Source organism: Rossellomorea marisflavi, from assembly GCF_022170785.1.
In the GTDB taxonomy this organism is placed as follows: domain Bacteria; phylum Bacillota; class Bacilli; order Bacillales; family Bacillaceae_B; genus Rossellomorea; species Rossellomorea marisflavi_B.
The window spans coordinates 589967-704248 of sequence record NZ_CP081870.1 but is presented as its reverse complement, the minus strand read 5'-3'; the positions used below and the strand labels follow the sequence as shown (position 1 = coordinate 704248).

122 protein-coding genes, 1 pseudogene and 1 other annotated feature (2 of these 124 only partly in view) are annotated in these 114282 nt (G+C 48.8%); of the genes and pseudogenes, 41 read left to right on the top strand and 82 right to left on the bottom strand.

Going from position 1 to position 114282, the window contains the following annotated elements; all coding sequences use genetic code 11:
• A protein-coding gene (locus tag K6T23_RS03620) for a branched-chain amino acid transporter BcaP (RefSeq protein WP_048012283.1) crosses the window boundary here: on the top strand, positions 1 to 1302 show its 3' portion. Its footprint begins 69 nt before the window's first position; 1302 of the gene's 1371 nt are visible here — the last part of the coding sequence; the start codon falls outside the window, past its left edge; the stop codon is at positions 1300 to 1302.
• A gap of 38 nt (positions 1303 to 1340) precedes the next feature.
• On the opposite strand, the gene K6T23_RS03615 is transcribed toward K6T23_RS03620, so the two are convergent.
• The 3 genes from K6T23_RS03615 to K6T23_RS03605 form a co-directional block, all read right to left on the bottom strand.
• On the bottom strand, positions 1341 to 1820 hold the full coding sequence (locus K6T23_RS03615; RefSeq protein ID WP_048012401.1) for a MepB family protein: 480 nt from the start codon (positions 1818 to 1820) through the stop codon (positions 1341 to 1343).
• Between the two features lie 61 nt (positions 1821 to 1881).
• Positions 1882 to 2733, bottom strand: a complete 852-nt coding sequence (locus tag K6T23_RS03610; RefSeq protein ID WP_048012282.1) for a phosphotransferase family protein — start codon at positions 2731 to 2733, stop codon at positions 1882 to 1884.
• A gap of 31 nt (positions 2734 to 2764) precedes the next feature.
• Positions 2765 to 3562 carry a Cof-type HAD-IIB family hydrolase gene (locus K6T23_RS03605; protein ID WP_238283595.1) on the bottom strand — a complete coding sequence of 266 codons (798 nt, stop codon included), beginning with the start codon at positions 3560 to 3562 and terminating at the stop codon, positions 2765 to 2767.
• 196 nt (positions 3563 to 3758) lie between these two features.
• Between K6T23_RS03605 and K6T23_RS03600 the strand changes: the two genes are divergently transcribed.
• Positions 3759 to 4022 (top strand): DUF4190 domain-containing protein, encoded by a 264-nt coding sequence (locus K6T23_RS03600; protein WP_053072204.1) that lies wholly within the window; start codon positions 3759 to 3761, stop codon positions 4020 to 4022.
• 31 nt (positions 4023 to 4053) lie between these two features.
• On the opposite strand, the gene K6T23_RS03595 is transcribed toward K6T23_RS03600, so the two are convergent.
• The 15 genes from K6T23_RS03595 to K6T23_RS03525 all read right to left on the bottom strand — a co-directional run bounded on the left by K6T23_RS03595 (position 4054) and on the right by K6T23_RS03525 (position 14636).
• Positions 4054 to 4755: an ABC transporter permease gene (locus K6T23_RS03595; RefSeq protein ID WP_048006901.1), complete on the bottom strand. Its 702-nt coding sequence runs from the start codon at positions 4753 to 4755 to the stop codon at positions 4054 to 4056.
• On the bottom strand, positions 4748 to 5656 hold the full coding sequence (locus K6T23_RS03590; RefSeq protein ID WP_238283594.1) for an ABC transporter ATP-binding protein: 909 nt from the start codon (positions 5654 to 5656) through the stop codon (positions 4748 to 4750). Before K6T23_RS03590 ends, K6T23_RS03595 begins: the two co-directional genes overlap by 8 nt.
• Positions 5657 to 5790: 134 nt before the next feature.
• Positions 5791 to 6522 carry a response regulator transcription factor gene (locus K6T23_RS03585; RefSeq protein WP_148797028.1) on the bottom strand — a complete coding sequence of 244 codons (732 nt, stop codon included), beginning with the start codon at positions 6520 to 6522 and terminating at the stop codon, positions 5791 to 5793.
• A 5-nt stretch (positions 6523 to 6527) separates the two neighbouring features.
• The gene (locus tag K6T23_RS03580) at positions 6528 to 7841 is read right to left on the bottom strand and encodes a sensor histidine kinase (protein ID WP_238283593.1); all 1314 of its coding nucleotides are present in this window, start codon (positions 7839 to 7841) and stop codon (positions 6528 to 6530) included.
• A 124-nt stretch (positions 7842 to 7965) separates the two neighbouring features.
• A complete protein-coding gene (locus tag K6T23_RS03575) occupies positions 7966 to 8160 on the bottom strand; it encodes a hypothetical protein (protein ID WP_148797031.1) in 195 nt (64 codons plus the stop codon).
• Entirely contained in the window at positions 8157 to 8684 is a 528-nt protein-coding gene (locus tag K6T23_RS03570; RefSeq protein ID WP_238283592.1) for a DNA topology modulation protein, read from the bottom strand. The genes K6T23_RS03575 and K6T23_RS03570 overlap by 4 nt, the downstream gene beginning before the upstream one ends.
• 12 nt (positions 8685 to 8696) lie before the next feature.
• Positions 8697 to 8975 carry a hypothetical protein gene (locus K6T23_RS03565; protein WP_048006896.1) on the bottom strand — a complete coding sequence of 93 codons (279 nt, stop codon included), beginning with the start codon at positions 8973 to 8975 and terminating at the stop codon, positions 8697 to 8699.
• Between the two features lie 66 nt (positions 8976 to 9041).
• Positions 9042 to 9848 (bottom strand): PP2C family serine/threonine-protein phosphatase, encoded by an 807-nt coding sequence (locus K6T23_RS03560; RefSeq protein WP_238283591.1) that lies wholly within the window; start codon positions 9846 to 9848, stop codon positions 9042 to 9044.
• Positions 9841 to 10284: an HIT family protein gene (locus tag K6T23_RS03555; protein ID WP_238283590.1), complete on the bottom strand. Its 444-nt coding sequence runs from the start codon at positions 10282 to 10284 to the stop codon at positions 9841 to 9843. The genes K6T23_RS03560 and K6T23_RS03555 overlap by 8 nt, the downstream gene beginning before the upstream one ends.
• Before the next feature lie 532 nt (positions 10285 to 10816).
• Complete coding sequence (locus K6T23_RS03550) at positions 10817 to 11044, bottom strand: sulfurtransferase TusA family protein (RefSeq protein WP_048006893.1); 228 nt, start codon at positions 11042 to 11044, stop codon at positions 10817 to 10819.
• A gap of 18 nt (positions 11045 to 11062) precedes the next feature.
• Positions 11063 to 12190, bottom strand: a complete 1128-nt coding sequence (locus tag K6T23_RS03545) for an MBL fold metallo-hydrolase (RefSeq protein ID WP_238283589.1) — start codon at positions 12188 to 12190, stop codon at positions 11063 to 11065.
• A 45-nt stretch (positions 12191 to 12235) separates the two neighbouring features.
• Positions 12236 to 12799 carry a sulfurtransferase TusA family protein gene (locus K6T23_RS03540; protein ID WP_238283588.1) on the bottom strand — a complete coding sequence of 188 codons (564 nt, stop codon included), beginning with the start codon at positions 12797 to 12799 and terminating at the stop codon, positions 12236 to 12238.
• A gap of 48 nt (positions 12800 to 12847) precedes the next feature.
• On the bottom strand, positions 12848 to 13138 hold the full coding sequence (locus tag K6T23_RS03535; RefSeq protein WP_238283587.1) for a rhodanese-like domain-containing protein: 291 nt from the start codon (positions 13136 to 13138) through the stop codon (positions 12848 to 12850).
• A 17-nt stretch (positions 13139 to 13155) separates the two neighbouring features.
• Positions 13156 to 13635: a DsrE/DsrF/DrsH-like family protein gene (locus K6T23_RS03530; protein ID WP_063191479.1), complete on the bottom strand. Its 480-nt coding sequence runs from the start codon at positions 13633 to 13635 to the stop codon at positions 13156 to 13158.
• 218 nt (positions 13636 to 13853) lie between these two features.
• Positions 13854 to 14636 (bottom strand): class I SAM-dependent methyltransferase, encoded by a 783-nt coding sequence (locus tag K6T23_RS03525; RefSeq protein ID WP_048012276.1) that lies wholly within the window; start codon positions 14634 to 14636, stop codon positions 13854 to 13856.
• 81 nt (positions 14637 to 14717) lie between these two features.
• Here K6T23_RS03525 and K6T23_RS03520 point away from each other — a divergent pair, with 81 nt between their 5' ends.
• On the top strand, positions 14718 to 14936 hold the full coding sequence (locus K6T23_RS03520; RefSeq protein WP_048006887.1) for a hypothetical protein: 219 nt from the start codon (positions 14718 to 14720) through the stop codon (positions 14934 to 14936).
• A gap of 90 nt (positions 14937 to 15026) precedes the next feature.
• Here K6T23_RS03520 and pdaA read toward each other — a convergent pair whose 3' ends face one another.
• From pdaA to K6T23_RS03500, 4 genes are all read right to left on the bottom strand, one after another.
• A complete protein-coding gene (pdaA, locus tag K6T23_RS03515) occupies positions 15027 to 15806 on the bottom strand; it encodes a delta-lactam-biosynthetic de-N-acetylase (protein WP_420493491.1) in 780 nt (259 codons plus the stop codon).
• Positions 15807 to 15910: 104 nt separating this feature from the next.
• A complete protein-coding gene (locus tag K6T23_RS03510) occupies positions 15911 to 16474 on the bottom strand; it encodes a DUF4825 domain-containing protein (protein ID WP_048012274.1) in 564 nt (187 codons plus the stop codon).
• A 23-nt stretch (positions 16475 to 16497) separates the two neighbouring features.
• Positions 16498 to 18051 (bottom strand): fumarate hydratase, encoded by a 1554-nt coding sequence (locus tag K6T23_RS03505; RefSeq protein ID WP_048012399.1) that lies wholly within the window; start codon positions 18049 to 18051, stop codon positions 16498 to 16500.
• A 154-nt stretch (positions 18052 to 18205) separates the two neighbouring features.
• Entirely contained in the window at positions 18206 to 18469 is a 264-nt protein-coding gene (locus K6T23_RS03500) for a hypothetical protein (RefSeq protein ID WP_056533171.1), read from the bottom strand.
• Between the two features lie 169 nt (positions 18470 to 18638).
• Between K6T23_RS03500 and K6T23_RS03495 the strand changes: the two genes are divergently transcribed.
• Entirely contained in the window at positions 18639 to 19343 is a 705-nt protein-coding gene (locus K6T23_RS03495; protein ID WP_056533168.1) for a DUF421 domain-containing protein, read from the top strand.
• A gap of 43 nt (positions 19344 to 19386) precedes the next feature.
• Positions 19387 to 19935 (top strand): hypothetical protein, encoded by a 549-nt coding sequence (locus K6T23_RS03490; protein WP_056533166.1) that lies wholly within the window; start codon positions 19387 to 19389, stop codon positions 19933 to 19935.
• Here the strand turns inward: K6T23_RS03490 and K6T23_RS03485 are convergent.
• A complete protein-coding gene (locus K6T23_RS03485) occupies positions 19898 to 20371 on the bottom strand; it encodes a GNAT family N-acetyltransferase (RefSeq protein ID WP_148984818.1) in 474 nt (157 codons plus the stop codon). The two genes, K6T23_RS03490 and K6T23_RS03485, sit on opposite strands and share 38 nt — an antisense overlap.
• 72 nt (positions 20372 to 20443) lie before the next feature.
• Positions 20444 to 20626, bottom strand: coding sequence for an SE1561 family protein (locus K6T23_RS03480; protein ID WP_056533160.1), 183 nt, complete (start codon positions 20624 to 20626; stop codon positions 20444 to 20446).
• 114 nt (positions 20627 to 20740) lie between these two features.
• Between K6T23_RS03480 and yfkAB the strand changes: the two genes are divergently transcribed.
• On the top strand, positions 20741 to 21868 hold the full coding sequence (gene yfkAB / locus K6T23_RS03475) for a radical SAM/CxCxxxxC motif protein YfkAB (RefSeq protein WP_056533158.1): 1128 nt from the start codon (positions 20741 to 20743) through the stop codon (positions 21866 to 21868).
• Positions 21869 to 21902: 34 nt separating this feature from the next.
• Here yfkAB and K6T23_RS03470 read toward each other — a convergent pair whose 3' ends face one another.
• Positions 21903 to 22382, bottom strand: a complete 480-nt coding sequence (locus K6T23_RS03470; protein ID WP_238283586.1) for a GNAT family N-acetyltransferase — start codon at positions 22380 to 22382, stop codon at positions 21903 to 21905.
• A 107-nt stretch (positions 22383 to 22489) separates the two neighbouring features.
• On the opposite strand from K6T23_RS03470, the gene K6T23_RS03465 reads away from it, so the two are divergent.
• Positions 22490 to 23071: a cupin domain-containing protein gene (locus tag K6T23_RS03465; protein WP_056533152.1), complete on the top strand. Its 582-nt coding sequence runs from the start codon at positions 22490 to 22492 to the stop codon at positions 23069 to 23071.
• Between the two features lie 41 nt (positions 23072 to 23112).
• Here the strand turns inward: K6T23_RS03465 and K6T23_RS03460 are convergent, their stop codons facing one another.
• The 16 genes from K6T23_RS03460 to K6T23_RS03390 form a co-directional block, all read right to left on the bottom strand.
• Positions 23113 to 23277, bottom strand: a complete 165-nt coding sequence (locus tag K6T23_RS03460) for a hypothetical protein (protein WP_156450570.1) — start codon at positions 23275 to 23277, stop codon at positions 23113 to 23115.
• Positions 23278 to 23382: 105 nt separating this feature from the next.
• Positions 23383 to 24207, bottom strand: a complete 825-nt coding sequence (locus K6T23_RS03455) for a YfkD famly protein (protein WP_056534652.1) — start codon at positions 24205 to 24207, stop codon at positions 23383 to 23385.
• A gap of 129 nt (positions 24208 to 24336) precedes the next feature.
• The gene (cax, locus tag K6T23_RS03450; protein ID WP_056533149.1) at positions 24337 to 25392 is read right to left on the bottom strand and encodes a calcium/proton exchanger; all 1056 of its coding nucleotides are present in this window, start codon (positions 25390 to 25392) and stop codon (positions 24337 to 24339) included.
• A 243-nt stretch (positions 25393 to 25635) separates the two neighbouring features.
• Positions 25636 to 25761, bottom strand: a complete 126-nt coding sequence (locus K6T23_RS22145) for a hypothetical protein (protein WP_258523311.1) — start codon at positions 25759 to 25761, stop codon at positions 25636 to 25638.
• A 999-nt stretch (positions 25762 to 26760) separates the two neighbouring features.
• Complete coding sequence (locus tag K6T23_RS03445) at positions 26761 to 27495, bottom strand: ABC transporter permease (protein WP_048006874.1); 735 nt, start codon at positions 27493 to 27495, stop codon at positions 26761 to 26763.
• Positions 27488 to 28219 (bottom strand): ABC transporter ATP-binding protein, encoded by a 732-nt coding sequence (locus tag K6T23_RS03440; protein WP_053072233.1) that lies wholly within the window; start codon positions 28217 to 28219, stop codon positions 27488 to 27490. Before K6T23_RS03440 ends, K6T23_RS03445 begins: the two co-directional genes overlap by 8 nt.
• A 2-nt stretch (positions 28220 to 28221) precedes the next feature.
• The gene (locus tag K6T23_RS03435) at positions 28222 to 29172 is read right to left on the bottom strand and encodes a hypothetical protein (protein ID WP_238283585.1); all 951 of its coding nucleotides are present in this window, start codon (positions 29170 to 29172) and stop codon (positions 28222 to 28224) included.
• A gap of 2 nt (positions 29173 to 29174) precedes the next feature.
• Complete coding sequence (locus K6T23_RS03430; RefSeq protein ID WP_148797073.1) at positions 29175 to 29942, bottom strand: SagB/ThcOx family dehydrogenase; 768 nt, start codon at positions 29940 to 29942, stop codon at positions 29175 to 29177.
• Positions 29939 to 30784, bottom strand: a complete 846-nt coding sequence (locus K6T23_RS03425) for a thiopeptide-type bacteriocin biosynthesis protein (RefSeq protein ID WP_238283584.1) — start codon at positions 30782 to 30784, stop codon at positions 29939 to 29941. The genes K6T23_RS03430 and K6T23_RS03425 overlap by 4 nt, the downstream gene beginning before the upstream one ends.
• A gap of 5 nt (positions 30785 to 30789) precedes the next feature.
• The gene (locus K6T23_RS03420; protein ID WP_238283583.1) at positions 30790 to 32004 is read right to left on the bottom strand and encodes a nitroreductase family protein; all 1215 of its coding nucleotides are present in this window, start codon (positions 32002 to 32004) and stop codon (positions 30790 to 30792) included.
• Positions 31980 to 33605, bottom strand: a complete 1626-nt coding sequence (locus K6T23_RS03415) for a YcaO-like family protein (RefSeq protein WP_056533131.1) — start codon at positions 33603 to 33605, stop codon at positions 31980 to 31982. Before K6T23_RS03415 ends, K6T23_RS03420 begins: the two co-directional genes overlap by 25 nt.
• A complete protein-coding gene (locus tag K6T23_RS03410) occupies positions 33602 to 35095 on the bottom strand; it encodes a hypothetical protein (RefSeq protein ID WP_238283582.1) in 1494 nt (497 codons plus the stop codon). Before K6T23_RS03410 ends, K6T23_RS03415 begins: the two co-directional genes overlap by 4 nt.
• Positions 35085 to 36176 (bottom strand): hypothetical protein, encoded by a 1092-nt coding sequence (locus K6T23_RS03405; protein ID WP_238283581.1) that lies wholly within the window; start codon positions 36174 to 36176, stop codon positions 35085 to 35087. The genes K6T23_RS03410 and K6T23_RS03405 overlap by 11 nt, the downstream gene beginning before the upstream one ends.
• On the bottom strand, positions 36160 to 38604 hold the full coding sequence (locus K6T23_RS03400) for a lantibiotic dehydratase (protein WP_238283580.1): 2445 nt from the start codon (positions 38602 to 38604) through the stop codon (positions 36160 to 36162). Before K6T23_RS03400 ends, K6T23_RS03405 begins: the two co-directional genes overlap by 17 nt.
• Positions 38605 to 39017: 413 nt before the next feature.
• Positions 39018 to 39125 carry a hypothetical protein gene (locus tag K6T23_RS22345; RefSeq protein ID WP_367024395.1) on the bottom strand — a complete coding sequence of 36 codons (108 nt, stop codon included), beginning with the start codon at positions 39123 to 39125 and terminating at the stop codon, positions 39018 to 39020.
• A gap of 107 nt (positions 39126 to 39232) precedes the next feature.
• Positions 39233 to 39427: a thiazolylpeptide-type bacteriocin gene (locus tag K6T23_RS03390; RefSeq protein WP_079514794.1), complete on the bottom strand. Its 195-nt coding sequence runs from the start codon at positions 39425 to 39427 to the stop codon at positions 39233 to 39235.
• Between the two features lie 608 nt (positions 39428 to 40035).
• Between K6T23_RS03390 and K6T23_RS03385 the strand changes: the two genes are divergently transcribed.
• Together K6T23_RS03385 and K6T23_RS03380 are read left to right on the top strand one after the other, a co-directional pair.
• Positions 40036 to 41220 (top strand): MFS transporter, encoded by a 1185-nt coding sequence (locus K6T23_RS03385; RefSeq protein ID WP_079514793.1) that lies wholly within the window; start codon positions 40036 to 40038, stop codon positions 41218 to 41220.
• A gap of 212 nt (positions 41221 to 41432) precedes the next feature.
• Positions 41433 to 43340 (top strand): heavy metal translocating P-type ATPase, encoded by a 1908-nt coding sequence (locus tag K6T23_RS03380; protein ID WP_079514792.1) that lies wholly within the window; start codon positions 41433 to 41435, stop codon positions 43338 to 43340.
• Between the two features lie 67 nt (positions 43341 to 43407).
• Here the strand turns inward: K6T23_RS03380 and K6T23_RS03375 are convergent, their stop codons facing one another.
• Positions 43408 to 44379 (bottom strand): hypothetical protein, encoded by a 972-nt coding sequence (locus tag K6T23_RS03375; RefSeq protein ID WP_238283579.1) that lies wholly within the window; start codon positions 44377 to 44379, stop codon positions 43408 to 43410.
• A 378-nt stretch (positions 44380 to 44757) separates the two neighbouring features.
• On the opposite strand from K6T23_RS03375, the gene K6T23_RS03370 reads away from it, so the two are divergent.
• From K6T23_RS03370 to K6T23_RS03355, 4 genes are read left to right on the top strand one after another with little or no spacing between them, the layout of a single operon-like run.
• Entirely contained in the window at positions 44758 to 45795 is a 1038-nt protein-coding gene (locus K6T23_RS03370) for a sulfate ABC transporter substrate-binding protein (RefSeq protein ID WP_079514790.1), read from the top strand.
• A gap of 23 nt (positions 45796 to 45818) precedes the next feature.
• A complete protein-coding gene (gene cysT / locus K6T23_RS03365; protein ID WP_238283578.1) occupies positions 45819 to 46658 on the top strand; it encodes a sulfate ABC transporter permease subunit CysT in 840 nt (279 codons plus the stop codon).
• 15 nt (positions 46659 to 46673) lie between these two features.
• Positions 46674 to 47555, top strand: coding sequence for a sulfate ABC transporter permease subunit CysW (gene cysW, locus K6T23_RS03360; RefSeq protein WP_420493490.1), 882 nt, complete (start codon positions 46674 to 46676; stop codon positions 47553 to 47555).
• Between the two features lie 15 nt (positions 47556 to 47570).
• Positions 47571 to 48644 (top strand): sulfate/molybdate ABC transporter ATP-binding protein, encoded by a 1074-nt coding sequence (locus K6T23_RS03355; RefSeq protein ID WP_079514787.1) that lies wholly within the window; start codon positions 47571 to 47573, stop codon positions 48642 to 48644.
• Positions 48645 to 48760: 116 nt separating this feature from the next.
• On the opposite strand, the gene K6T23_RS03350 is transcribed toward K6T23_RS03355, so the two are convergent.
• Positions 48761 to 49561, bottom strand: coding sequence for a class I SAM-dependent methyltransferase (locus tag K6T23_RS03350; protein ID WP_079515377.1), 801 nt, complete (start codon positions 49559 to 49561; stop codon positions 48761 to 48763).
• Between the two features lie 226 nt (positions 49562 to 49787).
• Between K6T23_RS03350 and K6T23_RS03345 the strand changes: the two genes are divergently transcribed.
• A complete protein-coding gene (locus K6T23_RS03345; protein WP_079514786.1) occupies positions 49788 to 51422 on the top strand; it encodes a PTS transporter subunit IIBC in 1635 nt (544 codons plus the stop codon).
• Positions 51423 to 51424: 2 nt separating this feature from the next.
• On the top strand, positions 51425 to 52204 hold the full coding sequence (locus K6T23_RS03340; protein ID WP_238283577.1) for an endonuclease/exonuclease/phosphatase family protein: 780 nt from the start codon (positions 51425 to 51427) through the stop codon (positions 52202 to 52204).
• A gap of 43 nt (positions 52205 to 52247) precedes the next feature.
• Here K6T23_RS03340 and K6T23_RS03335 read toward each other — a convergent pair whose 3' ends face one another.
• A complete protein-coding gene (locus tag K6T23_RS03335) occupies positions 52248 to 52400 on the bottom strand; it encodes a hypothetical protein (protein ID WP_187443037.1) in 153 nt (50 codons plus the stop codon).
• A gap of 876 nt (positions 52401 to 53276) precedes the next feature.
• On the opposite strand from K6T23_RS03335, the gene K6T23_RS03330 reads away from it, so the two are divergent.
• Entirely contained in the window at positions 53277 to 54953 is a 1677-nt protein-coding gene (locus tag K6T23_RS03330; RefSeq protein WP_079514784.1) for a hypothetical protein, read from the top strand.
• A 38-nt stretch (positions 54954 to 54991) separates the two neighbouring features.
• Here K6T23_RS03330 and K6T23_RS03325 read toward each other — a convergent pair whose 3' ends face one another.
• The 6 genes and pseudogenes from K6T23_RS03325 to K6T23_RS03300 all read right to left on the bottom strand — a co-directional run.
• Positions 54992 to 55546, bottom strand: coding sequence for a GNAT family N-acetyltransferase (locus K6T23_RS03325; RefSeq protein ID WP_238283576.1), 555 nt, complete (start codon positions 55544 to 55546; stop codon positions 54992 to 54994).
• A 150-nt stretch (positions 55547 to 55696) separates the two neighbouring features.
• The gene (locus K6T23_RS03320) at positions 55697 to 55855 is read right to left on the bottom strand and encodes a hypothetical protein (RefSeq protein ID WP_156450568.1); all 159 of its coding nucleotides are present in this window, start codon (positions 55853 to 55855) and stop codon (positions 55697 to 55699) included.
• Positions 55856 to 55950: 95 nt separating this feature from the next.
• On the bottom strand, positions 55951 to 57378 hold the full coding sequence (gene proS, locus K6T23_RS03315; protein ID WP_238283575.1) for a proline--tRNA ligase: 1428 nt from the start codon (positions 57376 to 57378) through the stop codon (positions 55951 to 55953).
• Positions 57379 to 57694: 316 nt separating this feature from the next.
• Positions 57695 to 58924, bottom strand: a complete 1230-nt coding sequence (locus K6T23_RS03310; RefSeq protein WP_238283574.1) for an MFS transporter — start codon at positions 58922 to 58924, stop codon at positions 57695 to 57697.
• Between the two features lie 57 nt (positions 58925 to 58981).
• Positions 58982 to 59222: a binding site (T-box leader), on the bottom strand.
• Positions 59223 to 59325: 103 nt separating this feature from the next.
• On the bottom strand, positions 59326 to 59517 hold the full coding sequence (locus tag K6T23_RS03305) for a hypothetical protein (protein WP_053428721.1): 192 nt from the start codon (positions 59515 to 59517) through the stop codon (positions 59326 to 59328).
• A gap of 389 nt (positions 59518 to 59906) precedes the next feature.
• Positions 59907 to 60071: pseudogene (locus K6T23_RS03300) on the bottom strand (KGG domain-containing protein); the annotation flags it as partial.
• A gap of 15 nt (positions 60072 to 60086) precedes the next feature.
• On the opposite strand from K6T23_RS03300, the gene K6T23_RS03295 reads away from it, so the two are divergent.
• Positions 60087 to 60497, top strand: a complete 411-nt coding sequence (locus K6T23_RS03295) for a hypothetical protein (protein WP_238284498.1) — start codon at positions 60087 to 60089, stop codon at positions 60495 to 60497.
• Between the two features lie 436 nt (positions 60498 to 60933).
• Here the strand turns inward: K6T23_RS03295 and K6T23_RS03290 are convergent, their stop codons facing one another.
• The 3 genes from K6T23_RS03290 to K6T23_RS03280 form a co-directional block, all read right to left on the bottom strand.
• Positions 60934 to 62379, bottom strand: coding sequence for a carbon starvation CstA family protein (locus tag K6T23_RS03290; RefSeq protein WP_238283573.1), 1446 nt, complete (start codon positions 62377 to 62379; stop codon positions 60934 to 60936).
• Positions 62380 to 62521: 142 nt separating this feature from the next.
• Positions 62522 to 63355, bottom strand: coding sequence for a YihY/virulence factor BrkB family protein (locus tag K6T23_RS03285; RefSeq protein WP_056533054.1), 834 nt, complete (start codon positions 63353 to 63355; stop codon positions 62522 to 62524).
• Between the two features lie 21 nt (positions 63356 to 63376).
• A complete protein-coding gene (locus K6T23_RS03280) occupies positions 63377 to 63781 on the bottom strand; it encodes a hypothetical protein (RefSeq protein WP_056533051.1) in 405 nt (134 codons plus the stop codon).
• Positions 63782 to 63972: 191 nt separating this feature from the next.
• Between K6T23_RS03280 and K6T23_RS03275 the strand changes: the two genes are divergently transcribed.
• Positions 63973 to 64194 (top strand): DUF1128 domain-containing protein, encoded by a 222-nt coding sequence (locus K6T23_RS03275; RefSeq protein WP_048006826.1) that lies wholly within the window; start codon positions 63973 to 63975, stop codon positions 64192 to 64194.
• A 57-nt stretch (positions 64195 to 64251) separates the two neighbouring features.
• On the opposite strand, the gene K6T23_RS03270 is transcribed toward K6T23_RS03275, so the two are convergent.
• From K6T23_RS03270 to motA, 15 genes are all read right to left on the bottom strand, one after another.
• The gene (locus tag K6T23_RS03270) at positions 64252 to 64764 is read right to left on the bottom strand and encodes a type 1 glutamine amidotransferase domain-containing protein (protein ID WP_056533048.1); all 513 of its coding nucleotides are present in this window, start codon (positions 64762 to 64764) and stop codon (positions 64252 to 64254) included.
• A gap of 79 nt (positions 64765 to 64843) precedes the next feature.
• Positions 64844 to 66145 (bottom strand): lysine N(6)-hydroxylase/L-ornithine N(5)-oxygenase family protein, encoded by a 1302-nt coding sequence (locus K6T23_RS03265; protein ID WP_238283572.1) that lies wholly within the window; start codon positions 66143 to 66145, stop codon positions 64844 to 64846.
• A 99-nt stretch (positions 66146 to 66244) separates the two neighbouring features.
• On the bottom strand, positions 66245 to 67234 hold the full coding sequence (locus tag K6T23_RS03260; RefSeq protein ID WP_056533042.1) for a class I SAM-dependent methyltransferase: 990 nt from the start codon (positions 67232 to 67234) through the stop codon (positions 66245 to 66247).
• On the bottom strand, positions 67231 to 68541 hold the full coding sequence (locus K6T23_RS03255) for an FAD-dependent oxidoreductase (RefSeq protein ID WP_079514777.1): 1311 nt from the start codon (positions 68539 to 68541) through the stop codon (positions 67231 to 67233). The genes K6T23_RS03260 and K6T23_RS03255 overlap by 4 nt, the downstream gene beginning before the upstream one ends.
• 157 nt (positions 68542 to 68698) lie before the next feature.
• On the bottom strand, positions 68699 to 71107 hold the full coding sequence (locus K6T23_RS03250) for a PAS domain-containing protein (RefSeq protein ID WP_179125699.1): 2409 nt from the start codon (positions 71105 to 71107) through the stop codon (positions 68699 to 68701).
• A gap of 160 nt (positions 71108 to 71267) precedes the next feature.
• Positions 71268 to 72203, bottom strand: a complete 936-nt coding sequence (locus tag K6T23_RS03245) for a pseudouridine-5'-phosphate glycosidase (RefSeq protein ID WP_079514775.1) — start codon at positions 72201 to 72203, stop codon at positions 71268 to 71270.
• An 18-nt stretch (positions 72204 to 72221) separates the two neighbouring features.
• Positions 72222 to 73316: a carbohydrate kinase gene (locus tag K6T23_RS03240; RefSeq protein WP_079514774.1), complete on the bottom strand. Its 1095-nt coding sequence runs from the start codon at positions 73314 to 73316 to the stop codon at positions 72222 to 72224.
• A gap of 396 nt (positions 73317 to 73712) precedes the next feature.
• Positions 73713 to 74648 (bottom strand): siderophore ABC transporter substrate-binding protein, encoded by a 936-nt coding sequence (locus tag K6T23_RS03235; protein ID WP_056533026.1) that lies wholly within the window; start codon positions 74646 to 74648, stop codon positions 73713 to 73715.
• A gap of 28 nt (positions 74649 to 74676) precedes the next feature.
• Entirely contained in the window at positions 74677 to 75438 is a 762-nt protein-coding gene (locus K6T23_RS03230) for an iron ABC transporter ATP-binding protein (RefSeq protein WP_056533024.1), read from the bottom strand.
• Positions 75435 to 76385, bottom strand: a complete 951-nt coding sequence (locus K6T23_RS03225; RefSeq protein WP_056533021.1) for an iron chelate uptake ABC transporter family permease subunit — start codon at positions 76383 to 76385, stop codon at positions 75435 to 75437. Before K6T23_RS03225 ends, K6T23_RS03230 begins: the two co-directional genes overlap by 4 nt.
• Positions 76378 to 77328, bottom strand: a complete 951-nt coding sequence (locus tag K6T23_RS03220) for an ABC transporter permease (protein ID WP_079515375.1) — start codon at positions 77326 to 77328, stop codon at positions 76378 to 76380. The genes K6T23_RS03225 and K6T23_RS03220 overlap by 8 nt, the downstream gene beginning before the upstream one ends.
• Positions 77329 to 78719: 1391 nt before the next feature.
• Entirely contained in the window at positions 78720 to 80111 is a 1392-nt protein-coding gene (locus tag K6T23_RS03215; protein WP_056533018.1) for an alanine/glycine:cation symporter family protein, read from the bottom strand.
• Between the two features lie 129 nt (positions 80112 to 80240).
• Positions 80241 to 80417 (bottom strand): hypothetical protein, encoded by a 177-nt coding sequence (locus K6T23_RS03210; protein ID WP_159645440.1) that lies wholly within the window; start codon positions 80415 to 80417, stop codon positions 80241 to 80243.
• Positions 80418 to 80591: 174 nt separating this feature from the next.
• Positions 80592 to 81383 (bottom strand): flagellar motor protein MotB, encoded by a 792-nt coding sequence (gene motB, locus K6T23_RS03205; RefSeq protein WP_056533015.1) that lies wholly within the window; start codon positions 81381 to 81383, stop codon positions 80592 to 80594.
• Positions 81370 to 82161 (bottom strand): flagellar motor stator protein MotA, encoded by a 792-nt coding sequence (gene motA / locus K6T23_RS03200; protein ID WP_056533013.1) that lies wholly within the window; start codon positions 82159 to 82161, stop codon positions 81370 to 81372. Before motA ends, motB begins: the two co-directional genes overlap by 14 nt.
• A 152-nt stretch (positions 82162 to 82313) precedes the next feature.
• On the opposite strand from motA, the gene K6T23_RS03195 reads away from it, so the two are divergent.
• Positions 82314 to 82499 carry a hypothetical protein gene (locus K6T23_RS03195; RefSeq protein ID WP_048012239.1) on the top strand — a complete coding sequence of 62 codons (186 nt, stop codon included), beginning with the start codon at positions 82314 to 82316 and terminating at the stop codon, positions 82497 to 82499.
• A gap of 51 nt (positions 82500 to 82550) precedes the next feature.
• Here the strand turns inward: K6T23_RS03195 and K6T23_RS03190 are convergent, their stop codons facing one another.
• Positions 82551 to 82928: a DnaJ family domain-containing protein gene (locus K6T23_RS03190; protein WP_056533010.1), complete on the bottom strand. Its 378-nt coding sequence runs from the start codon at positions 82926 to 82928 to the stop codon at positions 82551 to 82553.
• Between the two features lie 130 nt (positions 82929 to 83058).
• Between K6T23_RS03190 and K6T23_RS03185 the strand changes: the two genes are divergently transcribed.
• Positions 83059 to 83226, top strand: a complete 168-nt coding sequence (locus K6T23_RS03185) for a hypothetical protein (RefSeq protein WP_164468445.1) — start codon at positions 83059 to 83061, stop codon at positions 83224 to 83226.
• Positions 83227 to 83264: 38 nt separating this feature from the next.
• On the opposite strand, the gene hmpA is transcribed toward K6T23_RS03185, so the two are convergent.
• Entirely contained in the window at positions 83265 to 84437 is a 1173-nt protein-coding gene (gene hmpA / locus K6T23_RS03180; RefSeq protein WP_238283571.1) for an NO-inducible flavohemoprotein, read from the bottom strand.
• Between the two features lie 162 nt (positions 84438 to 84599).
• Here hmpA and K6T23_RS03175 point away from each other — a divergent pair, with 162 nt between their 5' ends.
• The 3 genes from K6T23_RS03175 (at position 84600) to K6T23_RS03165 (ending at position 86977) form a co-directional block, all read left to right on the top strand.
• A complete protein-coding gene (locus tag K6T23_RS03175; RefSeq protein ID WP_079514771.1) occupies positions 84600 to 85058 on the top strand; it encodes an RrF2 family transcriptional regulator in 459 nt (152 codons plus the stop codon).
• A 188-nt stretch (positions 85059 to 85246) separates the two neighbouring features.
• Entirely contained in the window at positions 85247 to 86479 is a 1233-nt protein-coding gene (locus tag K6T23_RS03170) for an aminopeptidase (RefSeq protein ID WP_238283570.1), read from the top strand.
• 120 nt (positions 86480 to 86599) lie between these two features.
• A complete protein-coding gene (locus tag K6T23_RS03165) occupies positions 86600 to 86977 on the top strand; it encodes a hypothetical protein (protein WP_238283569.1) in 378 nt (125 codons plus the stop codon).
• Position 86978: 1 nt separating this feature from the next.
• Here the strand turns inward: K6T23_RS03165 and K6T23_RS03160 are convergent, their stop codons facing one another.
• Both K6T23_RS03160 and K6T23_RS03155 read right to left on the bottom strand, forming a co-directional pair.
• A complete protein-coding gene (locus K6T23_RS03160) occupies positions 86979 to 87836 on the bottom strand; it encodes an alpha/beta fold hydrolase (RefSeq protein ID WP_056532996.1) in 858 nt (285 codons plus the stop codon).
• A complete protein-coding gene (locus K6T23_RS03155) occupies positions 87829 to 88518 on the bottom strand; it encodes a DUF6944 family repetitive protein (RefSeq protein WP_238283568.1) in 690 nt (229 codons plus the stop codon). Before K6T23_RS03155 ends, K6T23_RS03160 begins: the two co-directional genes overlap by 8 nt.
• A 217-nt stretch (positions 88519 to 88735) precedes the next feature.
• On the opposite strand from K6T23_RS03155, the gene K6T23_RS03150 reads away from it, so the two are divergent.
• From K6T23_RS03150 to K6T23_RS03110, 9 genes are all read left to right on the top strand, one after another.
• Positions 88736 to 90025 carry an MDR family MFS transporter gene (locus K6T23_RS03150; RefSeq protein ID WP_079514767.1) on the top strand — a complete coding sequence of 430 codons (1290 nt, stop codon included), beginning with the start codon at positions 88736 to 88738 and terminating at the stop codon, positions 90023 to 90025.
• Between the two features lie 208 nt (positions 90026 to 90233).
• Positions 90234 to 90362, top strand: coding sequence for a DUF2639 domain-containing protein (locus K6T23_RS03145; protein ID WP_079514766.1), 129 nt, complete (start codon positions 90234 to 90236; stop codon positions 90360 to 90362).
• Positions 90363 to 90542: 180 nt separating this feature from the next.
• Positions 90543 to 91046 (top strand): acyl-CoA thioesterase, encoded by a 504-nt coding sequence (locus K6T23_RS03140; RefSeq protein ID WP_079514765.1) that lies wholly within the window; start codon positions 90543 to 90545, stop codon positions 91044 to 91046.
• Between the two features lie 132 nt (positions 91047 to 91178).
• Positions 91179 to 92150, top strand: a complete 972-nt coding sequence (locus K6T23_RS03135; RefSeq protein ID WP_079514764.1) for a BMP family lipoprotein — start codon at positions 91179 to 91181, stop codon at positions 92148 to 92150.
• 26 nt (positions 92151 to 92176) lie between these two features.
• A complete protein-coding gene (locus K6T23_RS03130) occupies positions 92177 to 93835 on the top strand; it encodes a methyl-accepting chemotaxis protein (RefSeq protein ID WP_148986223.1) in 1659 nt (552 codons plus the stop codon).
• Positions 93836 to 94210: 375 nt separating this feature from the next.
• Positions 94211 to 95215 (top strand): rod-share determining protein MreBH, encoded by a 1005-nt coding sequence (mreBH, locus tag K6T23_RS03125; protein ID WP_056532981.1) that lies wholly within the window; start codon positions 94211 to 94213, stop codon positions 95213 to 95215.
• An 828-nt stretch (positions 95216 to 96043) separates the two neighbouring features.
• Entirely contained in the window at positions 96044 to 96610 is a 567-nt protein-coding gene (locus tag K6T23_RS03120) for an RNA polymerase sigma factor (RefSeq protein ID WP_079514762.1), read from the top strand.
• Positions 96607 to 97326, top strand: a complete 720-nt coding sequence (locus K6T23_RS03115; RefSeq protein WP_056532974.1) for an anti-sigma factor — start codon at positions 96607 to 96609, stop codon at positions 97324 to 97326. The genes K6T23_RS03120 and K6T23_RS03115 overlap by 4 nt, the downstream gene beginning before the upstream one ends.
• A gap of 213 nt (positions 97327 to 97539) precedes the next feature.
• On the top strand, positions 97540 to 97767 hold the full coding sequence (locus K6T23_RS03110; RefSeq protein ID WP_056532971.1) for a hypothetical protein: 228 nt from the start codon (positions 97540 to 97542) through the stop codon (positions 97765 to 97767).
• A 38-nt stretch (positions 97768 to 97805) separates the two neighbouring features.
• Here the strand turns inward: K6T23_RS03110 and K6T23_RS03105 are convergent, their stop codons facing one another.
• From K6T23_RS03105 to K6T23_RS03085, 6 genes are all read right to left on the bottom strand, one after another.
• The gene (locus K6T23_RS03105) at positions 97806 to 98873 is read right to left on the bottom strand and encodes a nitric oxide synthase oxygenase (RefSeq protein WP_238283567.1); all 1068 of its coding nucleotides are present in this window, start codon (positions 98871 to 98873) and stop codon (positions 97806 to 97808) included.
• Between the two features lie 82 nt (positions 98874 to 98955).
• Positions 98956 to 99465, bottom strand: a complete 510-nt coding sequence (locus K6T23_RS03100) for a GNAT family N-acetyltransferase (protein ID WP_056532967.1) — start codon at positions 99463 to 99465, stop codon at positions 98956 to 98958.
• Between the two features lie 52 nt (positions 99466 to 99517).
• Positions 99518 to 100465: an NAD(P)/FAD-dependent oxidoreductase gene (locus K6T23_RS03095; RefSeq protein ID WP_142245820.1), complete on the bottom strand. Its 948-nt coding sequence runs from the start codon at positions 100463 to 100465 to the stop codon at positions 99518 to 99520.
• Positions 100466 to 100481: 16 nt separating this feature from the next.
• Positions 100482 to 102350: a ribosomal protection-like ABC-F family protein gene (gene abc-f / locus K6T23_RS03090; RefSeq protein ID WP_148986225.1), complete on the bottom strand. Its 1869-nt coding sequence runs from the start codon at positions 102348 to 102350 to the stop codon at positions 100482 to 100484.
• 189 nt (positions 102351 to 102539) lie between these two features.
• Positions 102540 to 102653 (bottom strand): RAxF-45 family protein, encoded by a 114-nt coding sequence (locus K6T23_RS22245; protein ID WP_283957840.1) that lies wholly within the window; start codon positions 102651 to 102653, stop codon positions 102540 to 102542.
• A 249-nt stretch (positions 102654 to 102902) separates the two neighbouring features.
• Positions 102903 to 104264, bottom strand: a complete 1362-nt coding sequence (locus tag K6T23_RS03085; protein ID WP_148986226.1) for an aminotransferase-like domain-containing protein — start codon at positions 104262 to 104264, stop codon at positions 102903 to 102905.
• A gap of 130 nt (positions 104265 to 104394) precedes the next feature.
• On the opposite strand from K6T23_RS03085, the gene blaOXA reads away from it, so the two are divergent.
• The 3 genes from blaOXA (at position 104395) to K6T23_RS03070 (ending at position 106452) form a co-directional block, all read left to right on the top strand.
• Positions 104395 to 105207: a class D beta-lactamase gene (gene blaOXA, locus K6T23_RS03080; RefSeq protein WP_238283565.1), complete on the top strand. Its 813-nt coding sequence runs from the start codon at positions 104395 to 104397 to the stop codon at positions 105205 to 105207.
• A gap of 67 nt (positions 105208 to 105274) precedes the next feature.
• Complete coding sequence (locus K6T23_RS03075) at positions 105275 to 105667, top strand: hypothetical protein (protein WP_148986227.1); 393 nt, start codon at positions 105275 to 105277, stop codon at positions 105665 to 105667.
• Positions 105668 to 105900: 233 nt separating this feature from the next.
• Positions 105901 to 106452: a DUF6241 domain-containing protein gene (locus K6T23_RS03070; protein WP_079514754.1), complete on the top strand. Its 552-nt coding sequence runs from the start codon at positions 105901 to 105903 to the stop codon at positions 106450 to 106452.
• Positions 106453 to 106493: 41 nt separating this feature from the next.
• Here the strand turns inward: K6T23_RS03070 and K6T23_RS03065 are convergent, their stop codons facing one another.
• The 3 genes from K6T23_RS03065 to queF all read right to left on the bottom strand — a co-directional run bounded on the left by K6T23_RS03065 (position 106494) and on the right by queF (position 109023).
• Entirely contained in the window at positions 106494 to 107342 is an 849-nt protein-coding gene (locus K6T23_RS03065) for a YitT family protein (protein WP_056532949.1), read from the bottom strand.
• A 174-nt stretch (positions 107343 to 107516) separates the two neighbouring features.
• Entirely contained in the window at positions 107517 to 108407 is an 891-nt protein-coding gene (locus tag K6T23_RS03060) for an EamA family transporter (protein ID WP_079514753.1), read from the bottom strand.
• 118 nt (positions 108408 to 108525) lie between these two features.
• A complete protein-coding gene (gene queF, locus K6T23_RS03055) occupies positions 108526 to 109023 on the bottom strand; it encodes a preQ(1) synthase (RefSeq protein ID WP_048006792.1) in 498 nt (165 codons plus the stop codon).
• A gap of 260 nt (positions 109024 to 109283) precedes the next feature.
• Here queF and K6T23_RS03050 point away from each other — a divergent pair, with 260 nt between their 5' ends.
• The 4 genes from K6T23_RS03050 to K6T23_RS03035 all read left to right on the top strand — a co-directional run bounded on the left by K6T23_RS03050 (position 109284) and on the right by K6T23_RS03035 (position 111810).
• Positions 109284 to 109934 carry a cobalamin B12-binding domain-containing protein gene (locus tag K6T23_RS03050; RefSeq protein ID WP_056532943.1) on the top strand — a complete coding sequence of 217 codons (651 nt, stop codon included), beginning with the start codon at positions 109284 to 109286 and terminating at the stop codon, positions 109932 to 109934.
• 129 nt (positions 109935 to 110063) lie between these two features.
• Entirely contained in the window at positions 110064 to 110564 is a 501-nt protein-coding gene (locus K6T23_RS03045) for a hypothetical protein (RefSeq protein ID WP_056532940.1), read from the top strand.
• 18 nt (positions 110565 to 110582) lie between these two features.
• A complete protein-coding gene (locus K6T23_RS03040) occupies positions 110583 to 111140 on the top strand; it encodes a beta-class carbonic anhydrase (protein WP_048006790.1) in 558 nt (185 codons plus the stop codon).
• A gap of 103 nt (positions 111141 to 111243) precedes the next feature.
• On the top strand, positions 111244 to 111810 hold the full coding sequence (locus K6T23_RS03035) for a DUF6434 domain-containing protein (protein ID WP_238283564.1): 567 nt from the start codon (positions 111244 to 111246) through the stop codon (positions 111808 to 111810).
• Here the strand turns inward: K6T23_RS03035 and K6T23_RS03030 are convergent.
• A complete protein-coding gene (locus tag K6T23_RS03030; protein WP_079514750.1) occupies positions 111789 to 112508 on the bottom strand; it encodes a 5-formyltetrahydrofolate cyclo-ligase in 720 nt (239 codons plus the stop codon). The two genes, K6T23_RS03035 and K6T23_RS03030, sit on opposite strands and share 22 nt — an antisense overlap.
• A gap of 188 nt (positions 112509 to 112696) precedes the next feature.
• Here K6T23_RS03030 and K6T23_RS03025 point away from each other — a divergent pair, with 188 nt between their 5' ends.
• Positions 112697 to 113203, top strand: a complete 507-nt coding sequence (locus tag K6T23_RS03025) for a peroxiredoxin family protein (protein WP_048006787.1) — start codon at positions 112697 to 112699, stop codon at positions 113201 to 113203.
• A gap of 169 nt (positions 113204 to 113372) precedes the next feature.
• On the top strand, positions 113373 to 114282 hold the 5' portion of the coding sequence (locus tag K6T23_RS03020) for an NADP-dependent oxidoreductase (RefSeq protein ID WP_373921159.1). 110 nt of this gene lie beyond the right edge of the window; the window shows 910 of its 1020 coding nt (coding positions 1-910); its start codon is at positions 113373 to 113375; the stop codon falls past the right edge of the window.

Here is a 114282-nt window from a genome sequence, read left to right as displayed (position 1 = left end):
GTCGATCTGACCATGCTCGGAGTCGGGGCCATCATCGGGACCGGAGTCTTCGTCCTCACGGGCGTGGCATCAGCGAAATACGCAGGTCCAGCACTCATCCTATCGTTTATCATTGCAGGCCTTGCCTGTGTATTCGCCGCCCTCTGCTATTCAGAGTTTGCCTCCATGATCCCGCAATCAGGGAGCGCCTATACGTACAGCTATGTCGCCTTCGGGGAAATCTTCGCTTGGATTCTCGGCTGGGACCTCGTCCTTGAATACGGCCTTGCTTCCTCCGCTGTGGCAAGCGGCTGGTCGGGCTACTTCCAGAGCCTCCTGTCCGGTTTCGGGATCCATCTCCCTCACGCCCTGACGTCGGCATTCGATCCCGGCAACGGTACGTATCTTGATCTATCGGCCGTCATCATCGTCCTTCTCGTCACCCTTCTACTATCACGGGGTGTAAAGGAGTCGGCCAAGTTCAATGCCATCATGGTCATCGTGAAGGTGGCCGTCGTCCTGCTATTCATCGCCGTTGGCGTGTGGTACGTGGAGCCTTCCAACTGGCAGCCGTTCATGCCATTCGGCTTCTCGGGTGTCGTTTCGGGCGCTGCGGTCGTCGTCTTCGCCTACTTCGGTTTCGATGCGGTATCCACTGCCGCCGAGGAAGTGAAGAACCCCCAGCGGAACCTGCCGATCGGCATCATCTCGGCCCTTGTCATCTGCACCGTCATCTATATCGTTGTATCGCTCATCCTGACAGGGATCGTGCCTTACAGCATGCTGAATGTGAAAGACCCCGTCGCCTTCGCCCTGCAGTTCATCCACCAGGACTGGGCAGCCGGATTCATTTCCCTTGGCGCCATCGTCGGGATCACCACCGTCCTCATCGTCATGATGTTCGGACAGACCCGACTGTTCTATGCCATGAGCCGTGACGGTCTGCTTCCCCAGAAGCTTTCGAGCGTCAGCCCGAAAACGAAGGTTCCCCTTCCGAGTACATGGACGACCGGGATCCTCGTTGCCCTGTTCGCCGGTCTTGTCCCTCTGGATAAGCTTGCGGAACTGACGAGCATCGGGACCCTGTTCGCGTTTGCCACGGTGTCACTAGGTGTCGCCGTCCTCAGGAAGACGCGTCCGGAGATCAAGCGTGGCTTCAAAACACCATGGGTACCGGTCATCCCGGCGCTCGCGGTCATCTTCTGCGTGTACCTCATGCTCCAGCTGTCGGCATTCACGTGGAAGGGCTTCGCCGTCTGGCTCGTACTGGGGCTGATCTTCTACTTCAGCTACGGTTACCGCCACAGTAAATTGAATCGATGAGCATAAGAAAAGGGAGCCGTCACAACCGGCTCCCTTTTCTATGTATAATCTTTCCCTAGGTAATGGGAGCGAATCAGGCTCCCATCGACCTCTCCGGACAAATCAATGAAGTACTCCGATTGCCACGCCTGGGTCTTCCTCGCCGTCGGGTTCAATCCGGTCACCCAATCGGGGTAGACACGCATGGCCATTTTCCCTTTTGAGCTGCCGGTCGTAACGATCCCTTTCGACGCCATCACCTCTTTCGGGAAAACGAACTGCCCTTTCTTTCCTTGGTCCAGGACGGTGATGATGAGACGATCCGTACATTCCTCCAACGTATATGGACGGTTCCGGTCATCGTCTCCCTTTCTCCAAAAGACAGTGAAATAACCCTTTTTGTTGGGTGTTTTCCTGGCGCGCCTGCTCCTGTAGGTCCGATCATCCAGAGTCAAAACGAAGCCTTCATATTCCAGGTTCTGATCTTCCATCTCGAACCCATTCCTATGTGGAAGATCGGCCACTTCTAGCGCAGCCATGATCACATCCTTTGATGCCGATACGTCCTTCATTTCCATCCACATCCCTTTTCTGCAGTCCTCACGCAAGACCCTCCTTCAGGATCTTCACGTTCCGTTCAAAAAAGTCCCTATTCTTCTCTAGACCCATCCGCTGACACCAGCCGGTAGAATTGAAGGCGTCGGTCATCCGGTAAAAAGGGAGCACCCGGTCAAGGTCGATGAGGGGCCTCACCGAGCGGTATCCGTCTTCAAATGCTTCCCGTGTCCCAGGGAACCGCTGACATACATCCCGCTCGATCTTCGTAAAATCCAGCTCCGTCGAACCGATCCGTACGCTCTCAAAATCAATTAGACCCGTCACGTGATCATCACGTACGAGGATGTTCCCGGGGCGGAAATCCATATGGATGAACGACGGACCGTCGGGAGGCGGCAGCTCCTTCCTCATCTCCTCGAATCGAACAAGGGCCAGGTCGAACAATTCAGGGTCTAGCACCTTTTTCGCATCTTCGGCAAACGAGTAGAACTGCGCAGGAAGGAACTCTGTCCACCGGCTGAATTCATCCCGCACGGCACCTCCGTAGTCTTCGGGACCTACCCGGATGGTATGCAGCCTGGCGAGCAGCTCCCCGATCTCCCACGCCAGTTTCTCACTCACCATGCCAGTCGCCGGGACACCATCCAGTGCCTCGAGCACCAGGAACCCGTCCTCATGGAAGGCGACGACTTCCGGTACGGGTAAGTGTCCCTTGAACCGCTCCAGCATCTCCCTCTCCAAACTCAGCTTCTGGACGGAACGGGGTATTTTCAAGAACACCTTTTCCCCCGTCACGAGCTTCACATTATACACCGTTGAACTGAATGACTCCGGTACTTCCTTCACGGAAGCAGCTTTAAGATTGACTTTATCCAACCACTGATGAGCGTTCATGCTCTTCCACCTGCCGTTTCTTCATTGTCTATCAGCAATAGCCGAGACCAATCAACCCAAGCTCCCGAAGGGCAAAAGCGACACCATCTTCCCCGGAAGGCTTGGTGACAAAGTCGGCCACACTCTTCAACTCGGCCCCTGCATTCCCCATGGCGACACCCATTCCGGCCAGCTGAAGCATGTCGATGTCGTTGCCTCCATCTCCAAATGCCATGGCCTCCGAAGGATGGAGTCCAAAATGATGGAGCACCTTCTTCATGGCAATGGATTTCGATACGTCCGTTTCCAACACATTCAAGATGAAGGGATGCCAGCGCCTGAAGGTCAATTCGGGAAATCTGTTATGATAGCGGCCGATAGATTCATCATCCGCAAACAAGCACATGAGATACACCTCTTCTTCCATTTTCTCCACAACCGGCGGATAGTCCTTCAACCCCAATGTTTCAAAGAGTGCAGGCATGGTCCTCCGTTCCTCGATTCCGTTCATACTGAGTGAATCTGTATAGAAGGACAGACCGTGCCCAATCTCCATGGCGAACGAAGAGACAGCCTCTACCGTCGCAGGTGAAAGGACGGATTGAAAGATCACCTCTTCGCCATGGATACCATACCCTCCGTTTGCCGTAATGAACGTCTCGATCCCCAGATCCCGGATCTCCCCGCACATGGAAAGGGGTCTGCCCGTAGCCGCCACCACCCTGATGCCACGGTCCAAAAGCTCCCCTATCGCATCCCTCGTGCTCGAAGGAATACTTCCATCCTCATGATGGGTCAACGTCCCGTCAATATCGAAGAAAATTATTTTGATATCTGTTACTCTCATCATCTCCCGGTCTACCATTTTACCACATTTATACAGTAATTATTTGTATCTTAGTCTCCCACTATTTTATACTGAAAGAAGCAGTGCAGGAGGGTTGGATCTTTTCGTTTTGTTGCCTTCAAATGCAGGATGCGGGCATTATACAAGCCAAAAAAACGTCCCTAACCTGCAAAATATTCAACTGTTTTCGGAGGTTATCATGGAGTCAAACAAAACCAACGCATTGGCCATCACCAGCCTGGTCCTTGGCATCATTGCCATCATCATCCCGCTCATCGGGATTCTCATCGGGATTGCAGCCCTGATCATTGGGATAAAGTCCCTGAACCAGCTCAAGGTCCGCAGTGAAAAAGGCAAGGGAATTGCCATTGCTGGAATCGTCTGTGGAGCAGGCAGTCCTTTCTTTCAGATGATTCTTTTTCTGTTTATCGGAGTCATCAGCTTTTTCAATTCACCACAGTGAAGAAGGACCCGGATCCCCGGGCCCTTCTTTTCTATAGATCTGCTTTTTCAATCCGACGGTACGAAAGAAAGGCGATGCCAAAACCGATGAGGCACATGCCGACAGGAACACCGATGAATTGGAACAAGCTCGTCTGGTTGCTTCCATCAGACACGGTGGCATTGATCAGGAAGCCGATCAGAACCGCACTCGTGATGGTGGTGGCAGTCGACTTTTTCCTCATTCCGAAGAATAAAGGAATAAGAGAAACCCCTCCCATCATGAACGCCATGAGGAGCATGCCGGGGATATCACCCGCTATGTCTCGTAACGTCACTTCATCTGGGAAGATCTCCAACATCGGATTCAGTCCGACTGTCAGGAGGGCAATGACGATGCTGGCGGTCGCCGTGGTGACAAAGCAGAACCCAAATACGACGAGGAGCTTGGCCCTCAGGATTTTCTTTCGCTCGGTGGGATACGTAAAGAGGAGCTGAATCGTCTTATTCCTGAATTCTTCAATCATCACTCTGGACAGGACAACGCTCGTATAGATCATGAACACAATCCGGACGAAGATGCCTGCTAAGGATTCATATGCCTCATAATCGGGGAACATCGCCTCTTTTTCCCCGTTTGACCCGATTCCCATGAGGGCCATCGCGGCAAAGATGAGGATGATGCTGACGAGCACCCCTTTCCAGTACTGAGAAAGCCGGTTCTTCGTCCATTCCAGTTTCATCAGGTTAAGCATGGCGTTTTCCCTCCTTAAGCAGGTTGATGAAGTAGTCTTCGAGATTGCTTTCCTTCCTCTCGATCCTCTCTACCTCAACCCCGCCAACTACGAGAAGTCGGTTCAGCTCATGACGGGACAGGACACTGTTGAACACGATGATGGTCCGATCGTCCACTCGCTCGACCCTTCCCACTTCACTCAGGATCTGACTGCCAGTGCCGGCATCCTTTACTCCTATGATGTAGCCGCTCCTACTTCCCTCCTTCAATTCCTCCATTCTCACCTCACTGATCAGGCGCCCCTCTTGAATGACTCCTATTGTATCGGCAATGGATTCAATTTCCGATACAATATGACTTGAGATAAGGATCGTCATACCCTGTTCCTTAAGCATAAGGAGCAGTTCTCGTACCTCCCTTATGCCGATGGGATCCAATCCATTGATCGGCTCATCAAGGATCAGGATCCGCGGTTGATGGATGATGGCCCTGGCAATGCCAAGGCGTTGCTTCATCCCCAGGGACAGCTCGGAAATGAGCTGATCTTTTGCTCCTTTCAATCCGACCTTTTCCAACATCCGATCCACGCCGTCCTTCATTTCGATTCCCATGTACCGGCAGTGCAGCACCAGGTTCTCCTCCACAGTCAAACGCTCATAGAATACAGGGTATTCTATGATACTCCCGATTTCCTTTAAGTACGCAGATTTACCGTCCACCACTTCCCCGTTCATGCTGATCGTACCTGCCGTAGGCTTCACAAGATTGAGCATCATCCTCATGATCGTTGTTTTCCCTGCCCCGTTCGGTCCCAAGAACCCGTAAATCTCTCCTGCACGGACTTTCATGCTGACATTTGAGATGATCTCTCTTTTTTTGATCGTCTTTGATACAGCGTTCACTTCAATTGCTAGTGTCATGCCATTCCCTCCAAGCCTCATCTATACTTCTACCTTAAGGGCTGAAAGAGGAATTGACAGCTTCCTTTCATGAATGGTTCTCTGGAGTGCACGAACGGTCAAAAAAAGCATCAGACCGGTCCGATGCTTTCCATTTACTCTTTCCACTTTTCTAGCAATGTCTTTAATAACCTTCGCGATACAAGACACTCAGAGCCGTCAGCTAGGATCACCTTTTTTTCTTTCCGGTCAATCTCTTGAATGGCTTTTACATTCACCACATACGCACGGTGAGTCCGGATCAGACGATGATCCAGGGACTCTATCTCTTTCAAGTCGCCATAGAATTCCATCACCCGCGTGGTCGAAACTAGACGGAGTTTATGTGGTGTGCCCGTAGTTTCAATGTAAAGAAGTTCTCTGAAAGGCACCTGAAAGTTGCTTTGCCCACTTTCATAGCGGAAAGTATCGGTTGGGAGGGCTACCCCTGCCCTCGATGAAGCAAGAAGCAAACAATCCTGCACACGTTGACGGAACGCTTCATGTCCCAGACTTTTATCGATGAAGTCCACTGCACCGATATGGTACTCGAATGTTTTCATCGCAAGTTCTGAATGGGTCGTAACAAACACAATGGTTCCTAGGGGATCCGATTTGCGGATTTCTTTGGCGACCGCAAACCCCTTCTGCTCCTCATCATCAATCTCAAGATCAAGGAAATAGAGGTTATGAAGCGACGCATTCTTTAGGCTTGATAATACATCCACCGGTCTGGAAGTCGCATGAAAATTAAGATAGGTAATGCCTTCTATCTCGCAGATATCCTTGATCATCCCCGACAACCGCTGTTGCTGAATGATATCATCTTCCAGTAAATAAATATTCATCTACATTACCCCTCTTCTCTTATGGACAGGGACTGAACAAAGGTAGAGCCGTTAACCCTAGTATCCAACGTCGCATATGTGATGTCTTGTAGAATCTGTCGCACGGTGTAAAGCCCCGTGCCCCTACCTGACCCTTTTGATGATACGTCCTTATTGAAGATGGATGAAAGATCGACGTCCCCTTCTAGTGAATTTTCTATCACCCATACCTGATCCCGCTCCCCTTGAATGATTGCCACAGTCAGTGATTGTTCATGAGTCTCCATTGCTGCCTCCACAGCATTGTCAATCAGGATAGAAAGAATCCTGGTGAACGGAATGAGGTCCATTCTTAAACATCTGATCGGTAACAGAATCTCAAGCCTGACATCGATTCCTTGACGCTGAGCAATCAGTAGTTTTGATGCGAGGATACTCTTAATTTCAGGAACATGAAGGTTCTTCAACTTAACAAGGCTGTGCTCGTTTCCTTGCATCCGGTCCCCGGTCGGCTTAACCGTTTGATCGAAAACCAGCCGGACCTGATCCATATCACCCGCTCGTATACCGGATTCAAGTGTCAGGAGAATATTCACGTAGTCATGACGGAATCCTCTGATTTCGTCGTAGAGCAACTCAAGCTGCGAGGTATAATCCTGAAGTTGATTCAGCTGTTCTTCCTTTGCCTTCTTCAACTGCTTTCGCTGGATATGCCGGTATTGAAAGACGAAATAGCCGAAAGCCACGAGTATCAGCATGCCCATTCCATAAAGAAGCTTTTCCAATAGGAGATTGCCACTGCTTTCGCCTTGTACCAGAGTTAGGATTACATAGATCACCACGACCACTAGAAGCAATAATACCGTCACAGGAAGCAGCATCACTGAGCTGAAACGTTCCACTTCCTCCTTTCTTACTTTATCCATGTATCCACCCATAAGAAGTAAGATCCCTGCATTTAGAAGCGGAGGCGAAAGCGCAGTCAACAGATACACCAGATAATCCAGATTCGCCGTCGACACCTGGAAGCCGAACCCAATTATCCACTCTATGAGATCTGCGAATAAAAAGCCTAGGAAGGAGTTCATCACGAGGGCATATGCCGCATAAAAAATGCCTAATGCAGTCAATCTGTCTTCTTTACGGAAGGATATCCAAATCAGCAGCCCGAATACCGACAGAGCTCCCCATACCCCAACAAAATAGGAAAAAAGCTGTCCCATCACGACGACAGCTAAAGAGTAGCCTGTGTACTCCCATTTACTGAACGAATAACGGGACACAGCAGTAAAGATTACAAAGAAACTAATAAGCTGGATGGTACTAACAAGAATATACATGATGTCTCCTACTCTTTGCGTTTGTTAATCCAGTAATGATTCGATCGAAAGAAACACTAAACGCACCCCACAAACCTAGGGAAATGTTATGTATGATGAGACCCTTAAAATACAAGAACAAGTTCTAAGATCGAGCGACTCTTGCTGAACCGATCACACTGATCAGCAGGTAATAAATCCCTAAGATGGCAAGACCATCGGTAAGCACTACCCCGATATCTGTGCGTTTGATTCCCCATCTCCACAGAAGCGCACTGACAAAAAAGATGAGGGGGATGACCAGGAAGTAACCGACGAACGTCAGTTTTTGATTTTTCATGCTGATGCCCCCCTTATACGATTTGCATTCTTCAGGAAGTTCCGGACTTCCCGTGGGTTCTTCAGATGAATGATGGTTTTCTCCTCACTGTAGGCTGCAAGCTTTTGAAGGATGCCCGGCCGCTTCTCCTTCGGGTACTGCCAGATCCACTTGAGGAAGGTCAGGTCCAATCGCTCCTCGCAGCCTTCCCGCATATCGGGCCGGGACTTCCCGTGATAGCGGAACATGCGCTTCATGGCTCGGTAGCTGCAACGCCATCTCGATAGATCCAGGAAGATAATCGTATCCGCCGCATCCATGCGGAACTCCATCGTTGAGCCGTAGTTTCCGTCGATGATCCATTTCTCCTTGGTCACAAGCTTCCGTTGGATTTCCCTGACTTCTTCCCGTTCGACCGGAACCCAGCCCGGCTTCCACAGGAGCTGGTCCAAATGCCAGACAGGTAAATCAATTGCTTCCCCAAGACGGGTCGCCAGCGTCGATTTTCCCGACCCACCCGAACCGATCAACACTACCTTCTTCATACCGTGCACCTCCTAAAAAAACAGCCAAGCTCCTAGTACAAAGTAAGCAATCGCCAGTAAAAACGCCGGCACCGAAAGGAAAAACTTCGTTCGGTAACGGACGCCTTTAAAAGGACGATACAGCTTCACCACCACCGTCATGACAACGAACAGAACCAAGAGAGAAACCAAGATGGCGGTCGCATCCACCATCGTGAACGGTGGGGTCAAGTAAGGATCAAGATAATAGTTCATGATGACGATGACGGTAAACAGCAGACTCTGATAAAACACATACCGTAAATAAAGCATGACTTCCTCTTTCTTATCTGTTGTAAATTCCCATATTATTGTATCATAGGGGCGAATTGGGGGACATCATGGCTTTCTCAAATTCCCCGGCCACGTGGCTTCACAACGGTTATCAATCCTCCATGCCACAATCGTCGTGCTATCCCGCACGCCGTTTTCTTCGATTTTGTGGAGAAGATCCGCCACTCCTTCCTCCACCGACTTTTCATCCAACGCAGCAAAGATCTCTTTACCTCCGGGGTACGGATCTCCCGGACATTCCAACAGTCCATCCGTCGTCATGAAGATGGTATTCGTCCCTTCCCTGAGCTCCCTCACGCCTGTGCCGTAGCATGGGATTTCCCCATGGAACGAGCTTGCCTTGCCGATCCATTCGTAAAAATGGCGCTGATTCAGATTGTACTGCCCGTGGGCGGCGAGTTCGGGATGATAGAGCATGGCCACACAGTCCCCGATCGAGAACCACCATAGGACGTTTTCTTTCCTGCATACCAATAAGATAGCGGTCTCCCCCTGCACTTCCTGACAGCGGGCAAGGAATCCAGGTTCCCTGAATATATCCAGAATGCAGGCCTGCAACGGATTGAACACCTCGCCAAACGGCCGCTTCAGGATGGATTGAATCCGCTCTTTCTCCCCTTCAAGCGTCTCGACGACCAGGGATGCGCTCTCAGCCGTCTGATGGGCATCAAGGATAGCGGCAAATTCCCACTCCCCCTCTTCGACCCATAAGAGAGCGGCGTCCTCATTCTTGTTTGCACCTGCCCCGGAATTCCCTCCGAAGCGTCCCACCACTATCCCATTTGGAAAAGTGAGGACATCCTTCTCATCTACCTTTGTATCATCGCTTCCAACCCAGTTCCATTCACTCATAGGATTCCATCCTTTCTTTCAACCTCATGCACAGGGCCACGATTTCTTCTTCCCCGACCATGGGCGCCTTCTCCCAATCGTATACGTCCATGGCGCCCCAATGTTCCTCCGGGGTCCCTGGGTATCTGGCCACAAGATGCATATGAAGATGGGGGACCGAATTCCCGGACACAAGAGCATAGACATGCTCCGCTCCTTCACTCTCCGTCAGCGCCCGGCTCACCCGGGACATGGCGATGCCGAATGCAGCGGCTTCCTCGCCCGTCATATCCGCCATGCCCGGCACATGCCGTTTCAAGTCAATCATCACATGTCCCGCATAGTTCGGTTTTCCCTTGCGATCGATGTGACCGACATACACCCATTCATTCTCATAAATCGTCGTTCCGGCGGTCTTGATGATGCTTCTATGTTTATCACAGATGAAACACGACACGGCCTTCTCCCCCTTTTTGGATAGCAAAAAGCCCCGTCCTCTCGGAAAGAGACGACGGGGCCGTGGTACCACTCTTATTGGTCTCCCGAACAGGAAACCGCTCTGGACCAGATGACGGTGGTCGGCCGGATAGACATTCCCTTCCATCCGCTCCCAGGCGAGTTGGGGACGGGAATGGCTGTCTTGCAGCGGACGACAGCTCTCTTGGCAGACCCTGATCCTTATTACTCCTGTTCATGGCGTTTACAAATGTTAAAGTTTTCTAATAGTGTAAGGATATTGTCTGGTGGCGTCAATCTTTTTTTGAATGTGTGGATTAAAATGATAAAGAGAGTGAAGTGCAGCGGAGGCTGACCGACTCCTTCGGGAATAGCGGGCAGGTGAGACCCTGGAGGCGTAGCCGAAGCGGCTCACCGCACGCCCCGAGGAAAGCGGTCAGCCGCAGCGGAACGGAACGCCCCTGTACAAAATTTGGCTTCACGGTTTTACATAATAAGAAAAGGAAGGGATATTCCCCTTCCTTCAGCATTCATTATCCTTTTTTGATCCAGAACTTCAATACGTCTCCGTCTTCTTCATGCTTCACAAGTTCATGACCGCCAGATTTGGCCCATGCGGTGAGGTCACTTTTAGCTCCTTTATCCGTTGCATGGATTTCAAGGACTTCTCCTGACTCGATCGTGTTCATTTCTTTTTTTGTCCTGACGATCGGCATCGGGCATGCCAATCCTTTTGCATCCAATACTTTTACTGATTCCATTCTCTATTCCTCCTTGGTTTAGCGGACCGCACAGCGGTTTGGTCCGATTTCCATTTCTCGTTGGGTTTCTTCATCGGGGGAGATTTTCCCCATATTGGTTTCACGGATTTCCTGATACGCATTCGGTTGCGGAGGCAGATTCTCGGTCACGAGCTTTCTGAATTCCCCCTCGTCTTCAATGTTGAGACCGTGGTTTTCTTTCAACAGATCTCCGAGGCTGCGTGCAACGGTTCCATCTGCGTTCAGCTCCTCGATCACCATGAAGTGAGCCGGAAGCACAATCAGATCATCCTGCAGTCCACGGTAGCGTGTGTAGAGGCTTTCCCTCAGATCCCCGACCCAGTCTTCGGCCATCCCGGCAAGATCCGGGCGTCCGATGGAGTCGATGAACAGGATATCCCCGGATAGGAGATAGTGACCATCGACGATGAACGAGGTGGAGCCGATCGTGTGACCTGGTGTGTATAGGGCCTGGATATCGATGGTGGACGTTCCGATCGTCACCGAGTTTCCGTCTTCGAGTTTGTTGTAGTCGAAGTTGACCTCCGTTGCGTCCTTGGGTGGCAGCCAGTAAGAACCTCCAGCTCGTTCGGCTAGGAGCCTTCCTCCTGAAATATGGTCTGCATGAAGATGCGTATCGAAGACATGCTTGATCTCCACTCCTTTTTCCCCGGCAAATGCCGTGTAGGCGGAGGTCATGCGCGTGGCATCGATGACCGCAGCTTCACCTCCGGACAGAACCATGTAGGACAGGCAGCCTTTGCCGAGACGGACGAATTGATAAAGCTCTCCTCCGTCTGCAAGGTCACCGACTTTCACCGGTTCGAGATGCTCACTCCATGCCTTCATGCCCCCGCTGAGATACGACACGTCAAGACCTTCTTCTGAGAGCATCTCAGCCACCATGATCGAGGATCCTTCCTTGGCGCAGACGACAAGGATGTCCTGATCCTTCGGAAGCTGGTCCATGATATCTCCCACACCGTCCAGCAGGTCAAAATAAGGGACGTTCAGATAGGTGAAATTCTTCCCTTCCACTTTCCAGTCCTGAAAGGCGTCTTCGTTCCGGACGTCGAGGATGAAAAGTGTTTCCTGATCCATGACTTTCTGTGCGACTTCTTTGCTGCTCATTGCATTGACTGACACGTTGATTCCCTCCTGTTTGGTATCCTTCTTAGACTTCCTGCTATCTTAGTGGTTCGATTCCGTATTTCCCTTCCACTCACTCATGCCCGGTACGATATTGGTGACGTTGGTGAAGCCATTGGCCACAAGTGTTTGGGCGGCCATGTCGCTGCGGTTCCCTGTGCGGCATACCACGTATATGGCTGATTCTTTCTGTAGTTCCTGAAGGCGCGATTCAAGTTCCCCCATCGGGATGGATACGGCACCCTGGATATGATTGAAGGCATACTCTGCCGCTTCACGCACATCAAGGATGGTCATATTTTCTGAGGCATCGATCTTAGCCTGAAGATCCTCGTTGCTCGCAACGGTCTCGTATGAGCGCTCCACTGCATCCTGGTCGGATGATTTTCGCAGATAATGCTTCAGTACATCGCCTTCTTCAATCAGACCAAGATATTGATGCCCTGTACTTTTTGCCCACGCTTCAAGGTCAGCCTTCGATCCTTTGTCCGTAGCCTGGACCTCCAGCACTTCACCGGCGCTCATATCCTTCATGACCTTTTTCGTTTTGACGATCGGCATCGGACACGCGAGGCCCTTTGCATCAAGCAATTGATCGGTTTTCATGATGAATCCTCCTTTTACCTGTATGGGTATAGTACATTTCAAAAAAATTTATTCTGTCTTTCCTTCCCAGGCCATCATACCGCCTGTCATGTTCACCACGCTGTATCCGTGACTATCAAGGAGCTGACATGCGCGGCCGCTTCGTCCGCCTGAGCGGCACACCATGTAGTACTCTTTTGAACGGTCGAGCTCATGCATGCGGAACTCCAATAATCCAAGGGGAATGTGGATCGCTCCCGGGATCTTCCCTTCCTTCACTTCGTCGACTTCCCTGACGTCGATGATATGGACATCTTCGTTCAGTTTCGCTTCAAGTTCTTTCGGTATGATCTCTTTCATGTTGGTTCCCTCCCAGTTTAAATGAATAGATTGACGTTTCCTTCTTCAGCATCTCCGAGATACGCGGCCACACCGGCATATTCGATGTGATCCATCAATTCTTCTTTTTGCAGCCCCAAGAGGTCCATGGTCATCGTGCAGGCGACCAATTTCACATCCTGCTCCTGAGCCATATCGATCAGATCAGGCAGCGGCATGGCATTATGCTTTTTGATGACATGTTGGATCATCTTCTTACCTGCCCCACCGAAATTCATCTTGGATAGTCCCATGCGGTCGGCACCCTTCGGCATCATCTTCCCGAACATCTTCTCAAGGAATCCTTTTTTCACATGGATATCTGAATCCTTCCGAAGGGCGTTCAATCCCCAGAACGTATGGAAGATCGTCACCTCATGGTCGTATGCTGCTGCTCCATTGGCAATGATATAAGCCGCCATGGCTTTATCGTAATCACCGCTGAAAAGCACAATTGTTGTCTTTTTTCTCTCTGACATTCAAATTCCTCCTCTAAAATACTTATGGGGGTATATTTAAAGGCGTAAAAAGACGATGACAGCTCATCTCTTTCGCCGCTGTTTTAACCTTACTAGTTACATCTTATACCCAATAGGGTATGTATGTCAACGAAAAATGTCCAAAGAAAATGGGGGGGCGCATGGGGACGGTTCTCATGCGTCAAAAAAGTGGCGCACCGGAACCGTCCTCACACGCGTCACTTCCTTGCTATTTTCATGCTGAGGGTCGCGGGTTCCGTGAAGGGAGCGAGACCTTCGAGGGCGAGTTTGACTTCTTGCTCGAATGGGATGATGTTGTCGCCGAGGAAGCGTTTCGCTCCGTAGGAAGTGGAGTACAGGTTCCCGAGGATCGACTCGATCGTCCAGTGGATCGTATAGGGTGGGAGGGTGATTTCTTCATAGGTGAAGCGGGAACGCCGGATGATGGTTTCATGACGCTCGACGGGATGGGTGTACGTTGAATCTCCTGCTCTCCGCTCCTGTCCGTACCATTTCCGGATGATTGCGTCCAGCACCTCCTGCCACGGCTCGAGCTTCCGATCAGGTTCATAGTTGTCGATGATGGCGATACCCCCTTCCGCTTCTACACGGTCATACAGGTCCTCCAAAATTGAATCACGGTCCATCCAGTGGAAGGCTTTTGCGATGGTGACCAGTTTGAATCGATGAGGGTTTGTCATCTTATACTCGGCAAAAGTGCCCGCGAACCATTCCACTTGCCCATTCCGGATCATTGAATGGATGCGCTCCGCTTCCTGTATCATCTCAGGCTCTGTATCAATCCCAACGGTCCTCTCCGCCCAGTCGGCGAGTCTCACGGTCATCGTCCCTGGTCCGCAGCCAAGGTCAAGGATGTTCCCTTCCCCGTCAAGTGAAAATTCGTCGACGAGGGTGCGGATCAGCGTCGACGGGTACACCGGGCGGTATGCTGCATAATAGCCCGCTGCTCCCTTAAATAAATTGTTTCCGTATGTCGGCATGCTTTTTCTCCTTTTCATCTTGTGTGTCCATAAAGAATATTTTACCATATACGTAACATACAACGTCAGGAGGAGCATCTTATGCGCAAGTGGGTGGAGCGACTGATCTACCTTGTCTTCACATTTTTTATTTTCCGTGTGCTCTTGTACATCTTTCAATATACATATGATGTTTGGGTTCCATTGACACCAGAGTGGGATGTTATCACCTTTTTTATTGTACTTCCCTTTATGATCATCGCATCCTTCATCATCTCGGCATTCGCGTTCCGCTATGCCTTTGATCGACGTGGTGCATAGGGACGGTTCCTGGGCACCAAAAAATTGACGTATCGGAACCGTCACCATGCGCCGAAAAGCGAAGGACCCGTCTGGTCCTTCGCTTTTTTCTTATTGCTTCTTCATCATGGGGTGCTCGTCGAGACTTTTGAAGGTATATCCCCGCTTTTTCAAGTCCTGAATGGATTTCTCCATGGCATCCGCATTGTCCTGTGATACGGAATGAAGGAGGATGATGGCTCCGGGATGGGCCTGGTTCATCAGGTTGTTGTAGGAGTACTGCCATCCTTTTTGCTGATCGGTCTTCCAGTCGACGAAGGCCACTGACCAGAATACGTGGGTGTACCCTTCCTTCCTGGCGATATCCAGGGTGCGGGCACTGAATACGCCGCGAGGAGGACGGATATACTTCATTTCCTTCTGTCCCGTTAGCTCGGCGGTTTTCTCCATCACTTTTTTCATTTCTTCCCTGATCTTTTCATCGCTCGTTTGAGTGAAGTCAGGGTGGTGCCAGGAGTGGTTTCCGATGATATGGCCTTCTTTGACCATCCGTTTGACGAGGTCTTCTGCGCTGAGGAGATAATGCCCGGTGACGAAGAATGTCGCTGGTACTTTCTCGCGTTTCAGCACGTCGAGGATCTTTTTCGTATGGCCGTTTTCGTAGCCGTTGTCAAAGGTCAGGTACAGGACCTTCTCGTCCGGATTGCCTTTATAGAAGGCACCGTAGTCGGTGAGGAGTTTGTCATACTGTGCCCCTGCCTCGGCAGGCACTTCATTCTTGCTCTTCTGGAAGCCCCAACCGATTGATTGGTTGGAGACGGCTGTTGCACCGGACGGGAACACGAGGGTCAGCATCACGGCAAACATCAATACTTTTATGAAATGGATCATGTGGAATCCCTTCTTTCAGCAATATCTATCCCTATTAGTGTTTGAGAATGAAGGGCCTTTATGAGTACTAAAACTATCCAAAAAGGGAGCCCCTTGAGGCTCCCTTACTCTTCAAAGTATGTGTGGTAATTCGTCGCCATCTCCGTCAGTTTCCCTTTATGATCGTCGATAAAAGTAGAAACCGTTTTTTCATCCCATTGTGCGTCACCCTGGGGGAAGCGTTTGAATTCCTTGGAAAGGGCAGCGGTGAGCTGTTCCCTCGGAATGGCCAATTCCTCATCAGCGACCGTGAATCGGTATTCCTTTGCATTCGGGACGAGGAGGGCGAGGTAGAGGGCATTAAAATATAACTTTTTGCGATCCAGCCTGTTTCCATTGAACCAGAACGTTTGGAAGGCAGATTCAGAAATCGATTTTGCCCTGTCATCATAGGTGACATGGAGATTTTCTCCGGTCAGATCAAGCTCCCCCATCGTTTCACCGCCGGGGAGCAGCCTGATGATGGCCCCTACGTCGGAATTATCCCCCACGTAGGTTCCACTGTATGCTTTTAGCTCCTTCAGATTGGTATGCTCGATCGTCGTGATCTTCTCTTCCGGCTTCACCTGTGAACAGGCGCCCAGGAGAAGGACCGCGATGAAAACGATGAGAGTAATCTTGCTTTTCATGATCATGACCCCTTTGGTGCGGTTTATTTAAATACCGGCTCCTTGAATTTCGCCAGTTTTTCCAGTGAGGATTTGTCGACTTCTTCGTGCAGGCTGTTTCCATGGGAGTCCATGGTCACAACGGCCGTGAAGCCTTCGACATTCAGATGCCACATCGCTTCTGGGATTCCGAACTGCATGAGGTCCACTCCATCCACGCCTTTGATACAGTCAGCATAATACTGTGCTGCACCGCCGATGGCATTCAGATAGACACCGCCGTGATCTTTAAGGGCCGCAAGCGTTTTTGGCCCCATGCCGCCTTTTCCGATGACGGCGCGGATGCCGAACCGCTTCATGATATCCCCTTGGTACGGCTCTTCGCGGATCGAAGTCGTCGGCCCCGCTGCCTTCACGTGCCAGTTGCCTTCTTCATCCTTCAGCATGACCGGTCCGCAGTGATAGATGATCTGTCCATTGAGATCAACCGGTGCATCGTTGTCGCTTAAATGCTTGTGGATCGCATCGCGGCCCGTGTACATGCGCCCGTTGATCTGCACGACATCCCCGACCTTCAATCCACGGATCTTTTCTTCTGTGATCGGCGCTTCGAGTACGACGACACTCTGTCCGTCTTCCTTCGCTGCGGCGGTTTCAAGCTCCGCTTCCGTGCCCTGCGTCAGGTCCAGTTTTTCACCTTCCTGATAGAACCACTCGTCAATGCTTCCAGTCTGAGGATCGAGCCTCACGCCGAGACGGCGGAATGCCCAGCAGTTATAGGCTACTGAAACGAAGAAGCTTGCAGGGATCCGGTTCATGACGCCCGCTTTGCATCCAAGCAAGGTCGTTTCACCGCCGAAGCCCATCGTTCCGATCCCTAGTTCGTTTGCGTGCTCCATCACATAGTCTTCCAATTTGCGCAGATCTTCATTCGGATTCACATCATCCACAGCGCGGAAAAGCTGTTCTTTGGCAAGATCGTATCCAGACGAACGGTCTCCTCCGATACCGACACCGATGAACCCGGCGCTGCAGCCTTGTCCCTGAGCCTGGTACACGGAGTGCATCACGCATTTACGGATGCCGTCAAGATCACGTCCTGCACGGCCGAGTCCGTCCAATTCACATGGCAGGCTGTACTGGATGTTCTTATTCTCACAGCCACCGCCCTTCAGGATGAGGCGCGCATCGATATAATCCTTTTCCCACTGATCGAATTTGATGACAGGCGTTCCTAGACCAAGATTATCCCCGCTGTTATCGCCTGTAAGGGAGTCCACTGAATTAGGACGGAGCTTCCCATCTTTCGTCGCCTGCACCATGGCGGCATAGATGGCTTCTTTGATTTCCAGTTGATTGACCCCGACAGGCGTCTTGATCTTGAATGTCGGCAGACCGGTATCCTGACAGATCGGAGATATATTGTCATCAGCCATCTTCACGTTATTGGAAATCGTATCAAGACTCATCGCTGCCCGCGTGCCCGCATTTTCACGCTCTTTGGCAGAGGCGATTGCCCTCCGTACATCCTTTGGCAGGTTCGTTGAAGTCTCTACGATCAAATCATACATGCTTTGTTGCAGTGTCTCTTTATTCATCGTGTTCCCTTCCCCCTCATGATACAGAATTTTCACCATTATTATACTCCTATAAGGAAGTGATTGAAAGGGATTTCACAAAGGAACTCGGGGACCGGGAAAAAGATCCCCTTCCACCCGATAACGGATGAACGCGGATCTTTTTCAGTAGTGATCAATAGTAATATGGGCCATATCCGTAATACGGTGGTGGATACCCGTAGCCATAACCATATCCATAACCCGGAGCTAATAAGGATGCACCGAGCAATCCTCCTGCCAGGCCTCCAATGAACGGTCCACCCCAGAATGGGCGTCCGAATCCAAATCCTGGACGACCAAAGCCGAATCCCGGTCTTCCAAACCCACCGCCGAAACCTGGCCGATAGCGCTCATCAAATCCGTGTTGTATATAGGTTGGTTGTTGTTCGTATTGCATAGAAGCATTCCTCCTCTGTTTCTCACAGTGGCATCTTATGCTTCACGATTGAAATGTGTTTGGGCGCTTATCACCCTTTTCATGATGAAGGCCCATGCCGGCTATCGTACTCCAGAATGAAACCGGTCATTATTGGTCATAAAGAGTAATGACCAGAGGAGGAAAAAAGATGGAAGGCATATTGATTACATTGTTAAGGACCGTCATCAGTTTCATGATTCTTGCTGTTGTGACATTTATCATCGGCAAGCACATCAATTCTCATAAAAATCACTATAGTTTTGCCCTTTCTGTTACCATCGGTGCCTCAATCGCCAATATGGGCTTCGATACGAACCTTCGCTTTATTGAGATGTTCATTTCATTTTGGGCTCTGATCGGTCTTTATTATATGTTGATGGTGCTTTCTTCGAACAGCAGAAAGCTGAGGAGATGGATATCAGGACGGCCGACGGTGTTCATCGAGAACGGAAAAATCCTGGATCACAATATGCAGAAAACCAAGTTCTCCCTGGATGACCTGAACCAGCTCCTACGGGAAAAGGAGGTTTTCGATATCACACAGGTGGAATATGCCGTTCTTGAAGTGAGCGGTCAACTGTCCATCCTCAAAAAGGAAGCCTTCCAGCCGACAACGAAGAGCGACCTCTCCCTATCCTCCACCCCGAGTGCCCTTCCTGTCGAGGTTATCATGGAGGGCGAAATCATTCTGAAGGATACGGACCCCACGTATACGAAAGATTGGATCCTGCAGCAGTGCAGGAACCGCGGTCTTGAGGTAAGAGACGTCTATTTCGCTGTAATCAACAGCAAGGGGAACCTGTTTATCGACGCATACGATGATCACATTGTCAGTCCCACCGATATTGAATAATCCTCCCCCGATTCGTCCACAATGCCTATAAGAGGTGAACCAAATGAACTCAACCATCGAAAATACGGTGCGATCAACTCACGAAGCAGAATACAGCCAGTGGCTCCATCACGATCTTTTCAGTGCCCATTGGTGGGCGATCCTCATCATCAGCCTGCTATTTCTAGCGGTTTTTTCCATTCTGATTGACAGGCAGCGATTCCTGTTCATCCTGCTGGTCTTCTTCATCAGTTTCTTCGTGATCGGGAGTTTGGATGAGATCGGCAAATTCTTTGGATTGTGGGCCTATCCCCATCAGCTCCTCGTCTTCACCCATCGATTCAATACTGTCGATTTCGCGATCCTACCTGTCATGGTGACGCTTATTTACCAATACTTCAGCAAATGGACCTATTACCTGTACGCCCATACGATCCACTCGGCCATCGTTGCCTTCATCGGCATTCCGCTCTTCATCAAGTTTCACCTGTACCACATGATCCACTGGAATATGTTTTATGGGTTCCTGACGTTATACGCAGCCGGTCTCCTCATCAAATATGTGTGCGATGCGATCAGGAAGAAACAGAAGAAGTCCGGGATGGACCTGTAAGGATTTTTTCGAAATAGAACCGGCTTTCGTTCTCCCCGGTGATGATAAACCCGCTCCTCTTATAAAATCCGACTGCATCCTCCCATGCCCGGTTCGTCTCAAGGACCAGTTTGACCGCCTTGAGGCTTTTTGCCGTGTCTTCGAGATGACGCAGCATGGTGCGTCCCAATCCCTTACTACGCATATCGGCACGGACCGACATACGGACGATTTCGTACGTTGAAGCCCCATGCTTTTTCACCGCTCCTGTGCATACGATTCCCTTTTCATCCGTACCAACAAAGAAATGGTTTTCCACTCCATCGTAGTGTCTCGTAATGTCCTTTATATCGGGATTCAAGGTATCATCGATCCATCCGAACCGTTCCCTGAAGCCTTCTAATACTAGCGTCTTTGCTTCTTCACATTCTGCCGGTGTAATACGGGAAATGTCCATGGCGGTACCTCCAGGGTTTTATGAATATTTTACCATGCATGGCATATAAAAAAAGAGCCCTCACCAGGACTCTCACTCACTTTTCTTGAATTGCTCGACCTTCGTTTCGATATCATCGATCATTTCGATGAGACGGTCGATATCGTCTATGTCAGCCTGCTCGGGATCGATGGAGTCCAGGACGTCCACGAAAAGGTTCAGGCGCTGTTTCAGATACGTTACTTGTGATTCATTGTCTTGAATGGCTTTTCCCAAAGGTATTCTCTCCTTTCAGTACCTTCCTATGGTAACGAATATCTTTCGGATTGACAAGGGCCGAACGTTTCTCAATAATGAATGAGTACCCATTTATTAAAGGAGCTTTTAATCATGAAGACAGAAACCGCTTCAAAGGGCATGACGATTGATCATGATCCTTGGGAAGCCTACCTTGACGTCGATGAACACGGGGATATGACCCTGTCAAACATTGAATTCACGACGACGACCCTCTGCAATATGAGATGCGCACACTGCGCCGTCGGTTATACCCTTTCGCCAAAAGACCCGAGCGCCCTTCCAATCGAGATGATCCTGGGAAGACTCGACGAAATCAAGACACTCCGTTCCCTTAGTATTACCGGCGGGGAGCCGATGATGTCCAAGAAATCCGTGGAGAATTATGTTCTGCCACTCTTGAAATACGCCCACGAGCGAGGCGTGAAGACGCAAATCAACTCGAACCTTACCCTCGACCTGGATCGATACTTGATGATCGCCCCGTATCTAGATGTGCTCCATATTTCCCACAACTGGGGAACGACTGATGAATTCATCGATGTCGGGTTTGCCAATATGGAACGGAAACCTACCAGAGAGCAGCGCCAAAAGCTGTTCGACCGTATGATCGAGAACAGCCGCGCCCTTTCAGAACGTGGAGTTCTCGTCTCTGCGGAAACGATGCTTAACAAAAGCACCCTGCCGTATCTTGAGAAAATCCACCGTCAAGTAGTGGATGAAATGAAGTGCGGGAGGCACGAGATTCATCCTATGTACCCATCAGACTATGCCTCCAGCCTTGAATCATTGACCCTGAAAGAAACCGCCGATGCCATCCGCGATATCCTCTCATTCCGTGACGAGAATGTATGGATGCTCTTCGGGACACTGCCGTTTTATCCGTGCAGTTCTTCAGATGAAGACCTTGAACTTCTCCAGACACTGTACAAAAGCAAAAATGTGAGCGTGCGTAATGATCCGGACGGCCGTTCACGCCTGAATGTGAATATTTTCACTGGTGATGTGATCGTCACCGACTTCGGTGATACGCCACCTCTTGGGAATATCAAGACCGATACCCTTCCCGAGGTTTACGACCGCTGGAAAGGGCAGCCGCTTGCTAAAGAGCTGAACTGCCATTGTCCTGCAGCACGCTGCCTGGGACCGAATGTTCTTGTGAAATCTATGTACTACAAAGACGTGGACTTCTCGACGAGGGAAGCAAGAATCACACGTTAATGAGAAAGGGGCTTCTGGCTCCTTTCTCTTTTTTTCATCTGATGGACAGTGCAAAAATGAACTGCTCTCCGATTTTCCCTACCTTCCTCCGCCCCGTATCATGGTAGCCTGTCTGCCTGTATAAAGTTTGAGCCGGGATATTTTTATGATTCACGGCCAACACGATTTCATTGCAGGATTCAAACTCCAGTCTGACCCATTCCTTCACGATCTGCATGGCTTTTTTTGCATATCCTTTACCCTGCTGTCTGTGATCGATCGACAGCGCGGTCAGGAGCATGGCATGTGGATTGTCCGTGTACTCCTTCACCCTGTCTGTGGAATGCAGCAGAAAGAATCCCACCGGCGTTCCTTCCGCAAGAATCACCACCCGATACTGCCCTTCCGCTTCTTCCCACACCTGTTCAGGCAGAGCGGTAAACTTCGCCTGCTCAGGCGGCAATTGAAATCCTTTCAAATACTCGGCGTGCTTTTCCTCAAATAAACTCAGCGCTACTTCCTCTATCTGTGTCATATCCATCCCTCCTCCTCTTCATCGTACCAAACCTGCCTACCATGTGCACAAGCACCAAATCACGCCCCGCCCATATCCTATATCATCATGAAAAGAAGGTGATGCGTATGACGAAATATATGGATTATACTGCTGACTCCGCTCAGTTCAGCTTCGATCTGAACAAAAGCCCGCTTTTCAAACTCAATAGCCAAAACCTGATCAATGTACTGGGAGTTCAGCACCTGAACACCCTTGAAAACTCGTCCCTACTTGATATCTTTCTCAGCAAGGGCTTCTATGTGGAGCCCCACTATCATCAGAATGCATCCGAGCTTGTGTACTGCATATCCGGTGAAGCCAGGGTCACCATCCTGAATCCGTTCACCCGGCAGTTGATCAATGAGGTCATCACCCCGGGTATGGTAGCCAATGTCCCTCAAGGCTGGTGGCATTATGAGGAGGCTCTTACGGACGACACGCATCTTCTGGCCATCTTTGATGCCCCGACCCCTGAAGTCATCCTTGGCTCCGATATCCTCGCCCTTACTCCTGCGAATGTGATGGCGGAAACATATTGTATCGACGAGAAGATGTGGAAAGATGTCACGGCTCCGATCCATCCGGGTACATACATCGGCCCGGCCTGCAAGGCGGAAAGACCGGTGTCCCCGTCCTATTACCAGCCTGCCCCGATCCGCTACGTGTAAAAAAAACAAAAAGCACTGCGGAATCGGATTCCGTAGTGCTTTCATTGTCGTCGATCCCTTGGAACAAGTTCTTCCAGTTGTGGATCGATCTGATGATAGTCTTTGCTTTTAACGTGCGCTGCATAGTTCCTCGCCTTGCGTGCTTCATACCAGAAACGGGCGCTGACGATCACAACGAGTGCCAGGCTGAAGATCATGAGATACATCGGGCTCACCTCCATCATTTCAGAATATTCTAATTATTGTATCATACTGGACAAAAGAAAAAAAGGGGGAATCTCTTTAATACCCGATTCCCCCTTCCTATAAACTTATCTTGGTGTTTCAGTAGCCATGAAGCCGAAATGGACATGATCCTGAATCGGAATCCAAGCCCCGACTCCCTGTGAGGTTACATTTTTGACGATTATAGAACGCTTCGTACCTTTCATGACAAGATAAACTTCCCCATAAGTGACCTTTCCTTTTTCATTGATGGCCGGGGCATACGCATATAGATACCCCATGCGCCTCGGGGAGATGTTATACACCTGATCTTTCTTCGTACCTGCTCCGACAATCGTCTGGAAAGCAAGAGGCAGATTGGATTTTTCCGTTGCTTTGATAAGCATCATCTTCTGGACGTCTTCCGCATGGGGAACCTTTGCAGTCAAACCACCCTTGACGGCTTTCTGGGACTCCTGAACATAATGGATCTGATGATTCGCCGTTCCCCCGCGATTATCGAAATAGTTCGTATTGATCTTCTGGAACTCCCAGTTCGGCGATGTTTCAGTTGAAGAATAGTTAAGTGGCCATTCCCCAAGATAAATCGTTGCGCGGAGACCGATCGTCGGCGCCGAGTTGACCGTCGACTCATTCAGGATCTTGATGAGGTTCGGATTCTCGATATCCACATTGGATGTCTCAATCAGCTTCTGTGCCCACTCACTCGGCTGAAGATAGGGCTGATCCTGAGTGGAATTGGGATACGTATTCTCTTTCGTGATGGTCAGGACGGAATTGGGCACCTTGACCTCGGAGCGGGAAGGCGCTGCCGGGGCCGGCTGCTTCTTCGGCTCCTTTTCTGCATGAAGGACGGCCGTCCCGGTTATGAAGAAAAGAAGGATGATGGTAATGATGCGAATGGCTTTCATATAGTGGTGACTCCTTTCAACTCTCTGTTTGCCATTAGCTTTTCCTCCCCTTGGCACCTTATCCACCTTCCCATCTTGAAAGAATCTGGAAACAACAAAACCGGCCGTGAACGCCACGACCGGTCTTCCCTATAGCAGATAAAACCCGATGCCCATGATGACATAGGCTGCCAGGAGCGTCGCCCCCTCGAACCAGTTCGTCTCCCCGTCATTGGAGATGACGATGGTCACAAGGACCGCCGACACCATGGCCACGAGCTCTGGTATCGTGAATACAAGAGGCATGTTCGTCTGGAAGAACAGTGAAACCAGCACCAGGACCGGTGCCACGAACATCGCCACCTGTAGCGTGGAACCGACGGCGATCTCAACCGCCACATCCATCTTGTTCTTGAACGCCATGATGATAGCGGATGCATGCTCGGCGGCATTCCCTACAATGGCCACGATGATGACCCCGATGAACAGCTCACTCCAACCGAAGGTACGTCCCACTTCCTCGAAAGTATGAACGAGGCGCTCCGACACATACGCGACTGCCACCGTGGATAAGAGAAGGATCAGGATCGCCTTCCCCTTGGTCCACTCCGCCTCTTCCTCCTCATGAGCCTTGGCACTTTCATTCTGCTGATACACACCGCGATGGGTCACCAGCTTGAAGAACAGGGCACACAGATAAAGGGCGATGAGGATGATGGAGATCCCGATGCTGAGCGTCATGGTCTTGGACTCGTTCATCTCCATGGAGAAGATCTCTGGAATCACAAACGCCACGATCACGGCAAACATCAAAAGCCCTGAATTATGCCGGGCATCAAACACATTGAACTTCTGACGCTTATACTTCACGCCCCCGATAAAGAACGATAGCCCTGCGACAAGAAGCAGGTTCCCAAGCACCGACCCCGTCAAAGACGCCAGCACCACCCCGATCAAACCTGCTTTCAAGGCAAAGATCGAAATGATCAATTCTACGGCATTCCCGAAGGTCGCGTTCAATAGCCCACCGATCCGTGGACCGGACACCACGGCCAAACTCTCTGTCGCCCTTCCCATGAATGCAGCCAGGGAAATGATCGTCAAACAATAGATCACAAACATCAGAACACTCGACCAGTGCAACAGCGACCCCGCCACCGAAACGGGAACCCCGATAAACACCAGGCCCGCAAATACCTTATTCATACCTGTTTCCTTCTTTCCGAATAAAAATATGATTTCACTTGATTCTATTAAAGATTATCTTGTTCAAACAACGGCTAATTATCCCACTCCCCTTCCTTACAAGCAATGCCCTTTGTGAAGGTTTTATTCCCTACTGGTATGAAAATCAATCCTCTTGTGTCCACGCGCTCATGAAATTAAACTGGGCATGTGGTCGTTTGGTTGAAATGGAGATAGAAAAAATACGTGGACCGTTCCTTTCCGCTACAGGCGCTTGCTTTCCGCAGGGAGGAAGTCGAGCCTCCTCAGCTGCGCTTCCGGGGTCTCGAGCTTTCCTCTATTCCTGTCGGAGTCGAGCCCCTTTCGCTTCAATGCACTGTTTGCTTTCACAAGAGTGAACGTTGGTCGGTCATTGCGTGCATCCTAACTAACAATAAAGCACAAATCTCTTTTGAATATGATTTTCTAAAGTGTATACGATGTGTGTTGATTCAGGAGGAAATCCCCTGGTATTGAGATGGAGAAAACACGTAGACCGTTTCTTTTCGCTGCACTCTTTGGTATTCACAAGCGTGAGTGTTCATCAAGATCACCATTCCCCTTCTTGTAAAGCATGGATTCTTCATTGAAATGGAGATAGAGAAAATACGTGGACCGTTCCTTTCCGCTGCAGGCGCTTGCTTTCCGCGGGGAGGAAGTCGAGCCTCCTCAGCTGCGCTTCCGGGGTCTCGACCTTTCCTCTATTCCCGTCGGAGTCAAGCGCCTTCCGCTTCAATGCACTCTTTGGTGGTATGAAGCATGCAAATTGGATAGTGGGCAGGGTACCTTCATTAAATAAGGAAATCTAAGTAGAGAATCCATGAAAACCGTCAGTCCTCGATGACTATTTCCATCAGGGGTATGTGCTGTCTCTCGTGCCAAATACGTTGCGATGTGAATCTTCCATCCCACCCTCCTAATCATCCAAGAGTGCCTTGCAGCGAAGGCGGGTCGACTCCTGCGGTTAGGCGGGCGGGGGAGACCCCGCAGGCATGAGGGGGCTCCACCGATCGCCCCGCGGAAAGCGACCCGCCGCAGCGGAAAGGCACGGTCTTCATTCTCCCTTAAACCTTCATAAAAAAAGATCGAGATGCGGATCCACCTACCTATGACGAGTTAATCGGAACCGAATTGAACCGAATTCCCTTCATCATCCCATAGTGCCCTACAGCGAAGGCAGGTCGACTCCTGCGGTTAGGCGGGCGGGGGAGACCCCGCAGGCATGAGGAGGCTCCACCGATCGCCCCGCGGAAAGCGACCTGCCGCAGCGGAAAGGCACGGACCCATCACCAATAAACCCCGGTGAACAATATAAAAAAGCCGCCACCCATCAGGAATGACGACCACACCTCAATACTCCTTCGACCTCGACTTCACGAAAATCAATCCCAAACACAAGAACACAATAAACACCAGATACAACACATTCACCATCTCCACACCCGACCAGTGCCATACCCCGAGCAAAATCTCCTTCATATGATAAAACGGATTAATATCTACAAAAAACTTCAAATACCCAGGAAGCTGATCCGTCGGGAACATCAACCCCGAGCCGAACAGCACATACTGGAACATGATGATCGTATACGGAAGCACCTGACGCGAGTTCTTGAACAGATTATGCGTCGACAAACTGAACAACAGCGTAATCCCGATCACGATCACAAACGTCAACAGGAACACGATCATATGATCCGTGATGGTCGTCTTGAACACGAATACCCCGATGGCGAGAATTTGGGCAAACCCGAGAAGCGAAAGCAGCACACCGCGTATGACGTACGTGAAAATGATCTGATAGATGCTGATGGACGACAGTACGAGCCGCTTATGAATCCCCCGCTCCTTCTCCGTTACATACTGCAGACCGATATTGAAGAATAGGACGAGGAATGAAATGAGTAATCCATAGATCGGGATATACGGTCCGAAGTTCTCAGCCCCGCCGATCGTATTACTGAAGATCTTCATGAAGACGAAAAAGAAGATGCCCGGCAATATCATGATGGGAAGGGCGAAGAAAGGCTCCCGGAAGAAGACAAGGAAATCATACTTACTAAGTTTGATCAGCGATTTATTCATTGGCCGCCTTCCTTTCTTTGATCACGTTGAAATAGGCTTCTTTGAAGTATAGGGTGCCGTGCTTATGCTTCAGCTCCCTCGGATTTCCCCGTTCTGCAATCATGCCCTTGTTCAGGATGATGACTTCATCGGCGTACATATCCACTTCTTCAAGGGAATGGGTGGACAAGATGATGGTGGCTCCCTGCTCTTTGGCAACGGAGATATTCGTCCACAAATCGTTCGTTGCTTCCGGATCGAGACCCGTCGTCGGTTCGTCCAGGAAAAGGATCTTCGGTGAGTTCAGGAACGCACACGCGAGGAGGATCCGTTTTTTCCACCCGCCAGACAGCTTCTCGAACTTCACGTTCAGATGGGATTCGAGTGAGAAGATCTCGATGACGTGGCGGACACGCTCTTCACTGATGTTATGGAAGGAAGCAAACAGGTCGAGGATCTCGGCAATTTTGAGATATGCGTACATCCCGCCTTCCTGGAAGACCACTCCGATATTCGAGCGGATCTTGGACAGATTCGCTGCTTTGGACAGGTCCATGCCGATGAGCTCTACTTCTCCTGAGTTCCACGGCTTCAAGGTCATGAGGATCTCGAGGAGGGTCGTCTTTCCCACCCCGTTCGGTCCCATCACGGCCAGGATTTTATTTTCCTCCACCTTGAAGGAGATATTGTTCAAGATCGTTTTCGAACCATAGGCTTTATTGAGGTTATTCACATTGAGGATCATGGTTACCAACCACCTTCTATGTCGATTAATTTGGAATTGAAGCTATCGTTATCAAATGCAAAGGCACCGTTGATGGGAAGCTGGACATCTTCTGCCAAGTGTTTGAGCGTTTCTTCATGAATGAAATAAAGGATCCGCTGGATGAGACCCGCTTGGATCATGGACTGGGGAACGGTAGGAAGGGCAGGCGTCCCACCATGGATCTTCCTGAAATCCGTGTATCCATAGCTTTCTTCTTTTAGCACCAATGGTCCGACGGTGAATTCATCGGTGTAGCATCCGTAGTGCACGGCGATCGATGAAGCGATCTGGCCCAGCGCCCTCTCTGCATCGATCAGATTCAATTCAAGAAGCCGGTTATCGATGATCCAGACACCCTCCTGGTCCTCCGGGATGACCCATTGGACCCTCTCACCGTAAAGCTCTTCAACCGAACTGGACCCGTGCATGGTCAGGAGCTTTTGAAGCTGGATATCCTCCCGTTCCCTCGACGAGGGCTCCACGATCGAGACACTCATCCCCAATGATGACAGGGTCCGGCTGAGGGTAAGGCTGGTTTCACTGATTCCCCAGAGGATGAAGGTTTTCTTCCCTTCGGATCCCCGATAGGTTTCATAAAGCGATTCCGGACGGATTGACCTTCCGAACTCATACTGTATGTAATCCTCTTTCAAAGCGGGATTTGTGAACCCCGCTAGGTCGAACAATCGCGGATGTGTCTGCAGCAGCTTCATGGCAAGCTTTCCTTCAATGCTTCCACTCAAGCTTTGAAAGGAGACGAAATGCCTCAGGACCGCTTCAAAATCCAGTTGGACCTTTTCGAATTGAGGACCGAGATTGAATTTGAGGATGATCTTTTCTTCCTTTTTATCAAGAACGATGACCTCACGCCGGTCCCTCGGATTGGATAGGATCATATAGTCGTCTTTCAACCTGATCACTTGATTCTCCATCGTCATCCTCCTAGTAGCGTATACAGCACCATCTTGTCGTCCGTGAGCTGCAGCATATTTTTGATTTCCCCTTCATGGAACCCTCCCAGCGGCACGGACGAGAGACCGAGGCTGGTACAGGTGAGAAGGAAATTTTGTGCCATGTGGCCGGCTTCGAGAAGCATGATCCTGTATGAAAGATCCATGTACTTTACCGATAGATCACGATCATTGCCCACCAGTACGACGACGCACTGGGCTTCCTTCAATGAGAAGAATCCGACGTCCGTGGAAGCGCTCAGCAGGGGAAGCTTCGCCAGATCGAGATCCTCCATTTCCACGAGCGTCCCTTCATTCACATTGAGCTTGTACACTTTTTCCTCGAGAAGACCTGATGCCACGGAACGGATGGTCGGAAGCAGGTAGATTTCCAGGGAATAGAACTGGCCGCCGGAAGGGTAGGTACGCTTTTTTTCCAAAGGCTCGCTGATACCGAAGCTGAATAGCAGGAGCTCCTTCAGTTCTTCTTCTGTTACATCCCTTTCGCCGAAATTCCATGATGTCCTCCTGTTTTTCATCACATCGGCAAAGGTTTTTCCTCCTGCCTGATCAAATCGTCCCGGGTCCATATGCCATTTGACACACTTTCCCTTCGAATCAAGGTCCCGGACCTCGTATTCCCGCCTTGGCGCCTTCCTCATCTGCATGAGCGGAGCATGACTTGACGACCGATGGTAATTCCGGTATCGCTGTGTTGTATCCCCTGCACTGAATGTAAAATCCCACTTCACTTCGCAACCGCTCCTTCTTTCTTACTTCCCGCGATCATCGCCACGGTGCTCTCCAGATTCGGCGGCAGGCCGATCCGATTGTTATACATGTGGATGTGTGAGAAGATCAAATACGAGAGAAGATTCCGCTTTCCCTTTCCGTTGATCCCCTCCACGATCTGGCTGATCCTATCCAGCTCCAGAGAACCACTCTGCCCGCCCATGGCCCGCTGCTTCCAGTACAGGGTGCGGAACCGCTCCCTCTGTACTGGATCGATGCTTCCTTGATCGAATCGGGACCAGAAGGCATTGTACCGACGGATGAGCTCATGTCCCTCTTCCTCTGTCAAAGCCCTGAGCATGTCGATGAAAAAGTCGCATGCCAGGAGCAGCCGCTTAGGTATCGCAGGACCCGCAATGCCTTCCAAATGCTTGAGGGCCAGCAGGCTGCTTTGATGAAAGATGGCCTCCGATTCTGCCATCACGTCTTCCCCACCATACCGCTCAAGCTCGGGTTCGTAGGGGATTTCCTTTATTGCCCCGTCTTCCATCCAATAGAGCTCCGCATCATCCGGCACCGTGCCATCAAAGAGTTGACGGCTGTAGAAGGCTTCCCTTTCCAGTGTGAAAGGGGGCTGGTAGTCCCGGAAAAATGCACGGCACCGCTGCTTCATCTCGCTGATCACATCGTTTGCATGCTCCGATTGGAAACGGAAACGGATATGGGGACCACCTTGCCAGTAACGGATGAAAAAGAAGGAAGAGACGTGCGTATCATCCACGATTCCACGCACCACCTGCTGAAGGAATCGATCATGCTCACTCATGTCATGGATGAAGATATGATAAGAATGCCAGTTCACTAGATTCACCTCCATGATTGCCGGGTAGCGGAAGTTCCGGATCCGAATAGGCATCCATATAGCTTCGACTCCCCTGTTTGCTTCAAGTATGCGTCATTGATATTTTTGAACGGGCGGGTGAAGCGCCCTTCTCCGGAAAAGGCAGCAGACATCTCCTGCACGCACATACCGGCGAGGACATGGGCGTGGATGAATGAAGCCAACTCACCGTTTCGGACGGATAAGATGATGGCAAGGGGCAGACCATCCAGGTTCATCGACCGTTTCCCTTCATAGAAAAGATCATTCAGACTCTCGAACCCTCCCATCCTCTTCGGTCCGCCAGATTCCATTCGATAGACCCCTTTCTCCATACCATCAACCGACTGCACAAAGAATGTCATCGACAGCGCCTCATAGCGTCCGGCTATCTCGAGCAGCCTGGCAAACGTCATCCCTTCCATGACAGAGGGGCGGGCAAACAGACCCAGCCTTCCGTTGAAGGATGTCCGGGCGCCCCTTGCCCTCCCTTCCATGGTTCCGGGAAGTGTCGGGATGGAGGGGGTGACCGACGCCGCTCGGGACATCCATCGCTCCATTCCAAGAAAATGAAGCTCTTGAACGAAGTCATCTTGGATGCCGACCCCGTCTTCACCGATATCGTCCCATCCGGATTCGATGGAAACCGGCAACTCCCCTTCATAGAATTCGATGAGGTCTCCTTTACGGAACGGGGCGAGGGGATGCATTTCATTATGGTTCCTGAAGGTAAATCGCCCCCTTTTCACTGATGGATATAGGTCGGCAAGTATGTGGCCGCACTCCATCAGGGCCAGTGGGAATCCAAACTCACCATATACCCCGCATACCCTGAACAGGTCGATGCAAAGGGAGAACCGATTCTCCCTTCCGCCACGTCCAACGAAGGCGAAACGGTCCCGGCCTGCATCGTAGACGTAACGGTTTCCACCAGCAGAGAAAACCGGGACGAACGGATGGATACCCCTTGGAGAAGGAACGGATTTACTAAAAGGATATGGACTTAGGGGGTCGTAAGAAGCATAAGCAAACGTCCTCCTGATCCACTCCGCGACTTCTGCCGGTACGTTCACCCCGTCCCGATATTCCAAGACTGTGGTTGGCGGCATCCTTCTCATCGAATAGGCATACCGGTTGCGTTCGTATCGCTCCTCCGTAAAATAAGGAAAAGGATCGACTACGGGAAGGGGTGGGGTTCGCATCCTACCTCCACCTCTCCTTCACTCCATGCTTCCAATCGTTCCATATTCAGCCTCTCGTTCTGCTTCCCGAATGTCATGGGCTGCAGAGTCGGGATGAACACTTTCACCACCGAAAGCCCCATCTCATCGATGAGTTCATTCCCCATGTCGGTGAAATACACCCGGGGATGGTGCTCCATTACCTTCTCGACGATTCCTTTAAATGAGAACGGGAAACGCGGAGCCATCTCCTCCACACGGATGCGCTCAAGATCGGCCATCCGATCGAAGAGATAGTCGAATGCACCGCTGTTCTCCCTGAAGGCATAGTAGTTCACGTGATCCTCCATGTGGGTGACGTTTTCCGGGCTGCCGATCAGGTGGGAGAGGCCCGGCTTTTCAGCTCGGAGCTTCTCTTCATACACGATGACCGAGGTACCCGCTTCCACAAGGGCCGCGAAAATCGCTGCTTCGGGATCGAAGTGTGAGCCTGCGGCATTGTAGAGATGAAGCTGCCCATCTGCATCGGTGTTACGGAGCAGGACCCATACGGCTGGGACCTCTGTCTCGAGGGTGATGTCGAATAAGTATGTCTCGTATCCGAGCTGATCAAGCGTACGGAGGATCCCTTTCACATGGGGATTCGCCAGGCTTTCCTGATCAATGATTCGTGGAAGGCGCTTCGTATACCAGTGGACGAGGAAGCAATCCCGCTCCACCGCCTCGAGGATCGCATACACCAACGCCTCTTCCACACTCCCGCCAAGGGCAGTCCCATTGGACGTCTCGTATAGGAAGCGGGTTTCACCCCTCAGAAGCTGATTATCAAAGTACATCATCTGCTCCGGTATCAAGAATGCCTCTCCCGTCCCTACTTCCCGGCAGCTCGTCCAGTGGAGCTTGCGGTCGGGATCTAGGGGGCTCCGCAGAATGTAACGCCCGGGCGGCACCACCTTTTTATTATTTGCAACAAGCTCTTCATAAGAGGCAACGATGGGTGCCTTGAATCTCGGGACCATGCTTGAATAGCGTTCAAGGAGCTCAAGGATGGCCGCATTCCTTGATTCCGCGATCCCCGTCGTTCGCCCATATGAATAGAACGTCCGATCATGGATGACCGCTTCGATGGCGTACATGGGGATGATATTCGATTCTGCATCGCGGAAGAGTGCTCTTCCGACTCCTGTGTCGGCATCAATCAGTTCATCTTCATACCGTTTCAGAAGCTGGGAGATCTCTTTTCCTGATTTCACCCTAAAATGGGGTTCGTCTGTCAGATGAAGCTCCGTTTTCCGCTCTTCTTCCCATTCCACCCCACACTCTGGACAGAACGGATTCTTGCGGAATTTCTTCCAAGTCACCGACCACGACCGCTTATCGATGACGAGGACGCGATTGATGAATGAATGAACATCCAATCCATGGAGATCGTTCCCACAATCCCTTTCACCAGGTCCTCTCAGTTCTTGGTCAAGGATCGAAGCAAGGTTACTTCCATTTGAGGTAAGGTATGAGGTGAAGCAGGTAAAGCAGGCGTGTCCGCGCTCCTTTTTCCACGGCCCTACGAAAAGATGGCTGTTTCGGTCCATGATGGGAAGCCCGGTTTCAGTCATGACCGTCATCCTGCGTCACCCCTTTCAAACTTTCCTACATATAGCCCTGCATCTTCCACATCACCCTGGTAGATCCATGCCGATTCCGTGATCGGGATGTCCGAAAGCTCACGGGTCAGCTCTGCGTGGATATCGGATGGAGTCTTCTGTTCAAGGGGGAAAGGGATGGCCCTAAATGAACCTTCCAGCGTCCCTTCACAAACTTCAAGACCATTGAGCAGATGACCGGTCACCCATGCAAGCGCCCGGCTCAGTTCCCTGCCAAGCTCGATTTCCGCCGTACCTTTGTAGAGCACCCGGCGGTCTTGGTCGACCAGGTATAAGACGAATACATCTTCTCGGAACAGTGTCTCGAGGATGACCGCAATCTCATTGATCGAGTCCGTCTGTGCCAAGATTGAACCGATGCGCTCTTCATATCGTGCCGGCAACGCAGCAAGTTCGACGAATTCCCCTGTCTTACCGAGGAAAGGGATCATCCCCCTGATATAAAATCGCTCCTTTGAGTAGTCTGCTACCCACCCACTGTCATCGATGCTGCCCAGATACCCTTCGATTCCCCTTGTCAGGGCGTGAATGGCCGCATCTTTATACTCATAGTCGATGCTTCGATGCGTAAAGTCCTGGAACCGGATTTCATACGGAGCCACATGGAGGTGAACGGGGAATTCCGGGTCTCCCTCATTGATGGACACATCCAGGGAATGAAAGCTCGTCCACCGCCCTTCAAGCTTCTGGATGAAGGAAAGGTCGGGATCCGCGTCCAGGAACTTCCTCTCATACAGCGGGAGGGTCGAGGTGACATCTTCTTTCCCCATAACGGCAGACTCACCGGTGTCATACAGCACGGTCACGAGCTTCTTGCGACGGGGATCCACGATATGCTTGACCCATTCCGCCAGTGCCCTTACACCTGCAACCCGTTTTCCCAGTTCCAAGGGACCCCCGCTCCGCTCTCTCTGTACGAGACCCTTAGCTAGTTGAAGATCACGTTCATTCTCATGGATGAAGAAAGCATGATGACCATTGTCATGAAGAATGACAAAATCCCCGGGGTCTGCAAGACCGATTCCATCGATCCAGCGTATGGTCCGTTTTTCCCCTTCGCCTGTCTGCAGATCGTTTTCGTTGAGTAGCCCCAAAATGGATGGTGGCGCATCGATCACATCGACCGGGGTCGAGACGATCTTATCCCACACCGTCCTGTAGTCATCATAGGCGTTCTCCACGTAACGAAGAAGGAAAGGCTCATTGTCGTGCAAGGGTTGATCAAGGAGCCCCTGGTGGAGACAGAACTTGAGCACCCTTTTATAGTCTGTGGACTTCCCGTCCAGATCTGCGGAGGAACCACCGTTGAACTCCCCCAGGATCCCAAGGAACTCTTCATACAGCCCCTTTTCCATCCTCACCTTCTGAAGCGTGTCATTCTTCTGGATATGAAGCACATCTGAACTCTCATCAAATGACGGGAAGAAATTCGTTCTCGTTTTAAGGAACAAAGGACTCTCCCCTTTCTTTGAGGATCTCGTCCCATGTGGTCCCGTTTTCCTCAAGGATTAACCGGCTCACGATATAGCAGGCCACGTTTTTCTCATTGAAGGAGACGCCGATCATATGGATGAACTTATAGACCACGTTGATCAAATACTTGAAGCGGGCATGCTCCTCGTGGTCGAGGAGCCCCTCGATATTCCTCGCCATCAGTTCATCATGGAATCCACTCCCGATCTCTCGGATGTTTTGATAAAGGAGCTCCCGCTGCTCCCGATGGGAATAATAGCCTTCCTCTTCGCCTGCCAGACCTTCAAGATTGGCCGTGATCAAGGAGTCGATGCTTCCGATCGTCACTCTCCAATCCATGCCGAATGCTTCTTCGTAGTCCTTTCCTGCAAAAAGCTCACGGGGGTTCAATACGTCGTACACCCGCTCGTAGGTGTTTATGTATGCCTGCTTTTTCTTCATGGATTCAGCAATGGCGAGGACCCCCTCGATATTGGATACATATACGAGAACCGCGTATTTTTCCTCGAAGCGCGAGTAAGGGAGCACATCCCTGAAGAAGCGTGCGGTATGGCTGATCTTCGCCGTCTGATCCATCCCTCTCCACTGTGACAGGTGGTGATTGATGAAGGATTGCATCTTGAATAGGGCTTCGGTATGGACCTTCAAGTGAAGGAATGAGTGGAACCTCTTCTTCACATAGGACTCCGGGATGGTGCCGGCTTCTACCTCTAGATGATTCAGATGGCTCACGTCGCGATGCTCGCGTCTCTCCATCCCTGCAACCACTGCCGTGTTCTTTTGATAGGCTGCCAGATTGCGAAGGATCTCCCCTTCGTCGATTTCTCCATGTTCCCTCATGCAGTGGGAACGGAAACGGGACTTTACGTCTTCCAGGTTCACATCCCCCTCCAGCACGATCCTATAGTTCGGCCCCCCGAACCAGTCACGCTCGGCATGGAAAGGGACACCGAGTTCCATGAAGTAAGGGATCACCCAGTCGACATACACCTTCGCCTTCTGCTCCTCACTCCCGAAGAAGAACAAGCGGATTTCCGTCAAATCATTCAGGCTTTTCATCCATGCTCACCTCCACCTGGTATTCTATGTTATGATTTTCGCCCCCGCCTGCCGGATAAAGCTCCTCCACAACCAATCTTGATTCTTCCTTCAGAAGCTTGACCCACTCTTTGAAAAACAAGGGGGATAATAGATTCATATACTGAGGTTTCATATCCGATCGATTCGATTTATCAAAGTCGTAGGTCTCTGCGTCCACAATGCGGCTCACGAAGAATTCAAGGGGCAACCCGAGCTCCTTGAAGCGGGTGACCGTCTTCCGGTAAAGATCGTACACCTCTTCCTCCTGCAGGAAGTGTGACGTATCAAGTAGCCATTTCTCCCTCATGATCACCAGATGTCCAAGATGGAGCCTTGGGATGTGATCGATCACAGGCCGGGTTTCCTCATGGATTTCCCAAAGTTTCACCAGACCGGGATCGAACCTCGGCGTCAGCCCCGTCGAAAGCATCCGGATGCTCGGGGGCATCATATAGTCGACAAGACTTCCGATATAGTCAATCTCAAGCGGGCCATCCTCTCCGACAATCTCTATGAGCCCACTCTCTTCGTTGTAACGATAGTGAAGATCATTACTCCAGTGGGCCGTTTCATCGGCTGGATTCGTCTTGCTTCCCGGAATGAGGAGACGTTGGTTCAGGAACGTCTCATGCCGATTCGCGTTGAATCCGAATCCCTCGCGTATCTCAAGGACATCCGGGCACATCTGTGCGACATATTCCTTGAAACGGGAATCTCCATAGATCGACGGGCTGTATTGGAAATAGCGGGTGAACAGCTTCATATGACCCGCATACAGCTTGTTCAGAATATAGCCGTCCTCTGTTTTCTGGAAGAGTGCTGTAGATGAGAGATGTTCTTTGCTAAATCCGGTCCGCTCCATGAATGAATCGTACAGAGCTAGGATTTCATCTCCGATGAGTCGGCCGTCCCCATGCTTTGCTTTTTGGAAAAGGTCCCGGATCTCCCCCTTGATCTCCTCCATCACCTGTCCGCCAGGTGATTTCAAATCGGGTACACCCGCCAAAATATCGGTCCAATTCGTGAATTTCATCACTTCTTCCATATACAAGTCGCGCACTTCTTTTTTCCTGACGGCCATGGACTTACCTTTGTAGCGTTGGTGGAACCTATGGGCGAACTCATACTTGAACTGAAGCGGGATACTCGTCAGAATGGCAAGCTTCTGAATGATGCCGATCTCACGGATGAAGGATTCAGACAGTTCAAGATCGGTGCTAGCGGGTGCCAGATAGTCCTCATAGAATAGATTTTCTTTCGTGAACGTATAACCAAAGGATTCCTCGATCCTTGCAAGACGGCCCATGATCTTGGAATAGATCCCGAAGCGTTCCTTCCACCCTGATCGCCTATATTCATCCACCAGGCCGTCGATCGCTTCCATCGTCTCGACGACAAGCTTGATCTTATGGTGTTCAGGTAGGGAGCCGAGCTTCTTGTAAAAATCCCCGCGTACATCCTTTGCGTACTCATCGAGTTCAAAATCGGCATACAGAATCCCTTTCTTCAGAAGGCCATCAACAAAGAAGCGTTCCGCCTTCTCCTCTGAAGTGAAAGGCTCAAGGAGGGAGAGGACTTCTTTGTAAGCGATGGGACGATTGAAGTTGGAGAGGGCCGAGAAGATCGGATTGTCCTTCGCGATAAAATGGTTTTCGATGTTGTTAAAGATTTTCCCCCGGTTCAAGTCGATCCGGGAAGTGAAATCCACGATTCCATCTTCATGCCTACCGGAGTAGAGGTACGTAAGATAAGGGATGAAGGCGGGATCGTTGGCAATGAGCTGAAGGATTTTTTGCCATATGTAATAATTCAATTCAATCTGATATTGGGGTGCAGGAGCTTCTGGTTGGGGTGTGAATGATTTCAGGTCGATACTGGTGAATGAGCTGAACGGACTGGTTTTGAAGGTGGAACGGGAGGCGATCCGAAGCAGTGTGCTATCGATTTTTTTCACCTTTGATTTGTGCGTATCCGGCGGGGTGGACAGGAACTTATCGAGCTTGTGATGCATCTGATGATTCACCAAGGGCAGCGGATTCGTCACGACCGGCTTTTCTTTGAAGAGGGTCCACAGATGTTGACGGTGACTGGCCTCGGTTGCATGGAAAAGCGCTTCACCGGCAGCACGATCTTCTTCGATGAAGTCGCGTACCAGACGGTATTCCTCCAAGGCGTCCGTCACGGCTTCTTCCTCCTTGAGGCCTTTCCGATTGAAGACCTTCCGCTTCACATTCAGGAGGGAGGGATCTTTTGTTTCGTGAAAGTCGACTTCAAGTGCCGCCACCACTTCATCCTTCATGCGCTGGAACGACTCCAGGTGCAAATGGGATTCAGTGACAAAATCAACGAGTTCAGTGGAACGGAGTGGTGCGAAATCGCTGTAGGATAACGTGTTTTCTCTGATCAAGTACCACGGGAAGAGCATTTTGTATACCACACTCCATATGTATTTTCTGTAAATTCAAACTACTTGAATCGTAACAAACTATTGGGTGCCCTTCTATCGTTTCGGAATAAATTCCAACATTCAGGAGGTAAGTCCCGGTTTCAAACGACTTGATTTGGGGTAAAAGGAGACCGGAAAACCGGTCCCCCTTCATTGCATCAACCGCCGCAGCTTACGCAAGCGCCACAGCTGACACATGAACATGATCCGCAGCATGACGTACTTCCTGATGAACTGGACCCACTAGTAGCCCCTGTTTCTGATAACATCATCGATTCTGATACTTCCATCACTTCGATGGACTCTATTTCTTCTAATAAGGATTCGATTTTAAGATTAGTAGTCATCATTAGTCCCCGATTCTTCAGAATTCGTTATCCGCAGCTTGTACAACCGCCACAGCTCACGCAAGAACATGATCCGCAGCATGATGTACTTCCTGATGAACTGGATCCACTAGTCGCACCAGTTTCTGATAGCATCATGGATTCTGACACTTCCATGACCTCGATAGATTCGATCTCTTGAAGCAAGTCTGCTACTTCGTTATTTGCCGCCTTTATCATTTCATTTCCTCCCCCGATCGATTTTAGCCTCCACAGCTGGTGCAGGCACCACAGCTTACACATGAACATGATCCGCAGCATGACGTACTTCCCGATGAGCTCGACCCACTCGTCGCCCCGGTTTCAGACAGCATCATGGACTCTGATACTTCCATCACTTCAATCGATTCGATTTCCTGAAGCAAGGACTCCACACTGTTCAATGTCCCATTACTCATGACCTTTTCCCTCCCTTCCCTTGGAATCATGAAAATATTACCACACTGTTAATAAAGGATTCTAGTTGAATTTTATTAACCTTTCTGAATTGTTTAACAATAACTATACCTGCATAGCACCCATTTTTCTTCCCTTCACCTCTCATCCAAAATGAGAAAGATATATTGAAAATACCGCTATCTAGTCCGAATGAATCAACACATCCAAATGACTAGAAATAGATCTGCAACTCCTTTGTTGTGTGATGGAACAACCTTTGAACATGAGAACATTTTTGCAGTGATCCGTACCCCCTCCTAATACTAGTTCCCCTGACCCACTTATATATAATGAAAAATATTCTTTCAGGAATAATATTAATTTCATCATTAAATTCTATCCCCCACTATTTACAGGGTTCGATTACCTCATGATCTATTATTTAACTTTTCTACTATAATGATATTTTTTTATGTAAGTCACCGCTTTTTTTCTTACCTTCTTCCTTTTCCAATCCTTTTTCGATCATATGTCCTAAACCCTGACAAATGGTTCATCCTCATATTGCCAAAATGAAGGGAACCCGTTACCATCTAAGAATAACCAACATAGACTGGAGTCCGTGCATATGAATAAACAATTATCATTTCGCTTCTGGGTCCTTGTGGCCATCGTGTCGATTTCGGGATTCTCGCAGGGGATGCTCCTGCCCTTGATCGCCATCATATTTGAACAGGACGGCGTGTCTTCTTCCTTGAATGGATTGAATGCCACTGCGTTGTATATCGGGATCCTTATTGCTTCCCCTCTCATGGAAAAGCCCCTTCAGAAGATCGGGTATCGTCCCATGATCATCATCGGCGGCATCACTGTGGCCGCCGCCATGCTTCTTTTCCCTATATGGAAGACCTTCTGGTTCTGGTTCTTCCTCCGACTCTGCATCGGGGTGGGGGATCATATGCTTCACTTTGCGACACAAACCTGGATCACGTCGTTTTCACCAAAGGAACACAGGGGTCGCAATATCTCCATCTACGGGCTGTCCTTCGGGATCGGCTTCACCGTCGGGCCGCTCATGACCCAGCTTCTCGCCGTTCATGAGGCGCTTCCGTTCATCATCTCTTCCGTCATGACGCTTATCGTCTGGGGCTTCGTCTTCAAGCTGAAGAATGAATTCCCCGAAACAGAGAATATGGGGGACGCCACCTTCGTCGGATCATTCCGCCGGTTCGGGAAAGTCCTTCGATACGCATGGGTAGCCCTATTGCCTCCCCTCGGATATGGGTTCCTTGAAGCATCATTGAATGGGAACTTCCCCATTTTCGCCCTAAGGAACGGGATATCCGTGGATGCCGTGGCGGTCCTTCTTCCTGCTTTTGCGGCGGGGAGCATCTTATCACAGCTCCCCCTCGGGATCCTGAGTGACAGGATCGGAAGGCAGAGTGTTTTGATTGTCGTGATGATCATCGGGACCGGCTGTTTCACGGCGGCGGGATTCGTTTCCCATTCCACCATCGGCCTCTTCACCTGCTTCGCCCTTGCCGGGATGGCCGTCGGATCGACCTTCTCCCTCGGGATCAGCTATATGACCGACCTCCTGCCGAAAGAGCTTCTGCCAGCGGGCAATATCATGTGCGGGATCTTCTTCAGCTTCGGGAGCATGATCGGTCCGTTCATAGGTGGAGTGACGATCGAGAAGCTTGAAGGATCTAGTTTCTTCTATATGATTGCCACCATGCTGCTTGTCATCTTCATCAGTCTTGTGACTTTTTCCCTTCAAACGAGGCGAAGGGAAATAGCAGAAAAATACTAGCACATAATCCTTTCCTTCTCCATATAGATGTGATAGTATAAATTATAATAATTATAAATTACTGATTTGAAAGTTTGGATCTCAATAGATTTGCTGTCATCCTATCCGGTGGCAGCTTTCGTCGTTTTATAAGGGTACTGATGTTGATTATTATTCTCATTGAGAACCATTCTTTATCAATTAGTTCCATCACATTGGAGGAGGAATCCACTATGAGTTCACAGTCCAAAGCGCTAAGTCTCGGGAGTCCCGGTAGCAAGCTCCCACTTCTTGAAAAAATCAAACCCCACGCCGAACTGATTGCCGCCCTTGTCAGCGGGGTCTTCATTCTCCTCGGCTGGCTCTTCTCGAAGGATGAGTCCTCCTTGAGCATCATCTTTTATCTTCTTGCATTCTTCATCGGTGGTTTCGCTAAAGCGAAGGAAGGCATCGAGGAGACGATCGAAAACAAAGAATTGAATGTGGAGATGCTCATGATTTTCGCTGCCGTCGGCTCGGCCATCATCGGCTACTGGACTGAAGGCGCGATCCTGATCTTCATCTTCGCCGTGAGCGGAGCCCTGGAAACGTACACGATGAACAAGAGCCAAAAGGAAATCTCAGCCCTCATGGAGCTTCAGCCTGAAGAGGCATGGCTCATAACGGAGACCGGTGAGAAGAAAGTGCAGGTCAGCTCCCTTGATATCGGTGACCTGATCCTCATCAAACCAGGCGAGCGTGTACCGACGGACGGGATGGTCGTAAAAGGCAGCACCTCTATCGATGAAGCAGCCATTTCTGGAGAAGCGGTCCCTGTCACCAAGTCAGCGGATGATGAAGTATATGCCGGAACCGTGAACATCAACGGGGCCATCACGGTCAAAATGACAAAACCGAGCAGCGAGACCCTGTTCCAAAAGATCATCGATCTCGTCCAATCGGCCCAGTCGGAAAAGTCCCCTTCCCAATTGTTCATTGAACGGTTTGAAGGGACCTATGTCAAGATTGTCCTTGCCGTCGTAGTGCTGATGATGTTCCTTCCCCACTTCGCATTGGGGTGGAGCTGGAATGAAACCTTCTACCGTGCCATGGTGCTCCTTGTCGTCGCTTCACCGTGTGCCCTAGTGGCGTCGATCATGCCGGCGAGCCTCTCTGCCATCTCCAACGGGGCACGCCACGGAATCCTTTTCAAAGGCGGAGCACATCTGGAAAACCTGAGTAACTTGAAAGCCATCGCTTTCGACAAGACTGGGACATTGACAAGAGGCAAACCGGTTGTCACAGACTTCCTGACTTCTGAAGATGAAGCAAAGACCCTTCAAGTGGTTGCTTCTATCGAGAATCAGTCGAATCACCCCCTCGCCCAGGCCATCGTCAAGCACGCCCGCAGCGAAGGGATCCAACTTGCCCAACCCGATTCTCTTGAAGACATCTCGGGGTGGGGAGTCAAGGCCGTCATGGACGGCTCTGATTGGAAGATCGGAAAGGCCGATTTCATGGGCACCGCTGCATCAGCTTTCATGGATGGCAGGTATGAAATCTTGGCTTCTGAAGGAAAGACGACGGTATTCGTCGAGCGTGACGGTGTCATCATCGCCCTCATCGCGTTGAAGGACGTTGTACGAAAGGAAACCGTTGACGCCCTGAAGCTCCTTGCCGATGAAGGCGTTGAAACGATCATGCTCACCGGGGATAATGAGAAGACCGCCCGTGCCATTGCACAGGAATCAGGCGTCTCATCTTTCATTGCTGAATGCCTTCCTGAAACCAAGGTGGATGAACTCAAGCTTCTGAAACAGGACTTCGGGACCGTCGCCATGGTCGGTGACGGAATCAACGACGCGCCTGCCCTTGCCACAGCCAACGTCGGAATCGCAATGGGTGAAGGAACAGATGTCGCCTTGGAGACAGCCGATGTCGTCCTGATGAAAAACGATCTGACCCGGATCGCAGAAGCCATCAAGCTGTCAAAGCGCATGAAGCGTATCGTCCAGCAGAACGTCGTCTTCTCGATTTCTGTCATCATGCTCCTCATCGCGTCCAATTTCCTTCAAGTCCTCGATCTCCCATATGGAGTCATCGGGCATGAAGGTAGCACCATCCTGGTGATCCTGAACGGGTTGCGATTGCTTCGTTCATGATCCCGCCCAAAAGACCTCAGCCGGAGAATGCACTCACCGGCTGAGGTCTTTTATGTTAATAGGATTATTAGAATGGAAATGTTTTGTTCTGACGCTTCGTCTCGTTCACCATTTGAAGTTCTGTCGCATCGAAGTCAAGGGCTACAAGCTGCATGGCATTCTCAAAGACGATGCGGTCAGATGTTGATACTTCCTCTTCGTCCATCGTATAGTGGACAATCGCAAGACCGTCTTTAAGAGAAACCTCCTTTACTTCCAGCCCTTCTGTTATGGCTGATGCGTAAAACGCGTCCTCTTGATCAACGGTCTGCATCATCTCGATGGTTTCTTGAAAAGACAAATCCTCTCCACCAGCCCCTTCATCCAACTCACCTGCTGGAAGGAACCATGTTTGCTTCCCTTCTTTATCATAGAGGGTATAGTACCCCTTCGACCTTCCCCTTTCGTCAGCCACCACGATCGGGGCATCCACCTTCCGTTCGGCTACCGTGATGTTCTCTTCGCCTTCCGGATTCACAAACGTGATCTCCTCGATGCCATAAAGATGACTGATCCCCAACAGAGAATCATAAAACATCGAATGCTGCGCAGAAGTGGCGGAAAGAAGGTTTCCATCCTCTTGGAAATCCACCCTAAGATTCTGCCCCTCGACTGTCAGCTTGGTGTAAGATTCAAGGATCTTTTGTTCCGAAGGATCATTCTCCATGAGAGAAGCCGCCAGGCGCTCTTCCCTATTCTGATCCTTCCCGTCATCCCGTTTGATTGTGAACATCGTCAAAAATTCCCGCCCTGTATCATAGGTGTCGGTTTCAATGAAGTAATCTGATGTCACATTGACTGTTTCATAAGAGGCAGCTTCGTCTTTTGTTTTTCCCTCATCGGTCTCTGTATCCATCTGTTCAGTTGTTTCCACTTCTTCCTTGGCTGTCTCATCCACATGCTTGACATCTGTGTCCACCGCATCCTTTTCAGTGCTTTGACAACCTGCAAGAAGGAATGCCATGAAAACCACTCCTGCGATGCTCACCATTTTATTCACCTGAAAAGCCTCCTTTTTTTACATATATCCCCTCTTCTTATCTTTATTAACATCAAAATCTTATTACTCAATAAATCTCTCATCCTCTATATTTCTCTCAAAAAACCAATTGACTTTATCGGAATAGTAAGATATCTTATATCTAATCAGAATACTGCCGATTGGACAACCAAAGGCCCTAGTCGAAACACATGACTGGGGCTTTCTTGTTTTTCATCTGCTGTAATGAAAAAATCATGGAACTAATTCCGATTAAGTGAATATGATTAGTTTAAATTAGAATATCCCAGTGCTGATCAGACAAACTGAAGGCCGCCGCTTATTACACATAGCGCGGTCTTTTTTTGATAAATAAACAATTAACGAGGGGGAACTCACATGGTTAAAAATGCATTGATTGGGATCATCGTAGCTCTGGTCTTTTATGCTTCAGGCTGCAGTCAGGGCGAAACCGCCGGTAAAAAAGGAAGCGATTCAAAAGAAGCTGTGGAATTATTGAACGTGTCGTATGATCCGACAAGGGAACTTTATCAGGAATTCAATAAAGAATTCGCCAAGCACTGGGAAGGAGAGACCGGACAGAAGGTCACCATCCAGCAGTCCCATGGAGGTTCAGGAAAACAGGCACGATCTGTCATTGATGGATTGGAAGCGGATGTTGTCACCCTCGCCCTCGCCTATGATATTGATGAAATCGCGGCAAAACGCGGAATCATTTCAGAAGACTGGCAGTCAAAACTTGAAGACAATTCCACGCCTTATACGTCCACCATCGTCTTCCTGGTACGGAAAGGAAATCCGAAGAATATACAGGACTGGGACGATCTGATCCGTGACGACGTATCCGTCATTACACCGAATCCTAAGACATCAGGCGGAGCGAGATGGAATTACCTTGCAGCCTGGTCCTATGCAGATAAGACATACAACGGTGATGAGAAGAAAATCAAAGGATATATGAGGGATCTGTTTAAAAACGTTGAGGTCCTGGATTCAGGCGCACGTGACGCGACAAACTCCTTCGTTCAACGGGGACTGGGTGACGTGCTGATTGCCTGGGAGAATGAAGCGTATCTCTCCATCAACGAGCTTGGAAAAGATGAGTTCGAAATCGTGAATCCAACACTCAGCATCCTTGCCGAACCACCTGTAGCCGTCGTGGATAAGATTGCCGAGAAGAAAGGCACAACCAAAGTTGCCAAGGCCTATCTTGAGTATCTCTATACAGAGACCGGACAAAGAATTGCCGCTGAAAATTACTACAGACCGCGTGATCCTGAGGTGTTGAAGGAGTACGGCGACAAATTTGCCGATATTGAGCTCGTGACCGTGGATGATGCATTCGGTGGCTGGCAAAAAGCACAGGAAACCCACTTTAATGATGGGGGAACATTCGACGAAATCTACGCTGAATAGCACGAAAGGTAACAGGTGATCACATGACCAGAGGAAAAATCCGCTCAACGAAACGCCACAATGTATTACCTGGATTCGGTTTGACAATGGGGTACACGACGCTCTACCTGAGCATCCTTGTACTCCTGCCCCTTTCCATGATCTTCTTCTACACCGCCAGGATGGGATGGACCGAGTTCATTGATACCGTGTTGGATCCCAGGGTGATCGCATCCTATAAGCTGAGTTTTGGGGCCTCTTTGGCCGCCGCCCTCATCAATGTGGCGTTCGGCGTCCTTCTTGCATGGGTCCTTGTCCGCTACCGGTTCCCCGGCAAGAAAATCATCGATGGACTCGTCGATTTGCCATTTGCACTCCCTACAGCCGTAGCTGGAATCGCACTGACGACGGTCTACGCTCCAAATGGTTGGATCGGCAGCCTACTCGGGTTCAAAGTCGCCTTTACCCCAATCGGTGTCGTCATCGCATTGATCTTCATCGGACTTCCATTCGTGGTGAGGATGGTTCAGCCCGTCCTTCAAAATCTAGAAAAGGAAGTGGAAGAGGCCTCCTCTTCCCTGGGGGCCAGCCGCCTCCAGACGTTCAGGAAGGTCATCTTCCCTGAGCTTCTCCCTGCGGCCCTGGCAGGGTTCACCCTTGCCTTTGCCCGGTCCCTTGGGGAATATGGTTCCGTCGTATTCATCGCTGGCAATATGCCATTCAAGACGGAGATCACGCCCCTGATCATCCTGACGAAGCTGGAACAGTTTGATTATTCCGGGGCCACTGCCATCGCCACGGTGATGCTGGTGACGTCTTTTCTTTTACTACTGGTCATCAACTTGATTCAATGGTGGACCAATCGCAAATTCATTCACAGGTAGGAAGGAGGAAATGCTTTGTCGGGTCATCCGCCAATCGAACGCTCAACCGCACCGGTTATACAGGCAAGGGGGACGACTGATCCACAATGGGTGAAGTGGTTGCTTATCACCATTGCCCTCTTGTTCCTGGGTCTGTTTCTGATCCTGCCTCTCATTACAGTCTTCCTTCAGGCATTCGATAAAGGATTGGACGTCTACATGGCAGCCATCACACAGCCCGAAGCCCTTTCAGCCATCAAGCTGACCCTGCTCGTAGCTCTCATCTCGGTCCCTATGAATGGCCTGTTCGGCATCGCAGCCGCCTGGGCGATCACAAAGTTCCAGTTCAGGGGCAAGAACATCCTCATTACGCTCATCGATCTGCCTTTTGCCATCTCCCCGATCATCGCAGGACTCATCTTCGTCCTGCTTTTCGGAGCACAGGGGGTATTCGGTGACTGGCTGTTCGAGCATGATATCAAGATCGTCTTTGCCGTCCCAGGTATCATCCTTGCTACATTGTTTGTCACCGTCCCCTTCGTAGCCCGGGAGCTCATCCCCTTGATGCAGGCACAGGGCACATCCGAAGAGGAGGCGTCCATCACCCTCGGTGCAGGAGGGTGGAAAACCTTCCTGCATGTCACCCTGCCGAACATCAAATGGGCCCTTCTTTACGGCATGATCCTCGCAAATGCCAAGGCCATAGGGGAATTCGGTGCCGTATCCGTCGTATCGGGCCATATACGCGGACTCACGAATACGATGCCCCTCCATATCGAAATTCTGTACGGAGAGTACCAATTTGCCGCCGCATTCGCCGTCGCGTCCCTGATGTCCATCATGGCCATCATCACACTTGTCATTAAAAGCTTCCTTGAATGGAAGGGACAAAAACAAACGGACGTCCATGTCCACTGATAGAGAGGGAATACTATGAGCATAGTCATTGATCACGTGTCAAAATCATTCGGAACGTTCCAGGCCCTTTCGGATATCAACCTCGATATCCAAACCGGAGAATTGGTGGCCCTCCTTGGTCCATCGGGCTCGGGGAAGACATCCCTCCTCAGGATCATCGCCGGACTCGAAGCCCCCGACAATGGGTCGATCCGTTTCGATCATCAAGACATCACCTCCATCACGGCCAAAGAACGGGGAGTCGGATTCGTCTTCCAGCATTATGCCCTCTTCAGGCATATGACCGTCTTTGAAAACGTCGCCTATGGGCTGAAGGTAAAACCGAGGAAGGAGCGTCCATCCCGTAAGGTCATCAAAGAAAAAGTCCAAGAACTCCTCGATCTTGTGAAGCTGGGGGCCCTGGCAGACCGCTACCCTTCCCAGCTGTCAGGCGGTCAAAGACAGCGCGTCGCCCTCGCAAGGGCACTTGCTGTTGAACCGAAGGTCCTTTTGTTGGATGAACCTTTCGGAGCCCTCGATGCCAAAGTGCGGAAAGAACTGCGAAGATGGCTTCGCCGTCTTCACGATGAATTCCAGATCTCCAGTATCTTCGTCACCCACGACCAGGAAGAGGCACTGGATGTAGCCGATAAAATCGTCGTCATGAATCAGGGACGCATCGAACAGATCGGCACTCCCATCGAAGTATACGAGAACCCCCAGACGCCGTTTGTCTACGACTTCCTCGGAAGTGTCAATATCTTCAAGGGCCGCCTTCATGAAGGAACCCTCGTACACGGGGATCTCGTCTTGAATACCCCGAACCTCACTCATTCGGGTGGGAGTGAAGCGGCCGCTTACGTTCGCCCACATGACCTCACCATCAGCAAAGAGATTCAGGGTGACGAAACCGTTCAGGCCACCGTCAACCATCTCCACATTGTCGGAGCCGTCGTCCGAGTCGAGCTGATCCGGGCCGATACGGACGAATATGTGGAGGCTGAAATCACCAAAGAGCGATTCCGCGATCTCGCCCTCGAAATCGGAGAATCGGTTTACATCAAGCCAAGACATCTGAAGGTGTTTCCACCGGAGGATTATGTTATCTAAACACAAATGTCCATTACCTGATCCGTCAAGGTAATGGACATTTGTTTATGTACACAGGGATTCGGCATGTGCTGGATGGAGTCCTGTCTCTTTCGCTCACGCATCAGTCCCCTTCCTTACTTTTTATCCGCAATCAATGTGAATAATCCCGGCATCTTTTCCTCAAATCCTTCCGGGGTTCCTTCCGGAAAGGCCCATCTGATTCCTGCTTCTTCTTCCAAGTGCTGGATTGTAAGACCTGCCCTCACCAATGACGTGATGACTTCCCCCAGTGTCCACCTTCTGATTGTATTTTTTGGGAGGGACTTTTTTTGTTCTTCGGGTAGGTGGATTGCATAAGCCACATCAACTTCTTTCATATCACGGTCAAAGTAATCCCCCTCAACCGTCATCATCCCATCCTTTGCCCTCAATACTTTCGACACCATCGGGTGATAATCACGCAGGATGAATCGTCCTCCCTTCTTCAACCCCTCATGTATCAGGGCGAACAATGGGTCGAGATCAAGGAAATAATGCAACACGCCCAACTCCAATACAATGTAGTCCGCATCCGAGATCTTTTGGGTTTCCGGGATGTCTAGGACGTCAGAAACGATATAGGTCACTTTTACCCCTGCAGCTTCTGCCAACTCCGAAGCGTAACGCGCATTATCCTTTGAAAGATCGACAACTGTCACACCCGCTCCAAGGAGTGCAAAAGAAACGGCCTTGTTTCCTTTCGATCCTAGCAGATTCACAATCTTTCTTCCTTTGACTCCATTCATATAGTTCAGGTAGTGTTCAACGGATTTCCGAGGGTTATGTTTAATCTTCTCAGCATATTCTGCCGGAACGCCATGCCGGTTTACCCACGCATCATACGCATGTCGATTCCACCCTGTCTCGTTAATCTGGCTCATGTCTTTCTGGTTCATTAACATCTCTCCCATTTTTTTCTACCTCTTTATTTTTAATGATAATATACGTCTTCTAAACTTTCTATTGCTTTCCTCAAAAAGATATCTTACAATAATGCTATATTAATGCAAACGGTTGCATTAACCGTTTACACTTTTGTATCTTTTTATAGCGAAAGCCATGCTTAACAGATAGAAAGATCGTGTTTAAAAATGAAAACGCACACATAGGGAGGAAGTACACATGAAGAATTTATTGTCTTTTGATTTCTGGCAGAAGTTCGGGAAAGCCCTTCTCGTCGTTGTGGCCGTTATGCCGGCTGCCGGAATCATGATCTCCATCGGGAAGCTGATCGGCATGACCGGCGGAGACTTGGTTTTAGTGCAAACGATTGCAAGAGTACTAGAAGACATCGGATGGGGAATCATTACCAACCTGCATATCCTCTTCGCTGTCGCCATAGGGGGATCATGGGCGAAGGAACGTGCCGGTGGTGCATTCGCTGCCCTCATAGCCTTCATCTTGATCAACCGGATCACCGGTGCCATCTTCGGCGTCAATGCCGATATGCTGGCGGATCCTGAAGCTACGATTTCGTCCCTGTTCGGTCAGACGCTCGTCGTTTCCGACTATTTCACTTCCGTCCTCGGGGCACCGGCCCTCAATATGGGCGTATTCGTCGGGATCATCTCCGGTTTCCTCGGAGCGAATCTCTTCAATCGATTCTACAATTATGACAAACTTCCGGATGCCCTTTCCTTCTTTAACGGGAAGCGTTTCGTTCCGTTCGTCGTGATTGCGGGTTCCATTGTAACCGCTATCGTGATGTCCATCGTATGGCCGTTCATCCAGGGTCTCTTGAATGACTTCGGTCAATGGATCGCTACATCACGGGATACGGCACCGATCGTCGCTCCATTCATCTTCGGAGCACTCGAGCGTCTGCTGCTTCCATTCGGCCTTCACCATATGCTCACCGTGCCAATGAACTACACAGAGCTTGGCGGGACGTACACCATCCTTACAGGCTCAGGCCAAGGATCTACGGTCGCAGGTCAAGACCCGCTATGGCTAGCCTGGATCGCCGACCTGAACAACTTCCTGTCCGCCGGAGACACAGCAAGCTACAAACAGCTTCTTGGCGACGTAACACCGGCCCGTTTCAAAGTTGGTCAAATGATCCTGTCCACTGCGTCCCTTATCGGTATCGCGTATGCCATGTACCGCAATGTGGATAAAGACAAGAAGAAAAAGTACAAATCCATGTTCCTATCTGCAGGCCTTGCTGTATTCCTGACAGGTGTCACAGAGCCGATCGAATTCATGTTCATGTTCGCTGCCCCGCTTCTTTATGTGGTATACGCCATCATGACAGGACTTGCCTTCGCCATCGTGGATCTGATCCACATCCGCGTCCACTCCTTCGGATTCATCGAGCTCCTCACCAGGACGCCGATGATCGTGAAAGCCGGACTCTGGCTCGACCTTGTGAATTTCTTTATCGCCTGTCTCGTGTTCTTCGGACTGAACTTCGGAGTGGCCAACTTCCTGATCAAGCGCTTCAACTTCCCGACACCGGGACGTAACGGTAACTACATCGAGGACGAAGTCACCCAGTCGCAAGGTGCAGTCAAAAAAGATTCCGTCGCTCCGAAAGTAGTCGCACTACTCGGAGGCGAAAGCAACATCGTCGACGTGGATGCGTGCATGACGCGCCTTCGTGTCACCGTAAAAGATCCTAGCCTGGTGGGTTCAGAACAGGAATGGAAAGCAAACGGGGCCCTCGGCCTTATCACAAAAGACAAAGGCGTCCAGGCCATCTACGGCCCGAAAGCCGATGTCATCAAATCCGATATCCAGGATATGCTGGGGGCGTAAGGATGAAGCTCCTCACCCTCAACTGCCACTCCTGGCTTGAAGACAATCAGTGGGAGAAACTCGGGATCCTTGCCGATACCATCGCGGAAAGAGAGTACGATGTCATCGCCCTGCAGGAGGTCAATCAGCTCATATCGGAAGAGGAAGCGTTCGTCAAAGAAGACAACTTTGCTCTCCTCCTCCTCCGGGAGCTGGAGAAACGCTGTGTCACAGGATACTCATTCATATGGGACTACGCCCATGTCGGGTATGATCGCTTTGAAGAAGGCGCAGCGCTTTTGACCCGGCACCCTGTATTGGAAGAGCACCGATTCCATGTTTCAAATGATAAAGACCCAGCCAATTGGAAAACCCGTAAGGTCATCGGGATCACCATCCCCGTTCGCGATGAAAAGGTCACCTTCTACTCCTGCCATCTTGGATGGTGGCAGGATGAAGAAGAACCATTCATGAACCAGGCTGACCGTCTCTTTGAAAAGGCAGCTGATCCCTTCTTCCTCATGGGCGATTTCAACAATGATGCCAACACACGTGATGAAGGCTATGACTATCTGATGAACAAAGGGCTGTGGGACACCTTCCAACTTGCCCAAAAGCGCGACAATGGCACTACCATCCAAGGCGATATTGCTGGATGGGATGGGAATGACAAAGGATTGAGGATTGACCTCATCCTCTCCAGCCGCAAGATCAACGTCCACTCTTCCGCCGTCATCTTCAACGGAACCAACCGCCCCATTATTTCCGACCACTACGGGGTTGAAGTGGAACTGGATTGGTGAATACTAGAGAATGTCCTGATGATGGGCATTCTCTTTTTTTATTCTAATTGGGAGATTGGTAGGGGGTCAGTCCGTTTCGTTCCACTGCGGCCGCCTGCTTTCCATGGGGCGTGCGGTGAGCCGCTTTGGCAAGCCTGCAGGGTCTCACCCTGCCCGCTACTCCCATAGGAGTCGGGCGGCCTCCGTTGCACTTCACTCTTTGATGATTGATAGGTTTTCAATGAATCATACCGGGTTATGTAGAACCTCATCTGATCCCTAAATAGATTGAACGGCTGAGAGGGGGGTCTCATAATCTGTCCAAGTAGATCCTGTGTAGCAAAGGCGATCACCATATATATTGAAGGGTATTGAAGTTACTTATTTTGTCTGCTTAATCAGAGGTACAATTGCAAATTCCCCCCCATCAACATCCAACAGTGCAGTGCAGCGGAGGGGGGTCGACTCCTGCGGATAGTCAGGAAGATGAAACCCCGCAGGCACGAGGAGGCTCATCGACCGACTCGCGGAAAGCGACCACCCGCAGCGGAACGGAACGATTCATTTTTCACGACACATCCATCGAAAAATGAAGGGAGGATATGTTACTCGCTTTTCTCTATCCCCTTCAAACATCCAACAGTGCAGTGCAGCGAAGGGCGGTCGACTCCTGCGGATAGTCGGGAAGATGAGACCCCGCAGGCACGAGGAGGCTCATCGACCGACCCGCGGAAAGCGACCATCCCCAGAGAAACGGAACGATCCATTTCTCACGACACATCCATCAAAAAATGAAGGGAAGGACATACTTTGCTGATTTGCCCTACCCCTTCAACCATCCAACAGTGCAGTGTAGCGGAGGGTGGTCGACTCCTGCGGATAGTCGGGAAGATGAGACCCCGCAGGCACGAGGAGGCTCATCGACCGACCCGCGGAAAGCGACCACCCGCAGCGAAACGGAACGATCTCCTTTCCCCTGCTTTTTCATTCAAAATGCAACCACAGGGAACAAAAATGATCACAATGAAACTTCCACCCAGTCTCACACGTATATACAATAGACTCAACCAAAGAACCTAGAAAGGGGAACAACATGGGCAATATCCTATTATTCTCACTCATCATCGGCCTTGCCGCCACCATCCTGATCGTCCCGATGAGTGCCATGAAAATGAAAAAGAAAGAGGGCTACCCGTCATTTGGCAAAGTGTTCGGCGCCACCCTCATTATCGCCTTCGTCGCGACATTCCTGTTCTACTACCTGACCAGTCTTGATCAGAACTTCACCAGCGTCTGGATCCTCTTCATCATAGCCGCCATCGCCGGAGCATCACTCTCCTACGGTACAGAGCGCATGATTAAAGGTGTCCTTGTCCTTGCTGGTCTTGTAGTAGGTGTCTATTTCCTCAGCGCCTTCCTGTTCAATGCGGATGAGAAATATGAATCCGCCGATATGAAAACGAAAACCGAAATCCAGGCATTTGACGAGACAGAGACACCTGCAAGCGTGCCGCCTCAATTCGCCCGGAACAAAATGAAAAAAGCGTTCGGTCAAGTACCGAACACAAGCTACTATGAACTCGGAAATCTGCAGATCCAAAAAGTCAACGGGGACTACGTCTATATCGCCCCAGTCGAATTCTCAGACTTCTGGAAATGGGTGAAAGGTGACAAAACGCCGGGGTACTTCATGCTGAGTGCAACGGACTCCACCGCCAATCCTAAATTCATGAAAGAAGAAATGAAATATACCCCATCTTCTTATCTGAATGAAAACATCGAGCGCCACATCCGCATGAAGTATCCGAAGAAGATTTTCTACGGAGATGTGCAACTTGAAGTGAACGACGAAGGGAAACCTTTCTACATCCGGACTTATGGAGCCTTCATCTCTGCCCGTAACGGTTTTGATGCGGAAGGCGTTGTCCTTGTGGATGCATTGACTGGAGATACGAAAGCTTATCCAATCAAGGATATCCCTGCATTCATCGACGGGGCCATCTCACCTGAAACGGTCAGCCTTCAAAATAGCTACTTCGGGAATTTTGTGAAAGGATTCTGGAACAGCAAGTTCGGTAAATCCGACGTCAAGCTTCCATCCGATGAAGGTACGGAAGCGAATGTCACGCCGGTCTTCAACAAAGACGGTGATATGTACTACTTCACAGATTTCACGTCTCCTAAAGAAGGCGTAGACTCCATGCTTGGGTATTCCATGACCAATGCCCGTACGGGAGAAGCTACTTATTATACGGGGAACCTGGAAGAATCGTATATGGATTCACAAGGCGCCCTGCAGATCATCCAGAAGCGATTCATCGAGAAGAAATGGGACGGCAAGATGCCGGTTCTTTATAACTTCTATGGTGAAGCAAGCTGGTTGACACCTGTACTCGATTCCAATGGATTCCTGCAGAACTATTTCATCGTCTCCGCAGCAAACCCGGAAATCGCCGTCTACGCCGATACGCCGAACCAGGCGCTGAAAATGTACAAAACCGCCCTTCAAAAAGGATCCGGTAGCCTGAATAACAACTCCAAGGCTGAAGAGAAACAGGATTCCGGCAAAGTCGTCCGGGTGTACAAAGAAAAATCCGGAGATTACACGGTCGTTTCCTTCCTATTGGAGAACGGCAAGAACTATATCGTTTCATCTGAAATCAGCCCTCTTGCCATCTATCTGAGGGAAAACGATACGGTCAAGTTTACGTACAGCGATACCGAGGAGGAATTCCTTCCGGTGAAAGACCTCACGATTGAGGGACTGTAAACACATGAAAGCCGATGGGCGTGCCCCATCGGCTTTTCTTATTCTGCATTCTGATAATAAACGAGCTGATCCTGCCACATCCCCCGCTCATAGATGAACCCCTTCCGCGTGCATTCGTAGGTCATGCCGACGCTTTCCACCAGGGAGATGGACGGGACATTGTCGAGGTCGATGTGGGCTTCAATCCGGTGATACCCGATCTTGGTATAAGCCATTCGTAGTGTTGCAGCCACGGATTCTTTCCCGTATCCTTGCTGCCAATGTTGATTATGGAGCACATAGCCGATCCTTCCCCAATTGAAGTTGTACCTCATGAGAGTCGAGACGTCGACGGTGCCGACCATCACTCCCGTCGCTTTCAGGAATATCCCGAAGATATAGACCTCATCCTTCGCCATCATCTCATCCTGCTTGCCGATCATCTCCGCGAACCACTGCTCCGTGCACCCGGACATATCCTGATACCCGGCATCATACTTATGCTGAGGTGGCAGGCGGTCGAGATGTGACTGCAGCCAGTTCCCGTAATCCCACCGGGTGAAGGGTCGGATTACGAGCCGTTCTGTTTCCATCAGTAGTTGTGTTCCTGTCATCCTTTTCACCCCTACCCCTTTGTTTCTATAATCATATCAATCCATATTAAGGAATGGTATCTTCTTTCAGCAAAAAAATATCATTTTTCCGTAACAGAAAAAATCCCCCTCATTCGAGAGGGACTGCTATGTTGTCAGCATGTGCTTCTATCAACCGTGCCACTCTTCCTGCTCCTCCTCAAGATCTTCCTCCCCAAGAAACGCATTCTCCTCAAGCCGCTCAAGGATCCGGCTGACTTTGAATAGGATAAGGAACAGCGTAACGACGGCAACGGCGAGCAACACAACCATCATGATTTCAATATCCATAAGTTGTCCCCCCTTTACCAAACTCTATGTCGAGAATGGTAAGAAAAGACGATGATGGGATAAGAAAAGAAAAATAGGGCGAATGTTCGGGGGAATTAGTACGCCTTTGCCCAGTACACCATGTCCCGCGCTTCCTTCCCGCAGCACACACATGTGTCGGCTACCTTCTCCTGTTCGAACGGGATGCAGCGGCTGGTGGCGGTGGTTTCTTCCTTGATCTTGTTCTCGCATGCTTCCTCTCCGCACCACATCGCTTTGATGAATCCACCTTGCTCGATTTGAGACTTGAACTCGTCGAAGGTGACGGCTGTGCTCGTTTTTTCTTCACGATGCGCAGTGGCTTTTTTGAGCAGGTTCTCCTGGATGTCGTGGAGGAGGGCCGTGATGGTCTCTTCGATTCCCTCGATGGACACCGTCACCTTTTCCCCTGTGTCCCTGCGCACAAGGATGACCTGGCCGTTTTCGATATCACGAGGTCCAGCTTCCAGGCGAAGCGGGATCCCTTTCATTTCATACTCGTTGAACTTCCAACCCGGTTTCTTGTCGCTCGCATCGATCCCCACCCTCGCAACGGAGGACAGGCGCCTCTTCATATCATAGGCGAAATCGAGGACTCCCTCTTTGTGCTGTGCAATCGGCACGATCATCACTTGAGTCGGCGCGATCTTCGGTGGCAGGACAAGCCCCCTGTCGTCACCGTGCACCATGATCATGGCGCCGATGATTCTTGTCGTGAAGCCCCATGACGTTTGCTGGACGTACTGAAGCTTTCCGTCCCGATCGGTGAACTGGATGCCGAACGCTTTGGCAAATCCGTCACCGAGATGATGGGAGGTACCGGACTGGAGGGCCTTCCCGTCATGCATGAGGCTTTCGATCGTATAGGTGAATTTTGCACCGGCGAACTTCTCCTTTTCTGTCTTCTGCCCTTTAATGACCGGAATCGCCAGCATGTTCTCGCAGATGTCCGCATATACGTCGAGCATCTTGATCGTTTCCTCCAGGGCATCTTCATCCGTTTCATGACAGGTGTGCCCTTCCTGCCAAAGGAATTCGAGTGTCCTCAAGAACGGACGCGTCGTCTTTTCCCAGCGCACGACATTCGCCCACTGGTTATACAGCTTTGGAAGGTCTCGATACGAGTGGATGATGTTTTTGTAGTGCTCTCCGAAAAGCACCTCCGATGTTGGTCTGACGCACAGTCTTTCGGCAAGCTCTTCTTCTCCGCCGTGGGTCACCCACGCAACTTCTGGAGCGAAGCCTTCGATATGATCCTTTTCCCTCTGGAGTAGACTTTCCGGAATGAAAAGCGGCATATAGACATTCTCATGCCCCGTCTCCTTGATCTTCCCATCGAGGGCATCCTTGATATTTTCCCAAATGGCATATCCATAGGGGCGGATGATCATGGAGCCCCTTACGCTTGAATAGTCGATGAGTTCAGCCTTGGTCACGACATCCGTGTACCATTGGGCGAAATCCTCATCCATGCCAGTGACATTTTGTACGAATTGCTTTGCCATAATTGACACCATCCTTATGAAAATGAATTCCAGTGAAACAAAAAAAGCCCTACTTCTCATTAGGGACCATTCCTGGCGGGACCACCCTAATTCAAAGCAAGGCTTTACTCTCATCATACATGATAACGGTATTGGACCGCTGGGGTTACCAGAACTCAAGGGCAGGTTCACGAATGTTTTCCATAGGAGCTTCTCACCACGCGGCTCCCTCTCTGAATGGACACGATGTTCACTACTGATCCCCATCAATGTTTCAACATTTAGATATTTTAAATGATTATATAGAGATTCTTCTTGGGTGTCAACGAATTGTTTATCATTCTATCCCGGTCCTGTGGATTTCATACGTGGCGGGGCTACTTTCCCGCCGGATGGATAGGAGGAGAAGGATCGACGTGATGAGCATGATGACAGCACCTGCGCAAACGGCCCACCGGATGGACACGAATTCTGCGCCAATTCCGATTGAAATGGTCATCATCAGTACGAGGGCACCCTCTGCCAGTCCATAGATGCTCGCGATCCTCCCCATCATCTTCACCGGAATCTTCTCTTGGAAGAACGTCTCAAAACCGGTGCTTGCAAATGCGAGGGCAAAGGATAAGAAGGCAAAACCCGTGGCCGCCCATATCATGGTGTCAGAAGTCGCATATAGAAGATACCCTGCAGCGACGGCTACTCCCCCACCTCCCATGAGCTTCATATAGGGCAGGCGATGGGCAAATGCCGTATTAACGATGGAGCCGAGGATGAACCCGGCTCCTGCGATGCTGACCATATATCCATACGTGCTGTCGGACAGATGGAGCACCTGTTTCGAGAAAGCCGCTTCCAAGGAATCGACGGCGGCGGTCATGACAAGAAGGCAACTGAACAGGAAGTAAATGAGCATGATCGGTGCATGCCGTTTCGTATAGGTGCTCACGAGCTTCCAATCTTCCCGGACAGCGGATAAGGAAAAGCGGCCGATGTCAGCGTCGGCCAGACCATCCCGTTCAAGGTTCGGCAGTAGAAGGGTGATGAGACCCGATCCGCACAGAGCGAAGGCCGTGACGAACAGGGATAAGTGAGGCGTTCCGAGCTGAAAGAGCAAGCCTGCGATGGCAGGCCCCATGATGAAGGCACCCGATCCGATGAGTCCTTTCAGGGCATTGAACCGTTGACGGCTGTCCTTCGGAATCAGCTGGGTCATATACGTCCTGCTTGCCGGATGGAACACAGCGCTCATCATATTGATAAAGAACACCACGGTATACATGGCAATGGACACTGGCATGAGTACCACCGCGATGATTGAAGCAGCCCTGGAAAGATCAAGGATGATCATGAGATTCCGCTTGTTCACCCGGTCGATGAGACTCCCCGACCACGCGTTCACCACCATGCCGGCCGCCGGCTTCAATAGGTAGAGTAGCACAACGGCCATCGGTGATTGTGTTTCATTGAGGACGATCAGATTCAGGGCGATCAAGTAAATCCAATCGCCGATATTCGCTATGCCGATCCCTGTTAACAGGATGGCTGGGTATTTCCACTTATTCATCATTCTTCCTCCCGCGATTCGTAGTAAAAACGAAAAAAACCCACCCCCAAGACGATTGGTCTTGGGGGCGAGTCTGTCATCGCGGTGCCACCCCAGTTCATCGATATGTCGCCATATCGACCTTTTCGGGTACAAGTTTATACCCTAGCTCTATAACAGGAGCTCCTGTTACACCATCCCCGGCTGGTTCCGATGCACTGCTCAAAGACTTGGTTCACTCCCGTTCCTCCCTCCCCTTTTCAGCTACCGGGGCTCTCTGTCTGAAGGTCATGGAAGCTACTCTTCTCATCATCGCATGTAATTTCCAGTATCATAGCACGGGTGGAAAAAGAAGTAAACAGTTTTATCGACTGAATCCTTCTCAATAAAAAAGACAGGTCCTAAGGACACTGCCGTTTTCATTATTAGCTACCCATTTTCCTGCGGGTATTGCTTGGCTTTTTCGTTTGCTGACTCTGCATGCGCTGATTCGAAGCGAGACCATTCTTACCCTGTTTGCCACTTGATTGGGCTTCTTTCTTCTTGGCGAGCTGCTGCTTCATGGCCTCTTGAAGACTGATCTTCTTCGGCTCTTTAGACGAATCCTGATTTGTCATAATGGAATCTCCTTTTGATTCGGGATGATTTCATTATAATACACGCCATCCACAAATGGCACCCGCTAATTCGTGAAGTGAGTCTTTCGTTATACCAGGGGCCAGTGAATGGCCCCTTTTGCAACCCGCTCTAATGGTATCCGTTTTGACCATTTGCTGAGCCGGATGTTTTATTTTTTGGCTTTTGATTTTGATTCTGCTTGGTGCCACCGTCTTTTTTGGACTTCTTACTCATGTTCCTCACTCCCTACTGACAAGAATGGTGAAACATGCTTAGTATCTCCCTTTCTGTCCATTCAACAGTTGGTAATTTTTCCGGGACCAAAAAGGACCTTCTTTTTCAAGAGGCCCCCTTTGGTTTATAATCAGTTATTCGATTGATTTGAACCGTTAGAGCTATTACCGCCCTTTGCACCAATCTCTTGGTAGAATTCTTTATCATGATTATCGGATGTGGCTTGTCCGCCTTTTTCTCCGATTTCCTGATAGAATTCTTTACCGTGATTATTAGAAGTAGCTTCTCCACCTTTTCGTCCAGCTTCTTCGTAGCTCATCTTATTATTGTTGTTTTGATTGCTGCTACTTACGTTCTGGTTGTTGTTGCTGCTGTTACTGTTATTGCTATTATTGCTGTTATTGTTACTGTTATTAGTGTTATTGCTGTTATTGTTACTGTTGTTGCTGCTATTGTTACTGTTGTTGCTGTTATTACTGTTATTACTGTTATTGCTGTTGTTGCTGTTGTTGCTATTACTGTTGTTACTGTTTCTGTTATTGTTACTATTACTATTACTATTGCTGTTGCTGTTGCTATTATTAATGTTATTGTTGCTGTTGTTGCTATTACTGTTATTGCTGTTGTTGCTATTGCTATTGCTGTTGCTGTTGTTGTTATTACTGTTATTGTTATTATTATTGCTGTTATTATTATTGTTTGCCATGGAAAAATCTCTCCTTTTAGGTATCATTTATTTTACTGATCAGGTTTTGTATTCGGTTTCAATTCGCTTGATATCGCAGTGAGATAAAATGCTTTGTCATGTGATTTGCCGACTTTTCCCGATTCTTGATCCATTCATGAATTACCGACTGTACGTAAGATGAACAGGAACTAACTGCTTTCTTTTAGTGAAGATCACCAAAAAAACAATTACATATTTTGAATATCCTCCCTTCTCTGTAGGTTACATTTGCTTATTTACCATCATTTTGGAAAGATAAACATTCAAAAATGAATCTATTTTTCTTTATTTTCCGCCAACCTTAGAGCGGCAGTGTTTTGCGAAAGAAAAGTTTTTTTATCCTTTAAATGTCTTTTTGTCTCTTAACAAAACACCTCTTTTTTATGCAACGGACAAAAAAATAAGCACCCGCTGAGTCATCGCCTCAGTGGGTGTCTTCATTTTTTTTGCGATATTACGATGCAGCTGGAACTTTTTCATCTACTTCAATATCCGTTCCGCCGGCCAGCCGCTTTCTTAATGTATAAGCAAATGCGACGATGGCTGCTGCCGTGACCAGCCCGGCTCCCATGTAAGAAATGTTCATGGAAAGACCGAATCCGATCGGGGCATTCAGGATATATGTGAACGTTACCATGGTCATGAAGATCGCAGGCAGCGTCGCGACCCAGTGCGGCTTTCGCTGCAAACCGAGGTACATGGCTCCGACCCAAAGGGCAATCATGGCTGTCGATTGGTTGGCCCAAGAGAAATATCTCCATAAGATATTAAAATCAATCTGGGTCAGGGCGATGGAAACGACGAATAACGGCAGAGCAATCCAAAGTCGGTTCGTGATCTTAAGCTGTTTGACGTTGATATAGTCTGCGATGATCATCCTGGCACTTCTGAAAGAAGTATCGCCAGACGTGATCGGCAGTACGATTACGCCAAGAATGGCAAGGGTTCCGCCAATGGACCCGAGCATGAGCATGGAGACCTCGCTGACAACTCCGGCTGGACCTGATTCAGCCAGGATGCTGTTTAACTCACCCGCCGGGAAGATGCTCATGGCAGCCGCGGCCCAGATCATGGCGATGATTGCTTCAAGGATCATCATTCCGTAAAAGATTTTTCGACCATTCTTTTCATTTTTTGTCGTCCTGGAAATGATGGGAGACTGAGTGGCGTGGAACCCAGACAGTGCTCCGCATGAGATGGTCAGAAACAGGAGCGGGAAGATCGGAATCTGGTCGGGATGAAGATTGGCTAACGTGATTTCAGGGATATCGGCCCCTGTCACGATGAGACTACCTCCGATGCCGACAGCACTGATTAATAGCAGTGCGCCAAATAACGGGTACACCTTGCCGATAATCTTATCAACAGGCAACAGGGTCGCTGCGATGTAATACACGAAGATCGCCGCGATGATCACGCCAAGGGAAATCCATGCAGGTGTGAGATCTGCAATCAGCGCAGCCGGGGCCGTCACGAACACGGTCCCAACAAGCAATAAGAGCAGGACGGAAAATGCGTTCACCACATGCTTCATGGTTTTCCCAAGAAAACGTCCTGCCAGCTGCGGCAGATGGGCCCCTCCGTTTCGGATCGATATCATCCCTGTGAGATAATCATGGGCGGCTCCGGCAAAGATTGAGCCGAGTACGATCCACAGGAATGCGACTGGGCCATAAAGTGCCCCCATGATGGGACCGAAAATTGGTCCTACTCCCGCGATATTCAGAAGCTGGATCATGGAGTTCTTCCATGTTCCCATCGGCACGTAATCGACATCATCTTTTTTGGCATAGGCCGGTGTCGGGCGCTGTTCCTTCACACCAAATAATTTTTCAATCAATTTTCCGTACGTGAAATAACCGATAACCAAAATGATGATCGATACAATGAATGTGATCATCCGCTCAACTCCCCGCTAAAATGAATACGTTTTCATTTTATCAGAGATTTCTTTTCCCAACTCTTCCTTCTTTATTTTCAGGACATAGTACCCAGTTCACACATAGAAAAAAGCCCCTCTTGGTGAAGGGGCTTCTTGACGTTCAGCAGGCAACATTGTCCTTCTTGGTTCTCATGGCATTGATTTCTCCACCGATCATGATGATGATCCCAGTCAGATAGAACCAGATCATCAGGACGATGATTCCCCCGATGCTTCCATACGTGGCAGAATAGTTTCCGAAGTTTCCCACGTAAAAGGAGAAGGCAAGAGAGGCGAGCACCCACCCCACTGTTGCAAAGATGGCACCTGGCAAGGCACTAAGGCACTTGATCTTCATGTTTGGGGCAAAGTAGTACAGGACCATGAAAATGACAAAGAGGATGAGGGGACTGATGGCCCAACGGATCCCGCTCCATAGGGTAAGGAACTGATCGGAAAACCCGAATTGCGAGAAAAGGAACAAGCCGATCTGCTTACCGAATACAGGGAGCAACAGCGCGACAACAAAGACCAGGATCATACCGAGCGTAAGGGCAACGGATGTCAGGCGCTGAACGATGAACGATCTTGTTTCCTCGATGTCATACGCACGATTCAAGCTTTTTACAATGGCATTCATTCCGTTGGATGCCGACCAGATTGTCGCGATGATACTGATGGATAGCAATCCTGAATTACGGTTCGACATGACATCCGAGAGGGTTCCTTCAATCATTTTAAGCGTTTCCCCTGGCGCGTAGTCTCTTACCACCCCGAGCAGGTCATCCTGCTGTACAGGTAAATATGGCAGGAGCGTTACGACAAATATAAGCAGTGGGAAAAGCGACAGGAGAAAGTAATAGGCAATCTGAGCTGCCAAGCCTGTCACATCATTGGCGCTGATCTGTTGAAACAGGCCCTTGGAGTACTCCTTTACCTCTTTCTTTCGAGCCATGTGCTCACCTCATTCCATTCATTAATACCCTTTGAATGAAGAATCGATGGGTTGATCCCCATCCTCCAGTTCGTTGGGTGCTTCCTTGAACGCTTCCTTATAGGCTTCAGAAGAGTCTTCGAACGTTTCTTTTGTTTCTTCAATCAGGTCTTTCACCTGCGGGGTCATCCCCTTCAATTCATCCACCTTTTCACTGATGAAGCGGAAATCCCGGGTAACCTGATCTGCAGTGACGGACAGTTTTTCGTACACTTCCTTGGAAGCTTCGACCAATTGCTTCGGATCTTTTGCATAAGTGGAGATGTAGCTGCTTCCATTCTTGAGTGAAGCCCCCACTTCCCTGCGAGTAGTTTTGTCCAATAGGGATAATAATCCCCCGGCCACCGCACCTAAGAGTACACCTTGGAAGAATTTACTTTTACCCATATGTATGACCCTCTTTCCTAATTAATTGAGAACGTTCAAGGAACTTATCCTTTACTTTCCCATTCCTTAATAGTGTAAAACATTCCCGTGAAAAAATCCTCTGAATATGATTCTGTCCCCGTGTGTTGACAGGTGGCGCGAATCATGGAAAGATAAGCTTAGTGATTTTACGAAGAAAGGGTGCTGATCAAATGGATCTGACACAGAATTCGGCTGAGAACATCGATTATATGGTGACCGCCATCAAGGAGAAACTGAACGTCGTCAATGCAGGTGCCATCAAGTCTGAGGACTTCAATGAACAAATGTATGAAGATCTTCAGGATCTATATGAGATGGTCATTAAAAAAGACCGCTTCAGTCCGAGCGAAATGAATGCCATCATCGATGAACTGAGAAGCTTGCGCAAATAATGTAAAAAGGGGGCATCCCCGGGCAGTAGCCCTGGGGACGCCCCCTTTTCATTTGAATTATTTCAATAGTGCAAGTGCCTCACGGTTGAATGCAGGGATGTCATCCGGTGTACGGCTTGTGACAAGTTGGTTGCCGCAAACGACGACTTCCTTGTCCTCGAAATTAGCTCCTGCGTACTCCATATCCACCTTGATGGACGTGAATCCAGTAGCTTTTCGGCCTTCCAGTGCCTTCGCCGTGATCAATAGTTGAGGTCCATGGCAGATGGCAAAGACAGGCTTCTTCTCATCCATGAAATGTTTGGTGAATTTCACGAAACGATCATCTGCACGAAGCTGATCTGGTGAGAATCCTCCAGGAAGAAGAAGCGCATCAAAATCGGCTGGATTGACGTCGTCAATTCCTTGATCGATGGTTACGCTGGCGTCTCCCTGCTTCCCTTTGACGGTCTTCCCTTTTTCAGATTCGATGGTCACGACTTCATGACCTGCTTCCTTGAATGCTTTTTCCGGATCTGTAAATTCCACATCTTCGAACATATCGGTGATTAATGTTGCGATTTTAGCCATGCGATTAAACACTCCTATTTTAGAATAATGTTGGTTATGGTATATGTTTACCCGGTGCAAGTTCCCTTAAACGTTCTTTTTACTTTCGGGAGAACTGGGAGAAGATTGTATTGCTCTGAACTTTATACACGTCTTTCCTGCAGATTGCGTTGATGATCCGCATATTCCTCTCGACGGATAGTCCAAGGTTCGTGGCACTCGATCCATGTGAATGCTCGAGATTCGTCACTGTAAAGAAGTAGTGATCACGTTCAGGCTTCTCTTTGAACTGAAGCTGATAATCACGGGAGACTTTGAATTTCTTCTCATCCTCCCACACGATCTTGTCCTCGAATTCTTCAAAAAACCATTCGGGAATATTTGGTTTATATCCAGTGGCGAGGACCACCTTGTCCGATTCGTGAGTGAAAGAGTCCCCTTCCTGCCACTGCTCGCAGCTCAGTTCATATCTCCCATCAAGTTCACGGATTTCCTTTACCTCAGTAAGGGGCTGGATCGTAATATTCAACGGATCACCGCTCGATGAATGATGGTAAAGGACCTTGTAGATCGCGTCCAGGGTTTCCTGATCAATACCGTGCCTCAGTCGGTCAAGGGTCTCCAGGGCCTTCTCACGTTCTTCAAACGATAAGGCATGGAAGTAATCAACATAGTCCGGTGCCAGGAGCTCCTGCCCGAGCTTTGACGCTTCAAGTTGGAGGATTCCTTCGGATCGAGTGAACCAATTGAGCTCGTATTCGTGATGCCGCTTTTCTTTCAGAAGGTCATAGAATACTTCCGCTGCGCTTTGCCCCGATCCGATCACGGTGATCGATTTCCCCTTCATCGTCGATTCTTTATGGAATAGGTACTTGCTCGTATGATGGACATCTTCCTCAGGCAAACCTTCCATCCCTTTAAGAATAAGGGGCTTGCTTCCCGTTCCGAGGACCACGTGATCGGCTTCATACATTTCCATCTCTCCTGTGGTCCTGTTTCTCACGTTCACGCGATAGCCGTCCTCTATTTCTACAACATCCGTCACTTCGCTGTTGAATTGGCAGGTCGGCAGCTGCCCTGCCACCCAGCGGGCGTAATCGTTGTATTCCTGCCTCGGCATCTCGAATGTCTGGAAGAAGAAGAATTTGTACAAACGGTTATGAGTATGTAAATAATTTAGATAGCTGAACTTACTTTGAGGATTGGCGAAGGTCACCAGATCCGCCATGAACGGTACCTGGAGATCCGTCAGATCGATGAGCATACCGGGATGCCACATGAATTCCGGTGTTTGATCGAAGAACTTCACCTCAAGGTCTGTCCCTTCTTCCATCAAAGCAGCCAACCCGAGATTATAGGGACCGATGCCGATTCCGACACAATCCAATCGTTGTTTTACCACAAGCTATTCCTCCTTCTTCTCTTTTCCCTTATTTTTACCCATAATCATGACGGCGCTACCCTATTTTTGATAAATCACCAAAAAAACCGATCCATGGGATCAGTTCTTTTTGAACGTCATGGCGTACCATCCGCCTTCTTTCACAATCGGCTCCACTGCCTCGCATGTAAAGCCCGTTTTCTCAGCAAGGGTTTCCATTTCTCCATGGGAAGGGATGGGATATAGATTCTGAAAGCTCATGAAGAAACTGTTGAAGGCACTGGAGAACTGCTGGCCGTGCTTCGACTTTTGCATGGGGCTAAGAACGAAGAAGACCCCGCCTTCTTCCAGCCACTCCGATGCCTTATGGAAGAAGTCTTTACGTTCGGAGGGATCAATATAGTGGAATAGGTTATTGGCCATGATCATGTCGAAGCCGTTTTCAGGTTCATATGAGTGAAGATCCGCACACACGACCTCTATATTCGGATAGGATTCAAGCGCTTCGGCAGCGGTTTTGGCAACGCCTTCATGAATCTCAATGCCGACCATCTTTTTATCAGGATGGCGCTCCCCGATCCGGCGTATGTAGCCTCCCTCCCCGCATCCGAGATCGAGAATAGTCGAGACATGGTGCTTCTTGATTGCTTTCTGAACCTTCGGAAAAGCGAATCGCTCCAGGAGAATCGATGTCTTGGCCACGGTCGAACCGTGGAGGTCAGAGTTGAAGTGCTGCTTTCGCTGATTTCTGAGCAGTTCCGGGTAGGAAAGCAGGGCTGGGATATGAAGCTCCATCATTTCCTTGAGGAGGATACCCGATGAATGGGGATCGTTCTTTGAAGAAGGAAGCTTCCACTTCCCCCTGGTCGACACTTTTGAATCGTCCTTCCTTCTTAAATGCTTCAGGGAGATGCCTACCTCCACCCACTGCTCCAACAGGTCCATTTCAAGATTTTTCTGGATGGCGATTTCCTGTATGGTGGCGGGTCGGGAGAAGCTGTCGAACAGATCGAGCTCATACCCGACATAGGCGTGCCAACTATATAGAAACGGAACATTCTTCTTCATCCATGACCGTGCCCTCCACACCTTCATGATTTCACCGATCATATCAGTTCCTCCTTTTCCTTCCAAGGATAGTCTTGCTCTTCCGTGAATGATGCACCGAGTTTCTCTTCCTTTGATAAAAATGATGTACGGAGGGGAAAAAGCCCCCCTTGGACCATCCGGTCATACAGGGTTTCCCTCCACATACCGAGACCTGAGATATTCAGCATCTGTTTGAACTGGGAGACTCGATCCTTCTCCATGCGCTGCAGGCTTTTATTCCGAAGCCACCCCACCGGTCTGTAGGGGTAAGAGTAGGCAAGTGCTGAAAGATGACTGAGATGGAGCTGATGGGAGACCCTCCGCTTCCGCACCTTCGGATACCACTCGAGATTGGCAGGATCCAGTCTGCCAGATGCATACATATCACATAGCAGTTCCCCGAGTACGCTTCCGTCCTGGATCGCCATATTCATTCCTTCCCCTGCCATAGGGTGAACCGTATGGGCCGCATCACCGATCAATGCGAGATGATCTTTCACATAGGTATCAGCATGATATTTCATCGGGACCATAAGCTGGATCTGCTTCCACTCGGTAATCTGATCCACGTATCCTTCAAGATCGGGACAGAGCTCTATGTAAAGCTTATGAAATTCCGAGATCGGCTTCTTACGCAATGACTTGTATTCCCCTGCAGGGATGAGATACACAGAGCGTACTTCCTCATTTGGAAGGGGGAAAAGACCGAGAAAGGATTGGTACGTCGACACGATCCGTCCTTTTGTCATATCGAGGGGTCTAGGGAAGGTGACCGTCAGAAAGTGATGATTGTACTTCTTCTCGCTCACTTCAATCCCCATGTAATCACGGGTAACGGAACTTCTGCCTTCTGCCCCTATGATGAATTCGCATTCAATATCAAAGGGTTCTTTTTCACTCCTGTCTTCCACTGTAACCGTCTTGCCGGAGATCTTTTTACATGCTGTGTTCCCCATATAGTGAAAGCTGGAGTATTCCTCCCCTTTGGCCCGTAGGATGTCTTTTAACTTTTCATGATGGATCATAAGGGAGTAAGGATATTTCCCTGGAAGGATCGAATAGCTCATGGAAGAATGCTCCGCCCGCTTCCCCTTCAGTTCCACCAGCTCCAGATCCGCTATGCGGTGGCCATGGGAAAGCACCGGTTCGATCACACCTAATGAATCAAAAATATCCAGGCTTTTTGGTTGAAGAAGCTCCCCCTTATAGACAGGGCTAGGTCCGGGCAGCCTTTCAATGACCGTTACATCGATACCGCATCTTGCCAACTTAAGTGCCAGGGTCAGTCCGCCGATTCCACCGCCGCTAATCAGAACATCCGTCTTCATTCCTTTTCACCTCTTTCCTATTAAGTAACCTCTTTCCAATTCCATGAAACGTCGTAATGTGTTGTTTATTTCCCGGAAAATATCATTTCCTGTCTTCTTCATGACCAAGTTGCTGTCGAATCAACAAAAAAACCCGCCGTATGGCGAGTTTCTTCTATTATTGATGAGTGAGTGAGGCAAGGGGAAGAAGGATATCAACCGATGTTCCCTCTTCAAGATTACTCTGAATGGAGAGCGAGCCATTATGTTCCTTGATGATTTTCTGACAGATCATCAGGCCGAGGCCCGTCCCTTTTTCCTTCGTGCTGTAGAAGGGTTCGCCGAGATGCTTCATTCTCTCAGGAGGGATGCCGCTTCCATTATCCTGAATCGAAATCTTGGCGTGGTGGCCGTCATTCTCCAGCTGGACGTTCAAGAGCCCACCGTCCTGCATCGCCTCCAGTGCATTCTTCATCACGTTGAGGATGACCTGCTTCATCTGATTGGAATCGCAATACACTTGAGCTTCTTCCACGGCGAAGCGGACATCGACTCCCTGTTTGAGACACTCCATCTTGATGAAATCAACGGAACTTGTCAGGAGTCTCGTCAATGATGTGAGTGAAAACTGTACCGCCCTCGGGCGTGCGAGAGCAAGGAATTCATTCGTGATGATCTCGATCCTGTCGAGTTCTCCCTTGATGACAGTGAGATAAAAGTCGTCTTCCTTTCTTTCATCCATGAGTTGAAGAAATCCTTTAAGGGTGGTTAATGGATTCCTTATTTCATGGGCAACACCTGCTGCGAGCTGACCAATCATGGCAAGCTGTTCAGATTTCTTCAATAGGTTTTCGTGATGCTTCTTCTCGGAAAGATCACGGATGATGGCAGAAATCCCGATCAGTGACCCTTCATTATTCAATATCGGATTCATATTGAAGGAGATCTCGATTGATGTCTGGTCCTTCCGGTACCGGAGAGCTTCCTGGTCCTTGATGCGTTTCCCCGCTTTCACGACTTCCAGGTTTTTCTGGAACTGATGGTACTGGTCGGATCGGTGCAGGAAGGTGACCACATCTCCAACGATCTCTTCATTCGTCCACCCAAACATATCTTCGAATCGTTGATTCACCTTCAAGACCCTTCCGGTCGGGTCGAGGAGGACAATCCCATCCCCGGAATGTTCGAAGTATGCTTCGAGTAGTTCCTTTGCTTCCATTAGTTCATCTTCCATATTTAATTTTTCCGTCACATCCTGACCAAACCCATAGATGCCGATCACTTGACCTCTCACCCGGATCGGGATGTTGGTTATGGTGACCCGCCTCTCTTTTCCTTTACCGTCTCTCACGATGGCCAGGTAACGGGATGATGTTCCGTTCAAGGCAATCTGGAAATTCTCCACTGCGTCTTCTTGGGATTCCTCAGCGAATAGAGACGTGTAATGCCGATTGACAAGATCTGAAAACCCATATCCCCAGTGTTCATAAACAGCCGGATTGACGGACTGGATAAATCCGTATGTATCCACCATCAGAATATGGTCCGGGCTGTATTTCACTATGGATTTGTATTTTTCCTCGCTTTCTGCGAGCTGTCTTTGGATATCCTTCATCAGGGAAATATCCGAGATGGAGCATATCGCTTCGACCACCTGGCCATCTTTTTTGACCGGGACGATGGAGGCGAGATATTCAAGTCCTTTGTAGGCATCTTCGTACGTGTATTCTTCTCCTTTTGCCCAGACCGCTTCTAGTTTTGGACGGATCTTTTTCAGATGGACCTTGTCGAATACATCCTCGATCCTCTTGCCGTTCATCCTTTGAGGTGTGAGATCCAGTCTCGATAGCATTTTGCCGGAGGCGAGTTCAATCACAAAGTCATGACCGTATCTTACCACTTTGTAGGTGATCGCTTTTTGAAGACGGAGGATATTCTCCATTTCCGTCTGTAGGAGGACAAGCTCTGCCTGGGCGTTTTTTTTCTCGGTGATATCGTGGAAGATGATCCCGACACTATCGATGCACCCACCACACTTGTAATCGATGGGTGAAACGGTGATGGTGCAGGTCAGCTCCCTGCCGCCTGCATGAAACCTCACTTCTTCCCCAGTGGCATCATGTCCCTTAAGCCCTTCTTTGACCAAATGGATGAAGGAGGGTTCATGAAGCTCCACAAGATCATAGAAAGACTGGTGAATAATCCCGTCGGTTAGCCCGAATAGGCTCTGAAAGGATGCATTCATTTCCAGTACCAGGCCATTCACATTCAGGATCAGAACACTCGTAGGTGTATTCTGAATGAGAGACTGGTAGATGGCAGATTTTGACTCCTTGCATGGTGACGGGTCCAACCCATGATTAATCAAGAGAAGGCATTCGGTCCCATCCTCCAATTGTTTGCGCCTCAATAGGCAGTCGTATCCTGCGATCGGTTCGGGTTTCAATAATGTTTCGGGAGACAGGCCGTTCCCCTTCAACCATTCTTCCATTTCTTCATTCAACGAAAGGATGGATTGCGTGAGGGGATCGACAAGGGCTGCAGGAGCCGGGATGGCATCTGCAGAAAATAAGTGTTTCCGTTGCATATCAGCCATATTACCTTCCTTTAATCATCAGTTTATACCCCTATTCTACTCCACCTTGCAACAGGAGTTAAGGAGCATTCGACTGATTTTTCCATCTAAATGAAATACCATTGGGCCTTCACACAGAAAAGCCTGAGCTGCTGTGGCTCAGGCTGCTGGATCAAACGGTTTGCTGCTGGGTTTGGGCCGCATAGTGAACGGCGATCTCCGCGCCCACTTCGGCATTATGTTTTACAAGGGCGATATTGGCTGTCAGGCTCTTACCTTCTGTCAGCTCTTTTACCTTCCCAAGAAGGAACGGCGTGCTATCTTTTCCCTTGATGTGCTGTTCTTCCGCTTCTTTCAGCGCATTTTCGATCATTGCCGTGATTTCAGCTTCATCCATTGCATGCTCTTCCGGAATCGGATTGGCAATGACCACCCCTCCGTTCAAGCCGATATCCCACTTGGCCTTCAATACGCCCGCCGTTTCTTCCGGGGTATCGACCCTGTAATTCACATCGAATTCACTGGATCGAGTATAGAATGCTGGAAGTTTAGCTGTGCCGAACCCTAGTACCGGTACACCCTTTGTTTCCAGATATTCCATCGTCAATCCGATATCCAGGATCGATTTGGCACCGGCACATACGACTGCCACATTCGTCATGGACAGCTCTTCAAGGTCTGCAGAAATATCCATCGTCGTTTCGGCACCACGGTGGACACCACCGATTCCACCTGTTACGAAGACGGCGATTCCGGCAAGTTCTGCACAGATCATGGTCGCTGCAACCGTCGTTGCTCCGTCTTTTTTCGAAGCAAGGATGTAAGGAAGATCCCTTCGGCTCGCTTTGATGACATCCTTTGCCTGACCCAGATACTCCAATTCTTCATCTGAGAGACCAATCTTGATTTTACCGTTCAAAATGGCAATGGTGGCTGGTACAGCACCCTTTGCGCGGATGATGTCTTCCACTTCCCTTGCCATCTGCACGTTTTGGGGATATGGCATCCCGTGGGAAATGATCGTTGACTCAAGCGCCACGATGGCTTGTCCTGATTGGCGCGCCTCTTCTACTTCTCTAGAAAACTCCAAATATGATGTCAAATCCATGATTTTCATTCCTCCAATTTAGTTAAAATAACTGCTGAATTCTTCTTGCAGATTCCCCTGATTCAAAGTCGGGGATACAGTAAAATGAGAACGGATCGTAATGGTGGAGCAGGAAACGCCGATCCGACAGGAACCGTCGGTATCCGATCCTCTCAAATAGCCATAAATGATGCCTGCAACAAGAGCGTCCCCTGCCCCCGTCACATCAGCCACATCCACCTTAGGTGGCAGGATCGCACTGGCTTCCTGATAGGCTGTGTAGTAGATCAGACCCATCTCACCTCTTGTGATGACCACCCGTTCAGCACCACGCTGTGTAATGGCTTTCGCCGCTTTAAAGAAGTCGCCTTCCGTTTCAATCTCCATGTCGAGGTACATCTCTGCTTCCCCTTTATTGCAGATGAACCAGGTGACTCCTTCCAATGAGTCGGGAAGATGCTTCACTTTGGGAGCTGATACCGGGATGATCGTCAACGGTACCCCTTCCGATGCGCATCGTCTGATGATGTATTCGATTACATCAGGCGGGAAGTTCGTATCCAGCATCACCATCTCCGATGACCCGATGATGGCCCACCGTTTTTCAATGAACGGGATATCGATCTTTTCGTAGATATTCATATCTGCGAGGGCGAACATCATCTCCCCGTCCACATCCAGGATGGCCGAATAGGTACCCGTCGCTTCACTCAACCTCTGGGAAGCAGATATATCGACATGCGTCTTCGTTTGGTCAAGGATCCAGCTTCCTTCCGTATCCTCCCCAACCACTGTCACTAGATTGACTTCACTCCCAAGCCTCCCCAGATTCTCAGCGATATTCCTGGCCACGCCGCCTGTCGTTTGTTCTGTCGTTGCCGGGTTGGACGTTTCCGGAATCATCCGGTCGATGAACTGAAACTTCCGGTCTACATTGGCTCCGCCGATACAGGTGATGCCTTTTCTCCTTGGAAGGACATAGGCGCGTCCAAGGATCTTCCCTTGCTTCATGAGATTCGATATATGACCTGCCACAGCCGATCTGGACATATTGCTCCGCTCGGATATTTCCTGCTGGGTCATGAAAGGATTCTCTTCTATGTAGGTAAGCAACAGCTTCTCTTTTTCGTTCACTCACTCCACCCCTATAAAAAATGTAACATTTGTTAATATTTTAAACTTTTGTCCATAAATAAACAAGTCTGAATTTAGAAATATTTTTTAAAATATAGAATTAGTGGAATAAAAGCGCGATTCACGCGTTTGTTTTCACAAAAAAAGAGATTGGGCAAAACCAAAGTTACTATTCCATGTTCATTAAACCGTTCATGATTCTCGTGGGTAGCCTCTGAGCCTTCTCGTATCAGCAACACCTCCCCCAGGATTCTTGCACTCCAATCAACCGCTAGATACAATGAAATACACAAAAAACCCGAATTCACATGCCTGATCTTGGCAAATGAATTCGGGTTTTACTATGACTAAAACACTCATGTCCCAACCTTTTTGAAAATGGGTTACGGTTCTCGATTAAAATGCTTTCTTTGCATCCTCAATCATATGTTTCATGGATTGAAGACCACCACCTGATAGATACCATTCAGCTCCATTCAAGTAAATGATCCGGTCGTCTTTAAAGGCCTGTGTCTTTTTGACAAGATCATTTTCGAACGATTCCTTGATGCTTGCTTTCGGATCGAATGCTGCGTCCCGGTCGATGACGAACAGAATACCAGGGTTCTGCTCCTTCACATATTCATAGGTTACCTTCTGACCGTGTGTAGATTTCTCGATTCCATCGTCAGCCGGTTTGAAGCCGAAGACGTCATGGATGATCCCGAAGCGGGACTCCGGTCCGAATGCGCTGATGTCCTCTGAACTTCCCATGATCACAAGGGCGTTGGAATCGAGGGACACTGTTTCTTCCTGGATGCTTTTCACTTCTTTATCGACCTCTGCAAGCTCCTTCTTCATTTCATCCTCTTTGTTGAAGATCTTCGCAATGGTATTCATATTGCTTTTAAATGAATTCACATAATCCGTGCTGTCCACAGGGATATATACCGTCGGGGCGATATCGGCGAATTCATCATAAAGGTCCGCCTGACGTGCAGAGATGAAAATCACATCGGGCTTCAAGGAATGAATGGCTTCGAAATCGGGTTCTTTCAGACTGCCGACATTGGTGTAATCGGAGTTTTTATAGTCCTCGAGGTACGGAGGGACAGCCGCTTGCGGGACACCATCCACCTTAACACCAAGTTCATCAAGCGTATCGAGTACACCAAAGTCGAACACGACGACTTTATCAGGATTTTCTTTTACTTTCGCTTCTCCCAGTTCGTGTTTGATGGTGATTGTCTTGTCATCCGATGTAGCCGAAGAGGAGGATTCTTCTTTCTTTCCGCATGCCCCCAGTAAAAGTAAGATTGCCAGTGTTAAAGCAAGGAATGTCCATTTTTTCATGATTGATCTCTCTCCTTTTATACGTTTTTTATGAATTGAAGTACACACAGATCCTGCAGTTGTCCATCTGCTGAACCGGTATGTCCATATCATAGATTTCCTTCAGGGAGTGCGTCTGGATGATCGACTGTGTCGGTCCCTCCTTGACGACTGCTCCGTCCTTCATAGCCACGATCCGGTCGGAATAGACCGAAGCGAAATTAATATCATGGAGGACGATGAGAACCGTCTTCCCCAACTCATCCACCAGCTTCCTGAGGATCTTCATGATCTGCACGGAATGCTTCATATCAAGGTTATTCAGTGGTTCATCGAGCAGGATATAATCTGTGTCCTGGGCAATGACCATGGCGATGAACGCCCGCTGTTTCTGACCTCCCGACAATTCCTCGAGATACTGATCCTGAAGCTCGTCCAGATTCATATACTCAATGGATTGCTGAACCATTTTTTCATCTTCTTCCGTCAGCCTCCCTTTTGAATAGGGGAAGCGGCCAAATGAGACGAGTTCTTTGATCGTTAAGCGTACATTCAAAAAATTGGACTGCTTCAGGATAGCTATCCGTTTGGCCATATCATTCGATTTGATCTTTTTACTATCATGCTGATCGATGATGACTTCCCCGCTGTCGGAATCCAGGAGTCTGCTCACCATTGAAAGTAACGTGGATTTTCCCGCACCATTCGGACCGATGAACGAAGTGATCTGCCCCTTTTGAATCTTGACCGACACATCGGCCACCACTTTTTTCTTCCCATACTTCTTCGATAACCCCCTGATCTCGATCATGATGACTTCGCCTCCTTCAATAGTAGATAGATAAAGTAAAGCCCTCCGATAAAGTTCACGATGACACTGAGGGTCGTTGAAAACGTAAAGATCCGTTCCACGAGCCATTGACCGCCTACCAGGGCAATGATGCTGATGATCCCGGCACCTGCGATCAAGATACCGTGACGGTACGTCTTGAACAGCTGGTAGCTCAAATTGGCAACGATGAGACCGAAAAAGGTGATGGGCCCCACCAGTGCCGTTGAGACAGCGATCAGGATCGACGACAGGACAAGCATGCTCCTCACCACTTTATCGTACGGAACACCTAGATTGATCGCCGTTTCCCTGCCCAGGGATACCACATCAAGTTCAGCCATTTGCCTCCATCCATATATGAGGACCAGGATGATGACACCCCCCGCCACCCAAACGAGGTCGGAACTGATATTGTTGAAGCTTGCAAACATCTTATCTTGCACACTCAGGAATTCATTCGGATCAATCAGTACCTGCAGGAACGAGGATATACTCTGGAAAAACGTCCCGAGTATGATGCCGATGAGAAGCAGGAAGTAGATCGGTTGCTTGCTCCCTTTGAACATGAGCTGATAGAGAAGCAAGGCAAACACGACCATGGCTGCGATGGATAGAAAGAAATTCGCGTTCTTATTCACAATCAGATAGTGACTCGACCCCAAGAAGAAAATAATGACCGTCTGTAGCAGCATGTAAAGGGAATCAAGTCCCATGATGCTTGGGGTCAGAATCTTGTTATGGGTGATTGTCTGGAACACTACGGTGGAATAGGCAATGGCTACACCCGTCAGAAGCATGGCCAGCGCCTTCATCCCTCTCCGCGGCAGGGCATACTCATAGCTGCCATTCAGGCCGTAAAATAGGTAAGCCCCTATTGCCGCAAGGGCAGCGACCGATAGTAGCATCAGTTTTGACCGATTATTCATATCCCTTCCTCCTTAAAAGCATGTAGAGGAAGATTGCACTTCCGATGACCCCGACCATCAGGCTGATGGAGATTTCATAAGGGAAGATAATGATCCTCCCGAGGATATCGCAAACTAGAAGAAAGATCGCTCCCACGATGGCCGTGTGAGGCAGCGTTCTCTGGAGGTGATCCCCTTTGAAAAGGGACACGATATTCGGGACGATGAGCCCGAGGAAGGGGATCATCCCCACGGTCAAAATCACGGTTACCGTCACGAGTGATGTAAGTATCAACCCGATGTTCACGATACTTCTGTAGGACATCCCCAGATTCTTCGAAAACTCCTCTCCCATTCCCGCAACCGTAAAGCGATTGGCGAAGAGATAGGCAAGTATGATGACCGGTACACTTATGTATAAAAGCTCGTATCTTCCCTTCATGATGAGGGAGAAATCCCCCTGCAGCCATGAAGACATATTCTGGATGAGATTCGCCTTGTAGGCAAAAAATGTCGTGACAGACGACAGGACATTCCCGAGCATCAGCCCCACCAAGGGAATGAAGACAGCATCTTTGAACTTGATCCGGTCGAGGATCTGCATGAACAGGAATGTACCCGCCATGGCAAAAGCAAACGCCACAAGAAGCTTCTCCATCGTGGATGCCTCGACGAAAATGATCATCGATACAAGGATCCCGAGCCTTGTCGCATCCATCGTCCCCGCCGTGGTCGGAGATACAAACTTATTCCGGCTCAGGCTCTGCATGATGAGGCCGGCAATGCTCATCCCCGCTCCTGCCAGTAGGATCGCCACAAGCCTCGGTAGCCTGCTGACCAGGAACACCTCCACCTCATCCGTCCTTCCACTGAGTAAATCCGCCGGCGAGATGCTGCTCACCCCGACAAATAAAGAAAGGGCTGAGAGGAGGATCAGTAAAATCAATAAGTATCTTTTTTTCAGTAGCACGATCATGTCATACCCTCAATCTTTCCTTCCTGTTTAATTGCAATTGAAAATCATTATCATTTGTATAACAATCATATTACAAGAGGGGATGATGAGCTGTCAACGACTAATTGAAAATGATTATCATTATTAGTAGGGCTTTTTTCTTATTGCCATTTTTAATGGAGATTGGCTTTTGAGGAGTGATGAATGTGACCGGAATCGTTCCTTTTCGCTACAGGCGCTTGCTTTCCTGCGGGGTCTCGCCCTTCCTCCTTTTCCGCTGCAGTCAAGCGCCTTCCGCTTCAATACACTCTTCGGTATTTATGTGACGGGTAGTCTTATACCCTTTTGAGAAAGTCGTTTATTTATAGTCTTCTAACTAAATTCATGAGTCAAGGTTGGCTTTTGAGGAATGATGAATGTGACCGAAATCGTTCCTTTTCGTTGCAGGCGCTTGCTTTCCTGCGGGGAGGGCGTCGAGCCTCCTCGTGCCTGCGGGGTCTCGCCACTCCTCCTTTTCCGCTGGAGTCAAGCGCCTTCCACTTCAATACACTCTTCGATTCTTATATGGCGGGTAGTCCTATATAGTAGTGTGAAAGTCATTTACTTATGGTGGCGGAACGTCTTCTAACTAACTGATAAATTCATGAGGAATGTAGTGGGATTGCGTTCCTCATGAAACATGAACCCCATAGCCCCCTCCCCTATCACAGAGTGAAGTGCAGCGGAGGGAGTCCGACTCCAACGGGAATAGCGCGCAGGTTGAGACCCCGCAAGTATGAGGAGGCTCAACGCAAGCCCCGTGGAAAGCGGACTCCCGCAGCGGAACGAAACGACCCACGTTGCAACATATCATCTTTTGTCATTGGCTCTACACAAACAAGTAGGTGGATCCATCTCCACTAAATCATGAACCCCTTAGCCCCCTCCCCTACCACAGAGTGAAGTGCAGCGGAGGGAGTCCGACTCCTACGGGAATAGCGCGCAGGGTGAGACCCCACAAGAATGAGGAGGCTCAACGTAAGCCCCGTGGAAAGCGGACTCCCGCAGCGGAACGGAACGACCCACGTTGCATATGATCATTTGTCATTGGCTCTACACAAACAAGTAGGTGGATTCATCTCCACTGAATCATGAACCTCATAGCCCCTCCCCTATCACAGAGTGAAGTGTAGCGGAGGGAGTCCGACTCCTACGGGAATAGCGCGCAGGGTGAGACCCCGCAAGAATGAGGAGGCTCAACGCAAGCCCCGTGGAAAGCGGGCTCCCGCAGCGGAACGGAACGACCCACGTTGCATATGATCATTATTCAAAAACTCCTCCCATCCGCAGTGGAACAGATAACCGGCATAGAAAATCAGAACGCACAAAAAAAGACCCCGTATCAAAACGGGGTCTTTTCATCAAGAAGCTTTCTTCCCTTTCGTTTTCCCAACATCCTTCAAATAATACTGATCCGACGTAAAGAACTCTGTCGTGAGCCTTCTAACCTCTTTACTTAGCAGAAGCACAGCAATGATATTCGGCAACAGTACTGCGGCAAGCGCAAGGTCAAGGAACTGCCATATCGTCTGGGCCGCACCGACTGAACCGAGAATGATCCCAGCCACATACACGACCTTGAACGCCTGTCCGAATTTATGACCGAACAGGAATTCCGCCTGCTTCGCCCCATAAAAGACGATGACGATAATCGTGGAAAGGACGAAGAAAATCAAGGAAATCGTCACCAGGATCCCTCCAAAATCGCCAAAGTACTGTGTAAATGCCTGAGTCGTCAAAGCGGATGGATCATCCATGGCATTCTCACCCGTCCATACACCCGAAGAAATGACAACAAAAGCCGTGGCCGTACAGACGATCATTGTATCGATGACAATTCCGACAATCGACCATAATCCTTGTCGGACCGGATGATCCGTCTGAGCAGCAGCATGGGCAATCGGAGCTGTTCCGAGTCCTGCTTCATTGGAATAAAGTCCACGTGCAAATCCCCAACGGATCGTTTCTGCAATCGCTGCTCCAGCGAATCCGCCCATTGCTGACATAGGCTGGAATGCATTGGAGAAAATTAGTTGAAAGAATTCAGGTACGGCACCGAGGTTCATGAATAAAATCACAATGGCCCCACCGACGTAGAAAAGAGCCATGAATGGTACGAAGATTTCCGTTACCTTCCCGATCCGCTTGATTCCTCCAAATACGATGAGAAGGACGATTGCTGCAACGATGACACCCGTGATCCATCCGTCTACGTTAAATGTTTCCTGAACGGTTGAAGACACGGCATTTCCCTGGACCATGACGCTCGGAATCAGTTCAATCATCAGGGCAAAGGCAAACCAGATTCCCAGCCACTTCATGTTGAGTCCCTTTGTCATATAATACATGGGGCCTCCAACGAACTCACCTTGTTCATTCTTTTCTCTATACCTTACAGCGAGGACACTTTCCGAAAACTTCAGTGCCATTCCGATCATGGCAATAACCCACATCCAGAAGACCGCACCGGGGCCTCCAAACATGATTGCCGCCGGGACACCGACGATATTGGCTGCACCAATGGTAGAGGACAGGGCCGATGTCAGGGCCTGAAGGGGCGTGACCGTCCCTTCGCCTTTTGGTTTTTTAAATACACTACCGATCGTTTGCTTGAATATGTAGAGCGGGTACCGGAACTGGATGAAGCCTAAAAGGAACGTCAAATACAACCCTGTTAGTCCCAATATGGCTATGAGGGGCGGCCCCCATAGCCACTCCGATATCTTACCTACCCAATCCAGAAAACCTTCCATTCTTATCTCTCCTTTAACGTCAGCCGCAAAAAAAGTGGTATGACTGTTATGTATAGCGCGGCTTCCTAGTGATGGAACTTTTCCCTGAATTGAACAAGGTAAACATGATATGCAGTCAATCTGGTCTTCTTACTTTTTATCCGTTCGCAAATACTCCGGAATAAATAGGCCGCCTCCCAAGAAGAGAATGACCGAAATGACGCGAATGACATCGTAATACTCACTGCCTTTGAAGAATGACACATTGATCACCAACCCAATTGCCCCGATCAATACAAGGATGAAGCCGATCCATCTTTTGAACATGTAACTCCCGCCTTTTCTGTTTTAGATGCCTATGTTCAACCATATAAAAATGGAAGATATTCTTAAAATGAGTTTATCATAGGCTAAAGATTACTTGGTTACTTTTTCCTTTTTTTGTATTTCAAACAGCAAACATAAAAACCGCAAGCACCGGGCTTGCGGTCTACATTCTTATTATTCCTGCGTCACTCTCGGCAACACCAGTACTTCCACACGACGATTTTTCCCGCGACCCTCTGCTGTCGCGTTATCGGCAATGGGTTCGAACTCCCCGAATCCTTTGGCGCTGAACCACTCTGGTTCGAGATTCGGATTATCCAGAAGGATCTTCATGAAATTCACGGCGCGCATGACGCTTAACTCCCAGTTGGAATCATAGTTGGCCGTGCGGATCGGTACGTTATCTGTGTGCCCACTGATGATGATATTCCGGGGAGGATTCATGACCAGCAAGGAGGAAAGCTCTTTTGCCACATCTTGATCATTCCTCTCCACTTCAGCAGAACCTGAAGAAAAGAGGACGTTATCCCTGATCGTCAGTAGCAGGCCTTCATCCGTCAGTTTCGTGACAAACTGGAGCTGCAGATTATTGGACTTGATGTACTGGTTGATCTTTTCCTGTACTTCACGCAGTTCTTCCTGATCTTGAAGAAAGGATTGTTTCTTGATATCTTCTTTGTCCACTGTCTTTTCTTCTTCCTTCTTGTCAGCAGCAGCTCCCTGCTTTTCCTTCTGATCGCTTGAATCCTGAGGGGCGACAGGACTTGGGTAATCCATCATCCCTGTGCCGCCCTTGAAGATTTCACTGAACACCTGGGATAATTCCTGGAATTTCTGTGCATCCACCGAACTCGAGGCATAGAGAACGATGAAAAGCGCCACAAGCAGGGTCAGAAGATCAGAGTAAGGCAGCAGCCAGGATTCGTCGATATGATCATCTTCCCGCTTCTTCTTACGCCGTCTCATCTTCTTCCTCCTTCATCAGGTTATACCGGTCCTTTGCAGGGAGATAGGAAGCCAGTTTCTGCTCGATGATCCGCGGTGACTCCCCTTCGATGATCGAAAGGATTCCTTCCACTGTCATCATTTTCAATTGGGATTCACGTTTCGATTTGCGCTTCAGTTTATTGGCGAACGGATGCCAAAGCACGTAACCCGTAAAGATCCCGAGGAGGGTCGCCACGAATGCGGCTGAGATTGCATGCCCCAATTCTTCCGTATTGTCCATATGACTGAGTGCGGCAATCAAGCCGATGACCGCTCCTAGAACCCCGAGGGTAGGAGCATATGTGCCTGCTTGTGAGAAAATCTGTGCACCCGCGCTATGACGCTCTTCCATGGCATCGATCTCTTCGTGAAGGACATCCCTTATGTAATCCCCCGTCTGACCGTCTATGGCAAGGGAAAGACCGTCTCTTAAGAACCGGTCATCGAGTTCCTGGATCCTTGCTTCCAATGCAAGCAGGCCTTCCTTCCTGGCAAGGTCCGCCATCTCGGAGAAAAAGGCGATGATTTCTTTCGGGTCCTGGGTGTTCTGTTCTTTAAAGAGGATCCCGAACAGCTTTGGTACTTTCTTGATTTCATACGTGGGAAAGGCTATGACCACGGAAGCCACGGTCCCCAACAGGATGATAAGGATGGCCGCAGGGTTGATGAGTGCCATGAGGCTTACCCCTTTGAAGACCATTCCGACTCCGATTGCAACCAATCCAAGTATGACACCTATAAATGACGTTTTATCCATCTGATCGCTCCACCTTATTCAACATAGTCTACTCCTAATATCGGACCCGTTTTACTTTTTTTGAGTAGGAATCCACTTCTATTCATTTCTTGGCTGAGCGGAAGCGTTCTATGATAAACTAAGAGCAATGAATCAACAAAGGATGTGTCACCTTGAAACGTCGAATCATTACGATCCTGGCCATCATGATCCTTGTCGCCATCGCGGCAAACTGGATGGTCACTACCCAATACTCAGAACTGGCAGGAAGGGAACGTGCCCTGCTCATCGTTGGCGGCGCCCTGCTATCCGGCGTCATCTCCCTTTTCCTGTTCCGTCCTGACGAACCGCGGAAATAAACAAAAAAGCATGAAGGAAAGGGTCCCGTTCCCTTTCCTTCATGCTTTTTCTCAGCCCATCAGCTTATCTTCAATGGAGCGCTGGTAGTCCTTGAATACAGATGAATTCGTCTTCACCCGTTTTTTCGACAGCATGGCATTGTACTTGAGTACTTTCTCATTCAGTTCCCTATGGAGAGACTTGGCTTCTACATCGTCCTCACATGTGCGGATCAGATCCTCGATCCTCATCATCTCCTGCTTCAGTCCCGCCTCTTCCGTTGAGTACCCGGCATTCTTCATCATCCGATGGGCCATCTTCAACTCTTCGGGAATTCCGGCATCATCATTCAGATCCATCGGTTTCCCGAAACCCGGAAGCTCATTAAACTCCCCTTCTTCATAAGCCTTCCTGATCCGTTGCTCTGACATCAACGTTGAAAAATCCATTCCCATCCCTCCTTACTACCAGTATAGTCCAAATCCCCCTGAAGACTCATCCTCCATGCGACGATTCCTTGACATATTTACTTCCCTCCAAGTAAAAACTATCCTCATCCATCCATAAGGAGTGAAGAATATGTCACGCGGAAAAGCATTCGAATCAAAGAAAAAAGGCCATCCCGGTAACTTCCCGAATGGCGGGGAAGAAAAACCCCATTCTGAAAAACCGGCAGGCGATGAAGAATATATCGTGACGCAGGAAGCGTTCAAGAACAGGGTAGATCAGGATGAACATCGTCTCTAATCATGAAGAAAGGGTTCCGGATCCGGAACCCTTTTCTCTTATGAATGCGTTTTTTCGACCTCTTCCACACCGGCGAGATCAAGACCGGGACCGAAGAATTCATAGTGGATCTTTGCTACAGGCACTCCGAGATGTTTCAACCTCTCAATGACAGCCTTCATGAATGGTACAGGACCGCAGACATAATAGTCTGCCCCATCCTCCTCCACGTGCTCTTCCGATAGAGTCAGGGTCCCATATACAAAGGAACACTTCGCGTCGTGGTGACCTCTGATCATACTTTCCACTTCTGCTTTAAAAGGAAGGACCGCTTCATTCCGTGATGCATGGATGAAAGAAACCGGTCGGGATGGCTGAGTCCTGAAGGCTGTTTCAAGCATGCTCATCATCGGAGTGATCCCGACTCCGCCGCTAATCAACACAAGAGGGGTGGTCTCTGGATTCAAGACGAAATCCCCTGCCGGTGCGCTTACTTCCAGTACACCCCCTACCTTTAGATGATCATGAAGATAGGCAGAGACCGTTCCTTTCCCTTCCCTTTTCACTGAAATCCGGAAAAAGTTCGGATGGTGAGTACTTGAAAGGCTGTATTGGCGAATATGGGAATAGGTTTCTCCCGGGATGTTCAAACGGACGGATATATACTGCCCGGCTTCATATTCCGGTACATCTCCTCCATCCTCAGGTTCAAGATAGAACGACGTGATCACATCGCTTTCCTTCACCTTCTTAGACACGATGAAGGATTTGAAATCAGCAAATCCCGCTTTTTGATTCCGGGCCTGCTCGTATAATTCCTTCTCCACTCCTATGAATGCATCGGCTATGCTTCCGTATGCATCCGCCCAGGCAGCGATGATGTCGTCCGTTGCAGCTTCACCAAGCACCTCTTTGATGGCCCGCAACAGATGTTCTCCTACAATCGGATAATGTTCGGCCCTGACGCCTAAGCTTCTATGTTTGTGCCCGATCTGCTTGACGACGGGGAGGATGGTGTGAAGCTGATCGATGTTCTGTGCAGCTGCGTAGACGGCGTTTGCCAGTGCCGTTTGCTGACGCCCCTGTTTTTGATTGGAATGATTGAAGATATGGAGAAGTTCAGGGTGATCGGTAAACAGATTTTTATAAAATACAGTGGTGATATCAATTCCTTTGGCTTCCAAGACCGATGCCGTAGATTTAACGATTTCGATTGTTTTTTGAGATAACATATCCTTCACCTCTAAAGATATATTTTTAATACATCTTTATAATATGCCTGCACCCTCTCAAAAACAATATATAAAATACTTCTTTAACAAAACATTCACATTTAGACATGCAGGCTTTCCCTTTTGTATAATGAAGAACAAGGGAACGGAAGGGTGAGAGAGATGAGACTAACTTTATATACAGATTACTCACTGCGCATGCTGATTTTTTTAGCATCTAAACCATCGGATGAACTCTCGAATATCAAGGAAATCGCAGATGCCTACAACATTTCGAAGAATCACCTCATGAAGGTGACTTACGAGCTTGGGAAGATGGGCGTCATCGAGACGATCCGAGGACGGAATGGCGGGATCAAGCTCGCCCAGTCCCCACAGGATATCAATATCGGAACCATCGTCAGGAAGACAGAAGAGGACTTCCACTTGGTGGAGTGCTTCGATGCTGCCAACAACTCCTGTATCATCACGCCTGTATGCGGGCTTAAGCATGTACTGGGAAAGGCGCTGAATGCCTATCTCTCAGTCCTAGATGAATATACACTGAATGACCTGGTCCGAAATCCGCTGGACTATCGCTTCCTCTTCCAAGAGAAGAACGAACCCGACCGGTCAAAATGAAAGAAGAGCCTTCCCGTGTCACGTCAGGGAAGGCTCTTCTTTCATCATGAAATACTTCTCTTAAGCTTTTTAACTATCCTGCACTCCTTTTACACATACTATATTTAGGCGAAACATTTGCAAACCGGGACAGCACTGATAAAATAAGAATGTAAGTGAACATTCTGAAAAAAAGGGGATACATACACATGTCAAATTTCAACCAAAATCTCGACAAATACGCCAGTCTTGCCGTTGAAGTCGGGGTCAATATCCAAAAAGATCAGACTCTTGTCATCAATACGTCTATTGATGCAGCTGAATTCGTCCGTGTCATCGTCAAGAAGGCATACGAAAAAGGCGCGAAGCATGTATACGTGGAATGGGGCGATGACGTCGTTGCCCGTACCAAGTATGAGCTTGCACCAGATGAAGCATTCAAGGAATTCCCATTCTGGCGTGCCAGTCAGGTGGAAGGTCTTGCAGAAGGCGGAGCTGCCTTCATGAGCGTCGTTTCATCCAGTCCTGACCTGTTGAAGGGCGTGGACCCAGAGCGCATCTCCAACTTCCAGCGCGCTGCCGGTGAAGCAATGTCTAAATACCGTCAGTACATCCAGTCCGACAAAGTCAGCTGGTGCGTACTCGCAGCACCTTCTAAAGAGTGGGCTGCCAAAGTATTCCCTGACGCGCCAGAAGATGAGCAGGTAGACCTGCTCTGGAATGCGATCTTCAAGGCGGTTCGTGCCGATCAGGCAGACCCCGTACAAGCCTGGAAGGATCACGATGCCAACCTTCATGAGAAAGTTGAATACCTTAATGGCAAGAACTATCAAAAGCTTCACTACACAGCTCCGGGTACCGATTTGACCATCGAGCTTCCTAAAGGTCATCTTTGGGTCGGCGCCGGCAGTGTGAATGAAGAAGGACATACGTTCATGGCCAACATGCCGACGGAAGAAGTGTTCACCGTTCCACTAAAGACAGGGGTAAACGGCACAGTGGCAAGCACGAAGCCATTGAGCTACGGAGGAAATGTCATCGATAAGTTCTCCGTCACCTTTGAAAACGGTCGGATCGTCGATGTGAAAGCTGAAGAAGGTGAAGACATCCTGAAGCGTCTTGTAGACACGGATGAAGGTTCACACTACCTTGGGGAAGTCGCACTGGTTCCTCACCAATCACCGATTTCACAGTCCAATGTATTATTCTACAATACCTTGTTCGATGAGAACGCGTCCAATCACCTTGCCATCGGCAGCGCTTATGCATTCTGTATCGAAGGCGGCAAGAAAATGAGCAAAGAAGAGCTTGAAAAGAATGGATTGAACAACAGCATCACCCACGTCGACTTCATGATCGGATCTGATAAAATGAATATCGACGGAATCAAAGAGGACGGTTCCTCTGAACCGGTCTTCCGCAACGGCGGATGGGCGTTCTGATATGTTTTCCTTAAGCCTGTGCATCTCTCTGATGCACAGGCTTTTTTATGAAAAATATGAACATAATGGAAATCGTTATGGTATTATAAAACCGATTGTTCAACAAAGGAGGATTCATTTATGTTCAAACGGGTTTCTCTTATGACCCTCACACTTGTAACGGCAGTCGGATGTATCTTGGTCGCTGCTTTGCACCCAACAGGCCCCAATACGGTTTCCTATGATGAGCCAATTGGTGTATGGCTGTCGATTGGCATGACAGTCTTGCTGTTCATCCCGCTACTTGTACTCTCATTCTTTAGCAACCGGATCGTGCGGATTATCTCATCGATCATCCAGATCCCTGTGGTCATCTCGTTTCTAGGGATCATACCCATCTCCTTCTTTTTCTCCAAAAGCACCGGAATGGGCCTTCTTGCCCTCTTCGGGATGATCGTCAGCATCGCGAGTATCGTTGTTACGCTGAGGTCCGGTCGATCAAGGGAAATAGCTTCCTAGTTCAACGTAGAAATGAGCACACGTACTGAGTGAACACCTCAGATTCTTCAATATCGGGAAAATGAGCGCTTTTCGACAGGATGGTCAATGTACTATGCTGCAAGCGGTCGTGAATGAGGCTGGCTACAGGAATTCCAGTGTTGCGGTCAAAGGTCCCGACCAATATGAGGGCAGAATGGGGGATGTCCGATAAGCGTTCTTCAAGCGACGGACGGGAACTGTCATCCTCCAATGCTCTCATCATGAGACCGGTGTTGACAAGGTCGCTTTCCTCCCACCACTTCCGATTCATCGCAGCGAGCGATGGATCCTGGAAGAGGAGCTTGTCCACCATTGCTGTATCGGCATGATTCCAAAGAACTTGATATGCCTCGTCGATTGTGGCACCAGAACCGATCCCTGTTGCTCCCACCGATGCAAATCCTGCTATCTGTACGAGCTTCTGAAGTGGTGATTGGATCATGCTAGGCGCAGAAAGAACAAGCCTATTCACGGTATGAGGAAGCGTATTGGCAATCTCCAATGCAAGCTCTGCACCGAAAGAATAACCGAGCAGATCGACCTTTTCCCATCCGAACAATCGATGAAATTCTTTAAAATCCGCCACAAGATGGGAAATCTTATAGGCTCCATCATCCTCAGGTTTATCCGTCCTTCCACAGCCCCTTTGCTCATAATAAATAATCGTACGCTCCATTGCGATCATAGACCCTGCCGTCCGTTCAAACACATAGTGATTTCCTCCAGGACCTCCATGGATTACGACGACTGGCGTTGTCCCCCTTTCAATCCCCTCCACCTTCACCCAATGGGATATCCCATTGATTGTTACCTGGTATTCTCCGTTCTCTTTAAACATCCGCCATCCTCCTGCCTTGTGACTTCGTGGTACCGGCATTCCTCATTTTCTCCCATATTGTACCATCCCCTTGATTGAACGGGTACGCCCGTTTTTCTTCTATGAGAAGTCCCTCTTCTTCATAACGCTTGGTCAGGGCCACGGCAGCCATGAGGGCGCCCGCAACCTGAGCATAGCTTCCGAATGTGATGACGGGTAGGCCTTTCTCTTCGTCCCCTTTGATGATAAGGACCTCCCCGATTCCTTCTATGATACATCCGAGGGCCTGAATCGTATTGCCCGAGATAAGCAGTTCGATATAGGGACCTTCCAATAATGTCGCTCCGTATGCTTCAAGTCCTGCCCCCACCGCCTGGATCACGTCACCCTTCACATCCAGCATGAGACCCGCTTCCTCCTCACCGGCGAACTGCAACTCTGCTGCCACCACGTTAGCCGCGTTCCCTCCACCTTGAATCCAGTCCCCGGCAATCCGTATCCGTTCCCCTTCCGTACCATCGAATACACGTAACGATGCGGTGCCTTGTATCCCATTCCCTGCTGCCTCGAAGCCGTTTCCTATGGAAACAAGCCGGAAGCCCCTTTGTTCCCCTTTAAGGATCGCCGTCTCCCCTACAGCCGCAATGACCGTCCCTGCGACCTGGACCCATGCTCCTGTCAAGATATTCACATAATGGTTCAAACGAGACGCCCCCTCCATGCTCCTTTGGTAGTATATTCACCCTTTTAAAAAACGACTTTGTACCATGGGGATCCTCAAAAATTGAATCTCTTTCCCTAGCTAATTCAAAAAAGAAAAAATATACAATCAATTCAAAAAATCAATCTTGTTTCTTTCTACGGTGCAGGCTATGATTATCTAGTTCACCCATCCACCTTCATGAGGGGAGGAATCATACATGAGAATCAGGGATTGGGATCGGAATTTAAAAGTGCGTTTATTCGGGGAAGCGGCGATCAACATCACGTTTTGGATGTTCTTCCCGTTTCTGACGATTTATTTTACAGAAGCATTCGGCAAGCAGACGGCCGGACTGCTCCTTGTGTTGTCACAGGTGTTCGCCGTAGGGGCCAACCTGATGGGCGGGTACTGCGCCGATCGATTCGGAAGGAAGCGGATGATGGTCATTTCGGCATTCGGTCAAGGGGCGGGTTTCCTTGTCTTCGGCCTCGCAAGCTCACCATGGCTCGATTCTGCTTTGATCGGATTCATCTGCTTCAGCCTCGTCGGGATTTTCGGTTCCTTTTATTGGCCCGCCAGCCAGGCAATGGTGGCCGATGTAGTGGAAGAGAAAGACCGGAGTCATGTTTTCGCCGTCTTTTATACCTCCATCAATATTGCGGTCGTCGTCGGACCGATACTTGGCGGGATCTTCTATGTGAACTACCGATTTGAACTCTTGCTTGCAGCAGGCTTGATATGCGTGATGCTCTCGATCCTACTGTCGAAAATGACAAGGGAAACGGCACCGCGGGATGTCACCAAGCTGAAGGTCACGGCAGGAAACAATCAAGCGTGGTACCATGCGATCACGAATCAATTCAAGGATTATGGAGTCATCATGAAGGATAGGACATTCCTGCTCTTCATCGTAGCCGGCATCCTCGTAGGACAGACCTTTATGCAGCTTGATCTGCTTCTGCCCGTCTATATCAAGGACGTCGTGGATAACGTGACACTCTTCTCGATTGGGGACTGGTCATTGACCCTTGTGGGAGAGCAGGTATTCGGTTTGATTCTTTCGGAAAATGGTCTCCTCGTCGCCCTGTTGACTGTTGTGGTCACGCGGTTCATTACGAGGTTTAAAGAACGGAATGTTTTCATTCTTTCATCCATCGTCTATGCAATCGCCATCTTTATCTTCGGTATGACGAGCTCGGTCTGGGTATTCATCTTCGCCATGGCCATCTTCACATTTGCCGAACTGATGACGGCCGGAATCCAGCAGACCTTTGTTTCTAAACTGGCACCTGAAGATATGAGGGGACAATATTTCGCCGCTGCGAGCCTCCGGTACACCATCGCCCGGACGATTGCCCCCTTATCCATCACCTTGAGCCTTTATATCGGGTATGATTGGACCTTCGCCATCCTATCCCTGCTTGCTCTCGGAAGCGGAGGCATCTTCTACCTCATGTTCAAACGGTTTGAGGATAAGCAGGAAGAAGTTAAAGCGCCCATAGAATAAATCTGAAGGGAATGGTCCTCTGTGATCATTCCTCTTTAGGTTATGTGAGCAGGCAATCCCCCTACACTTTCAGAAAATGCCGAATTCCATCCACCCCCTTTTTTCCTGAAAATATGAATGATAGAATAGGCAACTGTAATAACGAATCACGGCTCAAAAACCGAGCCGGTCCGAGATTCCAACCATACAACGAAAGGATGTTTTTTCAATGCATGTAGGAAGCAAAGGCTGGTACGTGGAAGAACTAAAAAAATCGGGCGTTCGACGCTACGAGGAACGTAAAGTCGAAGCCTATAAAAAACATGTTCTTGCAAATCTGCTTGAACGTTCAAAATAACAACCAACGGACGGAGCCAATAAAGCTCCGTCTTTTTTATGGAGCAGTCGTTCGAACCCTTTCAACGAGAACATGATATACTCTTGTATAGGGGAGCCTTTTCCCATCAAACCATGTTTCAAATAGCTGGTTTTGAGGAAACCTATTAGAATGGCAATCCATACCAAGAGGTGAACTTCATTGAGAGAGAAAAAAACGATGAACGAAACAAAAACGATCAAAACGGCCCATGTCCTCCCACCTGATACGAATCATCACGGGACGATGTTCGGCGGTAAATTAATGGCCTATATAGACGATGTGGCTTCCATAGCTGCCGCCAAGCATGCCAGGAAACCGGTCGTTACGGCATCAACCGATTCCGTCGACTTTCTTCAGCCAATCAAGGTCGGAGACGCCGTCACACTGGAAGCAATGGTCACCTATACCGGTAAGAGCTCCATGGAGATCTGCGTGAAGGTGACATCGGAAGAACTCCTTACAGGCAAGACGAACGTAGCAGCCATCTCCTTCCTCACCTTCGTCGCAATCGAAGGCGGTAAGCCTGCCATCATTCCTGAAGTCGTACCTGAGTCTGAAGAAGAAATCTGGCTCAACGAAACCGCACAGAACCGTGCAGAGCACCGGAAAGCACGTAAAATGCACAGCCAGGAGCTTGCCGAGTTCTTCAGAAAAGCATATTAAAAATAAAAGATGCCAGAATTCGGCATCTTTTTTTATTTTCCTCAAGAGTCCCCTTTAAAATCCCCTTCCCTTCTCCGATAATACTGTGGGACACATAGTCCGAGCACTAATACGATATGGAGGGACCATTCCTTGAAAAAAATCATCATGATTCTTCTTACCCTTGTGGTGATGTCCGGCTGTTCAGCCGCTACGAAAAACACCTCATCGCCAAAATCATACAGCGTTGGAATCCTTTTATCCGACAGCGGTCTCGGTGACGATTCATTCAACGACCTTGCCTTCACCGGCCTTGAACGTGCACGTGATGAACTCGGCATCATTTTCGATTATGCAGAGGCACCTGACGGCAATATGGAGGGCGCCCTGGAAGAGCTCATCAACCAGAAGCATGATCTGATCATCGGTCTCGGTTTCTCAGCCCAGGAATCGATTGAAGTCGAGGCGAAGAAGCACCCGAAGCAGGCGTTCCTGTTGATTGACGCCATTTCAGAGCTTGAAAACGTCACATCCGTCACGTTCAAAGAGCATGAGGGAAGCTTCCTGGTCGGGATGGTTGCAGCCATGACCAACAAGACAGGTACCATCAGTTTCATCGGGGGTGAAGATGCACCCGTGATCCATAAATTCCAGTCGGGATTCGAGCAGGGTGCACGCTACGCAAAATCTGATATCAACATCCTTACAGGTTACACGAACAGCTTCAATGATCTCAACGCTGGAGAAAAACTCGCAGGGGATCAAATAAAGAAGAAGAGCGATTTCATCTATGCAGCAGCTGGAATGTCGGGAATCGGCGCTTTAAAGACCGCACAGGCGAAAGGAATCTTATCAGCCGGGGTTGATGCCGATCAGTTCTTTATAGCTGAAAAATCCGTTGCTACATCCATGATGAAAAATGTCGATATCGCCATTTTCAGTTTTATCGACGATACGCTTAATGAAAAAAAGCAGGCATCGTCTGCGTACGAACTAGGTCTCAGTGAGAATGGTGTCGGCCTCGCTCAAATCAGGATCGTCAATCTTAAGCCAGATCAGATGAAGAAGCTGGATGAAGCAAAAGAAAAAATCATCTCAGGAGACATCGATGTTGAAGCTCCATAACCAACAGCTAAGGAGAGCCCATTATCATGAGAATTAAAAACCGTCTAACCATCATAGGTCTTATCCCTCTCATCTTATCCATGTTGATCATCGGATACATCGTATCCCAGTTGATCAATATGCATACCTCTGCGAAGGACGACGTTGACACACTCGTCCGGACAGAGCAATTAAAAGGGGATATGGTCGCCCTCCAGCAGACCTTGACCTATTACGCCTCCACTCCGTCTGAAGAAAATCGGCAAATCCTTGAGAATGCCATGAAGACGACGACATCCCGTGTGGATACGTTAAAGAAGAGAATGGTCACTACCGAACAGAAACGCTATATGAACACCCTGGAAATAAAATACACAGAGTTGAAAAACAAAACGGAAAAAGCAATCGAGGAGCGGAACCCGGCTGAAATCAGACGGCAATCCTCGAGGATATCAGGTCCTCTGAATGACCTCTACCTCCTAAACATCGAAACCAACGAGTGGTACGACGGCATACTTGAAGCCAACAAACAAAAAATCACGTTCACGATCTGGACAACCGTGATTGGTTTCGTCGTTGTCGTTATCGTTTCCGTTACAAGCTCTGCGATCCTCACGAGAAGGATCACCAAGCCGATCAACAACATGGTCCGGAATGCTCAGCGCATGGCCGAAGGGGATTTGACTGGAAACATCGGAGAAATCCAAGATAAAAAGAGTAAGTTCGAGGTCGATCAGCTTCAAACCGCCTTCCATCATATGATGTTGAACCTGAGGGAAACGGTGCAATCGGTGCAGGTAGCCGGGGACAATCTGGAATCTTTCACCCACGAGGTACGCTCCCAGATGACGAACCTTGCCGAAAGCGCCGGTCAAGTAGCCGTATCCACGGAAGAACTGGCAAAAGGCAGCCAGTCCATTTCAGAAGATATCCAATCGACCGCTTCCCTCATGGCAACCATGGGAGACGAATTCAGCAAGAATGTGAAGCAAAGCACCGCCTCTGCAGCTGATGGACGCTTGGCTCTTGCCTCAGTCGATCACGGTAGGACATCACTTCAGAAACAACAAGGGTACGCAAGGTCCATATCAGAATCATCCGATGTGATCCTGAAAGCTGTGGAATCATTCGCTACCTTCACGGCCAAGATTGAACAGGCATCCCACTCAGTCAGGGACATTGCAGAACAGACCAACCTCCTTGCCCTGAATGCTGCCATTGAAGCAGCAAGGGCCGGGGAAGCTGGCCGGGGCTTCTCCGTAGTGGCGGAAGAAGTCCGGAAGCTCGCGGAAGATTCAGCCGTCGCAACGGAAGGAATCAACCGCATGGTGGGCAATATCCAGAAAGGCGTAACCGGCATCATGGAAGCCTCCCGCAAAGGACAGGAGCTTTCCAATCAGCAGCTCACTTCCATGACAATCACTGAGGATGCCTTCCAGGAAATCTCCGTGAAGGTATCCGCCATCCATGAGAGCCTTGAAGTCCTTGAACATGATATGAACGCTTCCCATGAACGGACGGAGGAAGTCGCTTCTGCCATCGAAAACATATCGGCGATCACAGAAGAAACGGCTGCCGGTACAGAAGAGATCTCTTCCTCCACTGAAGAGCAACTACGGTACTTTGAACATATGACAAAACGCATCGAACAACTGAATGAAATGACGGAAGAAATGAAGAGAAAACTGGAACGATTCACTCTATGATTCTTTCATACCGGTATCCCCCTTTTATGGGGGATCTTTTTATTTTGCCCCGCCGAATCGACCGGTAAGGATGCCCCAAGTCTGAAAACCCTTTAAACTACCTGTTTTTCCCTCATCTTCCTCTCAAAAAATTGTTACAGAACGTTTAAATTTTCATAACGCAGGGAATTGGCCACAACGCCTCAACATACCCTGATAGGTAATTAAAATCCTCTTAGCAAAAGCTTTTCACCAAATGACAACCTCACCCCTTTTGTCATCCTTTGTAACAATTTGTCGGTGGTAAATATCTCCACCGACAAAACCCCCGAAAATCTCCTATACTGTATAGAAGGTTATACTGTGTAGAATTCTTATAGTTGGAGGAATACGACAATGCTATCAAACTCTGAAATCGGAATCGACTTAGGTACTGCAAATATACTAGTCTATAGTAAAAATAAAGGAATTATCCTGAATGAACCATCCGTGGTCGCCATCGACACAGAAACAAAATCTGTTCTGGCCGTCGGAGCTGAAGCGAAGAATATGATTGGGAAGACACCCGGTAAAATCGTAGCCGTACGTCCGTTGAAAGATGGCGTCATCGCAGACTTCGACGTCACTACTGAAATGCTGAAGCAAGTGATGAGAAAGGCCAGCAAAAAACTGGGCTTCTCCATCCGAAAACCAACCGTTGTCGTTTGTACCCCGTCTGGTGCAACATCCGTTGAACGCAGAGCGATCCAGGATGCCGTACGTGGCAGCGGAGCAAAATCCGTCACCCTCATTGAAGAGCCTGTAGCAGCTGCCATCGGAGCAGATCTTCCAGTAGGAGAACCCGTGGCAAACGTCATCGTCGATATCGGCGGGGGAACAACCGAAGTCGCCATCATCTCATACGGCGGCGTCGTTTCCTGCAACACGATCCGCATCGGTGGAGATCAGATGGATGAAGACATCATCCAATATGTACGCAAACGTTACAATCTCCTGATCGGTGAAAGAACAGCGGAACAAGTAAAGATCGAAGTCGGTCAAGCTCTCATCGAACACGATGAACGCACGATGGAAATCCGCGGACGTGACCTCGTCACTGGACTTCCAAAGACCATCGAACTTACGTCACTGCAAATCCAGGAAGCACTTAAAGAGTCTCTCTTACATATCCTTGAGACCATCCGTGCCACGCTTGAAAACTGCCCGCCTGAACTGAGCGGTGATATTGTCGATCGCGGTGTCATCCTGACTGGAGGAGGTTCCCTTCTCAACGGCCTTCAAGATTGGCTGAGCCATGAAATCGTCGTACCGGTCCACCTGGCACCGAACCCGCTTGAATCTGTAGCCATCGGAACAGGACGCTCCCTTACGGTCATTGACAAGCTTCAAAAAGTAAAATAATTATCCGCCTCCCTTGTTTCATATGGGGAGGCTTTTTTGTCTGTAATCTTAGGAGAGTTGGCTTTGGAAAACCAGTTAAATACAAAATCGTCCTAAATGAAGTGAGAGATGGAAGACCAGTCCGTTCCTTTGCGCTGCAGGGATTTACTTTCCGCGGGGAGCATGTCGAGCCTCCTCATTCCTGCGGGGTCTCGATCATCCCCCTTTTCCGCAGGAGTCAAATCCCTTCCGCTTCAATCCACTCAGTGGTATTGGACTTAGTGAGGTAACCGCTCATAAATAAGGTTAGGATTTCATAAAGAAAAGAACCCGAGTATGTGATGGCCCGTTTCGAATTATCCTATTACCCCTCCTGCGCACAAAGTGCAGCGAACGGAACGGTCTCAAATTCACCGCATACTCATTGGCATAACAGAATGTTGATTGCATGTTCCGAACCAGCACTCTCCCCCTCCTCCGCACAGAGTGCAGTGTAGCGGAGGCCTCCCGACTCCTATGGGAATAGCGGGCAAGGTGAGACCCTGCAGGCAGCGCCGAAGCGGCTCACCGCACGCCCCATGGAAAGCGGGTGGCCGCAGCGAAACGGAACGATCTCATTCCCCACCACACACTCATTAAAAAACAGGAAGCAAATCGCATTTTTAGGATCAGCTCATCGAACCAAAGCCCTCCATCATATAAAAAAACATATTTTTTACCCTAAACCCAACTTTTTCAAACATATAGTGATCCAAAACCAAAACTTTTTCGTTAGCTTAGTAGAACTTTGAGTTCAGCACCGTTATTTAGTATCCTTATGATAACTACGTCAAAGGTTAGGAGCGAGTTATGTCCCATGATCTAAAGGATATTGAATTGTACCACCGCGTCATTCATCAAAAAGATTCATCCGCACTGCGCGAGCTCTACAGACAATACGAAAAACTCATCTATTCCTTTTCATATAAAATGACAGGAAACCGTGAGCTTGCCGAAGAAGTCATACAAGAGGTCTTCATGAAACTCTGGAAAACCCACGCACACTATGAAGAATCCAAAGGGAAATTTTCATCTTGGTTACTCACTATGACCCGGAACACCTGTCTGGATGCCATCCGGAAAGGAAAGAAACACGACACCGTGGAATATATAGAAAAAGACACCCTCCAGGTCGACCATGAAACGCCTCATGACCTCCTGGAATGGAAGGAAAAAGGGGCCGCCATACGAGATTGCATCAGTGGACTAAAGGAAGATCAGCAAACGATGGTTCAGCTCTTCTACTTCAAGGGTAAGACGCAGCAGTCCATTTCCGAGGCTACCGACACACCGCTCGGAACGGTCAAAGGCAGGATCCGCCTTGCACTAAAACATCTGCATACTTGTCTGAAAGGGAAAGGAGGTCAATTCGAATGACTCAACATCAATGCGATCACATACTGGATTACTACAACGGTCATTTATCTGAACTTGAAAAAGCGGCGTTCGAGAAGCATCTTGCCTCCTGCTCAGAATGCCAGGAATTCTTGAAAGAACTTGAACAGATATCCGGCTATCTGCCCTACTCATCTGAGCCGGTCGAACCACCAACCGACCTTGAGGACAGAGTATTTGCCCGTATATTGAATGAATCTGAGGAAAAACAAGAACCGGCTGCCGCTCCACGTCAGAAGCGCAGACGGCCATGGATCTTCCCATCCATAGCTGCTGCACTGGCCCTGTCCATCATCGGCAACGCCTACCTCTTCACACAGCTTGAAGATCAAAAACGTGTGGTGGAGGAAGCCACAATCGATGAGGTGGTCGAGTACGCAGAGCTTGCCCCGGTCAGCGGGAAAGGTACGGGAACAGCGAGCATCATCAAGCAAGGAAAGCAAACCAGCATGGTTGTCCAGGCATCGGATCTTGCAAAACTCTCTGACAAGGAAGTGTACCAGGTTTGGCTCATCAAGGATGAAAAGCCCGAGCGTGCAGGAACTTTCGTCACCAGCGGTGATGGGAAAGGATCGGTCATCTTCAAATTTAATGAAGAATTCACGGAAAAAGATTGGGATCAAGTGGCCGTGTCTCTTGAACCTGACGCCAACAGTGAGCTGCCACAAGGAGAAATCGTCCTCGCAGCAGATATTTAACAATCAAAAGAAGAGCTCAGCGCTGGCTGGGCTCTTCTTCTTTATGTAATGAGGGGGACGGCGGTGTCCCCCAGTGTGAAGATGAAAGGAGTGGCTTCACATAATGTATTCTATGCAAGTGGTACAACCTGTGCTTGTACCATAGCCCATTTTCACTTTCACAGCATAAATGCCGTCTATACATGAGAAACTATCCAAAAGGATGTGATCGGATTGACGGAGCAACAGGTGGAAGACTTGTTTCACTATTACGGCCATGAAGATTTATATAAGCGCTTCAGGACACCACTGTTTGTGACAGGCATATTGGATGACGCCGAGATGTGGCTACTGGAGGATTTCTTTGAGAACTTCTCCTTCGATCGTTCGACCCTGTTTGATGAGTTCCGATTTTGGTATCGCTATTATGAAGTATCCAAACGTCCCCCTTATTCCAGGTGAAACAAAAGCCGCTCACGGTGTTGTGAGCGGCTTTACTGTTAATAAGGCTTTTTTTGATAAAAGTAGTTCGTGGATTTCCACGTGTTGTCATATTCCTTGTGGAACATATGGGTCGTGGCCGGTGAAACGGGAGGAATGAGCCATGTCCAATCACCTGTAACTTTCCGGTCTGCCTTTTTTTCATTTTCTTCAAAAAGGCGGAACTGCTGGGCTGCCGTGTGATGGTCAACAATGTTCACACCCTGTTCCTTGAAGGAATGCAGGACGGCGATATTCAGCTCGATGAGGGCTTTATCTTTCCACAGCGTAATGTTTCTGGATGTATCCAGTCCCATATGGCCTGCCACTTTGGGCAGAAGATTGTAGCGCGTCTCGTCTGCAAGATTCCGGGCTCCGATTTCCGTTTCCATATACCATCCATTGAACGGGGCTGCCTTATAAGAAATCCCTCCGACTTTGAGCTCCATATCCGATATGAGGGGAACCCCGTACCATTTCAGCCCCAGGTCCCCGAACCATGAAAATTCAGGATGACGGAGTGGCACTTCAAGAGCTAGATCCGGTGAAATCCTCTTCCATACAGGTGTCCGGTCGCCTATCTGGACGACAAGTGGAAGGATATCAAAATCCGTCCCTTCCCCTTCCCATCCAAGTGCCCTGCACTTTTGGGTGAATTCGATGGAATGGGGATCCCCCTTTCCATCTTCATACCCCGCATATCGAACGAGCTGGTGATTCCAAAGGCGAATGTCTTCTTCGTCCTGTTCAGACGGTCTGAATACCGTGATGGTCGGTCGGATCTTCCCGCCATTCGTCGCATACTCCAAATGAGCTTCTAATGCGTCCATTACCTTTTCTTCCGTGGCCGCATCCCGACGGTCGAACACCTGGAGGGAATTCCAGAACAATCGTCCGATGCACCGGTTGCTATTACGCCAAGCAAGCTTTGCACCAAACGTCAGCTCCTCATTCGTATGGGTATAGGTACCCTTGGAATCAATTTCTTCCTTCACTTCACGCAACCGTTCTTTCAGGTCGGATCCGCTTTTCTCCGATTCATGATAAAACTGTATCAAAAAGGCCTGTGCTTCATCCAGGAGTGGCATCAATAGTATCTCATCCTTGCTTCTTTACTGTACCTGTTAGTATACCATTCCAATAGGACTTTTTCCTTTGGGACGAATTACATCACAGGCGTTTTTCATAACAGTGATATTCCTGGTGACCTTCAGGACGGGACGTGAAGCGGATGGAACCTCGATATTCATACCCGCTCTTCTCATACAGGACATTTGCCCCTTTATTCCTTCCATAGGCGTCAAGCCTTATACTCTTGTACCCTTTGGAGGCTGCCATGGATTCACATTCACTCAAGAAGGCGGACCCCAATCCCTGTCCCTGGTATTCGGGGTCAAGAAAATAGGCGTGCACGACCCATTCATCGTCATACTTCCAGGCAATATCCTCCCATTCAGGAGACTGCCATTCATTCAGGGTCACACATCCCGCAAGGACTCCGTCTGCCAATAGGATATAAAGACTTCCTGCCTCCATTTCACGGAGGAAATACTCCCTGCTCGGATAATGATCTCCCCATTGGAGAAGCCCTTGTTGTTCCAACTCTTCCCTACAGCGCTCATAGATGTCCATGATGGTGTCGATTTGTTTTTCTTCCGCTCTTTGTAGCAGTAATTCCATTCCGATCCCCGCCTCTTTTTTCTCTAGTCTGCGGTTAATGGGGGATGCCTATTCAGGAATCCCCCACCCGATCAACAAGGAATTCACCAGCAGATTTCCCAGAAAGGTAGGCACTCTCAAAACGAGTTTTACCGGATTCATCACCTTTCGTCAAAAACGCATCCCCGCACATGATCAACCTTTTTCCAGCCTCAAGGAAAGGCTGGTCGACGACTTCAGCCGCTTCGGCGTAGCGCCACCGTTTCAACTGGTTGCCATTGCCTTCACTTCCCCCTCCAAGATATGGACGAACGAGATCGATGATGGTGGCAAGGACCTTTTCATCCGATTCAAAAAAATGCTTCTCACTCCACTCACCTGTCATATATACAGAGAGTACAGGCGTAGAGGAAATCCCCTTTTTCATATGATCGACGATCCGTTCTACGCCGTGTGGCAGCTGAGCTCCATCCAGATGCCCCGGTGCTGAAAGACGCGAAGGACCCTCCAGTGTCAGCAACCCGACGAAGCAGGGATGGAAAACGACAGGGGCTTCCACGCCAAGCAACTCAGCTGCCTGAGGTGCCGGTGCGGTGATGAGCACGTGATCCGATTTGATCACCCCGCCTCCCTCGAGATGCAACTCACATCCATCAGGATGTTCCGAGATGGACAGGATCTTGGTATTCAAACGCACGGGCAGTCCTGCTGCAAGATTCTTGGCTAGGGCATTCATGCCTTCCGTACCGGTGTAGCGGGGATGGGCATCACCGAACCAACGGCGGACCCATCCTTCCTGGAGCCATGACTCTACTTCTTTCTGGAGCTCCGGGGAGCGTACCGTAAAGAACTGGGCACCGTGGTCTGCTTTCCCTTCTCCGATCCGCCTCGTTGCGAGCCGTCCCCCGACACTCCTGCTCTTCTCCACGAGAAGGATGTCTGTGACCCCGCTTTCCATAAGAGTCCGTGCCGCCATGATCCCTGATAATCCGGCACCTACAATCACCACTTTTGTCTCCATGATAGACTTCCTCCTTTTACGATAGCTGTTCTTCAAGTTGAATGTACTTGAGCTCCCTCTCTTCTTCGAGCCGTTCCAGTTTTTCATGAAGTTCTTGGAGAACCCCGAGGTCCTCTTCTGTCTGGAGACGTCCTTCAATCAAAGCAATTTCCGTCTCAAGTTCTTCAAGCTCTGCTTCGATGGTGTCTGTTGTTGCCATCTTTTTTTCCTTTTCACGTGGTTTTGTCACCGTCTTTTTCTTTTCAACCGGCCGCTCAACCGGAATCCTTTCCTGGATCTTTCCCTTCGCCCAGCTGTATGGACCTTCAAAGAAATAGAGCTGTCCTTCGTGTATCCAATACGTTTTCTGGAATAGCTTATTGAGGAAATAGCGATCATGGGATACAGCAAGGATCGTGCCATGGAACTCTTCAAGGGCTTCCTCCAGGACCTCCCGGGAATCAATGTCGAGATGATTGGTCGGTTCATCGAGAACAAGGAGATTAAGATCCTGGTGCATGAGCTGGGCGAGGCGCAGTCTCATCTTTTCCCCACCGCTCAGCTGTCCAACCTTCCGGAACACATTCGGTCCATAAAACATGAACCGCGCAAGGATATGACGCGCTTCTCCTTCCGTCACCGCCACTTCATCCCGGAACGCGTCGATGAGACGGGCTTCCGGATCTGCCATGACAAATTGCTGGGAAAGATATCCCATTTTCACATTGCTACCGATCTTCACGTCCCCGTCGTCAGCGGTCATCTCACCCATGAGGATCTTGACGATGGTCGACTTCCCCGTCCCGTTCTGTCCGACGATGGCCGTGCGGTCTTTGAAGCGTAGATCCATATGGGCGTCATGGAAGAGCGTGCGTCCATCAAAGGACTTCGAAGCCCCCACCATGGAGAAGACGATTTTACCGCTCCGATCACCGCCTTCGAACTCCAAGCCCATCTTCTTGCGATCAAGCACCGGACGCTTCAGCTTCTCCATCCTCTCGAGGGCCCTTTCCATATTGCGAGCCCGCTTGTGAAGGCCCTCGTTTGGAGGATTCGCCTGATTCGCCCATTCCCTCAAACGCTTGATGGCTTCTTTCATTTTTTTGATTTTCTTCTGTTGCTCCTGATAGGCCTGGAACTCGATCATAAGACGTTCTTCCTTCTCTTGCACAAATCCAGAATAATCGGTGTGGTATATGGTTATTTCCCCATCTTCAAGGTCATACACCTTATTGATCACATGATCCAGGAAGTAACGATCATGGGAGATACACATCACGGTGCCGCTATAATCGGTCAAAAACTGCTCCAGCCACTCGACGGCAGCAATATCAAGATGGTTCGTCGGTTCATCCAACAGAAGAAGGTCCGGCTCCTGAAGGAGGATGTATCCAAGGCTTAGCTTCGTCTGTTCTCCTCCGCTACAGGAAGAAAACTCTTTATCCAAAAGCCCCTGGATCCCAAGTCCATTCACGACCATGGCAATCGACGCCTCCATCTCATACCCCCCTTCATTGCTGAAAAGATCCTGACATCGCCCATACTCCTCAAGGATCGTGTCCAGGTCCCCCTGTCCGTCGCCCATCTTCACTTCCAACTCTTTGAGCTTTTCACCGATGGACACGAGATCGGCGAACGCTGACTTCAGGACGTCGATTCCCAATGTCCCTTCCGGATACTCCGGTATCTGTGCAAGATAGCCGATTTTTGCGTTCTTTTTCATCGAAATCGTCCCCGAATCAGGGGTGTCGGTTCCTGCAAGAAGCTTGAATAGCGTCGTCTTCCCCGTGCCGTTCCTACCCACAAGACCGATTCTCGCCCCATGGGGTATTTCAAAGGTCAAACCCTCAAAGACAGGATGGCCTCCGTACATTTTACTGATCTGTTGTGCGCTACAAATAATCATTCTCCTCTTCCTTTCATTCATCCGTTAATGCGGCAAGAGGCACATGATCCACGACAAAAAAACCGTGCATAAGCAGTCCACGGCTTCTTCACCCTTAATCAAGCATAAAAAAAGAAGGCGAAAAACGCCCCCTTCTTCCGTTCTATCAAGTGATTGGAATTGAGACCTCTTACCGTTCAGTATTCATATTCAGTTGCTAAAAAAGGGCATACGTGTCCCCTTAAACGCAACAATATGAAAAATTGCACGGCAGTAGTAAATAAAATCCAAATACTTCCCACGCAATCCTACAGAACGATTCATCTCAATTCCACCTCCTTTTGATAGCTCAAAATATAATGTTATTATAAGGCAATTCAGAATGATATGGCAACCATTTTATAAGTGCACGATTTTTCCATTCTTCTGGGCTTTCGGTTTTGCTGAAAAGCGAGGGGAACTATCAACATAGTTTAAAACCAGGGTAGTAGTGGCTTCTCAAAAGATCTAACCACAGTCTTAGAAACAATCATGCAACAGTTTTGTATACAAATCCCCTGTTCATACACGTTCCTAACGGCTGAACTTTTTGGCTGAACGGATGTGTTTATCTATCTCCACCCCAATTCTTCTAATGCCTTCTTCAATTTTTTTCTCTTCTATCTGGGAGACACTCAGTCTAATAACATTTTCTTTTTTATAGCGTGGCAGGTACATCCCAGTTGCATTTTGAACTAATATGTTTTTCTTTTTAAGGGCATTTACCAGATGTTCTGCTTTTGACTTTAATGGTAATTGAATGGTCGAATAAAATCCTGAATTGGCGCCAGTAAAGGTAACCCCTAGTGGAAGGTGGGCTCGGAAAGACCGATTAAGGATACTTCCTTTTCTCTTATAGATCTTCCTGAGCCCTTCTATGTGAGCTTTATACATTCCACTTTGTAGATAAACCTCCAATGCTCCTTGAGTGATAACAGGTGTGTGGACATCTGCAGCAAATTTGGCTTTAGTAAAAGGCTCTAAAAGGGCTTCTGGTAGGACTGCTACGCCAAGCCTTAAACCTGGCAATAACACTTTCGAAAAACTCTTGGTGTACAGAACTCTGCCAGATGGATCGTAGGCAAACATCGGATCCGCTTTTTTCCTAGTGTCCAAATCCCCCATATAGTCGTCTTCAATGATGTATACATCGTATTTTCGAGCTAGTTTAACGATTTTCTCCTTTTCTTTATTGCTATAACTGAATCCTGTAGGGTTTTGAAACCTGGACACGGTGTAGAAAAATTTAATGGGTCTTTCCCTGAAAATGTGTTCCAAAAGGTCTAGATCAATCCCTTGTGCCGTTACTTCAATTCCTATTGCATTAATTCCCCTTGTCAAAATTGACTCAATCATACTGAAATGGGTTGGTTGTTCTATACAAATTTCTGTCTTATCATTTGGAAAAGGCAGAGAAACGAAAATATCAAGGGCCTGCTGGGATCCAGACACAACCGCTATTCTTTCTACCGGCGCAAACACTTGTAATTCTTGCAGTTGCTTCGATAATTGAAACCTTAATGCAGATAAACCAAGCGGTTCCGAGTATTGAAACATGTCTTCCTTGTACAATTCGATGGCTTGGTTCATACAATGCTGATACTCCCGGTATGGCATATTCCATTTGTCCGGCCCCGCAGACGAAAAATCAATGATTCCATCATTGGTGGTAGCTTCTATTTGGCGGCCACCAACGAGAAAATAACCGCTTTTAGGAACAGAATAAATTCTATGTGCTTTTTCCATTTCACTGTAAGCTTTAATTATCGTATTGATACTGCATTGGAACCGTTCCGATAGGGTTCGTATGGAAGGCAATTTATCCCCTGGTTTTATATATCCGTCTCTAATAAGGAGTTCAATTTCCTTGATCACTTCTTCGTATAATTTTTCCATATGCGGTTCACCCCTTCTGTTTTGTATGGGTACAGACAGCATTTTCTCCTACTTCCACTTAACAAGTTTATCTCTTATTATAAATTATCAGAAAAGTTAGATAATTAAAATCGGAATGGAGGAAGATAACATGAAAAAAGGAACTCGTCAGAAGTTCTCCCGTGTAGTAACCGTCTTTTTTTTAGCAATCTTTATGGTTTTTGCAGGTTTAGTCCCCTCACATGGTGCAGAAATCGAGAAAACAAAGAATCTAGATGTTAGTGGGTTGTTTAATGGAAAGGAAGGTACGGTAGTTCTCAAGAATGTAAAAAATGATAAAAAGTATATTTATAATAAGAGAAGAAGTCAAGAGAGGTTAACCCCTGAATCGACTTTTAAAATACCCCACTCCCTTATCGGTCTGGAAAACCATGCGATTAGAGATGAGTATGAAGTGAAACGCTGGGATGGAATTCCCCGCCAGTTCGAGAGTTGGAACCGAGATCACTCATTGGCTTCTGCTATGAGAGAATCTGCTATTTGGTTTTATCAGGACATGGCAAGAGATATAGGGGAGATCAATATGAGTGAATATATTAACGCTATAGGGTATGGAAACAGAGATATATCCGGGGGGATTGATGAATTTTGGCTTGACAGTACGTTAAAGATTTCAGCTGTTGAGCAAGTCGATTTTATGGAAGAGCTAGTAGAGGAAGATCTTCCATTCTCAAAAAAAACCCAGAAAACTGTAAAGAGAATGATGATACAAGATGAACAGGATACGTATACCCTTCACGGAAAAACAGGAACGAGACTTTCAGATATGAAACTTGGCTGGTATGTAGGTTTTATAAAAACAGAAAAAGACACTTGGCTATTTGCAGTGAACATAAACGGAACAGGAACAGAAGCAAAAGAAATACTTATTGACATCGCGAAACATAAAGGGATTATTGACTAACGAGTCCATCCCTCCCTTAGCTCAGTTCAATTCATATGCTAACGTCATACTTCATTAAGGAGAAATAATGAAAGGATACCGGATCACCAAAGTAGTGGGGATAACGGCAGGATTTGCAACCATTCTCGTAGCCATTGGCTTCGGTGTATTGGCTTTATTAGCAGAAGGATTATCCAAATCGTGGGGGAGTAATCAAAAGCCGGATGAACATACTCCGTCCTATATGATCATCTTTCTTTTGATTTTGCTACTAGGAGTAGTGACGTCAATCGGAACCTTTTGTCTACGGAATAAGATGTGGAGATTTTTGTATACTAGTTTTTCGGTTGTGATGGGAATGGGTTTTGTTTCAATGTTCTTTGCTACATTCGGTGCACTAGGTACAAAAGGAGAACTATTATTGCTATCCGTTGGAGTGGTCTACCTGTTCTTAGGCTACCTCACTTATAAAAGATATTAGCGCAAGTAGGCCCATTCACTCCAATTACACCAAATGCCCATTTAAAGAATATTTTTACACTGAAAAGATGTAAATATAGCGACAACTACTGTATTGTAATGATAGAGTGATCAAACCACTAGAATAGTGACCCTTTAAATCGAAAAATCATTTCCCTCTCTATAACTGGCCTTTACCATTGATCAGGACAGCGCTCAAAACCACACCCCAGCCAACATATCAGGAGGCAGAACATGAAAAAGATATTGTCCATATCCCTTATTGCACTAGGGCTTGCCGCCTTTGTGGGGTTTGGGGCTTATAAGATATTTGAGAATGCATCAGCTTTTGAAGAAAAAGCTAATCCTGCAAAAGCTGAAAAACCTGAGGATAAAGACTCTCCTTACGCAACCAAGGAAGAAGAAGTGAGGGAGCAGACGGGCACCATCGGGGGAATCGAGTATACCTTGAAGATCCCTGAAAACGCCGAAGAAAGTGAAATCGTCGACATCATGCACAAAATGACCCACCAGAAGGTCCGCTCCCAGGATAAATGGGGAGCCATTCCCATGATGCCGGAAACGGTCCAACCCGTTCTTGAAACCATTCAAGCCTCTTCTTTCGACCATAGAGAAGAACTCCAAAACATCGCCGAAAAGTGGAAAAAAGAAGATTTTTCTTCCATCGACAAAGACCATAACTACTTTTGGACCCTTCAGGGTGGAACTGTAGGAGAAGCCTATGGCATCATGAATAAGGAAGAGGAAGAAGCCTTCATCCAGAATAACTTCAAGCAAGCGGAATGAACCTATTAAAAAAGCCTGAGGAGCGCTCCTCAGGCTTTTGCTTATGCCAAACGTTTAAAGTTTTGACCAAGGATTTCATTCATTGTATGGGCGGTGATGAATGCCTTGTTGTCAGTTTTCGTGATGAAGCCCTTTAGTCGGGAATAATCCTTGCGTCCCAAGATCGTGGTAATGACTTCCTTCTCATCAGAAGTGAAGGCACCTGTTGCCGTATGGACCGTTGCACCCTTCCCAAGCTCATGGACGATATACGACTTGATCTCCGTGCTGTGGCGGCTGATGATCACCACTTCCTTATTGGTATTGAATTGTGAAAGCACATAGTCGATCACTAATCCATTCAGGATGACTCCAAAGAAAGCGTACATTCCGACCTGTGGACCGAACAGGATCGTCGAAGAAAGTGCGATGGTCAAATCTGAAAGCAGGACGCCGCGTCCCACTTCAATATTGAAGTATTTGTTCAGGATCATAGCGATGATATCGGTTCCTCCGGTGGAAGCGTCCTGATGAAATACAATTGCCATTCCGATTGCGGCGATGCATTGGCCGATGATGAGCTGGATCAGGACATCATTTGATAGCGGTGCATGGATCGGCGCAACCGTTTCAAGAAGCCACACATAGAATGACAGGGCGAAACTCGCATACACTGTTTTTGCCCCGAAGCTGAAGCCAAGGAAAATCAGACCGACTACGAACAGGACCAGATTGATGAGGATCATGAATAGTCCCAGCGACATACCCGGGAACACGTGATTCATGATAATCGACAGACCGCTCACTCCTCCAGTCGCTAAATCATTGGGTGATAGGAAAAAATGAACGTTGACCGCCACCAGTAATGCCCCGACGTTCATCATCAAGAATGAAAAAATCTTTTGCCGCATCTCCGCAACCTCCTTTATATGAAATATCCGTGCTTTTAAAAAGTTGAACAACGCGCATTATAAAGCCCTTTGCACCCCTTTGTAAAGGGAAGCCGGTTAAATAAATAAGGTTTAATAATTGTGACAATTGAAAGGGTTTTAAAAAGGAAAAACCGCCGAAATGATCCGGCGGCTTTAACTAAAACTCTTCTTTTGTCCTGGCTGTATTTGTGGGATGATGATTCCTGCCAGAATCAGGGCGATCCCCGCAAATTGAAAGACGGCCACCTGTTCATGAAGGATCCACATGGCGGCCAGGATGGCGGCAGGAAGCTCCGCTGCCCCCATGATCGTCGACATGCTCGAATCAAGATGTGGTGTCCCAATGGCAAAGAAGACAACGGGAAGGATGTTTCCGAATATGGCCACAAGCAGGCCGAAATCCGCCATTTCCATGATTTCAGACGGCTGTTGGATGAAGGAAGGCTGAAACACGGCCAGCACAACCAGTATGCCGCCAAATGAAATGATCATGCTTTTCTGGAAGGTTGGTACATTTCTCGCTGCCTTTCCGCTGAAAAACATGAACAGGGCAAACGTGACGGCAGCACCAAATCCATATAATAATCCGAGCGAGTTACCCGTCCAGTCGAAGCCCCGGGATGAACCCAAGCCGCCGGCGAATAACGTACCGATCCATAAAAACAGCACCGAAACCAGTTTCTTTTTTGAAGGTACCTTCCTTATGTAGAGAGCTTCGATCAGAACTCCGATCCATGTGAATTGAAACAGCATGACGACGGCGATGGAAGCAGGGATGAGACTCAGACTCATGCCATAAAAGATCCCCGTTAAACTTAAAAACACCCCTACCCCCAATAGCGCAGCTACCTGTCCGGCCGTCATCTTCACCTTGCGTGTGAATAAAAAGGCGGCGAACAGCATCACTAAGCCGAATAAATATTGAAGTCCTGTGATATCCGGGACCGAGTAGCCTTTTCCCAGACCCAGCTTCACAACCGAGGCGTGGATGCCGTAGCTGCTTGCTCCGATGAGCACGCATAATGATGCACGATATGATTTCATATTGCTTCCCTTCTTTTCTGCATTTCTATTCCCCTATCAGGTATCCACTTCCTATTTTACTAGATTCAGCAAGCTGGAGACATAAAAAAAAGACGATCGCATTGGATCGCCTTCACCATCAACGATTGTCGATGGTCTCAGGATACATATCATGATTCATCAAACGATGGAACGCCATTTCCTCATATTTCGTACCCGGTTTCCCGTAGTTGGTGTAAGGATCAATGGAAATACCGCCACGTGGCGTAAATTTGCCCCAGACCTCGATGTAACGTGGATCCATGAGCTCGATCAGATCATTCATGATGATGTTCATGCAATCCTCATGGAAGTCACCATGGTTACGGAAGCTGAACAAATACAATTTAAGCGATTTGCTTTCCACCATTTTTTCGCCAGGGATATAGCTGATGTAGATGGTGGCAAAATCCGGCTGACCGGTTTTCGGACAAAGGCTAGTGAATTCCGGGCAATTAAATTTCACAAAGTAGTCCCTGTTGGGATGTTTATTATCGAATGCTTCCAGGATCTCCGGAGCATATTCGAATAGATAGTTTGTACCTTGATTCCCTAAAAGGGACAAGTCTGTAAGATCTTCATCTTTTCTGCCTGACATGAAACGTCCTCCTTATCAGTCATACGAGGCCTGAACCGGTATCGATTGCAAATGCACCCAATGTTTGGTACGCTTGAATGATAGCCCTAGGCGTATATTTCACATTTGCCCCATGGCCTGTCAACTGGTTGTTCAAGCGTTATCATAATGGAAATCCATTCAAAAAGTCAACTAGCACAATTGTGTGATGGAAGAAGGATTTTCAATTTATTTATGGAATATAGAATAAGGTATTTTTCACCATCTCAGGAGTGATGAAGATGAATCAGCTAGTCCAGACTTTCACGAAGTCAATCCTGCAAGGGGACGTGCATTCATTGCTTGAACTACACGCATCAGCCATCGAATCGAAGATGGACCACCTGTCTTTTTATGAAAAGGTCGTCAAACCTTCCATGTATAGAATCGGTGAAATGTGGGAGAAGAATCAAATCACTGTCGCTGACGAGCATCTAGCCACAGCCACCTTGAAGTATCTCCTCTCTTATTTGATGAATGAACATAAAGCAGGGAAAAATCAGCCGAAGGCCCTCCTATTCTGCATTGAAGGGGAGCAGCACAGTCTCGGGCTGGAATTGGCAAATGAAATCTTCAAAGAACATAAGTGGAACACCCGTTTCTTAGGGGCCAATGTTCCCATCAAAGATGCCGTTACGTTTATTGAAGCCTGGCAGCCACAGATGGTCGGGATTTCCATCGGGATGACCACTGAACTGGGCAGACTGAAAACGTGCATCGAATCGATTAGAAAAGTTAATGAAAAGATTAATATAGTAGTAGGAGGAAGGCTTGTTGCCCAATATAAATTGGACTTCCTTGAGAAGGAACAGGTAATGACCTTCAATGATCTGGATGAATTGAACAGCCACCTTACCGACCTTTCGAAACAATCCGTATCACTGGAAAGCTAACCTCCCCCCACCACGAGCTTTGCCAATCATAAAAGGGCCTCCCTGAATGTTATCCCACATGTCACCTTACCTCCGACACATGTAAGGAGGGCAATGACATCCATACTCCCTAAATCTAGGAGTGATCATGTGGAAAACCTGCACCTATGCCCTATCCCTTACCTGTTGATCGATCGGAAGTTCAACGTGATCGACGCCTCCAATCCCGGCTACGAATTCCTGGATGTCGGAGAAAACTTCCTTTCCATTGTCGAGGAAGAGAGTTCACCGAAGTTTGCCAGAATGATTCATAGGGTTCCGGACGGTACAATGGAGCTCAACTTAAAGAAGGACGATGCCTTTGGCTTATTCGACCTTCATTATCGCTTCTCTGATCATCACCAGCATTATCACATCGCCATCATTTCAAAGGATGATCAGTACCAAAAAGTATCCGAAAAGATGAATGGTCTGTTCGATTTGATGGGGAACTCTCCTTTTCCAAGGAAAAAATCGAATGGGAACGAAGCTCTGGCCAAGGTTTCCTCCCTCTATTTAAAACTTTCCAATACATCGGACTGGAATCGACAAGAAGTGATGGATAAAATAAAAGAGATCGAAACCCTGCTTCAGCAGGAGTTGACTAATTAGCGAAAGGGAGAAGAACCAATGACTCTATTGAACACCATCCTCGACTACAACGAACAATTCGTGGAAGAAAAAGCGTATGAGCAGTACCGTACCACCAAGTTCCCGGATAAGCGTCTCGTTATCCTCACATGCATGGATACACGTTTAGTGGAACTACTCCCTAAATCCATGAACATCAAAAACGGCGATGTGAAAATCGTCAAGAATGCCGGTGCCATCCTGACACATCCATTCGGAAGTATCATGCGCAGCCTTCTTGTTGCCGTGTATGAGCTCCAGGCAGACGAAGTCATCGTCATCGGGCATCATGACTGCGGCATGAGCGCAATCGACAGCCATAAGATGGTCGATAAGATGAAAGAACGCGGTATCAGCGAGGATACGCTTGGAACGCTCAACTATTCCGGCATCGATCTACACGACTGGTTAAAGGGCTTTGACTCCGTTCAAGAAAGCGTCGCCCATAGTGTTGATATGATCAAGAATCATCCGCTCATGGACAAGAAAACGCCTGTCCACGGACTCGTCATCGACCCGGCAACCGGAAAACTGGATCTTGTTGTCGACGGATACTAAGCCATTGACCGAACACCTGCCTGAGGGCGGGTGTTTTTTTCTTCCAATAAAAGAACAAGCGTTCTATACTATAAGAATAAAACCACTATATGGAGGGAATACCATGAGGCCTGAATTATCGAAAGAAACTCCTGCAAACCAGTTCAGAGAGTACTATTGGCTAAAATCAGAACTCCAACTGTTCTGCAGATCCATAGGGATGAGTGCAGCCGGATCCAAAGAAGAAATCAGCACGCGCATCGGTCATTTCCTTGAAACCGGGATCAAGCTGAAACCTGCCCGGGCTACCAGACCAAAGGCCGTTCAACCGGTGACCCTCTCCCTTGATACGATCATTCCGGAAGGACATCGATGCAGTCAGCACGTGCGGTCCTTCTTCCAGTCCGTCATCCCGAACTTCCATTTCAGTACCTTTATCCAAAACTACTTCAGGGCAAACATCGGGAAGACCTATCGGGATGCCGTTCAAGCTTGGCATGAAGAGGAGAAACGGAAAAAAGACCCGTCCTATGAACGGGACATCTCATCGCAGTTTGAATATAACCGCTTCATCCGGGACTATTTCAACGACCCGCACAACACCGGTCACAGCAGAGACAATGCCATAGCTGCCTGGAACGAGGTGAAATCTAAGCCCGGAAGCAACCGCTATTCGCGGTCCCGGGATTGATGATGTTCCAGTTCTCTCAGGATCGGCATGAGCTCCTTCTCTTCGTCTGTCACATGTTCCCATTGTATCCCAGCAGGCTTTTCATAAGGTGTATTCGTCTCCAGTACCCCTTCTTCCGTCACAATATAGTCGACGGCCAGGTCGAATGAATCTCTTGGGATGTCATCATCCACAAGCTGGGCACTATGAATCGTTGTGACGACGGGTACTGCCGGGTTTCCGATTTCCCTCAGGATCGCATATTCACGATCGGCATACCCTTCCCCCTTACCCAACCTCCTTCCGTCTTTATGGATGGCTACTGACCCTACAACGATTAAATCAATGGTTGGGATCCCGGACAGAGGAACGACCCGTCCATACGCGTTCATATGTTTGATGCTTGCCGCCTTACGTGCTTCTCCTTCAGGAACATCTTCTGGCCTGATCATCACAAACCCGTCCTTCAAGCGGGGAGTCGGGATCAAAAGGATTTTCCCATCCTTCAAGACCGATGCCCTCAAAGGAAGCTGCGGTGCATCGGGATTCACCTTGATGACGCCTGCACGCTTATAGATATCCAACTCCCTTACAAGAGCGGCCGACTTCTCTGCCCCCTTCACATTCGGGATTCGATTTGTCAGAGGAAACGGGAATCGCCCCAGCTTTTCGTCCGTCAGCTTTCCCCATACTTTATGCCTGATTTCATTTTTATCCATATTACCCTCCCCTTCTTATCCGGAACCTATAACACAAAGGTTCTCGGACTATTCAATCATAGACTAACATACCCCCATCAAGCACATCGCCCATTCCTTCTATGTTTCAACTTCATAAGAGCGGGAAAAATAAGGACTGTAGATACGAAACATGCAAAACGTGTAAACCAAACAGGAGGAATGTAATCATGGCAACGTTTCAATTAAAAGATACAGTACCGGATTTTGAACTTCCATCCGTAGCAGGTGAAACATTCAGTTTTAAACAACATCAAAAAGAACATGACAGCTGGCACCTCATCGTATTCTTCAGGGGATCCTGGTGTCCCGTCTGCCAGGAAGAGCTTCGTGAATTCCAGGCAGGTAAGGAGTACTTCGAGAAGCACAGCGTCCATATCATCGGGATCTCCAGCGACTCCCTTGATAACCTGAAGGAAATGGTCGATAAAGAAGATATCACCTTCCCGATTCTATCAGATGAAAAATTGGAAGCCATCAAGGCATTCGATGTATTTTATCACGGAGAAGATGCTCCATATGAAGATCATGGACAGCACGGTGAGCCGGCCTACTTCCTGGTGAATGAAAAGGGAGAAATCCTTTATCAACAAAAACAAACCGGTCCATTCGGCCGCCCGCATCCGAATGAACTCCGTAAAACAATCAGCTACATCCAGAAGAACATCAAGGAATAAACGAGGAGCCGGTTTGATCACTCAAACCGGCTTTTTCTCAAGTCTTATTCTTTGTTTAGGGATTCCCATTTATGTTACGGTATCCATGATCCTTAATTGAGGGGTCAATTGCATGAAAAACATCCTATTGCATACACTAGATTTTTAATAATGAAGAGGAGGATCAGCCATGTTGCCAGACAAGCAAAAACAGATTCAACTTGTATCGCGTCCAAATGGAACACCTGTCGAATCGGATTTTCACTATAAGGAAATTGACGTACCTCGCCCCGACCAAGGACAGGTTCTTGTAAAGACCCTTTATCTTTCAGTCGACCCTTATATGCGTGGCCGCATGTCAGATGCCAAGTCCTATGTAGAACCTTTCAAATTGAATGAAGCCCTTGCCGGAGGCGTCGTAGGTGAAGTTGTCGACTCACAATCCGAGCATTTCAAAAAAGGCGATTTTGTCGTCGGCATGCTTCCTTGGCAGGAATATTCCTTGGCAAGCGAGAAAGCCGTGCGCGCCATCGATCCTGATGTAGCACCGATTTCAACTCACCTGAGTATCTTGGGCATGACAGGTCTCACCGCCTATTTTGGCCTTCTTGATATCGGTCAACCGAAAGAAGGGGAAACCGTTGTTGTATCCGGAGCTGCCGGTGCAGTTGGGTCGGCAGTTGGTCAGATTGCAAAGATCAAAGGCGCCCGCGTGGTAGGGATTGCAGGATCTGACGAGAAAGTGAACTATCTAAAAGAAACCCTTGGATTTGACGAAGCCATCAACTACAAAACGAGTAATATCCAAGAGTCCCTCGAAGCCGCCTGTCCCGATGGAATCGACGTTTACTTTGAAAATGTCGGTGGGGAAATCGGAGACGCTGCACTCAGCCTCCTGAATAAACATGCCCGTGTGCCCGTTTGCGGAGCGATCTCTTCCTACAACAAAACAGAAGAAGACCTAGGTCCGCGCGTGCAGTCAAGATTGATCAAAACGAGCGCCCTTATGAAAGGATTCGTTGTGAACGATTATAACGATCGTTTCAAAGAAGGAGCATCCGACCTCGGCAAATGGCTGAGCGAAGGGAAACTTCAATACG

What these genes read in the sequence shown, in the direction of transcription:
- K6T23_RS03230 (WP_056533024.1), bottom strand. Translation starts at nt 75,438, where the DNA reads ATGATCGAGATCAGGGGGTTATCGAAGAAGTATGGGAAGAAAAAAGTG.
- K6T23_RS03350 (WP_079515377.1), bottom strand. Translation starts at nt 49,561, where the DNA reads ATGAACCAGAAAGACATGAGCCAGATTAACGAGACAGGGTGGAATCGA.
- K6T23_RS03170 (WP_238283570.1), top strand. Translation starts at nt 85,247, where the DNA reads ATGTCAAATTTCAACCAAAATCTCGACAAATACGCCAGTCTTGCCGTT.
- queF (WP_048006792.1), bottom strand. Translation starts at nt 109,023, where the DNA reads ATGTCAGGCAGAAAAGATGAAGATCTTACAGACTTGTCCCTTTTAGGG.
- K6T23_RS03445 (WP_048006874.1), bottom strand. Translation starts at nt 27,495, where the DNA reads ATGAATAAATCGCTGATCAAACTTAGTAAGTATGATTTCCTTGTCTTC.
- K6T23_RS03585 (WP_148797028.1), bottom strand. Translation starts at nt 6,522, where the DNA reads ATGAATATTTATTTACTGGAAGATGATATCATTCAGCAACAGCGGTTG.
- mreBH (WP_056532981.1), top strand. Translation starts at nt 94,211, where the DNA reads ATGCTATCAAACTCTGAAATCGGAATCGACTTAGGTACTGCAAATATA.
- cysT (WP_238283578.1), top strand. Translation starts at nt 45,819, where the DNA reads ATGACCAGAGGAAAAATCCGCTCAACGAAACGCCACAATGTATTACCT.
- proS (WP_238283575.1), bottom strand. Translation starts at nt 57,378, where the DNA reads ATGGCAAAGCAATTCGTACAAAATGTCACTGGCATGGATGAGGATTTC.
- K6T23_RS03615 (WP_048012401.1), bottom strand. Translation starts at nt 1,820, where the DNA reads ATGGCTGCGCTAGAAGTGGCCGATCTTCCACATAGGAATGGGTTCGAG.
- blaOXA (WP_238283565.1), top strand. Translation starts at nt 104,395, where the DNA reads ATGAAAAAAGGAACTCGTCAGAAGTTCTCCCGTGTAGTAACCGTCTTT.
- K6T23_RS03250 (WP_179125699.1), bottom strand. Translation starts at nt 71,107, where the DNA reads ATGCAACGGAAACACTTATTTTCTGCAGATGCCATCCCGGCTCCTGCA.
- K6T23_RS03320 (WP_156450568.1), bottom strand. Translation starts at nt 55,855, where the DNA reads ATGGATATTGAAATCATGATGGTTGTGTTGCTCGCCGTTGCCGTCGTT.
- K6T23_RS03435 (WP_238283585.1), bottom strand. Translation starts at nt 29,172, where the DNA reads ATGGAGAATCAAGTGATCAGGTTGAAAGACGACTATATGATCCTATCC.
- K6T23_RS03160 (WP_056532996.1), bottom strand. Translation starts at nt 87,836, where the DNA reads ATGTTTAAAGAGAACGGAGAATACCAGGTAACAATCAATGGGATATCC.
- K6T23_RS03305 (WP_053428721.1), bottom strand. Translation starts at nt 59,517, where the DNA reads ATGACAAATCAGGATTCGTCTAAAGAGCCGAAGAAGATCAGTCTTCAA.
- K6T23_RS03605 (WP_238283595.1), bottom strand. Translation starts at nt 3,562, where the DNA reads ATGATGAGAGTAACAGATATCAAAATAATTTTCTTCGATATTGACGGG.
- K6T23_RS03325 (WP_238283576.1), bottom strand. Translation starts at nt 55,546, where the DNA reads ATGACAGGAACACAACTACTGATGGAAACAGAACGGCTCGTAATCCGA.
- K6T23_RS03225 (WP_056533021.1), bottom strand. Translation starts at nt 76,385, where the DNA reads ATGAATAATCGGTCAAAACTGATGCTACTATCGGTCGCTGCCCTTGCG.
- K6T23_RS03570 (WP_238283592.1), bottom strand. Translation starts at nt 8,684, where the DNA reads ATGAAGAAGGTAGTGTTGATCGGTTCGGGTGGGTCGGGAAAATCGACG.
- motB (WP_056533015.1), bottom strand. Translation starts at nt 81,383, where the DNA reads ATGAGACGGCGTAAGAAGAAGCGGGAAGATGATCATATCGACGAATCC.
- K6T23_RS03105 (WP_238283567.1), bottom strand. Translation starts at nt 98,873, where the DNA reads ATGCCACTCCTGGATGAAGCACAGGCCTTTTTGATACAGTTTTATCAT.
- K6T23_RS03465 (WP_056533152.1), top strand. Translation starts at nt 22,490, where the DNA reads ATGACGAAATATATGGATTATACTGCTGACTCCGCTCAGTTCAGCTTC.
- K6T23_RS03235 (WP_056533026.1), bottom strand. Translation starts at nt 74,648, where the DNA reads ATGAAAAAATGGACATTCCTTGCTTTAACACTGGCAATCTTACTTTTA.
- K6T23_RS03120 (WP_079514762.1), top strand. Translation starts at nt 96,044, where the DNA reads ATGTCCCATGATCTAAAGGATATTGAATTGTACCACCGCGTCATTCAT.
- K6T23_RS03175 (WP_079514771.1), top strand. Translation starts at nt 84,600, where the DNA reads ATGAGACTAACTTTATATACAGATTACTCACTGCGCATGCTGATTTTT.
- K6T23_RS03510 (WP_048012274.1), bottom strand. Translation starts at nt 16,474, where the DNA reads ATGAAAAGCAAGATTACTCTCATCGTTTTCATCGCGGTCCTTCTCCTG.
- hmpA (WP_238283571.1), bottom strand. Translation starts at nt 84,437, where the DNA reads ATGTTATCTCAAAAAACAATCGAAATCGTTAAATCTACGGCATCGGTC.
- K6T23_RS03540 (WP_238283588.1), bottom strand. Translation starts at nt 12,799, where the DNA reads ATGAAAACCGATCAATTGCTTGATGCAAAGGGCCTCGCGTGTCCGATG.
- K6T23_RS03440 (WP_053072233.1), bottom strand. Translation starts at nt 28,219, where the DNA reads ATGATCCTCAATGTGAATAACCTCAATAAAGCCTATGGTTCGAAAACG.
- K6T23_RS03290 (WP_238283573.1), bottom strand. Translation starts at nt 62,379, where the DNA reads ATGATCACATTCATTGTATCGATCATCATTTTGGTTATCGGTTATTTC.
- K6T23_RS03520 (WP_048006887.1), top strand. Translation starts at nt 14,718, where the DNA reads ATGCGCAAGTGGGTGGAGCGACTGATCTACCTTGTCTTCACATTTTTT.
- K6T23_RS03085 (WP_148986226.1), bottom strand. Translation starts at nt 104,264, where the DNA reads ATGGAAAAATTATACGAAGAAGTGATCAAGGAAATTGAACTCCTTATT.
- K6T23_RS03415 (WP_056533131.1), bottom strand. Translation starts at nt 33,605, where the DNA reads ATGACGGTCATGACTGAAACCGGGCTTCCCATCATGGACCGAAACAGC.
- K6T23_RS03455 (WP_056534652.1), bottom strand. Translation starts at nt 24,207, where the DNA reads ATGAAAGCCATTCGCATCATTACCATCATCCTTCTTTTCTTCATAACC.
- K6T23_RS03590 (WP_238283594.1), bottom strand. Translation starts at nt 5,656, where the DNA reads ATGACACTAGCAATTGAAGTGAACGCTGTATCAAAGACGATCAAAAAA.
- K6T23_RS03310 (WP_238283574.1), bottom strand. Translation starts at nt 58,924, where the DNA reads ATGATGAATAAGTGGAAATACCCAGCCATCCTGTTAACAGGGATCGGC.
- K6T23_RS03530 (WP_063191479.1), bottom strand. Translation starts at nt 13,635, where the DNA reads ATGTCAGAGAGAAAAAAGACAACAATTGTGCTTTTCAGCGGTGATTAC.
- K6T23_RS03145 (WP_079514766.1), top strand. Translation starts at nt 90,234, where the DNA reads ATGCATGTAGGAAGCAAAGGCTGGTACGTGGAAGAACTAAAAAAATCG.
- K6T23_RS03535 (WP_238283587.1), bottom strand. Translation starts at nt 13,138, where the DNA reads ATGAAAGAGATCATACCGAAAGAACTTGAAGCGAAACTGAACGAAGAT.
- K6T23_RS03255 (WP_079514777.1), bottom strand. Translation starts at nt 68,541, where the DNA reads ATGAAGACGGATGTTCTGATTAGCGGCGGTGGAATCGGCGGACTGACC.
- K6T23_RS03385 (WP_079514793.1), top strand. Translation starts at nt 40,036, where the DNA reads ATGAATAAACAATTATCATTTCGCTTCTGGGTCCTTGTGGCCATCGTG.
- K6T23_RS03030 (WP_079514750.1), bottom strand. Translation starts at nt 112,508, where the DNA reads ATGGATAAAAATGAAATCAGGCATAAAGTATGGGGAAAGCTGACGGAC.
- K6T23_RS03600 (WP_053072204.1), top strand. Translation starts at nt 3,759, where the DNA reads ATGGAGTCAAACAAAACCAACGCATTGGCCATCACCAGCCTGGTCCTT.
- K6T23_RS03270 (WP_056533048.1), bottom strand. Translation starts at nt 64,764, where the DNA reads ATGGCTAAAATCGCAACATTAATCACCGATATGTTCGAAGATGTGGAA.
- K6T23_RS03580 (WP_238283593.1), bottom strand. Translation starts at nt 7,841, where the DNA reads ATGTATATTCTTGTTAGTACCATCCAGCTTATTAGTTTCTTTGTAATC.
- K6T23_RS03405 (WP_238283581.1), bottom strand. Translation starts at nt 36,176, where the DNA reads ATGAAAAGCCTGAATGATTTGACGGAAATCCGCTTGTTCTTCTTCGGG.
- K6T23_RS03025 (WP_048006787.1), top strand. Translation starts at nt 112,697, where the DNA reads ATGGCAACGTTTCAATTAAAAGATACAGTACCGGATTTTGAACTTCCA.
- K6T23_RS03575 (WP_148797031.1), bottom strand. Translation starts at nt 8,160, where the DNA reads ATGAAAAATCAAAAACTGACGTTCGTCGGTTACTTCCTGGTCATCCCC.
- K6T23_RS03095 (WP_142245820.1), bottom strand. Translation starts at nt 100,465, where the DNA reads ATGGAGACAAAAGTGGTGATTGTAGGTGCCGGATTATCAGGGATCATG.
- yfkAB (WP_056533158.1), top strand. Translation starts at nt 20,741, where the DNA reads ATGAAGACAGAAACCGCTTCAAAGGGCATGACGATTGATCATGATCCT.
- pdaA (WP_420493491.1), bottom strand. Translation starts at nt 15,806, where the DNA reads ATGATCCATTTCATAAAAGTATTGATGTTTGCCGTGATGCTGACCCTC.
- K6T23_RS03150 (WP_079514767.1), top strand. Translation starts at nt 88,736, where the DNA reads ATGAGAATCAGGGATTGGGATCGGAATTTAAAAGTGCGTTTATTCGGG.
- K6T23_RS03285 (WP_056533054.1), bottom strand. Translation starts at nt 63,355, where the DNA reads ATGGCTCGAAAGAAAGAGGTAAAGGAGTACTCCAAGGGCCTGTTTCAA.
- K6T23_RS03075 (WP_148986227.1), top strand. Translation starts at nt 105,275, where the DNA reads ATGAAAGGATACCGGATCACCAAAGTAGTGGGGATAACGGCAGGATTT.
- K6T23_RS03280 (WP_056533051.1), bottom strand. Translation starts at nt 63,781, where the DNA reads ATGGGTAAAAGTAAATTCTTCCAAGGTGTACTCTTAGGTGCGGTGGCC.
- K6T23_RS03460 (WP_156450570.1), bottom strand. Translation starts at nt 23,277, where the DNA reads ATGTATCTCATGATCTTCAGCCTGGCACTCGTTGTGATCGTCAGCGCC.
- K6T23_RS03260 (WP_056533042.1), bottom strand. Translation starts at nt 67,234, where the DNA reads ATGATCGGTGAAATCATGAAGGTGTGGAGGGCACGGTCATGGATGAAG.
- K6T23_RS03070 (WP_079514754.1), top strand. Translation starts at nt 105,901, where the DNA reads ATGAAAAAGATATTGTCCATATCCCTTATTGCACTAGGGCTTGCCGCC.
- K6T23_RS03100 (WP_056532967.1), bottom strand. Translation starts at nt 99,465, where the DNA reads ATGGAATTACTGCTACAAAGAGCGGAAGAAAAACAAATCGACACCATC.
- K6T23_RS22345 (WP_367024395.1), bottom strand. Translation starts at nt 39,125, where the DNA reads ATGCTATCAGAAACTGGTGCGACTAGTGGATCCAGTTCATCAGGAAGT.
- K6T23_RS03210 (WP_159645440.1), bottom strand. Translation starts at nt 80,417, where the DNA reads ATGTTCAAAAGATGGATCGGCTTCATCCTTGTATTGATCGGGGCAATT.
- K6T23_RS03245 (WP_079514775.1), bottom strand. Translation starts at nt 72,203, where the DNA reads ATGGATTTGACATCATATTTGGAGTTTTCTAGAGAAGTAGAAGAGGCG.
- K6T23_RS03565 (WP_048006896.1), bottom strand. Translation starts at nt 8,975, where the DNA reads ATGCTTTATTTACGGTATGTGTTTTATCAGAGTCTGCTGTTTACCGTC.
- K6T23_RS03370 (WP_079514790.1), top strand. Translation starts at nt 44,758, where the DNA reads ATGGTTAAAAATGCATTGATTGGGATCATCGTAGCTCTGGTCTTTTAT.
- K6T23_RS03505 (WP_048012399.1), bottom strand. Translation starts at nt 18,051, where the DNA reads ATGAATAAAGAGACACTGCAACAAAGCATGTATGATTTGATCGTAGAG.
- K6T23_RS03490 (WP_056533166.1), top strand. Translation starts at nt 19,387, where the DNA reads ATGAACTCAACCATCGAAAATACGGTGCGATCAACTCACGAAGCAGAA.
- motA (WP_056533013.1), bottom strand. Translation starts at nt 82,161, where the DNA reads ATGGATAAAACGTCATTTATAGGTGTCATACTTGGATTGGTTGCAATC.
- K6T23_RS03115 (WP_056532974.1), top strand. Translation starts at nt 96,607, where the DNA reads ATGACTCAACATCAATGCGATCACATACTGGATTACTACAACGGTCAT.
- cax (WP_056533149.1), bottom strand. Translation starts at nt 25,392, where the DNA reads ATGAATAAGGTATTTGCGGGCCTGGTGTTTATCGGGGTTCCCGTTTCG.
- K6T23_RS03040 (WP_048006790.1), top strand. Translation starts at nt 110,583, where the DNA reads ATGACTCTATTGAACACCATCCTCGACTACAACGAACAATTCGTGGAA.
- K6T23_RS03190 (WP_056533010.1), bottom strand. Translation starts at nt 82,928, where the DNA reads ATGGATTTTTCAACGTTGATGTCAGAGCAACGGATCAGGAAGGCTTAT.
- abc-f (WP_148986225.1), bottom strand. Translation starts at nt 102,350, where the DNA reads ATGATTATTTGTAGCGCACAACAGATCAGTAAAATGTACGGAGGCCAT.
- K6T23_RS03165 (WP_238283569.1), top strand. Translation starts at nt 86,600, where the DNA reads ATGTTCAAACGGGTTTCTCTTATGACCCTCACACTTGTAACGGCAGTC.
- K6T23_RS03050 (WP_056532943.1), top strand. Translation starts at nt 109,284, where the DNA reads ATGAATCAGCTAGTCCAGACTTTCACGAAGTCAATCCTGCAAGGGGAC.
- K6T23_RS03060 (WP_079514753.1), bottom strand. Translation starts at nt 108,407, where the DNA reads ATGAAATCATATCGTGCATCATTATGCGTGCTCATCGGAGCAAGCAGC.
- K6T23_RS03500 (WP_056533171.1), bottom strand. Translation starts at nt 18,469, where the DNA reads ATGCAATACGAACAACAACCAACCTATATACAACACGGATTTGATGAG.
- K6T23_RS03330 (WP_079514784.1), top strand. Translation starts at nt 53,277, where the DNA reads ATGGGCAATATCCTATTATTCTCACTCATCATCGGCCTTGCCGCCACC.
- K6T23_RS03340 (WP_238283577.1), top strand. Translation starts at nt 51,425, where the DNA reads ATGAAGCTCCTCACCCTCAACTGCCACTCCTGGCTTGAAGACAATCAG.
- K6T23_RS03390 (WP_079514794.1), bottom strand. Translation starts at nt 39,427, where the DNA reads ATGAGTAATGGGACATTGAACAGTGTGGAGTCCTTGCTTCAGGAAATC.
- K6T23_RS03215 (WP_056533018.1), bottom strand. Translation starts at nt 80,111, where the DNA reads ATGGAAGGTTTTCTGGATTGGGTAGGTAAGATATCGGAGTGGCTATGG.
- K6T23_RS03470 (WP_238283586.1), bottom strand. Translation starts at nt 22,382, where the DNA reads ATGACACAGATAGAGGAAGTAGCGCTGAGTTTATTTGAGGAAAAGCAC.
- K6T23_RS03380 (WP_079514792.1), top strand. Translation starts at nt 41,433, where the DNA reads ATGAGTTCACAGTCCAAAGCGCTAAGTCTCGGGAGTCCCGGTAGCAAG.
- K6T23_RS03345 (WP_079514786.1), top strand. Translation starts at nt 49,788, where the DNA reads ATGAAGAATTTATTGTCTTTTGATTTCTGGCAGAAGTTCGGGAAAGCC.
- K6T23_RS03355 (WP_079514787.1), top strand. Translation starts at nt 47,571, where the DNA reads ATGAGCATAGTCATTGATCACGTGTCAAAATCATTCGGAACGTTCCAG.
- K6T23_RS03610 (WP_048012282.1), bottom strand. Translation starts at nt 2,733, where the DNA reads ATGAACGCTCATCAGTGGTTGGATAAAGTCAATCTTAAAGCTGCTTCC.
- K6T23_RS03130 (WP_148986223.1), top strand. Translation starts at nt 92,177, where the DNA reads ATGAGAATTAAAAACCGTCTAACCATCATAGGTCTTATCCCTCTCATC.
- K6T23_RS03525 (WP_048012276.1), bottom strand. Translation starts at nt 14,636, where the DNA reads ATGCCGACATACGGAAACAATTTATTTAAGGGAGCAGCGGGCTATTAT.
- K6T23_RS03035 (WP_238283564.1), top strand. Translation starts at nt 111,244, where the DNA reads ATGAGGCCTGAATTATCGAAAGAAACTCCTGCAAACCAGTTCAGAGAG.
- K6T23_RS03065 (WP_056532949.1), bottom strand. Translation starts at nt 107,342, where the DNA reads ATGCGGCAAAAGATTTTTTCATTCTTGATGATGAACGTCGGGGCATTA.
- K6T23_RS03420 (WP_238283583.1), bottom strand. Translation starts at nt 32,004, where the DNA reads ATGCGAACCCCACCCCTTCCCGTAGTCGATCCTTTTCCTTATTTTACG.
- K6T23_RS03275 (WP_048006826.1), top strand. Translation starts at nt 63,973, where the DNA reads ATGGATCTGACACAGAATTCGGCTGAGAACATCGATTATATGGTGACC.
- K6T23_RS03185 (WP_164468445.1), top strand. Translation starts at nt 83,059, where the DNA reads ATGTCACGCGGAAAAGCATTCGAATCAAAGAAAAAAGGCCATCCCGGT.
- K6T23_RS03550 (WP_048006893.1), bottom strand. Translation starts at nt 11,044, where the DNA reads ATGGAATCAGTAAAAGTATTGGATGCAAAAGGATTGGCATGCCCGATG.
- K6T23_RS03560 (WP_238283591.1), bottom strand. Translation starts at nt 9,848, where the DNA reads ATGAGTGAATGGAACTGGGTTGGAAGCGATGATACAAAGGTAGATGAG.
- K6T23_RS03495 (WP_056533168.1), top strand. Translation starts at nt 18,639, where the DNA reads ATGGAAGGCATATTGATTACATTGTTAAGGACCGTCATCAGTTTCATG.
- K6T23_RS22245 (WP_283957840.1), bottom strand. Translation starts at nt 102,653, where the DNA reads ATGAATCGTTCTGTAGGATTGCGTGGGAAGTATTTGGATTTTATTTAC.
- K6T23_RS03595 (WP_048006901.1), bottom strand. Translation starts at nt 4,755, where the DNA reads ATGCTTAACCTGATGAAACTGGAATGGACGAAGAACCGGCTTTCTCAG.
- K6T23_RS03485 (WP_148984818.1), bottom strand. Translation starts at nt 20,371, where the DNA reads ATGGACATTTCCCGTATTACACCGGCAGAATGTGAAGAAGCAAAGACG.